This window comes from Stenotrophomonas cyclobalanopsidis, from assembly GCF_008710035.1.
In the GTDB taxonomy this organism is placed as follows: Bacteria; Pseudomonadota; Gammaproteobacteria; order Xanthomonadales; family Xanthomonadaceae; genus Stenotrophomonas; species Stenotrophomonas cyclobalanopsidis.
The window spans coordinates 63,002-171,405 of sequence record NZ_VYKI01000007.1; the positions used below are offsets into that span (position 1 = coordinate 63,002).

Here is a 108,404-nt window from a genome sequence, read left to right on the forward strand (position 1 = left end):
GGGCGGGGGGGGGGGGGGCCCCCCGGTTGGGCCGCCCCGCGTCCGTTGCGCCCCCCCCCCCCCCCCCCCCCCCCCGCCCGCCACCAGATTCGGACGCAGTCGCGCCCAGCCACGAGGGGCTGCGCCGTTCGCTGGTAACCCAACTGAACGATTTCATCTGCAACTGTCACCCGGATCGTGTCTAATACCGCTCCCCACCTGCGGTCCCCACCCGAATGTCCCTCCAATCCCATGGCCCGGCGCCGTGCGACGACGCTGACGGCCACCTCGTCACCGCCGGTCCGCTGACCCCGCCCCCGGACAGCGCCGGCACCCCCGCCGACGAAAAAGCGCTGCGCCACTCGGTCGCCGAGGACGTGCAGGGCATGGTCCTGGCCACGCTGGTGGCCTCGCTGGGCCTGGCCATCTTCGCCAAGGGAGGGCTGATGATCGGCGGCATGGCCGGTGCGGCCTTCCTGCTGCACTACGCCATGGGCTGGAACTTCGGCCTGGTATTCGTGCTGGTCAACCTGCCGTTCTACTGGGTGGCCGTGCGCCGCATGGGCTGGGAGTTCACCCTCAAGACCTTCGCGGCGGTCACCGCCTGCGGTGTGCTCACCGACATCCTGCCGCGCTGGGCTGATTTTGCGCATATCGCGCCGCTGTACTCGGCGCTGGTCGGCGGCGCGCTCGCCGGCCTGGGCATCCTGTTCTTCATCCGCCACCGCGCCAGCCTCGGCGGCATCGGCATCCTGGCGGTGTACCTGCAGCGCACCCGCGGTTGGAGCGCCGGCAAGGTGCAGATGTCCTTCGATGCCTGCCTGATGGTGGCCGCGTTCTTCGTGCTGTCGCCGTCGCAGGTGATGTACTCGGCCATCGGCGCGGTGGTGCTCAGCCTGGTGCTGATGTTCAACCACCGCCCCGGCCGTTACATGGGTGTTTAACCGCACATACCGCGTTCGCCGGGCATGGCCCGGCGCTACCGGACCCACCGCGGATGTGCGTCAGCGGCCCGTCACCTGCACCCACGGCGGGGCCAGCTGCAACAGCTGCGCGTGCACCGGGCAATCCTCGGCATGCGCGCCGGGCAGGTAGCCCAGGCTCATCAGGAACTCGCCGGTGATCTCGCCGCCGGTGAAGCGGAACGTCTTCTTGAACAGTTTCACCCAATCGGCCTTGCTGCGCGGGTGGTGCGCGTCCAGCCACGCAGCGAAGCTGCCATGGCTGGCCCGCAGTTGCTGGATCACCTGCGCGTTGTGGATGGCGGCCAGCACCTTCAGACGGTTGCGGATGATGCCGGCGTCGGACAGCAGACGCTCGATGTCCTGCTCGGCATAGGCCGCCACGCGGTCCACGTCGAAGCCATCGTAGGCCGCGCGGAAGCCCTCGCGCTTCTTCAGGATGGTTTCCCAGCTCAGCCCGGCCTGGTTGATTTCCAGCACCAGCCGCTCGAACAGCTCGCGCTCGTCGCGCTGCGGAAAGCCGTATTCATTGGCGTGGTAGAACTCATGCACCGGGTGGCCCGGGGCGATGCGGCAGTATCCGGACAAGGTGTTCTCCTGGCGGGCGGGCCCCCCATTATGCGCGGCGTGCAGGCGCCGGAGGCGCCCACCGGCTAGAATGGCGCCATGTCTGTAACGCCTACCTCCCTTGCCGATCACCTGCTCGTCGCGCTGCCGTCGCTGATCGACGCGACCTTTGCCCGCAGCGTCGCGCTGATCTGCCAGCACGACGAGAACGGGGCCATGGGCGTGCTGGTCAACCAGCCTTCCGAATACACGCTGGGCGAGGTGCTTTCGCAGATGGACATCACCACCGGTGATGGTGAGCTGCAGGCGCGCGTGGTCCTCAACGGCGGTCCGGTGCACCCCGAGCGCGGTTTCGTCATCCACGACGATGCGCGCGACTGGGATTCCAGCCTGCGCGTGAGCGAGGGGCTGTACCTGACCACCTCGCGCGACATCCTCGAGGCGATGGCCCGCGGTGAAGGCCCGGCCAATGCCGTGGTCACCCTGGGCTGTGCCGGCTGGGCGGCAGGGCAGCTGGAAAGCGAACTGGCCGAAAACAGCTGGCTGGCGGTGCCGGCCGATGCCGAGCTGGTGTTCCAGCTGCCGCTGGAGCAACGCTGGCAGGGCGCGGCCGCGCGCATCGGCGTGGACCTGTTCCGGCTGACCGATTACAGCGGCCATGTCTGAGCCGTCCGCGTCCGCCCCGGTTCCTGCCGCCCCGGCCATCCGCCGCGATGGCACCGTGCTGGGGTTCGACGTGGGGTCGCGACGCATTGGCGTGGCCATCGGCAGTTCCTTCGCTGCGCATGCGCGCGCGGTGGCCGTGGTGGATGTGCGCGGCAACGGCCCGGACTGGGCCGCGATCGAGCGCCTGCTCAAGGAATGGAAGCCCGATGGCCTGGTGGTGGGCGATCCGCTCACCCTGGATGGCCAGGACCAGCCCAACCGCAAGCGCGCGCAGGGCTTCGCCCGCCAGCTGCGGGAACGCTTCAAGCTGCCGGTGGCGATGATCGACGAGCGTTCCAGCTCGGTCGAGGCCGCCCGCCGCTTCGCCGTCGAGCGCGCCGAAGGGCGCAAGCGCCGCCGTGATGCGGCAGCCCTCGACGCCGTGGCCGCGGCGGTGATCATCGACCGCTGGCTGTCGTCCCCCGACGACGCCACTCCCATTCCCTGACTGCACGACTCCCGCCATGACTGCCCAGCAACTCGATGCTTCCGGACGCCTGCGCCACCTGCTGACCCTTGAGGGCCTGCCGCGCGAAACCCTGCTGCAGCTGCTCGACCGGGCAGGGCAGATCCGCGATGCGGCCGTCGGCCGCGTCGGCAACAAGCGCCAGGTGCTGGCCGGCTCGGCGGTGTGCACGCTGTTCTTCGAACCCTCCACCCGCACCCGCAGCTCGTTCCAGCTGGCCGCCCAGCGCCTCGGCGCGGACGTGCTGAACTTCGATGCCTCCACCTCTTCGACGCGCAAGGGCGAAACCGCCTGTGACACGCTGAAGAACCTGGAAGCGATGGGCGTGCGCGGTTTCGTGGTGCGCCACCCCGATGACGGCGCGGTTGCCGCGCTGGCCGCCGCGGCCGGCGAGGGCACCGCCCTGGTCAATGCCGGTGACGGCCGCAGCTCGCACCCGACCCAGGGCCTGCTGGACATGCTGACCCTGCGCCAGGCCAAGGGCCCGGACTTCTCCAAGCTGAAGGTCGTGATCGTCGGCGACGTGAAGCACTCGCGCGTGGCCCGCACCGACCTGCATGCACTGCGCACGCTGGGCGTGGGCGAGATCCGCGTGTGCGGCCCGCAGTCGCTGCTGCCCGACGACGAGACCCTGAAGGGCTGCGTGGTTGGCGATGATTTCGACGCGATGCTGGAAGGCGTCGACGCGCTGATGATGCTGCGCCTGCAGCGCGAGCGCATGGAAGAGGGCCTGGTGCCGTCGCTGGAGCAGTACCACGCGCAGTACGGCCTGAATGCCGAACGCCTGGCCCGTGCCGGCAAGGATGCGGCCGTGCTGCACCCGGGCCCGATCAACCGCGGCGTGGAAGTGACCGACGAGGTGGCCGATGGCCCGCAGTCGTGGGTGCTGCGCCAGGTCGCCAACGGCGTCGCCGTGCGCATGGCCGTGCTGGAAACCCTGCTGGGCTGATCTGCCTGGTGGTGCCCTGGTGGGTGCCGACCGTTGGTCGGCACTGAACTGCCTGAATATGTGCCTTGGTGGGTGCCGACCGTTGGTCGGCACTGCCCCTACCTGCCTTGAAGTGGTTACCCGATAGCAAAGGACAGTCGGTGGGCACAGGCTTGTGTCCATGAACCGCGCACGCCTGAGACTAGGCCGCCATTCCCATATCGGCCACGCCTACGTCCTGACCACGGTCACCCACGGGCGTCGACGCTACTTCGATGATCCCACTGCCGCGCAGGTGGTGATGGACGTTCTCCATGGGATAGACACGGAAGGCCTGACGCAGTCGCTTGCCTACGTGGTCATGCCCGACCACATCCATTGGCTCGTAGAGCTCCGCGCATTCTCGCTGGACTACATCATGCAGCGCTTCAAATCGAGCAGTGCATTGCAGGTCAACCGAATGCTCGGCCAGTCAGGAAGATTCTGGCAATCGAGCTATCACGATCACGCAATCCGGTCTGATGAGTCGCTGTTTCGTCATGCGATGTACGTGTTGGGCAATCCGATCAGGGCGGGATTGACCACGCAGCTTGGCGAGTATCCCCATGCGTGGTGTCGATGGGAATTGGCCGGAGATTCCCAGGTACTGAAGCACCCGGGAACGGAGAGGTAGTGCCGACCAACGGTCGGCACCTACCGAAGCAGGGCAGTGCCGACCAACGGTCGGCACCTACCGAAGCCGAGCAGTGCCGACCAACGGTCGGCACCCACCCACTGCAGACCAGGGTTTGGGTTTCAGCGCTTCTGCGCAAACAGCCATGCCCACATCGCCGGGTCGGCGTAAGTCGCGTCCCAGGCGTTGTGGTTGCCCTCGGGGTATTCGGTGTAGCGCACGTCGCCGGCGCCGGCTGCCTGGAAGGCCGCATGCAGGCGACGGTCATCGGCCGGGGGCACCACGTCGTCCAGCGCGCCGTGGAAGATCCAGATCGGCGTCTGCCGCAGGCGCTGGGCGATGGCCGCGTAGGGGTTGGCCTCGTGGGCGACCTGTTCGACGAACAGGGTGGGGCGCACCGCGCGCGGGGCCAGCACCGCGCCACATACCGGCACGATCGCGGCAAAGCGCTGCGGTGCGTCCAGCGCGATGTTCCAGCTGCCGTAGCCGCCCATCGACATGCCGGTCAGGTACTGCCGTGCCGGGTCGGCACCGAATTCGGCGATGGCCGCATCCAGCGCCGCCATCGCCACACGGTTGTTGTGGCCGCTCCATTCCTCTTCGCCGGGCACCTGCGGGAACACCGCCAGCGCCGGGAAGTCGGCGGCGTGCTCGCGCAGGTACGGGCCCAGCCCGGCATGGGTCTGCTTGACCCCATCGCGACCACGCTCACCCGAGCCGTGCAGGAACAGCACCACCGGTAGCGATGCGGATATGCGCGACGCCGCAGCGGGAATGAACACCTGGTAGTAGGCCGTCTGCCCGTCCACCTTCACCGCGCGGGATTCGAAGTGGCCACGCGCGCTGTCGGGCGTGCTGGCGCAGGCAGCCAGCATCAGCAGGAACAGCAGCGGCAGCCAGCGCAGCAACGGACGGACCATGACGTTTCCCCAAGGATTGGAATCGTTTTCATGGTAGTGCGTTGGCGCGCGCCGGGCATCGTGCAGCGCGTCACTGCGGGTGCGGGAAACTGGCGATGATGTCCAGCTGCTCCTGCGCCTCGGCATTGCCCTCGGCAGCGGCGGCCTGCACCTGCGCCATGTCCGGGTGCATCACCACCAGCAGCGGGTTCTCGCACACCGGGCAGTCGTACTCGGTGGCGTCCTCGTCCAGCTCCATCACCATCGCCCGCGCGTTGCCTTTCCACTCGCAGGCGGCACAGGTGTGCATCTGCTCGCGCCAGCCGGGCTGGAAGTAGTTTTCAATCGTGGTGGCCATGCAGGCGTCCGGAGTTGATGCAGTCGGGGTCTGAGCCCGCTTCGCGGGATCCGATCCCATGCAGGTTCAGTGCAGCAGGATGAGGGTGGCCAGGCCGAGGAAGCTGAAGAAGCCCATCACGTCGGTCACGGCGGTCACCACCACGGTGCCAGCCACGGCCGGGTCCACGTTCATGCGCTTGAGCAGCAGCGGCAGCAGCACGCCGGCCAGTGCAGCGGCCAGGAAGTTGATGATCAGCGCCAGGGTGATCACCAGCGACAGCAGCAGGCTGTGGAACCACAGAAACGCAATCAGGCCGACCAGCAGGCCGATCAGCGTGCCGTTGATCAGCGCCACGCGCGCTTCCTTCCACAGCAGGATGCGCGCATTGCTCTGGCCCACCTGGCCCAGCGCGATGCCACGCACCATCAGGGTCAGCACCTGCACCGCCGCGTTGCCGCCGACGCCGGCGACGATCGGCATCAGCACCGCCAGCGCCACCACCTTCTGCAGGGTCAGTTCGAACTGGCCGATCACGCTGGCGGCGAGGAAGGCCGTGCACAGGTTGATGCCCAGCCAGACCACGCGGCCGCGCACGGCACGCTTGATCGGCGAGAACAGATCCTCTTCCTCGTCCAGGCCGGCCGCGCCCAGTGCCTGGTGCTCGGCCTGCGAACGGATGATGTCCACCACGTCATCGATGGTGATGCGGCCGAGCAGGATGTTGTTGTCGTCCACCACCGGCGCGGACACCCAGTCATGGTCGGAGAACTGCCGGGCGACTTCCTGGTCGCTCTCGCCGACGTCGATGGCCGGCTGTTCGTCGTCGATCAGGCGGTTGATCGGCGTGCTGTCTTCATTGGTGACCAGTGCGGCCAGCGACACGCGTCCCAGGTACTGGTGGCGGCGGCTGACCACGAACAGGTGATCGGTATGGTCGGGCAGTTCGCCACGCAGGCGCAGGTAGCGCAGCACCACGTCGACATTGACGTCGGCGCGCACGGTCACCACGTCCGGGTTCATCAGTCGGCCGGCGCTGTCCTCGGGATACGACAGCACCTGTTCCAGGCGCTCGCGGTTCTCGCGGTCCATCGACTTGAGGACCTCGTCGATGACCGTATCGGGAAGATCCTCGACCAGGTCGGCCAGGTCATCGATGTCCAGGTCTTCGACCGCGGCGATGATCTCGTCCGGGTCCATGTCCGCGAGCAGGCTCTCGCGCACTTCCTCGCCGACGTGGACCAGCACCTCGCCATCGTCCTCGGGATCGACCAGCCCCCACACCACTTCGCGCTTGCCCGGGGGCAGCGATTCGAGCAGGTTGCCGATCTCGGCCGGCGCCAGCGTGTTGACGAGCCGGCGCACCGGCCCCAGCCGGCCGCTGTCCAGTGCATCGGACAGCATCCGCAGTTGGCGTGCAGTCTTGTCGTGGCGTACAGCTTCAGCCATCACAGCTCCCGCGGGAAGAGAAAAGCCGCGATCCCGGCAAGGATGCGGCAAGAGGGGTGTTCAGCGCGTCATTATCGCAAGCGGATGTTTCAACGCATAGCCGCTGGGCATGGCCCGGCGCTACCGCCGACGCGTTGTGGTGGTAGCGCAGGGCCGTGCCCGGCGAGCGCGTAGCGCGGCAGTCAGGGAGTCTCGGCCACCAGCGCCAGCCAGCGTTCGATGCCGCGGCGGTCGCGCGCGGCCAGCAGTTTCGGCGCGCGCGCGCGCAGGGTGGCCAGGTCGGCGTCGCGGATCGCGCGGCGCACTTCCAGCAGGGTGCCCGGGTGCAGGCTGAATTCGCTCAATCCCAGTGCCAGCAGCAGCGGGGTCATGCGCGCGTCACCGGCCATTTCGCCACACACGGCCACCGGGATGCGATGGCGTGCGCCGGTGTCGATGACCATCTGCAGCAGGCGCAGCACCGCCGGGTGCAGTGGCGAATACAGCTCGCCCAGCGCCTCGTTGTTGCGGTCGGCGGCCAGCAGGTACTGCACCAGGTCGTTGGTGCCGATCGACAGGAAGTCGACCAGGTCGATGAAGCTTTCCAGCGCCAGTGCAGCGGCGGGCACTTCGATCATCGCGCCCAGTGGCACGTGCTCGGACACCATGTGGCCTTCGCCGCGCAGCTGTTCGGTCAGCTTGAGCATGCGCCGACGTACCGCCAGCAGTTCCTCGCGGGTGCTGACCATGGGGATCAGCACCCGCAGCTTGCCGTAGGCCGACGCGCGCAGGATCGCGCGCAGCTGGGTGTCGGACACCTTCGGCCGCGCCAGCGACAGTCGCACGCCACGCAGGCCCAGTGCCGGGTTTTCCTCGTTGCTCAGGGTCAGCCCGGTGCGATCTGCCTTGTCCGCGCCCAGGTCGAGGGTGCGGATGGTGACCGGTCGCCCGCTCATGCCCAGGGCGGCATCGCGGTAGGTCTGGAACTGTTCTTCTTCGTCCGGCAGCTCGTTGCGCTGCAGGAACAGGAATTCGGTGCGGTACAGGCCCAGCCCCTGCGCGCCCAGCGCATGCGCCTGGGTCACGTCCTCCAGCGATTCGGCGTTGGCCAGCAGGGCGATGTCGACCTGGTCGCGGGTACGGCTGGGTTTGCTGCGCAGGCGGCCAAGCTCACGCTGCTCGCGCGCGTGCTCCTTCAGGCGCATGCGGTAATCACGCAGGTTGTCAGCCTGCGGATTGACGGTGATGCTGCCGTCGGCGCCATCGATGATGAGCACGTCGCCGTCGGCGATGCGGCTGAGCACCTGCGGCACGTTGACGATCAGCGGCAGATGCAGGCTGCGGGCCAGGATCGCGCTGTGCGACAGCGCGCTGCCGGCGGCGGTGACGATGCCGACCACGCCCTGCGCCTGCAGCTGGGCCAGCTCGGACGGGGCGATGTTGTCGCAGACCAGGATCTCGCCGGCCAGGCCCTTCACCACCGGCAGGCGGTCAGGCTGCAGGAAGGCATGGATGCGGCCGATCACATGGTCCAGGTCGTCCATGCGGCTCTTCAGATAGGCATCGTCCATGCCATCGAAGACCTTGGCCAGGCGGTCGCGCTGCAGGCGCAGCGCGTAGCCGGCACTGTAGGGACCACTGCGGATCAGTTCGTCCAGGCCATGCAGCAGTTCGGGGTCGTCCAGCAGCAGCGCGTGCAGGTCGAGGAACTCGCCGACATCGTGGCTCAGTGCACCGTGCAGGCGCTGGCGCAGGTCATGCATTTCCGCGCGTGCGGCATCCAGTGCGCGGTGCAGGCGGGCCAGCTCGGCCTCCACCTGCTGTGGCGCGACGCGTTGTTCGGCCACTTCCAGCGCGTGCGGCAGGCGCACCCGCGCCCGTCCCATCGCCGAACCGCGTGCGGCGCCGTGGCCGGCCAGCAGCTGTACCGGCCGTTGGCCGGTGACAGGTTGGCCGGCGCGTGCGCGTGGCACGCTCAGCTGTCCTCGTCGAAGCGGCGCTCGAACAGGTCGACCACGGCGTCCATCGCCGCGGCTTCATCCTCGCCGTTGATGCGGATGGTGACCGGGGTGCCCTGGGCGGCGGCCAGCAGCATCACGCCCATGATGCTCTTGGCGTTGATCTCACGGCCCTTGGCGGCCATGGTCACGTTGCAGCGGAATGGGGCCAGCGTCTGCACCAGCTTGGCGGTGGCCCGGGCATGCAGGCCCAGGCGGTTGCTCACGGTGAGTTCTCGTTCAAGCATCGTCGACTATCGCTCCATTACGGGTGCCCGCCGCGGCTGTGGCGGGCAGTTGATCCAGTCCCTGTTCCGGATAATTCATCACCCGCAGCAACATCGGCAGACTCAGCGCCGACACCCGGCGAACCGGGGTCCCCAACCGGGCCAGTTGCCCGGCAAGGTTGGCGGGGCTGGCGCCGTACAGGTCGGTCAGGATCAGCACGCCTTCGCCACCCTCGACCCGGCGCAGAGCAGCCGAGGCGAGCGGGAGAAGGGCATCCAGGTCTGCGTCGAACGGTACTTCGAAAGCTTCGGTTTTCAGCGGCAATTGCCGCAGGAGCCGGGTCGCCACGTGAAGCAGGGCGGTCCCGACCCCGGGATGTGTTACGAGGAGAATGCCACAGGTCATTACTGCACGTTAACAGGTCGAGGTGAATTGGCGATAGCAGCAGGAGAGGGGCACTGTGTCCCGTATTCAGCGTTGCCGGGGTCGAATCCCCTTTCCATGGGAAAAGGGCTCTGACCCATCCCCCTCTGCCCCATCCACGCATGGCGTGGATCTACCGTGTCGACCAAGGTCGACGCCTACCAACAGCACGGCAGACCCGCCGCTTTCAATCCTGTTCGCGGTGGTACGTGGCCACGTCATCCCAGCCCATCTCGCGGGCGTGCCGTGCCATGCGTTCGGCCAGGTACACCGAGCGATGCTTGCCGCCGGTGCAGCCGAAGGCCACGGTCACGTAGCTGCGCGTGCCATCGCCCAGCTTGGGCAGCCAGGTGTCGAGGAAATCCATCAGCTGGGCCAGGTAGCGCTGCACGTCCGGCTGCGCTTCCAGGTAGTCACGCACGCCGGGCTCGCGGCCGCTGAGTGCACGCAGGTCCGGGTCCCAGTGCGGGTTGGGCAGTACGCGTGCATCGAACACGAAGTCGGCCTCGGCCGGCACGCCGCGCTTGTAGGCGAACGATTCAAACAGCAGCGACAGGCGCGTGGCGTGGCCCATCGCGAACTCGGTGATGATGCGCCGGCGCAGCTGGTGCACGTTCAATGCACTGGTGTCGATCACCACGTCGGCCTCGCGGCGCAGCGGTGCGATCAGCTCGCGCTCGCGGGCGATCGCTTCGGGCAGCGACAGGCCGAGCTGGCTCAGCGGGTGCCGGCGACGGGTGTCGGCATAGCGCTTGAGCATCGTCTCGTCGCTGGCCTCGAAGTACAGCACCTTCGCTTCCACGCCGGCATCGTTGGCCAGCTTGCGCCAGTTGGCCAGCTTGCTCAGGTCGGCCTGGCCGCGGACGTCGATGCCCACCGCCAGCCGGCGCGGCGCGGCGCCATCATGGTTCTCCAGCACGCTGCGGACGAAATCCGGCAGCAGCTGGATCGGCAGGTTGTCCGAACAGTAGTAGTCCTGGTCCTCGAAGGTCTTCAGGGCGACGGATTTACCCGAGCCGGACAGGCCGCTGACGATGATCAGGGTCGGGGCGGTGGGGGTAGGGGTGCTCATGGACAGGCTCTTGGTAGTGGGGCTCAGGGCGTTCGCCGTTCCAGCAGGTTGCTGTGGCGGGCGATGAACATCGCCGCTGGGTCGATACCCTTGGTACGCAGAATGTGCAGGCGGGTGGCCGCCTCGGTCAGGACCGCCAGGTTGCGGCCGGGCATCACCGGCAGCGTGATCAGCGGCACGTCCAGGTCCAGCACGTGGCGGGTGCCCGAATCGCCGGTCAGGCGCTCGTAACCGTGCGGGGTGGGTTCGGTCATCGGCTTGGTCAGGTGGACGATCAGCCGAAGGTACTTGTTCTTCTTTACTGCCGTATCACCAAACATCTCGCGCACGTTCAGCACGCCCAGGCCGCGCACTTCCAGCAGGTCCTGCAGCAGTTCCGGGCAGGTGCCATCGAGTACGTCGGGAGCGATCTGGGTGAATTCGGGGGCATCGTCGGCGACCAGGCGGTGGCCGCGGCTGAGCAGTTCCAGCGCCAGCTCGCTCTTGCCCGACCCGGCCTCGCCGGTGATCAGCACGCCGATGGAGTAGATCTCCATGAACACGCCATGCAGGATGACCCGCGGCGCCAGCGTGCGTGCCAGGTGGTAGGAGAGGTGATTGAGCAGTTCATGGCCGCGCTTGGGCGACAGCCACAGCGGCGTGCCGGATTCATCGGCAGCCGCGCGCAGGTCTTCCGGGCACGCCTGGTTGCGGGTCAGCACCAGCGCCAGCGGGTGCGACTGCATGATCTTCTCGATGGTTTCCCAGCGCTGGCGCGGTTCCAGCGCGTCCAGCCAGGACAGCTCCTCGGTCCCGAGGATCTGCACCTTGTTGGGGTAGATCGCGTTGAGGTAGCCAGCGAGCGAGGGGCGGCGGGAAACCGTGTTGCCGGCTTCCAGCTCGCGTTTCTCGCCGGCCTTGCCAGCGGCCCAGCGCAGGCCCAGCCGCTCGCGCTGCTGGTCGAACAGTTCACGTGCGGTGATGCTGGTATTCATGCGGCGCTCGCCGATGGGGGAAGGTCCAGGGCCTCGCGCAGTTCCCCTGCATCGCCGGCCGCGCGCAGGGCATCGCGGATCGATGGCGTCGAGAACAGCTCGGCCAGTTCGGACAGCAGCATCAGGTGCTGATGGGTGTAGTGGGCGGGGACGGCCATGGCGAACACCAGGTCCACCGGTTCATCGCCGCCGAAATCGACCGGGGTCTGCAACCGCAGCAGGGCGCCGCGGGGGCGGTCCAGGGCAGGCGCCCGGCCGTGGGGGATGGCGATGCCGAAACCGATCGCCGTACTGCCCAGGGCTTCGCGCTGGCACAGGTTGAGGTAGATCTGTTCGGCGTTGGCCTGGCGGCAGGCCAGCAACCCGGCGGCGGCCTGCAGGACGCTGTCGCGGTCGGTGGCCGTGCAGAGCTGGGTCTGCACGGCCGCCAGGAGGTCAGTCAGTGGCATGTCTGCGGGGAGCGGTGGCGATCAGCCGCCATTGTCGCCCACCGGCAGCGGTGCGTGCTGCTGTTTTTTCTCCTTGTGCTTGATCACCAGACGGTCGAGCTTGTCCGCCAGTACGTCGATGGCGGCATACATGGTCTGGCCGCCGGCTTCGGCGTGCAGGGTCTGGCCGGGAATATTGAGGCTGGCGTCGACGTGGTGTTCGGTCTTCTGCAGCTTGAGGGTTACCCGCGCTTCGCAGTGCTGGTCGAAGTGCTTTCCGACCCGGGCCAGTTTTTCTTCAACATACGACTGCAGGGCCGGGGTGACTTCGACATCTTTGCCAAACGTTTCGATGCGCATCGGGTTTCTCCTGTGTTCGGATGTGCCAATGAACCTCTCCGCCGGTCGCGGCGGCGCGTCAAGCGATTCTGACCCTTTCGTGCGAGGCGGAGATGTTCATGGCCTCACGATACTTCGCCACGGTGCGCCGCGCTACTGGGATTCCCGACGTTTTGAGCAGGTCAGCCAGCTTGGCGTCAGAAAGCGGCTTGCGTGGGTTTTCGTCATCGATCAGGCGGCGGATCATCGCCTGGATGGCGGTACTGGACGCTTCGCCACCGCCTTCGGTGTCGATGCCGGAGGCGAAGAACGCGCGCAGCGGCAGGGTGCCGCGCGGGGTACGTACGTGCTTGCGGGCGATCGCCCGCGAGACGGTGGATTCATGCAGGCCCAGTTCGGCGGCGATCTCACGCAGGGTCAGCGGACGCAGTGCCTGTTCACCGAATTCGAGGAAGCCGGCCTGCTGCTGGATCAGGCTGCGCACCACCCGCAGCAGGGTCTCGCCGCGCGCCTGCAGGCCCTTGAGCAGCCAGCGGGCTTCCTGCAGCTGGGCGCGCAGGTAACCGGCGTCGGCGTCGCCGCAGCGGCGGATCATCTGTTCGTAGCCGCGGTGGATGATCACCTTGGGCCCGGCGTGGGCGGCCAGCGCGGCGCGCCACAGGCCGTTCTGCCGCCACACCACCACGTCCGGCACCACGTAGGTGTCCTGCGCCAGCGGTGCGACCTGGGTGCCCGGGCGCGGGTCCAGCGAGCGCAGCAGGGCGACTGCGGTCTCGACCTCGGCCAGCGGCTGCTTCAGTTCCTGGGCCAGGCCGGCCACGCCGCTGCGCGGCAGGCGTTCCAGTGGGCCGGCGGCAACCTGCCGGGCCAGCGCCAGGCCAGGAGTGTCGGCGGGCAGCACGTCCAGCTGCAGCTGCAGGCATTCGCCCAGGCAGCGCGCGGCCACGCCCACCGGGTCGAAGCGCTGCACCTGGTGCAGCACGGTGAGGATCTCGTCTTCAACGGCATGGATGGCCGGCAGCAGGGTTTCGGCGATGGACGCCAGCGGCTCGCGTAGGTAGCCGTCTTCTTCCAGCGCATCGATCAGTGCCGCACCGATGTTGCGGTCGCGCATCGACAGGTGCGACAGGTGCAGCTGCCACAGCAGGTGGTCGGCCAGGGTCTCGACCTCGGCCACGCGCTCGGCGGCGCTGCCGGTGTCTTCATCGTCGTCGAAACTGCCGCTGCTGCCGGGATTGTTCCAGTCCAGCTCGGCCGGGGCCCAGTCGTCTCCGCTGGGCGCGGCCGGTTCTGGCGGCACATCGCTGTCGGCGCCGCCGTCATCGGCGCTGCCGCCGCTGGCACCGGCACCGGCATCGCTGCTGTCGGCCCAGTCCAGCAGGGGGTTGCTTTCCACCGCCTGGGCGATTTCCAGCTCCAGCTCGGTGGTGGACATCTGCAGCAGCTTGATCGCCTGCTGCAGCTGTGGTGTCAGCACCAGCTGCTGTCCCAACGATGTCTGCAGCCGAGTCTTCATGCCTGTGCCGAAACGGAGGGGATGGGCCCGGCGTCCGCGGTCACAGCTTGAAGGAATCTCCAAGATAGACGCGACGGACGTCGGCGTTGTCCAGGATCGCCTCGGGCGAGCCCTGGGCGAGGACGGTGCCCTCAGCGAGAATATACGCGCGGTCGCAGATTCCCAAGGTTTCGCGCACGTTGTGGTCGGTGATGAGCACACCGATGCCACGCTGCTTGAGATGGGTGACGATGCGCTGGATCTCGCCGACCGAGATCGGATCGACACCGGCGAAGGGTTCGTCGAGCAGGATCAGGCGCGGCTTGGCGGCCAGGGCGCGGGCAATCTCGCAGCGGCGGCGCTCGCCACCTGACAGGCTGGCGCCGAGCTGGTCGGCCACGTGGCCCAGCTGCAGTTCGTCGAGCAGGCCGCTGAGTTCGCGCTCGCGGCCGGCCGAATCCAGGTCGTCGCGCAGCTCCAGCACCAAGCGCAGGTTGTCGGCCACGGTCAGCTTGCGGAACACCGACGGTTCCTGCGGCAGGTAGCCCACGCCCTGCTTGGCGCGCGTGTACATCGGGTCGCCGGTGATGTCCTGGCCGTCCAGCACGATGCTGCCAGCATCGGCCTCCACCAGGCCCACGATCATGTAGAAGCAGGTGGTCTTGCCGGCGCCGTTGGGGCCGAGCAGGCCGACCACTTCACCGGCATCGAGGGTCAGCCCGAAGTCCTTGACGACTTCGCGCTGCTTGTATTTCTTGCGCAGGCCCTTGGCGACAAGCATTACTTCTTGCTCCCGGCCGCCGGCTGCGCCGCAGGCGTCTTGTTCTTGGGCGGAATGACGGTACGCACGCGGCTGCCGTCGCCACCGGAATTCATCTCGCCGGTACGGGTGTTGTAGACCATGCGCTGGCCGGCATTGGTACCGCGCGCGCTGGTCACCTTGTAGTTGCCGGTGAGGGTGATGATCTCGGTCTTGATGTCGTAGTCGATCTTGTCGGCCACCGCGTCCATCCAGGTGCCGTCATCGAGCTGCTGCTTCATCTTGGCCTGCTTGCCGCTGAACACGGCACGCACGGCCTCGCCGTCCTTCATGTAGATCTCGGCCTCGGACGAACGCAGGTCCAGCGAGCCCTGGGTGATGACCACTCCCTGCGACAGCGTGGTCTTGCCGTCGCCGGTGAGGTTGCCGGCCTGTGCGCCGGCATCGATGTTCATGGGCTCGTTGCGGTCGGTGGACTTGGCCTGGGCGAAGGCAGGGACCAGGAGACCAAGGGCGAGCACGGCAGCAAAGGGAATCTTCATCGGGGTCCGTTCTACCGGTGAGGCTGCCCGGGCAGGCCGGGCGGCGGGTGGGGGGGCTGCGGCCCTGCGCCAGTCGCAATGTCGACGTCGCGGGCCAGCGGCGGAATCAGCGTCGGGGCGTGTAGCGGCCCTTGGACTGGCTGAGGAAATGATACGTGTTGTTCTTCGAATCCACCTCGAACCCGACGCCGGACTGTTCCATGCCCGGGCGGGTCATGGTGACCCGGGCATCGGTACGGGCGCGGCTTTCCTTCGGGAACACGTCCAGATGGTCGGTACGGAAAGTGGTGGGTACGACGCCGGGGGCGGCCGGGCTGTCGCCGGAAACGTCGCCGCGCAGCTTCATCTGGTCGCCCTTGGCGCTGAGCCAGCCCGTCTGCGCGCGCAGGGTCCAGTGCTGGCCGTCCTTGTCGGGCATCTCGAACAGCGGGGTGGTGATGTTGATGGTCTGGTCGCCGCGCTGGCGCTCCAGCAGCGGTGCGCGCAGGGTGGTTGATTCCTTGCCCTGTTCGTCCAGCGCCACGATCTGGAAGTCGTGCAGGATGTAATCCACGCCCACGTCCTGGCCGGCCTGCACCGGCCCCCTGTCGCGGTTGCGCAGTGCCGCCCAGCTGCTCAGCAGGGCCGCCAGCAGCAGGCCGATGCCGAGCACGGTGCGCCAGTTCAACGAGGGAGCATTCATGCGCCGAACCTCGCCAGCACCGCATCGATGTGCCCCTGCGCGGCCAGCAGCACGTCGCACAGCTCACGGGCAGCGCCACGGCCGCCGTCGCTGCGGGTGGTCCAGTGCACGCGCTCGGCGATCCATGGGTGGGCGTTGGCCGGGGCCACGGCCAGGCCCACCGCGCCCAGCGGCGCCAGGTCCGGCAGGTCGTCGCCCATGAACGCCACCTGGTCCAGGCCGATGCCGTGCTGGGCGCACAGCGCGTGCACGCTGCCCAGCTTGTCGCCCACCGCGATCTGGGTGTCGATGCCCAGATCGGCGCCGCGCCGCAGCGCCGACTGGCTGTTGCGCGCGGTGATCAGCACGGGGTGGATGCCGTGCTGCTGCAGCAGTTTCAGACCCAGACCATCCTGCACGAAGTATGCCTTGCTCTCGTTGCCGTCCTTGTCGTAGTACAGCCGACCGTCGGTGAGCGTACCGTCCACGTCGAAGCAGGCCAGGCGGATACGGGCCGCGGTGGCATGCAGGTGGGCGGGGAAGGCGGGCAGGGGGGACCAGGGCATCAGGGCATCAGGCTCGATTGGGGCGGGTGCGGGGTACAGTCTGAATGGGGTCTACCGACTCTCGGTTAAACCACCCGGGCCCGCAACAGGTCATGAATGTTCAGCGCGCCGACCGCGCGGCCCTGGCCATCGACCACGATCAGGCCATTGATCTTGTGGGTCTCCATCAGCCGCGCGGCTTCCACCGCCAGCTGGTCGGCGCCGATGGTGCGCGGGTTGCGGGTCATCACCTCGGCGATCTTCGCGGTGCGCACGTCCAGCTCGGTATCCAGCGCGCGGCGCAGATCGCCGTCGGTGAACAGGCCGATCAGCACACCCTGGGCATCGACCACGGCGGTCATGCCCAGCCGCTTGCGGCTCATCTCCACCAGGGCCTGGCTGAGGCTGGCGTCGGCATCGACCTTGGGCAGGTCCTCGCCGCTGTGCATCACGTCGGTAATGTGCAGCAGCAGGCGTCGGCCGAGGCTGCCGGCCGGGTGCGAGCGGGCGAAATCGTCGGCGGTGAAGCCGCGCGCGTCGAGCAGGGCCACGGCCAGCGCATCGCCCATCGTCAGCGAGGCGGTGGTGCTGGAGGTAGGTGCCAGCGCCAGCGGGCAGGCTTCGGCTGGCACGCTCACGTCCAGGTGCACGTCGGCGGCCTTGGCCAGGCTGGACTGCGGCCGTCCGGTCATGGAAATCAACACGTTGCCCTGGCGCTTGAGCACCGGCAGCAGCATCAGCAGCTCGTCAGATTCGCCCGAATAGGACAGCGCCAGCACCACGTCGTCCTCGGTGATCATGCCCAGGTCGCCGTGGCCGGCCTCGCCCGGGTGCACGTAGAAGGCCGGCGTACCGGTGGAGGCCAGGGTGGCGGCGATCTTGCGGGCGACATGGCCGGACTTGCCCATGCCGGTGGCGACCACCCGGCCGCGGCTGCCCAGGATGGCCTGGCAGGCCTGCTGGAATGCCTCGCCCAGCCCGCTGGCGACGGCCTGCAGCGCCTGCTGCTCGATCTCGAACACGCGGCGGCCGCTGGCCACCAGGGCGGCAGGATCGACGGAACGGGGGGGCAGGGAGGACTCGGCCATGCGGACGCCACGCAGCGGAAGTAGAATGAGGGTTCATTTTATTAGGAAAGCCCGTTGGACGCCGACACCATCCGCAACCTGATCGAAACCGGCCTGCCGGGCGCCCGCGCCGACGTGCGCGGTGACGATGGCGTGCACTTCGAAGCGACCGTGGTCTGTGAGGCCTTTGCCGGCAAGATGCCGCTGGCCCGCCACCGGATGGTCTATGCCACCCTGGGCGACCTGATGGGCGGCGCGATCCACGCGCTGGCGCTGAAAACCGTGACCCCGGCCGAAGCCGGCTGAACCGCAGAAGATTCCCAATACATGGCCAAGATCGTTGTGACCGGCGGCGCTGCGCTGCACGGTGAAGTGAGCATCTCCGGCGCCAAGAACGCCGTCCTCCCCATCCTCTGCGCGACCCTGCTGGCCGATGCGCCGGTGGAGATCACCAACGTGCCGCACCTGCACGATGTGGTCACCACGGTGAAGCTGCTGGGCGAACTGGGCGCCAAGGTCACCATCGACCAGGGTACCCTGTCGCGCGGCAGCGCGATCGTGGTCGACCCGCGTCCGGTCAACCAGCACGTGGCACCGTATGAGCTGGTCAAGACCATGCGCGCCTCGATCCTGGTGCTGGGCCCGCTGCTGGCCCGCTTCGGCGCGGCCGAAGTGTCGCTGCCCGGTGGCTGCGCCATCGGTTCGCGACCGGTCGACCAGCACATCAAGGGCCTGCAGGCGCTGGGTGCGGACATCGTGGTCGAGAACGGCTTCATCAAGGCCACCGCCGAGCGCCTGAAGGGCGGCCACTTCACCTTCGACATGGTCAGCGTCACCGGCACCGAGAACGTGCTGATGGCCGCCGTGCTGGCCGAGGGCACCACCATCCTCGATAACGCCGCGATGGAACCGGAAGTGACCGACCTGGCGCACTGCCTGATCGCACTGGGCGCGAAGATCGAAGGCCTGGGCACCGCCCGCCTGGTCATCGAAGGCGTCGAGCGCCTGTCCGGTGGCCGCCATGAAGTGCTGCCCGACCGCATCGAGACCGGCACCTTCCTGGTGGCCGCGGCGATGACCGGCGGCAAGGTGACCGTGAACCGCGCGCGCCCGAACACCATGGACGCCGTGCTGTCCAAGCTGGTCGAGGCCGGTGCGACCATCGAGACCACCGAAGACAGCATCACCCTGGACATGCAGGGCAAGCGGCCGAAGGCGGTCAACCTGACCACCGCGCCGTACCCGGCGTTCCCGACCGACATGCAGGCGCAGTTCATGGCGCTCAACTGCGTGGCCGACGGCGTGGGCGTGATCAATGAAACGATCTTCGAGAACCGTTTCATGCACGTCAACGAACTGCTGCGCCTGGGCGCGGACATCCAGGTGGAAGGCCACACGGCGATCGCCCGCGGCCAAGAGCGCCTGAGCGGTGCACCGGTGATGGCCACCGACCTGCGCGCGTCGGCGTCGCTGATCCTGGCCGGCCTGATGGCCGACGGTGACACCACCATCGACCGCATCTACCACCTCGACCGTGGCTACGAGAACATCGAAGAGAAGCTGTCTTCGCTCGGTGCCACCATCCGGCGCGTGCCGTGATCCTGCGCGGCCGCTTCAGCCCCCGCCGCAAGGCGCTGCTGGCCCTGGTGCTGATTGTGCTGGCGTGGCTGGGCTATGCCTGGTACGCCAACCTGGCCATCACCAAGGGCATCGAGCAGAAGGACATGGACTGGAATGGCGATGGCACGGTCACCCGTGACGAGATCATCCAGTCGTTCCATGCCGTTGCGGTGAACGACAGCCAGGAAGGCAACCGCCATTGCCGCACGTTCGTCTGGCGCAGCACTGGCCAGCAGATCCGGGTGGACTGCCGTACCGAGTTCACGCCGGCTGGAGCCAAGTAAAGCGGTAGCGCCGGGCCATGCCCGGCGAGCGCGCAGCGCGGAAGCAGAAGCCGCCGGGCATGGCCCGGCGCTACGGCGGCACCGCGCGTCAGTTCAACGCCTTGATGGTCAGGTCCAGCGCGTCGCGGCCCCCTTCGCGCTGCAGGATGCGGGTCGGCACCGGGAACTCGGGCACGATCCAGGCGATCTGTTCCTTGTCGCCATCCATGCGCGAGACCTTGGTGGCCTGGTAGCTCTTGCCGCCCACGGTCACCGTTTCCTTGCCCACGACTTTGTAGGTCATGTTCTTGATGCGGCCTTCGTCCACCATGCGGTAGGTCAGCGGCTTGCCGGCGGCCAGGTCGCGGGCGATCGCCAGGTTGATCAACAGCGCGTCCATGTCACCGGCCTTCAGCGCGACCGGGCCGGCGCGGTCCGGCTTGATGTCACCGGTCCAGGTGGCCTGGTTGCTGTTCCAGTTGTAGTTGGCCTGCACGTTGCGCTTCTTCACCAGCAGCGCCGAGCGGTCCTGGCTGCTGAGCGGGCGCAGCTGGCCACGCACTTCCTCGAACACGGTGCTCTGGCTGAGGTCGGCCAGCTGGTTCTTCACCTGCAGGTTGTAGCGCCACTTGCCGGTGCCTTCGTTGGCCAGGGTCATGGTGCCGTTGGCCTGCATGCCCATGTAGCTGGCCAGGTAATCGGCTTTGAACGGCTGCAGGGCCATGGCCGGCAGGCTGGCCACCGACAGTGCGGCAGCAGCGATCCAGGTCAGCGGGCGGGTCAGGGTCGTCATGCTCATACTCCTTGGTATTCGATCAGGCGCAGGTCGACACGGTCCTCGCCATTTTCGCGTTGCAGGATGCGCACCGGCGTGGGGACACCGTTGGCGATCCACAGAATGGTTTCGTTGTTGCCGCCGTTGGTGCGGTACACCTTCAGCGCGTTGTAGGACAGGTCGCCGACCTCCACGCTCTCGGTCTGCGCGGCCGCCTGGTAATCGTGCTGGCGCACCTTGCCCAGTTCAACGTAGCGGTAGTGCATGGCCACGCCGGGGCGGGCATCGCGCATCAGCGACAGGTTCAGCAGCAGCGCGCTCTGGTCGCCGGGCTGCAGCGGAATGGGTTTGGCGCGGTCCTTCTTCACATCACCGGTCCACTGCGCGGTGCCGGTTTCCCAGTTGTAGGTGCCCACCGCCTTCTTGCCCAGGAACAGGCCCTTGCGGACGGTGCTCTGGCTCAACGGCGCGTAGACGCCATTGCGCACGTCGAACACGGTGCTCTGCTCCAGGTTCAGGCCGAGCACGCTGGCAAAGCCGCGGCGGCCGACCACCTGCATGTCCACCCGCCACTGGTTGCCGCCGGTGTGGGTCACCTGCATGGTTGCGTCGCCGGCCTCCTTGCCCTTGTAGAAGGCTTGGTAGGTGGCACTGAACGGCTGCAGCGGCGGCGGTTCCCAGGCCATGGCCGGCAGCGCGGGCACGGCCGGTTCGGGCGGTGCCTCGACCGCGGGCGCGGCCGACGGCGGGGTCTGTGCCCAAGCGGCGAAGGCGAGCACGGCGAACGGCAGCAGCAGGAGTTTGCGCAACGGAGGCGTGTTTTTCATGGCGGGCAGGGACCGCAGGAGGAGGCAGGATGCCAGCCCCGCAGTCAGCGGGGCGTGTGCACGGGCGTTACCGGTTCAGGTTTCCGGCGGAATCTAGAGCCAATGGGCTAAACAGGGGGTGACCGTCGAGTGTCGGCTGACCCTCCCGTTCAGCCAGGCGGCCACCGCACAGCAGCTGCAGGGTGGCGATCAGCAGCGGATGTTCGACCGCCAGCACCCGGAGGGCGAGGCTGTCTGCGTCATCGCCGGCCAGCACCGGCACGCGCACCTGGGCCAGCACGGTGCCGGCATCCAGCTCGGGCACCACCAGGTGAACGCTGGCGCCGTGCTCGGCATCGCCGGCTTCCAGCGCGCGGGCGTGGGTGTGCAGGCCCTTGTGCAGCGGCAGCAGCGACGGATGGATGTTGACCAGGCGGCCGTTGAAGCGCTGCACGAAGTCGGCGCCGAGGATGCGCATGTAGCCGGCGCAGACGATCCAGTCCGGGGCCGCGGCCTGCACGGCATCGCCCAGCGCCTGCTCGTACGCGGCGCGGTCGCTGAAGGTCTTCGGCGCGTGTGCCCAGCGCTGGCCGGGCCCGACGCGCCGCAGTGCCGCTGCGTCGGGGCGGTCGGAAAAGACCCCCACCACCTCGGCCGGCAGGCGGCCGGCGTCGATCGCATCAAGGATGGCCTGCAGGTTGCTGCCACGGCCGGAGGCCAGTACGGCGATGCGTGCGGTCATGCGGCGGCCATCGGGTGTCTCAGCGGCGGGAAGTCGCGTTGGCTTCGAAGGCCGCCTTCACCTGCGGGCGCAGCAGCACGACCAGGGTGAATACGCCCAGCACGGTGCCGAACGGGGTGAACAGGCAGGCGATGGCGGCCACCACCATGCACAGCATGTGCCGGCGCCGCTGCTTCAGGCAGCGCCCGGCATAGGCGATGAAGCCCGCCAGGCCGAGCCCGAAGGACACCGCGCAGCCGCCCATGATGATGAACATCCAGCCCATGAACTGCTGCTCGTGCAGCGGCGTGGCCTGGCCGTTGGAGTTCATCGGCAGGGCGCCGCTGAGCATGGCGATGCCCATCACGATGTGCATGCAGAAGATCAGCCCGAACACGGCGGCCAGGCCGGCCACCACGTAATGGAAGATCGCCAGCAGGCGCAGGTGGTCGATGTCCTGTGCGGTCAGTGCGGGCGCAACCGGGGCCGGGGGCGGCACCGGTGCGGCGGACAACGGGGGCGTAGCGTCCATGCGGGCTCCTAGGGTGTCGATCAGGCGATGCGGACGCGTTCGGCGTCGCTGGCGGTGACCACCTGGCCGATCGGCCAGTGGTCCAGGCCCTGCGCCTGCACGGCTTCGGACACCGCGGCGACCTGCTCCGGGGCGACGATCAGCACGAAGCCGATGCCGCAGTTGAAGGTGCGCCACATCTCGCTGTCGACCACGGCGCCCTCCTTCTGCAGCCACTGGAACACCGGAGGCAGCGGCCAGGCCGAGGCCTGGATGTCCAGGCCGAGGCCTTCGGGCACCACGCGGATGATGTTCTCGGTCAGGCCGCCACCGGTGATGTGGGCCATGCCGTGGATGGCCGCACCGTGCGACTTCAGCAGCGACAGGATCGGCTTGACGTACAGGCGGGTCGGCGCCATCAGCGCGTCGACCAGCTTGACGCCGTCTTCCAGCTCCAGGTCGGCCGGCTGGCCGGCGCGGTCGTAGATGCGGCGCACCAGCGAGTAGCCGTTGGAGTGCGGGCCGGAGGAGGCGATGCCGATCAGCACGTCGCCGGCGGCCACGCTGGCGCCGTCCTTCAGTTCGCTCTTCTCGACCGCGGCGACGGTGAAGCCGGCCAGGTCGTACTCGCCCGGGGCATACATGTCGGGCATTTCAGCGGTTTCGCCGCCGATCAGCGCGCAGCCGGCCTCGGTGCAGCCGTTGGCGATGCCACCCACGACCGCCGCGGCGGTGTCGATATCCAGCTTGCCGGTGGCGAAGTAGTCCAGGAAGAACAGCGGCTCGGCGCCCTGCACCAGCACGTCGTTGACGCACATGGCGACCAGGTCGATGCCGATCGTATCGTGGCGGTTCAGCTGGTGGGCCAGCTTCAGCTTGGTGCCCACGCCGTCGGTGCCCGACACCAGCACCGGCTCGCGGTACTTGTTGGACAGGTCGAACAGGGCGCCGAAGCCGCCCAGGCCGCCCATCACTTCCGGGCGGAAGCTGCGCTTGACCAGGGGCTTGATCCGCTCGACCAGCTCGTTGCCGGCGTCGATGTCGACACCCGCGTCACGGTAGGTGAGGGGGGAGGGGGCGGAAGACGGGGTGTTGGTCACGGGCGTCGGCGCTGGCAGGGGTTGAACGGACGATTTTAACAGGCCGCATTGGCGCAAAGTCCGTATTCGGGCAACAATTCCCCCCGGATACGTCGAGCCAATGGATGTCCTGATGCGCCGCAGCCTTATTCCCGCCCTGCTCCTTGCGCTGTGCCTGCCGGTGGCCACGATGGCCCAGAGCGGCCTCCGCACTGAGGGAGATGTCGCCACCGCCAGCGGTGCCTACGAGGCCGAAGTGCCTGTGAACAGCCAAGCCGAAGCCGACCGCAACGGTGGCCTGGCCCGTGCCCTGAGCGTGGTGCTGGGCAAGTTGTCCGGCGACCGCAACGTGACCGCGCGCCCGGGTGTGGTGCAGGCCCTGCGCAACGCCAAGGATTACGTGGCCAGCTACGACTTCAGGCAGGACCAGAGCGTCGGCGCCAGTGGCGCGCCCAGCTACCGGACCCTGCTGGTCGCCCGCTTCCGCGAAGATGACGTCGATGCGCTGGTCTCGGCCCTGGGCCTGCCGCTGTGGCCGCAGCCGCGGCCGAAGCCGGTGGTCTGGCTGGCCGTGGACGACGGCAGCGGCCCGCGCCTGGTCAGCGTGCAGCAGGCCAATGCGGCCCGTCCGCTGCTGAATCGCGCCATCGAGCGTGGCTACAAGCTGGGCCTGCCCAGCGGTGGTGCCGCCGAACAGGCGCTGGCCGGGGCCATCTGGCGCCAGGACAGCGCTGCGGTGGCCCGTGCGTCGTCACGCTACTCGCCGCCGATGCAGCTGATCGGCAAGCTGTACCGCGCCAATGGCGGCTGGCAGGCGGACTGGGTGTTCGTCGACAACGGCCGCGAGCTGAACAAGTGGACCACCAAGGACGCCAACGCCATGCGCGCGATGGCGGCCGGTGCCGACGGTGCCGCCGATGCCCTGGTCAAGCGCTACGCCAAGGCCGGTGCCGCCACCGGGGCCGCCGGTACCTACCGCGTGGTGGTGACCGGCATCAACAGCACCGATGAGTACCTGCGCCTGGCCGCCGGCCTGCGCGAGGTGCCGGTGGTGCGCAACGTCACTCCGCTGCGGGCGACGGCCGACCACCTGGAGCTGAACCTGGAAATGACCACCGGCCTGGCCGGCTTCAACCGGATGCTGGGCGACAACGGCGTGCTGGTGCCGTCGGCGACCCTGCCGGCCCTGCCGGCGCCGATCGATGACAGCACCGGCGCACCGCAGCCGGCGCCGGTCAGCAACGAGTACCGCCTGCGATGATTCTCAGCCCGGAAGCGGAAATCGCGCAGTTCCTGCGACGGCTGAAGTACGTGGCCGTCGTCCTGCTGATCGGCTGGGTGGTGTGGCTGCTGGCCCCCATCCTGACCCCGTTCGTGCTGGCCCTGGCGCTGGCCTGGCTGGGTGACCCGCTGGTCGACCGCATCGAGGCCACCGGCCGTTCGCGCAACACCGGCGTGGTGCTGGTGTTCGTTGCCATGGTGCTGGTCATCACTGCGCTGCTGCTGGTACTGGTGCCGATGATCGAGCGCCAGATCACCACCCTGGTGGCGGCGGTGCCGCAGGCGCAGGCCTGGCTGATGCAGACCGCCATCCCGTGGTTCGAGCAGAAGACCGGCCTGGAAGTGATGCAGTGGATGGACCCGGACCGGCTGATCGAGTGGGTGCGCAGCCACTGGCAGCAGGCCGGCGGCTTCGCCACCACCTTCATGGGCTACGTCTCGCGCTCGGGCTTCACCGTGGTGACCTGGATGGTCAACCTGGCGCTGCTGCCGATCCTGGCGTTCTACTTCCTGCGTGACTGGGACAAGCTGGTCGAGCGCGTCGCCTCGGTCATCCCGCGCAACCACATCGGCACGATCACCAACCTGGCGCGCGAATCCAACGAGGTGCTGGGTGCGTTCATCCGTGGCCAGTTCCTGGTGATGGTGGCGCTGGGCGTGATCTACGCCGCCGGCCTGTCGCTGGTCGGCCTGAAGCTGGGGCTGTTGATCGGCCTGGTGGCCGGCCTGATCAGCTTCATCCCGTACCTGGGCGCGACCACCGGCATCGTGATGGCGGTGGTGGCGGCGCTGGTGCAGGCACAAGGCATCGACCTGAAGCTGCTGCTGCTGGTGGGCGTGGTGTTCACCGTGGGCCAGCTGCTGGAAAGCTACGTGCTGACCCCGCGCATCGTCGGCGACAAGATCGGCCTGCACCCGGTGGCGGTGATCTTCGCGGTGATGGCCGGTGGCCAGCTGTTCGGTTTCCTCGGCATGCTGCTGGCGCTGCCGGTGGCCGCGGTCAGCAACGTGCTGCTGCGCTATGCGCACCAGCGTTACCGCCAGAGCGAGCTGTACGTCGGCGAAAAGCCGGCCATCGTGCTTGATGGCGTGATCGACGCACCCCATATCATCCTCGACCCCTACGAGCACGGCCCGGACCCGAAGTGATTGGTGTGCCGCAACTTCCGCTGGCCCTGCATTACCCGCGGGACCAGCGCCTGGAGACCTTCATCGGCGCGCCGGATGGCGCGCTGGCGCAGCTGCGTGCGATCGCGGTGGGCGCCAGCCATGACTGGGTCTACCTGGAAGGTGCGGCAGGCACGGGCAAGACCCACCAGGCGCTGGCGATGTGTTCCAGCGCGCAGCAGGCCGGGCGCCTGCCGACCTACGTGCCACTGGCCGGCGCGGCCGGCCGCGTGGCGGCGGCGCTGGATGGGCTGGAGCAGCGCGAGCTGGTGGCGCTGGACGGCCTGGATGCGGTGGCCGGCCACCGCGAGGACGAGATCGCGCTGTTCGACTTCCACAACCGCGCACGCGCGGCGGGGGTAACGGTGCTGTACACGGCGCAGCATGCGCCGGGCGAGCTGGGCCTGGTGCTGCCGGACCTGCGTTCGCGGCTGGGCCAGTGCGTGCGGGTGCTGCTGCAGCCGCTGGACGAGGATGGCCGGGCGGCGGTGCTGCGCGAGCGCGCGCTGCGGCGCGGGCTGGCGATCGACGAGGCGGCCATCGAGTGGCTGCTGTCGCACACCGGACGCGAGCTGGGTGGGCTGATCACGCTGCTGGACTGGCTGGACCGGGAGTCGCTGGCGGCGAAGCGGCGGATCACGGTGCCGTTCCTGCGGCAGGTGCTGGAAGAAGGCCGGCCCCGGTACTGAGGGTGGGGTCTTCTTTGCAGGGCTGCTGCCCTGCACCCGCTGCAGGCCAGAGCAACGTCAACGTCCCCATCAAGTGCTGGCTTCCTGGGGGCGGCGGGGTGGCCGGTGGCCTCGGGATTCGACCCGGGATCCGATGTGCCCCGCTCTTGGTAGGTGTCGACCTTGGTCGACACGTGTCTTGATTGTGGTGGGTGTCGACCGTTGGTCGACAGCACGCGGGAATGAATTTCCTGTAGAGCCGAGCCTATGCTCGGCTTTCTTGCATCGGGGCGGACGGCCAAAAGCAGCCGAGCGTGGGCTCGGCTCTACAGGAACAAGTGAGCGAGCGCAGCGACGCGATCCGCTTCTGCTTTTCTTTTTCTTTTCCGTGCGCATCCTGCCACGAGGGGCTCAGCCGTTCGCTGCCAACTCCGCATCCAGCGCCTGCAGCCGATCCACCGTCCCGACATCGGTCCAGCGCCCGCGATGGTGCTGCCCCGTCATCAACCCCCGCGCCATGAAATGCTTCTGCAGCGGCACCACCGAGAACTTCGGCGGTACGCGTTCGCTGCCCGGCGCATCGCCGATCACCGCGCGCCAGTCCGCCACGATCGATGGCCGGTACACGCCAATGCCGGCATAGGTCAGGCACGGCCCGGTGCGGTCGTGGTGCAGCAGTCCGTGCGCATCCAGGCGGTAATCGCCCTCGGGGTGCTGCGCCGGGTTGTCCACCAGCACCAGGTGCGCCTGGCCCTGCGGTTCGGCGGGCAGGGTGGCGAAGTCGAAGTCCGTCCAGATATCGCCGTTGACCACGAGGAACGGCGCATCGCCCAGCAGCGGCAGTGCGTTGAGGATGCCGCCGCCGGTTTCCAGCGGGGTCACGCCTTCGTGCACGAAGTGCAGCTGCAGGCCCCATTGGCTGCCATCGCCCAGCGTGGCCGGGAACTGCTCGGCCAGCCAGGCGGTGTTGACCACCACCTCGCGCACGCCGAGTGCGGCCAGCCGCTCCAGGTGCCACACGATCAGCGGCTTGCCGGCCACCGCCAGCAGAGGCTTGGGCGTGTGCAGGGTCAGCGGGCGCATGCGCTCGCCGAGGCCGGCGGCGAAGATCAGCGCTTTCATCAGCGCACCAGGCGCATCGGCGCGGCCAGCTCGGCCAGCGCCGGCTTGATGCGTTCGTCCAGCAGCTGCTGCAGCGCGGCCAGTTCGGGGTAGCGTGGCAGTACTTCATCGAGGTAGCCGATGAAGCGCGGCACGTCGTCCAGATAGTGGCCCTTGTTGTCGCGATAGCGCAGGCGGCTGAAGATGCCCAGGCACTTCAGGTGGCGCTGGATGCCCATCCAGTCGGCATCGCGCAGGAAGGTCGCGCGGTCAGGTACCGGCAGGCCGGCGTCGAGCGCGCGCTGGTGGTACTGCGCCAACCAGGCGTCCACGCGCGCCAGCGGCCAGCTCAGGAACGCGTCCTTGAACAGGCTCACCGCGTCGTAGGCGATCGGGCCACGCACCAGGTCCTGGAAATCGAGGATGGCCGGGCCGTCGTCGACCGGCATCAGGTTGCGCGGCATGTAGTCGCGATGGGTCATCAGCTGGGCCTGGCCCAGCGCGTTGTCCGTCAACAGCCGCTGCGCCTGCTGCAGGCTTTCGGCCTCGGCGGCGTCGAGGGTGATGCCCAGGTGGCGCTGCAGGAACCATTCGTCGAACATGCCGGCGTCACGCTGCAGCAGGGCTTCGCCGAAGCGGCCGAAATCTCCGGGCACCGGGATTGCCTGCAGGCGCAGCAGCTGATCGATGGAACGGCTGAACCAGGCATCGGCATTGCGCTCGTCCAGCACCTTGGCCAGGGTCGGGCCGCCAAGGTCTTCCAGCAGCAGGAAGCCAGCTTGGAGATCCTGGGCCAGCAGGGCGGGCACGCGCAGGCCGTGGTCGTGCAGCAGGTCGCGCATGCGCAGCCACGGCTGCGGGTCTTCCTGGCCGGGCGGGGCATCCATCACGATGTGGCTGCCGCGCGTGCTGGTGGTGCGCCAGTAGCTGCGCAGGCCGGCATCGACCGAGGCGCGCTCGACCACTGCGTTGGCATCGTCCAGGCGGGTGCGGGCCCACTGCAGGCGCTGCGCGCTGCGCTGGGGATCGGAAGCAGGTTCGGTCATGCAGGCAGTTCCGGGCGCGACGGGCGCGCCAAGCTCAAGGGAAAAGAGGGAAGAGGGGTGTCAGCGGCGGGGGGTGAACAGCCGCATCAGCGCCAGCACGGCCACCGCGCCGACCACCGCGCCGAGGAAACCGGCCGGCTCGCCGGGGGAATACCAACCCATGTACTGGCCGAACCAGCCGGCCACCAGGGCGCCGACGATGCCGAGCACGATGGTCAGCAGGCAGCCCATGCGGTTGTTGCCGGGCATGAAGAAACGCCCGAGCAGGCCGACGAAGAAACCGACCAGCAGGATGTACAGCCAGCTGCTGCTGCCGAACAGACCATTCATGTGCATGCGTTCCGCTTGGGGTGGACGCAGCCTAGCAAGGCAAGGCTGCGTCCGTCACGGGTGTGCGATCAGCAGCAGCCGTGGTCGCCGTGGCGGGTACCGCTGTCGGCAGCCACCGGCGAACCGCTGGTCTCGCCGCGCAGGCTGGCGGCGTAGTGCTCGCTGATGACCTTGGACACGCAGGCGGTGACCTTCTTGCCCATCGGAATGTGCAGGAACTCGTTCGGACCGTGCGCGTTGGAGTGCGGGCCGAGCACGCCGGTGATCATGAACTGGGCGCCGGGGAACTTCTCACCCAGCATGCCCATGAACGGGATCGAGCCGCCTTCGCCCATGTACATCGCCGGCTTGCCGAAGAAGGCCTGGCTGGCGTCGTCGATGGCCTGGGTCAGCCACGGCGCCATGGCCGGGGCGTTCCAGCCGGTGGAGGCCTTTTCCAGGTCCAGGGTGATCTGGGCGCCGTTCGGCGGATCGCGCAGCAGTGCTTCCTTCAGCAGTTCGCCGCAGGTCTTGCCGTCGGCGGTCGGCGGCAGGCGCAGCGACAGCTTCACCGAGGTCTGCGGACGCAGCACGTTGCCGGCCGATTCAAGCGGCGGCATGCCGCCCACGCCGGTGACCGACAGCGCCGGGCGCCAGGTGCGGTTGAGCACCAGCTCGGTGAGGTCCTCGTTCATCGGGCGCAGGCCGTCGACCATCGGGAACTTCTCGAAGATCTCGGTATCCACCACTTCGGCGGCACGCTTGGCCTGGGCCTGGCGCTCGGCCGGGATCTCGACGTTCATGCCGTCGATCAGGATACGGCCGGTGTCCTGGTCCTCGATGCGCGACAGGATCTGGCGCAGCAGGCGGAAGCTGGACGGGATGACGCCGGAGGCATCGCCGGAATGCACACCTTCGTTGAGCACCTTGACCGTGAAGTTGCCGCCGGTCAGGCCGCGCAGCGAGGTGGTGCACCACAGCTGGTCGTAGTTGGCGCAGCCCGAATCCAGGCAGACCACCAGCGACGGCTTGCCGATGCGGTCGGCCAGGTGGTCGACATAGGCGGGCAGGTCGTAGCTGCCGGACTCTTCGCAGGCTTCGATCAGGACCACGCAGCGGGCGTGCGGCAGGCCCTGGGCCTGCAGGGCCAGCACCGCGGCCAGCGAGCCGAAGATGGCGTAACCGTCGTCGGCGCCGCCGCGGCCATACAGCTTGTCGCCGCGCAGGACCGGGGTCCACGGGCCGAGGTCGTCATCCCAGCCGGTCATTTCCGGTTGCTTGTCCAGGTGCCCGTAGAGCAGGATAGTGTCGTCGCCGGTTTCGGCGCCGGTGGCGGGAATTTCCAGGAAAATCAGCGGGGTGCGGCCTTCCAGGCGCACCACCTCGACCTTCAGACCTGGCAGCTGCTGGGCCTTGGCCCAGTTTTCCATCAGGCTGACCGCCTGCTCCATGTAGCCGTTCTGCACCCAGTTGGCGTCGAACATCGGCGACTTGTTGGGGATGCGGATGTAGTCGACCAACTGGGGGACGATCTCGCTGTCCCACTTGTCATTGACGAATTGGCCGAGCTTGGCGCTGTCCATCTGAAACTCCGGTTGCATGGGCATGTGTTGCCGCCATTCTACGCCTGTGCCGGGGGTAGGGTTTTTCCTACAGCACGTCGGGTATTTGGCTGGCTTTTAGAAATCGCCGAAACCGATAGGCTGTGTGCATGTGGTGACGGACACTGTTTCGACCGACGGGATTGCCGGTCGGGACGGCCAGAACCACAAGGAGATACACGTCGTGCCTTGGTCAGTCGTGTTCAGGGGGTTGGTGCTGGTGATGTGGGTGGTGGGGGCGCAAGCCGCCGAGCCGATCGACATCAACCGGGCCGATGCCCAGGCGCTTCAGCAGGGACTGGCGATGGTCGGGGCCGTAAAGGCCGCGGCAATCGTCGAGCACCGGCGCAGACATGGCCCCTTTCGCCGCGTCGAGGACCTGACGCAGGTGAAGGGAATAGGGACAGCCATCGTCGAACGGAATCGACAGCGGATCACTGTCGGCAACACGATGTTGCCAGCGGATCCGGTACCCGGATCGGTACCGGTGCGCTCCGTACCCAGGCGTTGACAGCAGGATCGTCGGGACCGGCAGGAGGCTGGTTCACCGGACACGGACAGGAAGGCCGTGCCCACCGACCGTCGCAGGGATGCGGCACCAATCACCAGGATGGTGGCATCACAGACCTGTGGAAGGGGCTGAGATATAAACAGGACGAATGCGGCCGCGTGCAGGATGCAACGCCGCCCCACAGCGCAGGATGCGAGGGGGTGGCAGCAGGCCGACAAGGATGTAACGAGTGCCCGGTACGACACATGGCTGTGTCGCCGGGCATTTCTCTTTCTGGCATGGGCAGAGTGTGGTGCGGCGCCTCACTGCTGATGGTGTAGGTTGAGGGTTCCCCACGGATTGGTACCTGCTGGATGCGCCTGCCCCGTCTGCCCCTGATGCTCGCACTTGCCCTGGCCCTGCCGCTGATGGCGCAGGCCGCGACGCCTGCCGCCAAGAGCGCCACCGCCACCGCCACCCCCGAAGTACGCGGCCCGACCGATCTCAAACCCGGTGAATACCTGTGGCACCCGGAAGTGTCGCCGGCCGGCCCGATCGTGCTGGTGGTCAGCCTGGATGAGCAGCGCGCCTACGTGTACCGCAACGGCATCGCCATCGGCCTGAGCACGATCAGCTCGGGCAAGGCCGGGCATGAAACGCCGACCGGCGTGTTCACGATCCTGCAGAAGGACAAGGACCACAAATCCAACCTCTACAACAGCGCGCCGATGCCCTACATGCAGCGGCTGACCTGGGACGGCATCGCCCTGCACGGCGGCAGCCTGCCCGGGCACCCGGCCTCGCACGGTTGCGTACGCCTGCCGCAGGCCTTCGCGCAGAAGCTGTTCAGCGAAACCCAGCGCGGCGACACGGTGGTGGTGGCTGATGCCAAGAGCGCGCCGATGACCCTGGCCTACCCGGCGGTGCTGGCACCGGTGAACGCGCGCGGCCAGGCGCTGCCGGAAACCGAAGGCGCGAGTCCGGCCAAGGCCTGGTGGGATGATGCGGCCGCACCGAGTGGCCAGGTCGGCATCCTGGTCAGCCTGCACGACCAGCGTCTGTATGTACTGCGCGATGGCGTGATGATTGGCGAATCGCCGCTGCGTGCCGATGCGCTGCCGGCGTTCCAGGGCACGACGCTGTTCGTGATGGGGCAGGGCTTCAGCGAAACGCCGAGCCCGCTGGACACCCAGCAGCGCCTGCACCAGTGGACCGCCTACCCGCTGCTGGGCCAGGACCGCGCGCAGGCCACGCCGGACCTGCTGGCCACGCCGTCGCTGCCGATGGCGCTGCCGACTGATTTCGCCCGCCAGCTGTACCAAGTGCTGGTGCCGGGCACGACTCTGCTGGTCACCTCGCTGCCGGCCGTGCGCCCAAGCGCGGCTGAATCGGGGATGCAGCCGGTCTTGGAATCCGAGCCGGCCACGCCCACCTCGAAGAAGTCCTGAGTGAATACCGTGTGCCCATGATTGCTTCACGCACGCGCTGGCAGGCCGCCTGCGGCCTGCTTGCGCTTCTTGCCGGAGGTGGTGCGATGGCGGCAGCACCGCCGGCCACCGCCAGCACCGACGACCTGACCGCGCTGCTGGCGCGCACGGCGCCCAACGCCGACCGCCACGTACTGAAGCTGGCGGCTACTGCGCTCCGCTGCGCGCTGCAGCGGCCGGAACTGGGCATCAAGGGCGAGCGGCTGGGCGTGATCGATTACTCGCGGCCGTCCACCGAGCAGCGCCTGTGGGTGTTCGACCTGGCACGGCAGCGGCTGCTGTTCGAGGAATGGGTGGCGCATGGCCGCAACAGTGGCGGCAACCGCACCGAGCACTTTTCCAATCGGGATGGCAGCTTCATGTCCAGCATCGGTGCGTTCACCGCGCAGGAAACCTACATGGGCGGCAACGGCTATTCGCTGCGCCTGGACGGGTTGGAGCCGGGCTTCAACGACAAGGCCCGCGCCCGAGCCATCGTCATCCACGGCGCGCCCTACGTGAACCCGACCATGGCCCGCGTGCAGGGACGGCTCGGCCGCAGCCTGGGCTGCCCGGCGGTGCGCCTGTCGGTGTCGCGGCCGCTGATCGATTCGCTGCGCGGCGGCACCCTGGTGTTCGCCTATTACCCTGATCCGCAATGGCTGCAGCATTCGCAGCTGCTGGCGCCGCAGTGCGGTGAGGCAGGCGTGGCTGCGCGGTGATGCGCGAACGCGCGCGCCATGATGCAATGCGGGCATGGACATAGATGCTCTGCTGCGCACCCCGAGCCAGGTGATTTCCAGCCTGGACTACCGCCGCGACCGCTGGCGCAATGGCCTGGGCTGGACCCGCGAGATCCTGCGCCTGCCGGCGCAGGGCGATGGCTGGGCGCTGCGCCTGTCGGTGGCCGAAATCGAACAGGACGCCGCGTTTTCGGCGTTCCCCGGCGTGGAGCGCGAGCTGGTGCTGCTGCAGGGCAATGGCGTGCGCCTGCGTTTCGCCGATGGCCGCGTGGCCGAGGTGCTGCCGCCGCACGGTCGCGTGCGCTTTGCCGGAGAGGAAGCGCTGGACGGCGAGCTGGTTGATGGCACCACCCACGATTTCAACCTGATGTGGAAGCGCGGGCTGTTGCAGGCCGAGCTGCTGCACCGGCCACTGGTAGGATCGATGTTCTTCTTCTGCGAGCCAGGCGTGGCCTGGGCGCTGTACCTGCTGGCCGGGCATGCGGAATTCGGCGCGGACAGTGGGCTCCCGCCGATGCAGGCCGGGGATACCGCATGGTTGGGTGCCGGTGAAAGGCAGCGGCATGCGTTGCAGGGCGGCGGCGAGTTGTTGGCGATACGGGTAGCGACCGGCGGGTAGCGCCGGGCCATGCCCGGCGTCGTGGTGCGTCGTGGATGCGGTTGCGGTCAGAGCCCTTTCCTGTGGACAGGGATCCGACCCCGATCGGTGGTCAATACACGTCGCGCCGGTAACGACCGGCCAGCAGCAGCGCTTCCTTGCCGTCGGCACCGAGCACCTGCTCGATCACCGCATCCACTGCCGGGGCCATGCCCTGCAGGCTGCCGCAGACCAGGATCGTGGCGCCTTCCTCCACCCACTGCCGCAGCGTCGCGGCTTCGGCCAGCAGCCGATCCTGCACGTAACGATGCGCGCCGCCATCGCGGCTGAACACCGCATCCAGCCGCGCCAGCGCACCTTCGGCCAGCATCGCCTGCAGTTCGTCGCCGAAATGGAAATCGTGTGCGGCCGAGCGTTCGCCGAACAGCAGCCAGGTGCGGCGCGCGCCGCCGCGCGCGCGCTCATGCAGGTGCGCGCGCAGGCCGGCGATGCCGGTGCCGTTGCCGATCAGCAGCAGCGGCACCTCGGCAGCAACGCCGTGGAAATTCTGGTTGCGGCGCAGGCGCAGCTGCACCGGTTCGTGCAGCACGGCGTGGTCGCACAGCCAGCCACTGCCGATGCCGGGCGTGCCATCGGCGCGCAGCTGGCGGCGCAGCAGCAGTTCCAGCGCGCCATGGGCCATCACCGAGGCAATCGAGTATTCGCGGTGCGGCAGCGGCTGCAGCGCAGCCAGCAGCCCGGGCAGGTCGCCGGGCGCCACCAGGCTGGGCAGATGCGAGCGCACCACGTGATCCAGCAGGGTGCGGCCATCGTCCAGCGGCAGCTCCGGATTGAAATCGCGTTCGCGCAGCCAGTCGCGCGTGCTGGCCGCGGCGTGCTGCGGGCCGACTTCGGCGATATCGCCGGCCTGCCACTGCGCATCGCTGCCGGGCGGTGGCTGCAGGCGCAGCCAGTACACCGGCCCGCCGCTGCTGCCGGGGTTGAGGTGTTCGCGCTGCAGCAGCGGCCACGGCTGGTAGTCGGCCGGGCTCCAGTCGGGCAGTTCGCTGGCGCCGCCGCCGATCTGCCCGAGCAGCTGCTGCCAGTGGCGCAGCGCGGCAGGATCGGCGTTGTCGACTTCGATCGCATCGAACATCGGGTGCGCACCGTGCTGGCGCAGCCAGTCATCGAGCTGGTGGCCGAACGCACAGAAGTGGCCGTAGCTGCGGTCACCCAGGGCGAGCACGCCGAACTGCAGGTGGCCCAGCGTGGGCGAGGTGCTCATCACCCGGCGCAGGAAGGGCAGGGCGTGGTCAGGGGCATCGCCTTCGCCGGTGGTGCTGGCGATGAACAGTGCACGCTGGCTCTGCGCCAGCAGTGCGGCATCGACTTCGTGCAGGCCGCGCACGCGCACCGGCAGGCTGGCGGCGCGCAGGGCTTCGGCGCTGCGTTCGGCCAGTTCGCGGGCGAAACCGGTCTGGCTGGACCACACCAGCAGCAGCGGTGCGACATCATTGCTGGGGGCGTCATCGCGCGGGCGGCCGCGCCACCACAATGCGGTGCAGGCCAGCGCGTACAACGCGGTCGCCAGCAGCGCGCCCTGCCAGTACCGCGCAGGCGGTGCGCCCTGCCACCAGGTCTCGCCCAGGTGCAGGCGCAGCAGTGCGTAGCCGGCCACGGCCAGCAGCACCATCACGATCAGGTTGCCGAGTACGGCGCGCGACGGTCGGCGGCTCATGCGGCCTGCTCGTCGAGCAGGCGCTGGAAGGCGCTGCTGAGGTATTCGCGCGGGCCATCGATGGCCCGTTCCAGGTAGCGTGCGGCCAGGCCTTCGCGCTCGGCCAGGGCCAGGCCCTGTTCGCGGCCGAGGACGGTCAGCGCGGTGGCCCAGGCATCGGCGTGCATCGCATCATCGGCAACCACGGTGACGGCCGCGGCGACCTGGCGCACCGGCATGCCGCTGCGCGGGTCCAGGCTGTGGCTGTAGGCCTGGCCGTCGGCCTGGTACTGGTGCCAGCGGTCGCCCGAGGTGGCCACGGCCTTGCCATCCAGTGCCAGCACGCGCGGCGGCGTGTCGGTGTGCGCGTCTTCTTCCGGCGCCGACTCCACCAGCACGCGCCACGGTTGCCCATCGGGCTTGCGGCCGTAGCCGGCCAGTTCGCCGCCCACGTCGATCAGCGCAGCGGTGATGCCCTGCGCGCGCAGCCAGGCGGCGACGTGATCGACACCGAAGCCTTTCGCAATCGCAGAGAGATCCAGTTCCAGGCCACCGGGTTGCAGCAGCGCTTCATCGCGCCACTGCAGCTGCTGCCAGCCGCAGCGGGCGCGGGTGGCCTGCAGGGTGGCGGCGTCGGGCACGCGGCGCGGGCCGGCCTGTGCACCGAAACCCCAGAGCGCGACCAGCGGGCCCAGGGTGGGATCGAAGGCGCCGTCGCTGGCAGCGGCAATGGCCTGCGCGGCAGCCAGCACATGGCGGGTTTCGGCCGGCAGCGGGCACCATTGGCCCGCGTCGGCGCGGTTGTAGCGGCCCAGGTCCGAACCGGCTTCCCAGGTGCTCATCTGCGCGACCACCTCATCCAGGCGCGCCTGGATGCCGGCGTGCAGCGGGTGCAGGTCGCGCTGGCGTGGCGCCACCAGCGACACACTCCAGGTGGTGCCCATGGTGGTGCCACCGAGGCGGGCGATGTCGAGCAGGGAATCGGTCATGGCGGGGCGTTGCAGGCGCGATGCCAGGACGGGCCCGGCACCGCGGTCCACGTCATTGCGGCAGCACTTCCAGGGTGGCGACGTAGCTCAGGCGGCGCTTGGCGGCCTGCTTCACCGAGGTGTTGTTGTCTTCGGTGCCGGTTTCCAGCCAGTACATGCCGGCTTCCGGCCAGGTCACCTTGATCTCGCCCTTCGCGTCGCTGGTCAGCTTCAGCTCGTCCTGCGCGTTGCGGTAGCGGGTGGCGCCACGCACGATCTCGAACTCCAGGCCGGCGGCCGGCTTGCCATCCACCAGCACGCGGAAGGTCGCTTCCTCGCCGGCGAACAGATCGTTCGGATGGCCCACGGCCACCAGTTCAATGCCGCGGTTGGTCGGCTTCAGCGCGGTGTCGTTCGGTGCGCCGTTGGTGACGAAGGTTTCCACGCGGCCCACCGACTGGCTCACTTCCAGCTTCTTCGCATCCTTGGGCAGTTCGCCGAAGGTCGCGGCGGTACCGCGCCAGCGCTTGCGCTCGCCGTTCTGCTCGTAGGTGGCGAACAGGCCGTCATTGACCGAGGCGATGCGGTAGGTGCCCTGCTGCTTCAGCTCGAGGTCGAACACGCTGCGGTACTTGCCGGTGGCCGGGTTCTGCGGCTGCACGCTGCTGCCGTCCGGCGCGGTGATGACCAGCGATTCCAGGCGCAGCGGCACGTGGTTGAAATAGAACAGGTCGTTGGAGACCGCACCGTCGACGGTGATCCACGGCGCGTTGCCGGCGATGACGGTCTGCGAGGGCAGCAGCCAGGCCTTGTGGGCCAGGGCGGAGAACGGAAGGGCAGCGGCCAGGGCGGCGGCTAGGACGAGCGTGCGCTTCATGCGAGAGACTCCAGTTGGAAAGGGATCCGACCCCGGGTGATGCAGTTACGGCTTGACGGCCAGGGTGACCTGGCCCAGTTCGGTGGCGCCCTGCGCCTTGCCGTTCTGCGCGGCGGTGGCCGGCCAGGTGAAGGGGATCTTCAGCAGTTCGCGGCCGCCGACTTCGCGCACCGCTTCCACCACCAGGGTGTAGCTGCCCGGGGCCAGCTGCTTCAGGGCCGGCTGCTGGTCGTTGAACGACAGTGCGTGCTTGCCTGCCGGGCGGGTCGGACCGGTCACGCCATCCACCGGTACCTGCAGGGTGCGGCCGCTCTTGCGCCACCACTGGCGCAGGTCGGGCAGCCATTTGGTGCCATGGCCTTCGCTGTTGCCGGTCTGCTGGTACCAGACCGAGAGGTTGGCGGCGACCTTCTGGTCGGCGCCTTCCAGCCACACGGCCACATACGGGCGGTGGTATTCGGCGACGTTGAGCTTGGGCACTTCGACGTTGATGTCGAGGGTGGCCGCATAGGCCGGCGAGGTGGCCAGCAGGCCGCTGAGGGCGATGGTGAGGGTGACGCGCATAAGGCGGCTCCGGAGGGAACGGATGGAAGTCAGTGGATCAGCAACAGGGCGATCAGCAGCGGGATCATCAGGCCCAGGCCGACCAGCGGCCAGGTCATGCGCCGCTGCCGCGCATGTAGGTGCAGCAGGAACAGGCCGGTGATGCAGAACACCAAGCAGGCCACCGCGAACAGGTCCAGGAACCAGCCCCACGCCGGGCCGGCATTGCGGCCCTTGTGCAGGTCGTTGAGGTAGGACACCACGCCGCGCGAGGTCGATTCGAATTCCACCGCGCCGCTTTCGCGGTCGATGCTCAGCCAGGCGTCGCCACCAGGGCGCGGCAGCGACAGGTAGATCTCTTCCGGCGACCATTCGGCGGGGCGCCCGCCGATGCCGATGTCCAGCTGCGCATCGAGCCACTGCCGGGCGGGCAGCGGAATCGGCGCGTTGCCGTCTTCGCGGTCACCCAGCGTGCCCAGCAGCTCGGCCGGCAGTTCCAGCTTCTGGTTCTGCACCTGCGGCTTGGCTTCGATCTTCGCCGCGTGGTTCAGGGTCAGGCCGGTGGCCGCGAACAGCAGCATGCCGATCAGGCACACCGCCGAGCTGATCCAATGCCACTGGTGCAGCGTACGCAGCCAGAAGCCACGGCTTTGTTGCTGCTGCACGGCGGAAGAGGCAGGACGGCTCACGGCGTTTTTCGGGGCGGGTGAAGACTACCCATTACAGCATTAATGAGAATGGCTCGCAATTAGATGTCGTTGTGTGTCCCGTGTGGAGGAGCCCGGGCAATGCCAGCCAGTGGCCGGCACTACCGGTGCAGTTGATCCACGCCAGGCGTGGATGCTGGTCAGAACTTCGCGTTCAACGAGATCCAGTAACTACGGCGCTGGTCCTTGGTCGCATAGTCATCGACGCAGTTGAACTCGCTCTGGCTGATCAGCAGGCACGACTGCGAGACGAAGTCCTTGTCCAGCAGGTTGTTGATGCGCACATTGAAGGTCAGCCACGGGGTGGCGTCCCAGCTGCCGCCCAGGTGGAAGATCGTGTAGTCCTGGTAGTAGCGGTTGTGGCTGGCGCCGCTGGCATCGAGGATGGTGTCACGGTAGCGGTCGTAGCGGCCTTCGCTGATCAGCGACAGGCTGATGGCATCGTTGAGCTGCCAGTTGAGGCTGGCGTTGGCCATGTGCTTGGCCGGGGTGGTGCCGGCGATCGGCAGGCCCTTCTGCGCGCCGCTGGTCTGCTCGCTCCTGGTCCAGGTGTAGTTTCCGCGCAGCTGCAGGTTCTCCAGCAGGTCGACGTGCGCGGCCATTTCCACGCCACGTGTTTCGGCCTTGTCGATGTTCACGCTCTGGGTGAAGGTGCTGTAGCCCAGTTCCGCCCAGCCCGGTCCGATGTCCACGCAGTAGCCGCTGCCGGCCGGGGCCACTTCGCAGTTCGGGAACGTGCCGCCGCTGGCGATCTTGTCATCGAACCTGTTGATGAAGCCGGTGACGTTCATGCCCCAGCGCTGGCCTTCGTAGTACGCGGCCAGCTCGTAGTTGGTGCTGGTTTCCGGCTTCAGGTTGGGCGAGCCCACCAGCGGCAGCACGCCCTGGCCGCCGAAGCCGCTGATGCCGGGGAACAGCTGGTCCGGCCGCGGGGTCTTGTAGCCGGTGCTGACGCCACCCTTGAAAGTCCAGGCGTCGCTGGCATTCCACACCAGGTAGCCGCGCGGGCTGACGTGGCTGCCGAACACGTTGTGGTCGTCGTAACGCAGGCCGAAGGTCGCGGTCAGGGTCTCGGTCAGCGACCAGTTGTCCTCGGCGAACAGCGCCCACATGCGGTGCTTCTGCTTGGTGTTGCTGCGGTAGCCGGCGCCGTCCATGCCGAACACGCCGTCGATCATGTCGGTGTCGTTGTACTGGCCACCGACGGTCAGCGTGTGCGCACCGAAGTCCAGGTCGAGCATCGTGTCCAGCACGTAGCCTTCCAGTTCCATGGTGCGCAGCGGGCGCGGCAGGAAGGCCTGCAGGCGCGCCATCTCTTCGGCGTTGAGCGCACCGAGTGCGTTGCTGCGGCCGGCCGCGCAGTTGCTGGCGGCGCCGGTGCGCTGGCAGACGTCGTTCCACAGGGTCTGCAGGTTGGCGCGCTCGTCCAGGGTCAGCGGCAGCGAGCGGCCGAGGTTGTTGCTCTTGCTGTGGGTCAGCGAGGTCTGCCAGGTGCCGAAGCTGTAGCGGCCCTGGTGGGTCAGTGAGAGCTGGTCGCGCTCGTAGCGCTGGTAGGCGGTATAGCCCACGCGCGGCTGCACCACGCGGCGGGTGATCGTGCCGCTGCCGTTCGGGTTGGGGATGACCGCGTTGCCGACGCGCCACAGGCTGGCCAGGCTGTCCAGGGTGCCGGTCTGGCCTTCACTGTTGTCGTACTTCTGCCGCGAGACGTCGTAGTCCAGCCACAGCTCGTGGTCGTCGTTGATGCGGAAATCCAGGCGCACGCCGGTGTTCCAGTTGGTGTTGGCCACCGACTTGCCACCGCCCCCGAAGCCGATGCTGCGCTCCCACAACGTGCCATCGGGCAGGGTCAGCGCATCCCATTCGGGGTTGGAGGCCTTGGCATCGTAGTAGCTGCCGCGCACGGCCATGCTGATGCGGTCCTTCAGCAGTGGGCCGCTGAGGTAGACATCGGTGGTGCGCGCGTCGCCGAACTGGTCGTCCTGCTGCACGGTGAAGCCCTGGCTGAGCGAGCCGTGCCAGCTGTCCTGGTTGCGGCGGGTGATGATGTTGATGACGCCGCCCATCGCATCCGAGCCGTACAGGGTGGACATCGGGCCGCGCACCACCTCGATGCGCTCGATGGCCTCCAGCGGTGGCAGGTACGAGAACTGGCCGCCGCCGAAGTTGTTCGGGTACAGCTGGCCGACATTGCTCTGGCGGCGGCCGTCGATCAGCACCAGGGTGTATTCGGACGGAAGGCCACGCATGGAAATGGTGGCGCGGCCGTTCTTGTCGCTGGGTTCCAGGCCGACGTCGATGCCTTCGACGTCGCGCAGCGCATCGACAAGGCTGGTGTACGGGCGCTTGCTCAGTTCCTCGCGGCTGACCACGCTGATGCTGGCCGGCGCATCGACCACCTTCTGTTCGAAGCCGGCGGCGGTGACCACCACCTTGTCCAGGGTCTGCGGGGCGGCGGCCTCGCCGTTTGCGAAGGCGGGGCTGGCGAAGGCGGCCAGCACGGCGCTGGTCAGCAGGTGGCGGGACAGGGACGAACGGACACGATGGCGCTGGGCCATGGTAGTAACCTCGAAGGATGCAGGGTGGTGCGATGCCAGCGCGGAACGCGTGGCATGCACGGGGAGCCCCGGTCAGGGGCAGCAGGGATGCAGCAGGGGATGAAGCAGGCAGCGGCGCGCAGGCGCGACCGCAGGCGCGGTCACGCGGGGCCGGAGATCAGGCCAGCGGCGGCGCCTGGCCGCGTTGCTGGCGGCGCCCGGGCGCATCGGCCCACGGCGTGTCCGGCGTGGCCAGCGGCCAGTGCGGACGGGCCCCGGCGTGGACCGGGGCGAGGGGAATCAGATCCAGTTCGCTGCGCAGCCACTGGCTGGCCAGCAGCAGCGGCGGTGGCAGTGCCTTGTCGGCCGCCTTGGTCGGCGTGCAGACGCAGCGGCGCAGCTTGGCCGGCGCGTCTTCTTCCACCGGCACGTCACCGCCGCGGCCTTCCATCGGCTGCTGCCAGGCCTGTGCGGCGGCGTCAGCCTGCGCGTGTGGCAGCAGCGGCAGGGTGCCCAGCAGCAACGCCAGCATCGCCACCCACGCCAACAGGCTGGCCAGTGCAGGCCGATGACCGCGCATGGCGGTACCGAACTGCACGAGGCGAAGCGGGCGAGGGCGGAACGGGCGACGCAAGGCAGGCAACCCCTGGGTGTGCGCCGGACCATCCGACGTCAACGGGGCGTGATTGTAATGAGAGCCGTTAGCAGTTGCAAATGAGAATGATTGCCAAAGTGTCGCAGGGCGGCGGCGCAGGCTTCAGACCTCGCTCCAGCGCCGCAGCAGGTTGTGGTACACGCCGGTCAGCTGCAGCACCGCGCCGGCATCGCCGCCGGTCTGCCGCAGGCGTTCGATGGAGGTGTCCATCTCCCACAGCAGGCGCCGCTGCACGTCGTCGCGGACCATGCTCTGCACCCAGAAGAACGAGGCCACGCGCGCGCCACGGGTGACCGGGTTGACCTGGTGCAGGCTGCTGGACGGGTACACGATCAGGTCGCCGGCCGGCAGCTTCACTTCGTGCTCGCCGTAGGTATCGCTGATCACCAGCTCGCCGCCGTCGTACTCCTCCGGCGCGGACAGGAACAGGGTGCAGGAGATGTCCGAGCGCAGCTGTTCGCCGTGGGCCAGGTTCATCACCGCGCCGTCGACGTGGAAGCCGTAGGTGCCGCCGCCGCTGTAGCGGTTGAAGCGGGGTGGCAGGATCTTCAGCGGAAGCGTGGCCGCAAAGAACAGCGGGCTGCGCCGCAGCGTGGCCAGCACGCCCTGGCCGAGCTCGGCCTTCAAGGGCGAGGCATCGGGCAGTTGTTGGTTGTGCTTCACCTGCGCGCCCTGGGCGCCGACGGTTTCGCGCCCGTCGGCCCATTGCGCCGCGTCCAGCTGCTGGCGGATCAGGCTGACCTCTTCAGGCACCAGCACGTTGGGGATGTGCAGCAGCATGCGGGTTCCTCGTTGATGCGCGGGAGAGTCCAGCTCCCCCGCGCCGTGGCCATCAGAAACGGACGTCCGCGCTGAGCAGGAAGGTACGCGGGGCACCCGGGGTGTAACGGTAGCCGCTCTTGTTGATGCTGGCCACGTACTGCTTGTCGAACAGGTTGTAGCCGTTCAAGCGCAGCGACACGCGCTCGTTGATCGCCCAGGACACCACCGCGTCGTAGACCACATACGACTTGGTGAACGCCGGAGTGCCGACGGCACCGTCGGTACCGCGGTGCATGCCGCCGGCGTAGCGCACGCCACCGCCGAGGGTCAGGCCGAACGGCAGGGTGTAGCTGGTCCAGCCGGTGAAGGTGTCGGCCGGCGTATAGGTGAGGTTGGTGGTGCCATCCGCAGCGACCTTGGCGCCTTCCTTGACCTCGGTATCCAGGTGGCTGTAGCCGGCGGTGATCGACCAGTTGTCGGTCAGGCGACCGACCGCGGAGAGCTCCACGCCCTTGACCCGCTTGCTTCCCGTCTGCGTCGGGTTGCCGGCGTCGTCGAGCACGGTGCTGTTGATCTCGTTGTCCACGTCGGTCTGGAACAGGGCCAGGTTCAACGCCAGCGCATCTCCCATGAAGGCCCACTTGCTGCCCACCTCGAAGGTCTTGGCCTTCTGCGGATCCAGCTTCGGGTTGTCGGCGCTGCTGGCCGAACTGCTCAGCTGGAAGTTGGCACCGCCGGGAGGCTGCTGCGAAATTGCGTAGTTGGCGTAGATGCTGACGGTGTCGCCGACCTTGTACAGGGCACCCAGCTTCCAGTTCAGCAGCGTATCGGAGGCTTCAAGGGTGGGATTGCGCAGCACGGTGCCGGTGGGGTTGCTGCCACAGACCGGGCCGCCACGGCCGCCACACACCGAGGCGCTGGCGTACTCGGTCTTGTAATGATCGGCACGCACGCCTGCAGTCAGCAGGAAGCTCTCGCCGAAGGACAGCGTGTCGAACACGTAGGCCGAGGACGTGGTGGTCTTGCCGTGCGCGTCAGCACCATTGTGTGCCCAGGCCAGGCCAACCACGTTCCAGTCAGGGTTGTACAGGTTCGCGGCAGGCCAGCGGCTGCCACCGGTGGCGGCCTGGCCGTAGCTGTCCAGTTCTTCGCGGGTGAATTCCAGACCTGCACTCAGGGCGTGGCCCACCGCGCCGGTGGTGAAGTCGGCGCGCAGGTTCAGCTGGTCGGTCAGGATGGTGTTGCGCTGGTCCTTGAAGGTCGGCAGGCTGCGCGCGATCGCGTAGGTCGAAAGATCCGCTGCGTTGGTATAGGTGATGTTGCCGGTCGGACGGCCGTTGGCGCCGCGCACGCCGGTGCCCATGAAGGCGGTCAGCAGGTAGTCCTGTTCGGTGCGGCCCCAGCGGGCGGTGTTGGTCAGGCGCACGCTGTCGTTGAAGTCATGCTCGAAGCGGAACGTGGCCATCTTCGCGGTCACGTCGTCGTGGTCGGCACGGGTGCCGTAGAAGTTTTCCGGGTCCACCGGATGGCCGGCCAGCGCTTCCAGCGTCGGCTGCGGCGTCCAACCCGGCATGCCGAGGGTCGGCACGCCGCCATCGGGCACGTTGTCCTGCTTCACATACAGCAGGTTGAGGTAATAGCGGGTTGCGGTGCCCAGGCCGAAGGCCAGCGACGGCGCGATGCCCCAGCGCTTGTTCTGCACGTGGTCGCGGCCGGGTTGGTCGCTGTCCTGCCACATGCCGTTGATACGCAGCGCGCTGGTTGCGCCCAGGGACTGGTTCCAGTCGGCGGTGGTGCGGCGCTGCTGGTCGCTGCCCAGCGAAATGCTGGCCAAGGTCGCATCCTGCAGGTTGGCCTGTTTGCTGACCAGGTTGATGGCACCGGTGGGTGCCGAGCGGCCGTTGTCGGTACCGGCCGGGCCCTTGGTCACTTCAACCTGTTCGACGTTGAAGACATCGCGCGAGATCGAGCCCAGATCGCGCACACCGTCCACGAACAGGCTGTTGGACGTGTCGAAGCCGCGCATGAACAGCGCATCGCCGGTGGTGGTGTTGCCGTTCTCACCCGCATAGAAGGTGCCGACGCCCGGGCTGTTGCGCACCGCTTCGGTGAGGGTGGTGGCGCCCTGCTGGTTGAACAGGTCGCTGGTGATGACCTGGATCGTCTGCGGCGTGTCCTGCAGGCGCTGGGTGAACTTCGGCGAGGCGACCTTGTCGGCCTTGTAGCCGCGCGTGGCGTGCACGTCGATCTTGTCCAGCGTGCGTGCGTTGTCGGTGGCGTCTGCCATGGCGAGGGCGGGCAGCGCGGCCAGGCCGAGGCCGGCGGCCAGGCTGGCGGTGGCCAGGGGCAGGGAACGAAGCGGGGAGGCGTGCTTGCGGCTCTTGATCGAGGTCATGGGATGGGCTTTGCAGGATGCGGGAAGCGCCCGTCGGCACGGTGGCCGACGGGACAGAAGGCGAGGGGAGGGTTGGCGCGGACGCGCGGGTGCGACAGATGGGCCGGCGGGCGGCTCAGCTCAGCAGTGCTGGTGGTGCATGCGAGGGGGGCTGACGGCGTGCCGCAAGGCGCACCGGCGCCACATTACGCACAGGCACGCCCAAGGTCTGCGGGCCCGACTCTGGAACGAGCAGGCACAGGCGAAGCAACAGGGGCGTGCCATCGCCGTGACCGCCTTCTGCCCCGGACTCGATGCGCGGGGCGACAGGCTCGCGTGGCGGTGATTCGCCTGGCGGCTCGATGGCGTGGGCATCCAGCGCCGCCGCAGATGGCTGCAGGGTGACGTCTGTAGGGACATCGCGCCCTTCATTGAGCGCCGACCACCCCAGCCACAGCGTCAGCAGCGCGGCCACGAGCAGTGGCCACCCCTGGCGGGCGAGCTGGCACAGCGTGGCGGTGGCTGCAGTCGAAGCCATGGTGCGGTTCGTTACAAACCGTTACGAAGTCGGGTCGAAGGATAACATCAACGATAATGATTCGCATCTGCGAATCTGGTGTAGCCAAACACACGCAACGCGCATATCGCGGCAGTAGATCCACCCCATGGGTGGATGAAGGCCTGCAGGAGACGGCGGGGGCATAGGCGCCCCCGCTCAGATCACTCGCGGTCGTCGCGGGTCCAGACGGCGTCGTGTTCGCGCTTTACCGGGAACTTGGGCACCGCGGTGTAGGCCGGGGCGCACATGGCGCGGCCATCACGCACATCGAAGCGTGCACCGTGCAGCACGCACTCGATGCTGCCTTCGGCGGTGTTGAACTCGCCCGAGGACAGCTCGAACTCTTCGTGCGTGCACTGGTCTTCCAGCGCATACAACACGCCATCGAGGTTGAACACCACGATCGGCGTGCCGGTCACTTCATCGAACACGCTCTTCATTTCGCCCGGCAGCAGCTCGGCGCCGGCGCAGACGAAGGTCCAGGTGTCGCTCATGCCGAAGCCCCGGCCAGCGGCTTTTCCAGTATTTCAAAGCGCAGGTCGCCGCGCTTGGGAATGCCGAAGCGCTCGTCGCCGTAGGGAAACGGCTTCTTGATGCCGGTACGCTGGTAGCCACGACGCTCGTAGAAGGCGATCAGTTCGTCGCGCACGTCGATCACCGTCATCTGCATGACCGGCACGTTCCATTCGCGCGCCGCATGGGTTTCGGCTGCATCCATCAGCCGCTTGCCGACGCCACCGCCCTGCTGGGCCGGGTCGACCGAGAACATGCCGAAGTAGCCCTTGCCGTCGACATCGGCGACGTGGGCGCAGGCCACCAGGTGGCCCTCGCTTTCAGCCAGCAGGATGGTCGAGCGCGGGCGGTCGAGGTCGCCCTGGATGCCCTCGGCATCGATGCGGGCGCCGTCCAGCAGGTCGGCCTCGGTGGTCCAGCCAGCGCGGCTGGCGTCGCCACGGTAGGCCGAGGTGACCAGGGTGATCAGGGCGGGGATGTCGGCCGGCGTGGCGGCACGGAAAGTCAGGGTGCTCATGGGCGCATTCTACGGCGGCAGGGGTGGGAGGGGTCAGATCCCGTTGGCGCCGCCAAGGGGATCTGACCCCTTGGCTTCCGGAGACGCCCATGCCTCGCCCGCGTCGTATCGATGCACCCGGTTATCCGCAGCACGTCGTCCAGCGTGGCAATAACCGCCAGGCTGTGTTCTTCACCAGCAATGATCCAGCGATGTATCTGGGTCTGCTTCGCGACTGTGCGCAGGAGCATCACTGTCGGGTTCATGCCTATGTGCTGATGGGCAACCACGTGCATCTGCTGCCGACACCGCATGCGGCCGGTGGTTTGTCACGGGTGATGCAGGCAGTAAACCGCAGCTACGTGCGTCGGGTGAATGAGCGTTAGAGCCGAACCGGCACCCTCTGGGAAGGGCGCTTCCATTCCACGCTGGTGGATTCCGATCGCTATCTGCTGGCCTGCCAGCGCTACATGGAGCTTAACCCGGTGCGGGCAGGACTGGTGGCGCATGCCGAGGACTATCGCTGGTCAAGTTATCGCGCGAATGCGCAGGGCAGGGCGAATGCACTGCTCGTGCCGCATTCGGCATTCGAGCTGATTGCCACCGATGGGGAAGAAAAACTCAGGCGCTATGGGGAGTTCATCGAGCAGGGTATTCCTGCGCAGGATCTCGCCTCTATACGGAAGGCGGTGCAGTCGCAGCGTCGGTTTGCTGCGCCGCTGTTGGGGTCAGAGCCCTTTCGCGGTGCGAGAGGGATCTGACCCCGGTCTGCGGGCTCAGCCCAGCAGCTTGCGTACCTTGGTCAGCGCAGCCATGAAGCGCTCGATCTCGGCATGCGTGTTGTAGAACGCCAGCGAGGCACGGCAGGTGGCGGCAACCCCGTAATACTGCAGCAGCGGGTGCGCGCAGTGCTGGCCTGAACGTACGGCCACGCCTTCCAGGTCCAGCAGGGTGGCCAGGTCGTGCGCGTGCGCGCCGTCGATCAGGAAGGACACCACGGCGGCCTTTTCCGGTGCTTCGCCGAGGATGCGCAGGCCATCGACCTTGCGCAGTTCTTCGGTGAAGTGCGCCAGCAGCTCGGCCTCGCGCGCTTCCACGTGCTCCAGGCCCAGGCCCTGCAGGTAATCCACGGCCACGCCCAGGCCGATGAAGCCGGCAATGTTCGGGGTGCCGGCTTCGAACTTGTGCGGGGCGTCGTTGAATACGGTGCCGTCGAAGCTGACTTCCTTGATCATCTCGCCACCGCCGAGGAACGGCGGCATCGCGTCGAGATGCTCGCGGCGGGCCCACAGCACGCCGGTGCCCGTCGGGCCGCACATCTTGTGGCCGGTGATGGCGTAGAAGTCGCAGCCGATCGCGGCCACGTCGACCTTGCGGTGCGGCACGGCCTGCGAACCATCGACGACGGTGACGATGCCGCGCTTGCGCGCTTCACGGCAGATCTCGCGCACCGGGTTGACCGTGCCCAGCACGTTGGAGACGTGGGCTACGGCCAGCAGCTTGACCTCGGGGGTCATCGCCTTGCGCAGCGCGTCCAGGTCCAGCGCGCCATCGGGGGTGATCTCGGCCACGCGGATGGTCGCGCCGGTGCGCTGGGCAACCAGCTGCCACGGCACGATGTTGGCGTGGTGCTCCATGCGCGAGACCAGGATGACATCACCGGCCTTCAGTCGCGGCAGCGCCCACGAGTACGCCACCAGGTTGATGGCGAAGGTGGTGCCGCTGCACAGCACCAGCTCGTTGCTGCGCACGTTGAGGAAGCGGGCCAGCTTGTTGCGCGCGCCCTCGTAGGCGTCGGTAGCCTCGGTGCCCAGCGCATGCACGGCTCGGCTGACGTTGGCGTTGTAGCGGCGGTAGTACTCGTCCACCGCGCCGATCACCTGCACCGGCTTCTGGCCGGTGTTGGCGTTGTCGAAATACACCAGCGGCTTGCCGTGCACTTCGCGCATCAGCAGCGGGAAGTCGAGGCGGACGCGGTCCCAGTCCGGCGTGCCGGCAGCGGGTTCGATCGGGCGCGGCGTGGACAGGTTCATGCCACACCTGCCTCGGCCAGGGCCTTGTCCAGGCGGCGTGCCAGCTGCTCGCGCAGGGCCTCGGGCAGCACCTTCAGCGGCTCGTGACAGAACGCGGCGCTCAGCAGTGCCTGTGCCTGCGGCTGCGGCAGGCCGCGCGAACGCAGGTAGAACAGCGCGTTGGCATCGAGCTGGCCGACGGTGGCACCGTGGGCGGCCTTCACTTCGTCGGCGTCGATCACCAGCACCGGCTGGGTGTCGATCTCGGCGTCGGCCGACAGCAGCAGGTTCTTGTTGGACAGGTTCGCGTCGGTGCCGTCGGCGCCTTCGCGGATCTGGATGCCACCATGAAATACCACGCGGCTGCGGTTGGCGGCCACGCCACGCCACAGCAGCTCGCTGCTGGTATCGCGGGCGATGTGGTCGATGCCCAGGCGGGTATCGACGTGGCGGCGGCCATTGCCGAGCAGCACGCCGTTGGCGGTCAGCTGGGCGTTGTCACCTTCCAGGCGCACGTTCAGTTCGTGGCGGCTGAGTGCGGCGCCCAGTTCCAGGTCGACGCGGTGGTACTGGGCATCACGCGCCAGCACCGCATCGGTACGCAGGAAGCTGGTCTGGCGCGCGCTGCCGGCCTGCACGCGGGCATGCTTGAGCACGGCATCGCGGGCGACATGGGCATGCAGCACGGTGTTGTCCAGGTGCGCCGGGTCGCCCACGCTGAAGCGGTGCTCGACCACGCCCAGGCTGGCGCCGACACGCAGTTCGATCAGGTGGCGGTGGTGCCAGGCCAGGTCGGTGTCGCCGGCCACGCTGGCGAACACCAGCTGCAGCGGCACCTCGACCTGCACGCCTTCGTCCACGCGCAGCACCACGCCTTCATCGGCCAGCGCGGCATTCAGGCGGGCGAACACCTCGTCGCTGCGCTCGTAGCGGCGGCCGAGGAAACGCGCGGCATCCTCGCCGGCGGCCAGTGCCGAGGACAGTGGTTCCAGCTGCACGCCGGCCGGCAGGCCGTGGGTGTCGCTCAGCGCGTCGCTGAGGCGGCCGTTGACGAATACCAGGCGCGGCGCCGGGATGTCTTCCAGCACGGCTGCGTCCAGCACCGGCGGCGACAGCGGCGCGGCGGCGAAGGCGCGCCGCTCCAGCTGGCGCAGCGAGGTGTACTTCCAGGCTTCGCTGCGGCCGGCCGGCAGGCCATCGCGCAGCACCGTATCGAGCACTTCGCGGCGCGCATCGCTGCCGCAGAAGGCCTGGGCCATCGAGTCGAGCAGGGCGCTCATCAGACCGCCGCCTCGCGCACCACGCGATCCTTGAGGAAATCGTAGCCGTGCGCTTCCAGTTCCAGGGCCAGTTCCGGGCCGCCGGTCTTGACGATGCGGCCATCGGCCAGCACGTGCACCACGTCCGGCTTGATGTAGTCCAGCAGGCGCTGGTAATGGGTGATGACCAGGAACGAACGGTCGGCCGCGCGCAGCGCGTTGACGCCGTCGGCAACGCTCTTCAGTGCGTCGATGTCCAGGCCCGAATCGGTTTCGTCGAGGATAGCCAGCTTCGGCTCGAGCACGGCCAGCTGGAAGATCTCGTTGCGCTTCTTCTCACCACCGGAGAAACCTTCGTTGACGCCACGGTGCAGCAGCTCGTCCTTCAGGTGCAGCACGGCCAGCTTCTGGCGGACCAGCTTCAGGAACTGCATGGAATCGAGTTCTTCCTCGCCACGCGCCTTGCGCTGGGCGTTCAACGCCGCGCGCAGGAAATAGGTGTTGTTCACGCCCGGGATTTCCACCGGGTACTGGAAGGCCAGGAACAGGCCGGCGGCGGCGCGCGCTTCCGGGTCCTGGTCGAGCAGGTCGCTGCCTTCGAACTGCACGCTGCCTTCGGTCACTTCATAGCCGTCACGGCCGGCCAGGACATTGCCCAGGGTGGACTTGCCGGCGCCGTTGGGGCCCATGATGGCGTGCACCTGGCCGGGCTTCACTTCCAGCGACAGGCCCTTGAGGATTTCCTTGTCGCCGATGCGGGCGTGGAGGTTTTCGATCTTCAGCATGGTGGGGATTTCCGTGGGGCGGGCTGCGGCCCGCCGATAAAGAGAATGCGTTTGCGAGGGGCAGGGGCTGGCGGTCAGCCCACCGAACCTTCCAGCGAGACTTCCAGCAGCTTCTTGGCTTCCACTGCGAATTCCATCGGCAGTTCGCGGAACACCTGCTTGCAGAAGCCATCGACGATCATCGACACCGCGTCTTCCTGGCTGATGCCACGGGCGCGGCAGTAGAACAGCTGGTCGTCGGAGATCTTCGAGGTGGTGGCCTCGTGCTCGACGGTGGCGCCCGGGTTCTTCACCTCGATGTAGGGGAAGGTGTGGGCACCGCACTGCTTGCCGATCAGCAGCGAATCGCACTGGGTGTAGTTGCGCGCGCCATCGGCATTGCGGTCGACCTTGACCAGGCCGCGGTAGGTGTTCTGGCCGCGGCCGGCGCTGATGCCCTTGCTGACGATCTTGCTCTTGGTGCGCTTGCCGACGTGGATCATCTTGGTGCCGGTGTCGGCCTGCTGGCGGTGATGGGTCAGCGCCACCGAGTGGAACTCGCCCACCGAATCGTCGCCCAGCAGCACGCAGGAGGGGTACTTCCAGGTGATGGCCGAACCGGTCTCGACCTGGGTCCAGGTGACCTTGCTGCGCGCACCACGGCATTCGGCACGCTTGGTGACGAAGTTGTAGATGCCGCCGACGCCGTTCTCGTCGCCCGGGTACCAGTTCTGCACGGTGGAGTACTTGATCTCCGCATCTTCCAGCGCGACCAGCTCGACCACCGCGGCGTGCAGCTGGTTCTCATCGCGCATCGGCGCGGTGCAGCCTTCCAGGTAGGACACGTACGCCTTGTCCTCGCACACGATGAGGGTGCGCTCGAACTGGCCGGTGTGGCCGGCGTTGATGCGGAAGTAGGTGCTCAGTTCCATCGGGCAACGCACGCCCTTGGGAATGAACACGAAGCTGCCATCGGAGAACACGGCCGAGTTGAGCGCGGCGAAGTAGTTGTCCCCCACCGGCACCACGGTGCCCAGGTACTGGCGCACCAGCTCCGGGTGTTCCTTGATGGCCTCGGACATCGAGCAGAAGATGATGCCCTTCTCGGCCAGTTCCTTGCGGAAGGTGGTACCGACGGATACCGAGTCGAACACCGCGTCCACCGCCACGCCGGCCAGCTTGGCGCGCTCGTGCAGCGGCACGCCCAGCTTGTCGTAGGTGTCCAGCAGTTCCTTCGGCACGTCATCCAGCGAAGCGTACTTCGGGCCCTTGGGCGCGGAGTAGTAGCTGAGCGCCTGCAGGTCGATCGGGGCGATCTGCAGCTTGGCCCAGTTCGGCATCGGCATGGTCAGGAAGTGGCGGTAGGCGTCCAGGCGCCATTGCGTCATCCATTCCGGCTCCTCCTTCTTGGCCGACAGGGCACGGATGGTGTCCTCGTCCAGGCCCGGCGGCAGGGAGTCCGATTCGATCTCCGTGATGAAGCCGGCCGAGTACTTGCGGCCGAGCTGCTCATGGATCTCGCGGTTGGGGGTGTCGTCGTGGGCGACGGTTTCGATGGTTTCGGTGGCCATGGGGGGGCTGCCTACGGATCAGGAGACGACGTCGACAGCGATGGTGCGGCGCTGTTCGTCATCGACAAGGGGAAGGGGGGGCAGGATCTGGGCGAGGGTGACATCGCGCAGGGCCTCGGAAACCACGTCGTTGATCAGCCGCCAGCTGCTGCGTGCGCCGCATTTGGGCGCCATGTTGCACTGGTGGTGGTCGTGGCTGCATTCGGTCAGCGCCAGCGGCCCTTCCATCGCCTCGACCACCTCGAACAGCGAGATCTCGATGGACGGGCGGGTCAGCCGGTAGCCGCCGCGGACACCGCGCAGGCCTTCGACCAGGCCGGCCTGGGCCAGCGGCTTGAGCACTTTGCTGACGGTGGGCGGTTCCAGGCCGGTGAATTCGGCCAGCTCGGTCGCACTCAGCACTTCACCCGGGCGGGCGGCGAGTACGGTCAGCACGACCGTCGCGTAATCGGTGAGTTTGGTGACGCGCAGCATGGGGGATGCGAGTGGTTCTTAAAGCGGACTGAAATTGTACGCTTTTCTTCGCCAGCATCCAACCCGGCCATTCAGCCGGCGCTTGGGGCGGTCGTCGGCCCGGCGGGAACAACACACCGGGGCGACCGGGGCGCAATGCTGCGGCATGCGGGTTGTTTTCGCAATCACCCGGAATGAGTGAGAATCGGGTTCCTTTCGCTGCAGACCCACCCTTGCCGATGCCCAAGAAGATCCAAGCCCGCAAGTCCGCCATCCATGGCAACGGCGTGTTCGCCGTGGCCCCGATCAAGCAGGGCGAGCGCGTGATCCAGTACAAGGGCCTGTTGCGCAGCCACGGCGACGTCGATGCCGACGACAGCGGCGACGTGGAAAGTGGCCATACCTTCCTGTTCACCCTCAACGATGACTGGGTGATCGACGCCAACTACAAGGGCAACGACGCACGCTGGATCAACCACAGCTGCGACCCGAACTGCGAGGCGGTGATCGAGGAAGACGAGGACGGCGACAGCCGTGGTGACAAGGTCTTCATCGAAGCGCTGCGCGACATCACCGCCGGCGAGGAGCTGACCTACAACTACGGCATTACCTTGGCCGAGCGCCACACGGCAAAGCTGAAGAAGATCTGGGAGTGCCGCTGCGGTTCGCCCAAGTGCACCGGCACGATGCTGCAGCCCAAGCGCTGACGGGTAATTGGTAGCGCCGGGCCGTGCCCGGCGAGCGCGAAGCGTGGGCGGAACCAGACGCCGGGCACGGCCCGGCGCTACCAGTGGTCTCTCCACCTGCCGTGCACGATCGGGTCACCGCCGTGCAATGGCGGTTCGCCGATTCTGTGTGCCCCCTCACTGGAGCACACGACATGACACAGCGTATCGCCGGCAAGCAGGTCGCCATCCTCGCGACCCACGGCTTTGAACAGTCCGAACTGATCGAACCCAAGCGCCTGCTGGAAGCGCAGGGCGCGATCGTCACCGTGGTCTCTCCTGCGCAGGAGGCCAGCATCAAGGGCTGGAAGGACAAGGACTGGGGCGGCGTGGTGACGGTGGACCTGCCGCTGGCCGAGGCCGACGCCGGGCGTTTCGATGCGCTGGTGTTGCCCGGCGGGGTGATCAACCCCGACACCCTGCGTACCGACGAGGCGGCGCTGGGCTTCATCCGCAGCGTGGCCGATGCCGGCAAGCCGGTGGCCGCGATCTGTCATGGCCCTTGGCTGCTGATCAACAGCGGGCTGGCCAAGGGGCGCGAGGTGACCTCGTGGCCGTCGCTGCAGCAGGACCTGACCAATGCCGGCGCGCGTTGGCGCGATGCCGAGGTGGTAGTGGACGGCAAGCTGATCACCAGCCGCAAGCCGGATGACATTCCGGCCTTCAGCGAGGCCGTGGTCAACGCACTGGCTGCGTGATGGTGTGCCGCCGGGCCATGCCCGGCGAGCGCGAAGCGCGGGATCATCAAAAGCCGCCGGGCGCGGCCCGGCGCTACCTCCACCCGGGTCGATGTTGCGGTAGCGCCGGGCCATGCCCGGCGAGCGCGAAGCGCGGGATCATCAGAAGCCGCCGGGCACGGCCCGGCGCTACCTTATTTGCCCAGAAGGCCGGCAGGCATCAGGTTGCCCAGGTTCTGGTTGAAGGTGACCACCAGCTTGCCGTTCTTCACCTGCGCCGACTGCACCTGCAGCGCGCCCAGCACGCCGGCCATGGCCGGGTCCAGCTTGTAGATCGGTTCGCGACGGGCGTAATCGCTCAGCGCAGCGTTGAGCAGGCCGCGCGTACGCGAGTCGAGGCGACCGCCCTGGCTGGCCGGGGTGAAGTCGTCCACGGTCGGGTCCTGCAGGTGGAAGCCCTGGGTCTGCGCGTCGTAGCGCAGGCCGCTGCTGAGCTTCACCTTGCCCAGGTTGGTCGGGGTGCCGCCGGCGGTGGCCAGTGCCAGGTCCATGCCGAGGTCGAGGCGTTCGCCAGCGGGCAGGCTCAGCTGGGGGTGGCTCATGGTCAGTGCGATCAGGCCGCCCAACGCATTCTGGGTGCGCGGGAAGCTGCCATCCAGATACTGCTGCACGTCGCTGGCGCCAACCGCCAGTTCGCGCCCGGAAATAGAGGGGGCCGCCTGCGCACCGATCGCGGCGGCGATCAGCACGGTGGACGCGGCAAGGCGGGTCATCAGGGAACGCAGGCGCATGGCGGTGACCGGGGCGATGAATGAGGGCTACAGAGTAGCTTTGCACGCTGAATCCTACGTGCATGCCGCTGCAACGGTTCAGTCCAGCGTCGGTTGCAGCTGCGCCGACTGGATCTGCCAGCCCTGTCCATCTGCGCGGGGCTGCACGCGGTACCAGCCGTGGTAGCGGAACGCGCCCTCGCCAGTGGAGGCGCGGATGCGCACTGGCACTTCCAGCAGGCGCGGCGGCTGCTGCTGATCGCGCGGCACGGCGGGGTCGCTGTCCAGGCGCAGGTTGCGCACGTCCGGCAGCAGGCGCAGTGCGGCATCGTCGGCACGCCGTGCATCCGGCGGGGCGATGGCCCAGGCGGCATCGATGCCGGCCTTGTTGCGGTTGAGCAGGTCCAGCACATAGCGGTTGAGCAGCCGGGACGGCGTTTCACCATCCGCGGCGACCGCGCCATACAGCGGGTCGATGGCCTGCGACGCAAGGCCGTGTTCATCGTGCGAGGCAGCGGGACGGCCTGCGTCGATCGCTGGTGCGTCGGCGGGCGGCGGCACGGCGGCTGCGTCATCGGACGGTGTCTGCCTGGAACAGCCCAGCAGGGTCACCGTCATCATCAACAACATGGCACTGCGCATGTCTGCCTCCTCCCCGAGGCGACCTGGAGGAGGGCAGTGTATCGGCAGCGTCCGGATCAGCGCGACGTAGGCAGCTGTTCCAGTGCGGCCAGGGCCGGCAGCACCTGCGCCGCCACGGCTGCCAGTGCATGGCCGTCGGTATCGGCGTGGCGCTGCACGATATCGCGCAGCAGCTGGGTGGCGACCACCAGGGTGGCGCGCTCGTCACCGCTGAGGCCGGCCGTGCGCGGGGCGCTTTCCAGCAGACGCATCAGGTCGCGGCTGGCGCGATGTTCCAGTTCGATGGTGCAGCGCCCGGTGCACTGATGCCCGTCCTTTTCGATCGGGGTCACCGAGATCCGGTAGCGGGTGGAGGGGCTGGCCATGAGGGTGTGCTCGCCTGGGTCTGGAGGGATGTGCCCACCATAGGCAAGGCCGCGACCGGCGGCGACGGCCGGGACTGCACGCAGTGTTCCACCCGGTCCGTTTCCGACGCGTAAAAACCGGGCCACAGCCAATGCTGGTGCGGCTGTCGGCGGGGACGGTGCTTGCGCGGAAACGCTGTGTTGCGATTTGCGCGGGGTCGTGGCGCCGGCGCAGACAAAAACGGGACGGCCTGCGCCGTCCCGTCGGAAGATGCCGTTGGGCGCGCGCTTAGAGCGCGGCGTCCTTCAGCTTCTTCAGCGGGCGCACCTTCAGCTTGGTGGTGGCCGGCTTGGCAGCGAACCACTGCTCTTCCTTGGTGAACGGGTTGATGCCCTTGCGCTTCGGCTTGGCCGGCACGCTGACGGTCGAGATCTTCAGCAGGCCCGGCAGGGTGAAGGAGCCAGCGCCCTTCTTGTGCACCGAGGAAGCAACGGCGGTTTCAAGCGAGGCCAGCACCGCGCGCACGTCCTTGGCGACAACGCCGGACGCTTCCGCGATGTGTGCAACCAGGCCGGACTTGGTCAGCACTTCCTTGATCGGCTTCGGAGCGGCCGGCTTGGCGGCAGCCTTCGTCGCGACTTTCTTCACTGCCTTTTTCGGGGCAGCCTTCTTAGCGGTCTTTGCCATGGTTTCCTGTTCCGTGAACGGTTGGTTGTGTGGTCGGCGCCGAACCCCGTCGGCAAGCGCAATGTAGGGCAACTCTCGAGCGCCGCCAATAGCCCGGAGCGCGGAAAGTGCATGTTTTTTCATATCCAGGCCGATTGAGTACATGTCCGGAAGCGGGCAAACAGGCGGTGCGCTGCAGTGCGCAATAGGGGGCGCCGTTGCTGCGGAATGCGCGAAACCGCTGAAAACAAGGGAAAAATTCAATTCGCGCTGGTGAGGAAGTGTCCACCGGGCTGGCCAGGAACCGCGACGTGCCCTGCGGCGGGGCGACGCAGGGCTAACGCGTGCCGTGCGAGGGTAGCCGTTCATCACCGCCACGCAGGAGCAGCACATGGGAATCTCGCGACACGCCACCGCGCACTGGGAAGGGGACCTCAAGTCGGGCAAGGGCCAGTTGAGCACGCCGCAGAGCGGGCTGCTGGACAAGACCCGCTACGGCTTCAACAGCCGCTTCGGCGATGAGAAAGGCACCAACCCGGAGGAGCTGATCGCCGCCGCGCACGCCGGCTGCTTCACGATGGCGCTGTCGGCCAAGCTGGGCGATGCCGGGTTTACACCGACCTCGCTGGATACCGAAGCCAAGGTCGACCTGTCGATGGAAGGTGGCCCGCAGCTGTCGCAGATCCGGCTGAAGGTGAAAGCCGTGGTGCCGGGCATCGACGCCGCGCAGTTCCGCGCGATCGCCGATGACGCCAAGCAGAACTGCCCGGTGTCCAAGGCACTGAGCGCCGTGCCGATCAGCCTGGAAGCCGAGCTGGGCTGAGGCCGGTAGCGCCGGGCCATGCCCGGCGAGTGAAGCGGAACGGAGCCGGGCACCGCCCGGCGCCCCATCGCAATCACCAATCAATGGTCCCGCTGATCACCGTCTGCACCTGTCCGCCGGACCACACCTCGCCGTCCTCATCCACGCGCAGGGTCAGCCGCGCATCGTGGCCGACCTCGCGGCCCTGGCTGACTTCATACGGTTCGCGGCCGCGCGGCAGCACGCCACGCAGGTCCAGCCACGCGGCCAGCACGGCATTCGCCGCACCCGAGGCGGCATCCTCGAAGCGACGCCCGTTGCCGACGAAGGCGCGCACGGCCAGGTCGAAGCCTTCGCTGCCATCGCTGAACGCATACGCGAACACGCCCATGCTGTCGGTGGATTCGGCCAGCGCGGCGACCGCGTCCCATTCCGGCTGCAGCGCACGCAGCGTGGCCTCGTCGGCCACCTGGACCACCCACCAGCTGCGGCCGCCCTGCATGCGCGCTGGCGGCAAATCACCCAGCGGCCAGCCCTGCAACGCGGCCTGCAGGCGCGGATCATTGGCGTGCGCAATTTCAGCCAGCTGCGCGCGCGGGGTGCGGATGGCGATGCGCTGTGCGGCGCCCTCGCCCATCACCTGCAGCGGCAGCAGGCCGGCAATGCCGTCCTGCACCAGCACGCCCTCCACCGGCGCGGCCAGGCCAGCCTGCAGCACGGCGTGGGCGGTGCCGACGCTGGGGTGGCCGGCGAAGGGGACCTCCTTCTGCGGGCTGAACATGCGCAGCCGGTAGCTGCTGCCAGCGGTCTGCGGCGCGAACACGAAGGTGGTTTCCGGCAGCCGGGTCCAGCGCGCGATGGCCTGCATGGCGGTGTCGTCCAGGCCCTCGGCATCGAGCACCACGGCCAGCGGATTGCCGGCGCCGGCGCGCGGCGAGAACACATCCAGCTGCAGGAAACGGCGTGCGGACATCAGGGGAAACTCCAGGAAATGGAGAGATGGTAGCGCGGGGCCATGCCCCGCGAGCGCGCAGCGCGGTGCGGTGATGCCGCCGGGCATGGCCCGGCGCTACCAGCTTATGTGGCCGTCAATCACCGGTTGCACCCGGCCGCCGATCCACACCGTGCCTTCGGCATCGACACGCACATGGACATGGCCGTTGCGGCCGACTTCGCGGCCCTGGCTGGCCACGTAAGCACCCGCGCCGTTGGGCAGGGCGCCGCGCTGGCGCAGCCAGGCGCCGATCAGCGCGTTGGCGCTGCCGGTCACCGGATCTTCGGGTACGTTCACCGCATCGCCCGGGCAGAACGCGCGCACCACGCGGCTGTGCCCTGCGGCGGGTTCATCGGCGAACACCGCCACGCCGGTCGCGCCGGTGGCATTGGTCCAGTCGCGCAGGGCGGCCATGTCCGGGGCCAGGCCGCGCACGGCGGCGGCATCGCGCAGGGGCAGCAGCCACCAGCGCGGGCCGTTGTCCCACAGCTCGGGGGCATGGCCGTCGGCGGCCAGGGCCAGCAGCGGTTCCGGTGCCTGGCCGGGCGCGGTGGGCAGGTGCCGGGCCGGTGGACTGGCCAGTTCGATGGTCGGCCCGTCGGCCGGGCCACTCACCCGCACCGGCAGCAGGCCGGCGGCGCATTGCTGGACCAGGGCGCCGCCGTCTCCCGGCGTGGCCAGGCCACAGGTGACCGCTGCCCAGGCCGCGCCGACGCTGGGGTGGCCGGCGAACGGCAGCTCGCTGCCCGGGGTGAAGATGCGGATGTGGTAATCGGCACCGGCGGCGCGGGGCTGCAGGAAGAACACTGTCTCGGACAGGTTCAGCCACGCCGCCAGCGCCTGCATGCGCCCGGCGGACAGCCCGTCGGCGCCCAGCACCACGCCCAGCGGGTTGCCGCTGCCGGGCTGGTGGGCGAAGACATCAAGCTGCAGGTAGCGGAAGGCGGCCATCGGTGGGTCCATTGGGCTTAGAATCGAAGGTTCCGCCCCCTCGGGCGGCTTCCCCACATTACACATAGCCTATCCATGTCAGCTTCCCCCCTTGTCGATCGTTGGATCGTACTGAAGTTCGGCGGCACCTCGGTGTCGCGTCGCCACCGCTGGGACACGATCGGGAAGCTGGCGAAAAAACGCGCGGAAGAGACCGGCTCGCGCGTGCTGGTGGTGGTCTCGGCGCTGTCCGGGGTCACCAATGAACTGACCGCGATCGCCGATGGCGCGCCGGACAGCCGCGACCGCGTGGCCGCCCTGGTCGAACGCCATGAGGGCTTCCTGGTCGAGCTCGGCCTGGGCCGCGAGGTGCTGGGCGAACGCCTGGCCGCCCTGCAGGGCCTGCTGGATGACCCGCGCGCCGCCACCCGCCCGCTGGAATGGCAGGCCGAAGTGCTGGGCCAGGGCGAGCTGCTCTCCTCGACCCTGGGCGCGGCTTACCTGCACGCCTCGGGCCTGGACATGGGCTGGATGGACGCCCGCCAATGGCTGGACGCGATGCCGCCGCAGCCGAACCAGAGTGAGTGGTCGCAGCGCCTGTCGGTGAACTGCCAATGGCGCGCCGACGCGGACTGGATGCAGCGCTTCCGCGCGCAGCCGACCCGCCTGCTGATCACCCAGGGCTTCATTTCCCGCCACGCCGACGGCGGCACCGCCATCCTCGGCCGCGGTGGTTCGGATACTTCGGCGGCGTACTTCGGTGCGCTGCTCGGTGCCAGCCGCGTGGAAATCTGGACCGACGTGCCGGGCATGTTCAGCGCCAACCCCAAGGACGTGCCGGACGCGCGCCTGCTGACCCGCCTGGACTATTACGAAGCGCAGGAAATCGCCACCACCGGCGCCAAGGTGCTGCACCCGCGCTCGATCAAGCCGTGCCGCGACGCCGGCGTGCCGATGGCCATCCTCGATACCGAGCGCCCGGAACTGCCGGGCACCAGCATCGACGGCAGTGCTGCACCGGTGCCGGGCGTGAAGGCGATCAGCCGCCGCAACGGCATCGTGCTGGTGTCGATGGAAGGCATCGGCATGTGGCAGCAGGTCGGATTCCTGGCCGATGTGTTCGGCCTGTTCAAGAAGCACGGCTTGTCGGTGGACCTGATCGGTTCGGCCGAAACCAACGTCACCGTGTCGCTGGATCCGTCCGAGAACCTGGTCAACACCGATGTGCTGGCCGCGCTGTCGGCTGACCTGTCGCAGATCTGCAAGGTGAAGGTGATCGTGCCGTGCGCGGCCATCACCCTGGTCGGCCGTGGCATGCGTTCGCTGCTGCACAAGCTGTCGGACGTGTGGGCCACCTTCGGCCGCGAGCGCGTGCACATGATCTCGCAGTCGTCCAACGACCTGAACCTGACCTTCGTCATCGACGAGGCCGATGCCGATGGCCTGCTGCCGATCCTGCATGCCGAGCTGATCGACAGCGGTGCGATGCCGGTGGAAGAGACCGAAGTGTTCGGCCCGCGCTGGCGCGAGATCGCAGGCACCGTGCGCCCGCGTGGCACGCCGTGGTGGCGTGGCCAGCGTGCGCACCTGCTGCAGCTGGCCGACGCCGGCACGCCGCGCTACGTCTACCACCTGCCGACCGTGCGTGCCCGCGCCCGCGCGCTGGCCGCGATCAAGCCGATCGACCAGCGTTACTACGCGATCAAGGCCAACAGCCACCCGGCCATCCTGCAGCTGCTGGAAGCCGAAGGGTTCGGCCTGGAATGCGTTTCGCACGGCGAGCTGAAGCATGTGTTCCAGCACCTGCCGGAACTGTCGCCCAAGCGCGTGCTGTTCACCCCCAGCTTCTGCCCGCGCGAAGAGTACGAAGCCGGCTTCGCGCTCGGCGTCACCGTCACCGTGGACAACCTGGAAGCGCTGCAGCGCTGGCCGGATCTGTTCCGCAACCGCGAAATCTGGCTGCGCGTGGACCTGGGCCGTGGCGAAGGCCACCACGCCAAGGTCCGCACCGGCGGCAAGGATTCCAAGTTCGGCCTGCCGATGGCGCGCGTGGACGAGTTCGTGCGCACCGCCACCGATCTGGGCACCCGCGTGGTCGGCCTGCATGCTCACCTGGGCAGCGGCGTGGAAACCGCGCAGCACTGGCGCCTGATGTGCGATGAGCTGGCCGGTTTCGCCCGTCGCATCGGCAGCGTGCAGACCATCGACATCGGTGGTGGCCTGCCGATTCCGTACAGCGAGGAAGACGAGCCGTTCGACCTGGACGCCTGGGCCGAGGGCCTGACCGAGGTCAAGGCGCTGCACCCGGCGTTCCGCCTGGCGATCGAGCCGGGCCGCTACCTGGTGGCCGAATCGGGCGTGCTGCTGACCCATGCCACCCAGGTGGTGGAAAAGGACGGCGTGCGCCGCGTCGGCTTGGATGCCGGCATGAACACGCTGATGCGCCCGGCCCTGTACGACGCCTGGCACGACATCGAGAACCTCAGCCGCCAAGGCGGTTATGCCGAAGCGGCGTTCGATGTGGTCGGCCCGATCTGCGAATCCAGCGATGTGTTCGGCAAGCGCCGGAAGCTGCCGGTGTCCACTGCGCCGGACGATGTGATGCTGATCGCCGACGCCGGTGCCTACGGCTATGTGATGGCCAACACCTACAACCAGCGGGCGATGCCGCGCGAAGACGTGATCGAGTGATCGCCGCCCTTCGCGCCCTGCACCCGCCCACCGACACGTCCTGCGCTTCGCGCGGGGCGTGCCTGACCGCGCTTGAACTGGATCCGCCATGACTGCTTTCGATAAACACCAGGTTTCCCGCTTCCGCTTCGTCCGCTGCGAGTTCGCTGCGGATACCGGCGTGGCCAAGCTGGTCTACGCCTTCGACGATGGCCCGGAGATGGTGGAAACCATCACCGTGCCGGGCGCTCCGTTCGTGCTGGACGAGGCGCGCGCGGCCGCGGTGCAGCGCACCCTGCAGCTGCTGCACCTGATTGCCGGGGTCAGCTACTACAAGGCGGGCGTGCCGGAGACGGTCAGCATCGACAGCTATGCCATCGATGCCGATACCGCAGCGCTGGTGGAAACGGTCTACCTCAACGGCCTGGGCGAATTCGCCTACCGCAACGGCCTGAACCTGCGCGGGCGTTTTCGCCTGCCGGTACAGGGCGAAGCGGTGCAGGCGCCGGTGCTGGGCCTGCAGCCGCATGCGCTGGTGGCCATCGGCGGCGGCAAGGATTCGCTGGTCAGCATCGAAGCGCTGCGCCGTGCCGGCGTGGAGGAGACGGTGACCTGGATCGGCGGTTCGCAGCTGATCCGTGCCTGTGCCGAGCGCACCGGCCTGCCGACCCTGAACCTGGGCCGCGCGCTGGCGCCGGAACTGTTCGAACTGAACCGTCAGGGCGCGTGGAACGGGCACATTCCGGTCACGGCGGTGAACTCGGCGATCATGGTGCTGGCCGCGCTGCTGCAGGGCGTGGACCAGGTGGTGTTCTCCAACGAGCGCTCGGCCAGCTATGGCAGCCAGATTCCGGGCACCGGCGAAGTGAACCACCAGTGGTCCAAGGGCTGGGCGTTCGAGCAGGCCTTCGGCAACCACGTGCAGAAGCAGGTGGCCGCCGATCTGCAGTACTACTCGCTGCTGCGCCCGATGTCCGAACTGGCGGTGGGCCGCCAGTTCGCCAAGAGCGACTTCTACGACGCGCATTTCTCCAGCTGCAACCGCAACTTCCACATCCTCGGCGAGCGCCCGGTGAACCGCTGGTGCGGCGTCTGCCCGAAGTGCCACTTCGTGTTCCTGGCGCTGGCCCCGTTCATGCCCAAGACCCGCCTGGTGCGAATCTTCGGTCGCAATCTGCTGGACGACGCCGGCCAGGCCGGTGGCTTCGACGCGCTGCTGGAGTTCCAGGACCACAAGCCGTTTGAATGCGTGGGCGAAGGCCGCGAATCGCGCGCGGCGATGGCGACCCTGGCGCAGCGCCCGGAATGGAAGGAAGACGTGCTGGTGAAGCGCTTCTGCAACGAGATCCAGCCGCAGCTGGATGCCGCTGAGCTGGAACTGGCACCGCTGCTGCAGCTGCAGGGCGAGCACCGCATTCCGGCCGCGCTGTGGGAACGTGTGCGTGAAGATTTCACAGCTTGAAGGAAAGCGCGTTGCGCTGTGGGGCTGGGGGCGTGAGGGCCGCGCGGCGTTTGCCGTGCTGCGCGCGCGCCTGCCTGCGCTGGCCCTGAGCCTGTTCTGCCCGGCCGCCGAGGCCGAGGCCGCGCGTGCGGAAACGCAGGGGCTGCTGGACGTGCGCGGCGAGCCCACTGCCGAGGCGCTGGCCGCGTTCGAGGTGGTGATCAAGTCGCCCGGCATCAGCCCTTACCAGCCGATCGCGCTGGCGGCAGCGGGGCAGGGCACGGCCTTCATCGGCGGCACCGCGCTGTGGTTTGCCGAACATGCGGGCGACGATGGCATCGTGCACGACACCGTGTGCGTGACCGGCACCAAGGGCAAGAGCACCACCACCGCACTGGTGGCGCACCTGCTGCGCGCGGCCGGCCACCGCACCGGCCTGGTCGGCAATATCGGGCTGCCGCTGCTGGAGGTGCTGGACCCGCAGCCGGCGCCCGCGTTCTGGGCGGTGGAACTGTCCAGCTACCAGACCGGTGAAGTGGCGCGCAGCGGCGCCCGCCCGCAGGTGGCGGTGGTGCTCAACCTGTTCCCGGAACACCTGGACTGGCACGGCAGCGAACAGCGCTACATCGAAGACAAGCTGCGGCTGGTGACCGAGGCCGCGCCGCGGATTGCCGTGCTCAATGCCGCCGATCCGCATCTGGCCGCGCTCTCGTTGCCGGACAGTGACGTGGTCTGGTTCAACCAGCCGCAGGGCTGGCACATGCGCGGTGACATCGTGCATCGCGGCGAACAGGCCGTGTTCGATACCCGCAACACGCCGCTGCCGGGCCGCCACAACCGCGGCAACCTGTGCGCGGTGCTGGCCGCGCTGGAAGCGCTGGGCCTGGATGCGATAGCGCTGGCACCGGCGGTGCAGGACTTCCGACCGCTGCCCAACCGCCTGCAGCGCATCGGCGCGGCCGATGGCCTGACCTACGTCAACGATTCGATCAGCACCACGCCGCACGCCAGCCTGGCCGCGCTGGAATGTTTCGCCGGCCAGCGCATCGCGCTGCTGGTGGGCGGGCACGACCGTGGCCTGGACTGGACCGATTTCATGCAGCACATGGCGCACGATGTGCCGCCGGTGGAGATCGTGACGATGGGCAGCAACGGCCCGCGCATCCACGCGATACTGCAGCCGCTGGCCGATGCCGGCCGCTTCGGCCTGCACGCGGCCGGCGACCTGCCCGAGGCGATGGCGCTGGCACGCACGGCGCTGGGTGCGCAGGGCGGGGTGGTGCTGTTGTCGCCGGGCGCGCCGAGCTTTGGTGCCTACCGCGATTACGTGGCCCGCGGCCGCCATTTCGCCGAGCTGGCCGGGTTCGAGCCGGACAGCATCAGCGCGATTCCGGGCCTGGGCATCGGGTAAAGGGTCAGCCTCGATCTACGGTAGTGCCGGCCGCTGGCCGGCAACCCGGGGCACGGCATCCACGCATGGCGTGGCTCTACTGTAGGGCGAGGTACCATCGGCGCATTCCCGGACGGATTCGAGAAGCCCGATGTGCACCTTCATCACCGTATTCCTGCCCACCACGCTGGCCCACGAAACAGCCGCCGCGATCTTCACCCGCAGCGGCCGTCGGCTGTTCGCGCAGGATTCGCCCAGCCTGCAGGCCGCGGTCGGGCCCGGCTGGCAGCCGTGGCTGAGCGCCGCGCACTGCGATTGCGGCACCGCGCTGGCGTCGGTGCGGGCCGAGCCGGAATGGAAGGGCGATGCCGAGCGCTGGCGGAAGAAGGGCTGGAGCGAAGCGAAGATCGCCCGCGCGCTGGCCGAGCAGCTGGCGCGGCATGCGCAGGATCAGCAGCTGCGTCGCGATGAAGCCCTGGGCGATGCCGGCCAGTGGTTGCAGCGCATCGATGCCCTGCTGCAGTCCAGGGCCGCGCGCATTGGCCTGCTGGTACGCGACTACGATGGCGCGGTGGATGCCCGGCAGCCGCCGCCGCCGGAACGTCATTGGTCACGGAATCAGCTGGCCGCAGCGGATCTGCTGGCGCTCGCGCCGGGCACGTTGCATTGGATCGAGCGCGGGTGAGAACGTTATCCACGCATGGCGTGGATCCACTATTCAGTCGGCGTCCTGATCGATGAACGCGTAATCCCGATCCATCAGCTGCTGCAGATACGCATCGAAGTTCGGCGCGATGACTGCATAGCTGTCCGGATCGTGCAGGTAGCGCACCACCTGGCCGACGGTGCCGCCCGGTGCCGGGTCGAAATCCAGGTAGAGCATCGAGGTGCCGCCATTGTTCATGCAGTGCGAGAAGCACAGGCGGCGGTCCATCGGCAGATCGGCATCGATGCCGTCGCCAAGGATCTCCGGCTCCTCGTCCAGCCATTCCTCGTAGATGGACCGGATGCTGTCGTCCCACTGCTGCTGGTCTTCGAAGATCTGCGCGACCGAGCGCAGGTAGTACGGAGAGCCGCCGTCCTCGACATCCGAGCCCAGCATGTAGACCACGACTTCGCCGCCGGGGTACTCGCGGAAGTGCGTGCCATCTACCCGCGACAGCAACGCCAGCAGGCTGTCAGGTACCAGCGGCCACTGCGTGCGCAGGCGCTGCAGGTCTTCGGCGCTGGCGCCTTGGACATGTGCCCACTGCGCAGCGTCCTCGGCAGGCAGGCGCGGAACAAGGCCGGAAAGAAAGCGATCAACAAGGTTCATGTAAAAAGGGGACGGAGGGGAGCAGGTCGTATCCAACCACACCTGCGTCACGTCGCCAATGCAGAATGCGACCCGTGAGGGTGTTCTGCAACGTGATTCCCTCCGTCCCCTTTTCATTGGAGCAGGCGCATGAACCGATGGCGTTGTGGTGTGGCGATGGTGCTCGGCCTGGCGGCGATGCCGGCGTGGGCGGCGATGAAGACCCAGCCGGTGGAGTGGAAGCACGAGGGCACGACCTTCAGTGGCGTGCTGGTCTACGACGACGGCGACAACGACAAGCGCCCGGGCCTGGTGATGGTGCCCAACTGGAAGGGCGTCAACGAGTCCGCCATCGAGAAGGCCACGCAGCTGGCCGGCGATGACTACGTGGTGCTGGTGGCCGACGTGTACGGCAAGGGCGTGCGGCCAAAGACCGATGCCGAGGCCGGCCCGGTGGCGACCAAGCTGCGCAACGACCGGCCGCTGCTGCGTGCACGCGCGCTGGAAGCGGTGAACGTGCTCAAGGCGCAGGCCGGCAAGGCGCCGCTGGATGCCAGCCGGATCGGTGCGGTGGGCTTCTGCTTCGGCGGCACCACGGTGCTGGAACTGGCCCGCGCCGGTGCGCCGCTGGCCGGCGTGGTCAGCCTGCACGGCGGGCTCGGTTCGCCGCTGCCGGCACAGGCCGGTGGCAGCCATCCCTCGGTGCTTGTGCTCAACGGCGCCGACGACAAGAGCGTGACCGCCGAGGACATCGGCAGCTTCCAGAAGGAAATGGACGCGGCCAAGGTCGACTGGGAATTCACCAACTACAGCGGCGCGGTGCACTGCTTCGCCGAGCGTGATGCCAACAGCCCGCCGGGCTGCCAGTACAACGAACGGGCAGCCAAGCGCGCGTGGAAGGCGTTGGATGAGTTCTTCGAGGAGCGGTTCCGGTAACCGGTAGGTGCCGACCGTTGGTCGGCACACCTTCACCGGTCAATGCGAGCGCTGCACCGCGTAACGGGCCAGACCGCGCAGTGCGGCCACGGCATCGTTGTCGCCCAGGCCGTCGAGCGCGCGCTCGGCGGCTTCGGCGTATTCCTCGGCACGGCGGCGGCTGTAGTCCAGGCCGCCGGTGGCGCGGATGGCGGCCAGCACTTCCGGCATGGCCGAAGCGTCGCCGTCCTGCACGATGCTGCGCAGGCGCTCGCGGGTCGCGTCGTCCGAATGGGCCATCGCGTGGATCAGCGGCAGGGTCGCCTTGCCTTCGGCCAGGTCGTCACCCAGGTTCTTGCCCAGTTCCTCGGCGTTGGCCGAGTAGTCCAGGACGTCGTCGGCGATCTGGAAGGCGTAGCCCAGGTGCATGCCGTAGTCGTACAGGGCCTGCTGTGTGGTTTCGTCCACGCCGCTGGCCAGCGCGCCCAGGCGGGTGCCGGCAGCGAACAGCACCGCGGTCTTGCGCTCGATCACGCGCAGGTAGGCCGCTTCGTCGGTGTCCGGGTTGTGCACGTGCAGCAGCTGCAGCACTTCGCCCTCGGCGATGCGGTTGGTGGTGTCGGCCAGGATCTGCATGACCGGCATGCGGTCCAGTTCCACCATCAGCTGGAAGCTGCGCGAATACAGGAAGTCACCCACCAGCACGCTCGGCGCGTTGCCCCACAGGGCATTGGCGGTGCTGCGGCCGCGCCGCAGGCTCGATTCGTCCACCACGTCGTCGTGCAGCAGGGTGGAGGTGTGGATGAACTCGATGATCGCTGCCAGCTGGTGGTGCTCGGGGCCGGCCGTGCCGACAGCATGCCCGGCCAGCATCACCAGCATCGGCCGCAGGCGCTTGCCGCCGGCGGAAATGATGTGGTCGGCGATCTGGTTGATCAGTACGACGTCCGAGGACAGCCGGTGCCGGATCAGGGCATCGACGGCGGCCATGTCGGCCGCAGCAAGCGACTGGATCTGGGGCAGGCCCAGGGCGGGACGGGTGTCTTCGGTGATGGTCATGCGATCAGGCTTTCAGGCTCACCGCCAATTATAGGGGCTGGCCGTGAAATCGGGCGGAAACCGGCCCATCCGGCCTTTTCGCAGGGCGTTGGCCGGCCCGGCGGCGTGAATACGTATGCAGGCAGCGCCATGCCCGGGAAGCCGCCGCTAAGCTTGCCGGAGTTGGTTTTCGGCCCGCTTCCGGTGGGTCCCGCATGCCCGGAGGGGGGCTGTCGATGTCGCACAATCCATGGTGGCGCGGAGCCGTCATCTACCAGATTTACCCGCGCAGCTACCTCGACGCCAGCGGCGACGGGGTGGGCGACCTGCCGGGCATCATCCAGCGCCTGGACCACATCGCGGCGCTGGGCGCCGATGCGATCTGGATCTCGCCGTTCTTCAAGTCGCCGATGGCCGATTTCGGCTATGACATCGCCGATTACCGCGATGTCGACCCGCTGTTCGGCAGCCTGGAGGACTTCGACCGCCTGCTGGCCAAGGCGCATGGCCTGGGCCTGAAGGTGATGATCGACCAGGTGCTCAGCCACACCTCGCTCGAGCATGCCTGGTTCCGCGAGAGCCGCCAGGATCGCACCAATCCCAAGGCCGACTGGTACGTGTGGGCCGACCCGCGCGAGGACGGCACGCCGCCCAACAACTGGCTGTCGCTGTTCGGTGGCGGCGCCTGGCAGTGGGAGCCGCGCCGCGAGCAGTACTACCTGCACAACTTCCTGGTCGACCAGCCGGACCTGAACTTCCACCACCCGGACGTGCAGCAGGCGACCCTGGACAACGTGCGGTTCTGGCTGGACCGCGGCGTGGACGGCTTCCGCCTGGACGCCATCAACTTCTGCTTCCACGACGCGCAGCTGCGCGACAACCCGCCCAAGCCGGCGGACAAGCGCGTGGGCCGCGGCTTCAGCCCGGACAACCCATACGCCTACCAGTACCACTACTACAACAACACGCAGCCGGAAAACCTACCGTTCCTGCAGCAACTGCGCGCGCTGCTGGACGAGTACCCGGGCGCGGTGAGCCTGGGCGAGATTTCCTCGGAGGACTCGCTGGCCACCACCGCCGAGTACACCCAGGACGGCCGCCTGCACATGGGCTACAGCTTCGAGCTGCTGGTGGACGACTACAGCGCGGCCTACATCCGTGAAACGGTCGCGCGCCTGGAAGCGGTGATGACCGAAGGCTGGCCGTGCTGGGCGGTGTCCAACCATGACGTGGAGCGGGCCGTGAGCCGCTGGGGCGGCCGTCCGTCCGACCCGCGCCTAGCCCGCATGCTGGTGGCGATGCTGTGCTCGCTGCGCGGTTCGGTCTGCCTGTACCAGGGGGAAGAGCTGGGCCTGGCCGAGGCGGAAGTCGCCTTCGAGGACCTGCAGGACCCCTACGGCATCACCTTCTGGCCGAACTTCAAGGGCCGTGATGGCTGCCGCACGCCGATGCCGTGGACCGACGCCCCGCTGGCCGGCTTCACCACCGGCAAGCCCTGGCTGCCGATCCCGGCCGAGCACCGGGCGGCGGCGGTGGCGGTGCAGGAAGCCGACCCGGGTTCGGTCCTGGCGGCCTTCCGCGGCTTCCTCGCCTGGCGGCGGACTCAGCCGGCCCTGCAGCACGGCGACATCCGTTTCCTGGACAGTGCCGAGCCAGTGCTGCTGTTCGAGCGTATGCTTGCAGATGAAACCCTCCTGCTGGCCTTCAACCTGTCGGCCGAGTCGGTGAGCCATCCGCTGCCGCCGGGCAACTGGCAGCAGGTGGCGGTGCCGGGCCCGGATGCGGGCACGGTGCAGGGCAATGAACTCCAGCTGCCGCCGCGTGCGGTGTATTGCGCACGACGCAGCTGACCGATTTCTCCGGTGGCGGTACTTGCGGGGACGGGGCCGAAGCGCCCCGTCCCTTTTTTGTGGGTGGCTGTTCGCAGGTGCTTTGCAAGTTCTGGAATGGCGTTGACCGGGGCAGGGAGGCGATATTGATTGAGGCGATCAGCTGTGCGCTGATGTTCTCTTGACCTCCTGCTAAGCGAATCCTCGCCGTGCGTGGATGCACTTGGTAGATCCACGCCATGCGTGGATGTGGTGGCTGTAGCGGTGTCGACGCGCAAAAGAAAACCCGCTGCCTGCGCAGCGGGTTTCCGGTCCTGCTCCCCGTGTTGCGTCGCCGGGCATGGCCCGGCGCTACCGATTCAGGACCGCCGGGCATGGCCCGGCGCTACCGATTCAGCACCGCCGGGCATGGCCCGGCGCTACCGGTGGGTTGCCGGCCAGCGGCCGGCACTACCGATCGTGGTCAGAACTTGTAGTTCACGCCCAGCACGTAGGTGCGGCCCCACTCGATGTATTCCAGCGGGCGGTCCGTGGTGCCGGCATAGGTGCGGTACGGCTCGTTGGTCAGGTTGCTTCCCTGCAGCAGCAGGGTCAGGCCACGCAGGGCACTGCTGTCGCTGAAGGTGTAGCTGATCTGCGCATCGGTCACGTTCTCGCCCACCACGTAACGCAGCGTGCGGTTGCCGTTGAAGTTGCCGATCTCACCGATGAAGTCCGAACGACGGCGCTGGCTCACGCGCGCTTCGAAGCCGTTGCGCTCGAAGTAGGCGGTGAAGTTGTACACGCGCTCGGACAGGCCGGGCAGGCTGATCGGATCCGAACCCACGCTGGAGGCGCTTTCCGGGTCGAGGATCTTGATGTCGCTCTTGTTGAAGGTGGCACTGGCCTGCACGCCGAAGCCACGCAGGCTGTCGGTCAGCATGTCCAGCGGGAACGATGCCGTCAGTTCCAGGCCCTTCAGCGTGCCGCCCTTGCCGTTTTCCGGGGTGGAGAACGTGCCGGTGGTCAGCACCGGTGCGGTCATGCCCGGCGGCGGCACGTAGCTGCCCAGCAGGTCGGTGAAGTCGTAGTCGTCCACCGACTGGGTGTAGACGTAGCTCTTCAGGTCCTTGTAGAAGATCGCGGCGGCCACGTAGGCCTTTTCACCGAAGTACTTCTCGTAGGACAGGTCCAGCGCGGTGGCACGCCACGGATCCAGCAGCGGGTTGCCGCCGCTGCCGCCGGGCTTGCCGGTGGCGGTATCCACGCCGAACTCCAGGCCGGCACGCATCTGGTCCACGCGCGGGCGCGCGACCTGCTTGGCCGCGGCGAAGCGCAGCGTCTGCTGGTGCGGGAACATGAAGGCCAGGTTCAAGCTCGGCAGCCAGTCGTTGTAGGTCTTGCCGTTGGAGTACGGCTGGATGTTGCTGCCGGCCGGCTGCGAGCTGTCCCAGTAGCGCGAATCCGAACTCTGGTCGGTGTGCTGCATCTGCACGCCGATGTTGCCGCGCACACCCACCTCACCGATGTCGGTGTTGATGTTCAGGCGCGCCCAGGCGGTGGTGATCTTTTCCTGCACCACCCACGACTTCGGGATCAGGTAGTCGAGGTTGTCGACCGGGTTGAAGGTCATGTAGCGGCCCACGGCCGCCGGCACGTTCCAGGCCGGGATGTAGCCGATGCCGGCAAAGCCCAGGTTGACCGGCGCGTACTGCAGGTCCGAGGCGATGTTGGCATCGCCCTGCGCACCCAGCAGGATGTTGCCTTCGGACTGGGTCTTGGTCTTGCGGCGGTCGGCGTAGTTCACGCCGATGTCCACGTCCGGTGCCCACGAGGCGATGGCCTCCGGCAGGGCGATGGTCGCGGCCAGCTTGGCGCCCTTCAGGCGGTCTTCCACCTGCGGCACCTTGCCGTAGCCGGAGCCGTAGATGGTGTTGGTCAGGAACAGCGCATTGGGATCGGAGTAATCCAGGCCCGGGCTGATCTGCGAGAAGCCGTTCGGGCGGATCTGCAGGCCGATGGTGTCCAGCTGCGGCATCGGGGTCAGCTGCAGGTTGTTTTCCAGGTTCAGCTCATCGCGCGTGGCCTTGGAGTAGTTCACATCGGCGACGAGCTTGACGCTGCCGAAGGTGAACTCGTTGTTCCAGCCGAACGCATCGATCTTGTCCTTGCGCTTGTTGTACATGCCGCGCACCAGCGGGTACACGCCGCTGGCGGTGCCACCGGTGAAGGTGCCATCGGCATTGACCTGCGGGTTGCTGATCAGCAGGCCCGGGGTATAGCCACCATTGAAGTTGCTCAGGTTGAGCTCGAACTGGTTGGCGGTGTCGATCTGCTCGGCTTCGGTGTGGAACGCATCGAAGGTGCTGGTCCAGGCGTTGTTCGGCCGGAACTGGATGGTGGCCATCACGCCGTCGCGCTTGTTGTTGCCGGTACGGCGCAGCGCCTTGATGCCATCGGAGAAGTACGTGCCTGCGGCCACGCCCGGGCGGTTGCCGTTGGTGGTCTGCTCGGTGGTCCACGGCTCGTACAGGCCGACCTGGTTTTCCTGGATCGGGTTGTCGCTGTGCGCGTAGCCGATCGAGATGCCCAGGGTCTTGTCGAAGAACTGGTCGATGTAGCTGGCGCTGAAACGGTTGCCGAATTCATCGACATTGGCGGCTTCGCCGAGCGAACTCTTCTGCAGGCGGCCGCTGACGGCGATCACGCGGTCGGGGAAGCTGAGCGGGCGCACGGTCTGCATGTCGATGGTGCCCGACAGGCCCTGGCCGACCAGGGCGGCGTCCGGGGTCTTGTAGACGGTCACGCCGTTCACCAGTTCCGAGGGGTACTGGTCGAACTCGACGCTGCGGTTGTCGCCGGTGCTGACCACTTCACGCCCGTTGAGCAGGGTGGTGGCGAAGTCGGGCGACAGGCCGCGCACGCTGATGACCTGGGCACGGCCGGCCACGCGCTGTGCGGCCAGGCCGGGCAGGCGGCCCAGCGATTCGGCGATGCTGACGTCGGGCAGCTTGCCGATGTCTTCGGCCGAGATCGCTTCGACCACCGAGGTGGCGTCCTGCTTGATCGCAATGGCGTTTTCGATGCCGCGGCGGATGCCGGTGACCTGCACGGTGTCCAGGTTGGTGGCGGACGTACCGGTGGTGGCTTCGGTGGACTGCGTGGATTGCGCCGATGCCAGCGACGGCACCAGTGCAACGGCCAGCGCCAGACTCAGCGCGGTGCGCGTGTGGTTCAACATTTTCCCCTCCCAGGCAATGTTGTAGAGCATCTTGTGGTCGTCCCGGCGGTGCCGTGGACGTGCGACGCGGTGGCCGCTGTCGTCGCCGCTATGGTAGGCAGCGGCTTCTCCGCGGGAATCACCCTGCATACGTATTCAATGGCTTTCACAGCGTTGTAATCGATTCCAGTGCCCGTATCCCGGCGCTGTGCGCCGCCGCCCGAGCGTGGGCTCGGGCGCTACCGTGGAGGGCCGAGCCCATGCTCGGCTGCGGTTCCATCGGCCCGCGATTCAGAGCGGGGTGAACCGGATCGCCTGGCCACCGCCCGGTGCCAGCACCAGGGTCAGTGCATCGGCGCTGGTCACCTCGCGCGTCTCGCGCTTGAACGCGAACGGATTGCTGCGGAAATCCGCGCCTTCGCCATCGCGGTAGATCTCCGCGCGGTAGCGCACGCCCGGTTCCAGGAAGCCCAGCGATACCGGCAGCACGCGTCCGTGTTCATCGGTGATGCTGCCCAGGAACCAGTCACGGCTGTTGCGGTCGCGGCGCACGATCGTCACGTAGTCGCCCACTTCGCCATCCAGCACGCGGCTCTGTTCCCAGTCCACCGCCACGTCCTCGATGAAGCGGAACGCCTCGCGGTGCTGCAGGTAGTGCTCGGGCAGGTCGGCGGCCATCTGGATCGGGCTGTACAGCACCACGTACAGCGCCAGCTGGCGGGCCAGCGTGCTGGGAATGGCCTGGCCGTGGCGGCCCTTCAGGCTGAGGATGCCGGGCGTGTAGTCGAACGGGCCGGCCAGCATGCGGGTGAACACCAGGTTGACCTCGTGCTCGGGCGGGTTCGGCGGCTGGCCCCAGGCGTTGTACTCCATGCCGCGCGCGCCTTCGCGCGAGATCCAGTTGGGGTAGGTGCGGCGCAGGCCGGTGTCCTTGATCGGCTCGTGCGGATTCACCGACAGGTGCCGGCGCGCGGCTTCCTGCACCACCTTCAGGTGGTGGCGGGCCATGAACTGGCCGTCATGCCACTCGCGCCAGAGCGGGCCTCCGGCCGGATTGCGGCGGTCGACCTGGCCGTCATCGCAGACGTAGCCGGTCTTGAACTGGTCCACGCCCAGCCGCGCATACAGGTCCAGCGCGGCGCCCAGCTGGTCTTCGTAGTGCTCGATGGCGCAGCCGGTTTCGTGGTGGCCGATCAGGTGCACGCCCTTCTTCAGGCCGTGCGCGGACAGCGCCTCGATATCGAAGTCCGGCGTGGCACGGGTGAAATCGAAGTCGTAACCGTTGCCGACCCACATGCCGTCCCAGCCGGGATTCCAGCCTTCCACCAGCACGCCGCGGAAGCCATGCGCGGCGGCGAAGTCGATGACCTTCTTCGTCTTCGCGGTGGTGGCGGCGTGCTTCGGGCCGGTCGCCCAGCTCTCGTTGTCCAGGTGCATCGACCACCAGACGCCCAGGTACTTGGCCGGTTTCACCCAGCTCACATCGCCCAGTGCATTGGGTTCGTTGAGGTTGAGGATCAGGTCCGATTCGACCAGGCCACCGGCGCGGTCGGCGATCTGCAGCGTGCGCCACGGCGTGGCGAACGGCAGGGCACGGCGCACCTTCCAGCCTTCGGCCGAGGGCGAAAGCTGCGCGCGCAGGCGCTGGCCCTCGGTGCGGCGCAGCCACATGCCGGCGTAGTCCACCAGCGCGGCCTCGTGGATGGCCACGTGCAGGCCGTCGTGGCTGCGCAGGGTCATCGGCGTGTGCACCAGCGGCACTTCGCGCAGCGGCGTGCGCTGGTAGAGGTATTCGTAGTGGATCGGCTCGCCGGCCGGAATCCACCAGGCGGTCGAGTCGGGCGCAATGGCGAACTCGGTCAGCTCGTCATCGACGATCGCCTCGCGCAGGTTGGGCTGCTCGGGGAACACATAGCGGAAGCCGAGGCCGTCGTCGTAGACGCGGAACACCACGTCCAGGCGGCGCTTGCTGCCGGTGGTCTCGGCCAGCTGCACGGTCAGCTCGTTGAAGTGGTTGCGGGTGACCCGGCGCTCGCCCCAGGGCTGTTCCCAAGTGTCATCGACGCTGCGCTGCTGCTGGCCGAGCAGGGCGAAATCGCGGTCCAGGCGGCCATCGCGCAGTTCAAAGCCCAGCTTCGAATCGGCCACCACGGGCTCGCCGAAGCGCTCGACGCGGTAGCGCGCGGTGCCACCGTCCAGCACCAGGCTGACCTTGAGCACCTTGCCCGGCGATTCCACGCTGGCCACCTGTGGCGCGGCCTGGGCCAGGGCAGCCAGGCCCAGCAGGGCCAGGCCGAACACGTGCGCGAACATCGCGCGGATTGCAGCAGATGAAGCCGGCATTTCCCCTCCCAAGGCGCCGTTGGCAGACCCGGACCATAAGCCAGCGTGGGCGCCGCTCTTCACGCAACTGCGATGAATACGTATGCAACTGGCCTCAGGTTGCGGCGCCGCGTCTACCATGGGGCCAAGGCACCTTGAGGGAGGCGCCGCGCCCGCGCACCGTCCAAGGTGGCGCGGACCCATAACGGTGCAGAGAGGGAGGGAGGTCGACGGGCGCAAGCCGGTCTGCCGCTTCGATGCTGAAGATCATTTGCCTGACGGCTGCCCTCGGGGCAGCGCTGGGAACGACCGCGCACGCGGCCGACCTGGAATTCAACGGCCGCCATGCGCGTGCTGAAGCCGCTGCCAAGGGCAGCTTTGTCCTGCATGCGCGCAATCCGGAGGGGCGCGGCGACGTGCAGATCGCCGCCGCGCCCATGCGCAGCCAGACCGGCAGCGTGATGTTCGATGCGCTGTTCGCGCTGGCGCAGCAGGAAATGGACCAGGACCGCGTGGACGCGATCCGCGATCCGTCCTTCGACGAAGGCCGACCGGTGCCCTGCGACTGCTTCCAGACCGGTGCGCGCTGGCCTTATGTGTGGACCCGCGATCTGAGCTTCGCCGCCGATCTGGCACTGGCCAAGCTGGACCCGCAGCGCACCCGGCAGTCGCTGCAGTTCAAGCTGTCGGCCGCGCGTGATGGCCACACTCCCGGTCTGTTCGTTGCCCAGGACACCGGTTCCGGTGGCAGCTGGCCGATCAGCAGCGACCGCGTGGTGTGGTTCCTCGCCGCGCGCCACCTGCTGGATGATCCGGCGTTCGCCGACCAGGTGTGGCAGGCACTGCAGGGCACCCTGGCGCAGGACCGGGCGATGGTGTTCGACGCGCAGATGGGCCTGTACCGCGGCGAGACTTCTTTCCTGGACTGGCGCGAGCAGACCTACCCGGACTGGACGCGCGAGAACGTGCGCTTCATCGGTGATTCCTACGCGCTGTCCACCAACGTGCTGCACTATCAGGCGCTGCGCCTGGGCCAGCAGATGGCCGCGCAGCTTGGCGACGAGCGCAGCGAACAGTACAAGGCCTGGGCCGACGCGCTGGCGTTGCAGATCGATGCACGCTTCTGGCGCGAGGACATGGGCCAGTACATGAGCTACATCGGCGAAGCCGCGCACCCGGTGCCGTACGCCAAGGTCGATCTGCTGGGCCTGTCGCTGGGCATCCTCGCCGACGTGCTGCCCGCCGGGCGCGCGCAGCGTGCGCTGGCCGCCTACCCGATGGGGCCGGCCGGCAGCCCGGTGGTGTGGCCGCAGGAAGCGCAGCAGCCGATCTACCACAACCGCGCCATCTGGCCGTTCGTCAGCGCCTACTCGCTGCGTGCCGCGCGCAAGCTCGATGATGCCCCGCGCATCGCCGCCGAAATCCGTTCGCTGATGCAGGGCGCGGCACTGGCCGGTTCCAACATGGAGAACTACGAGCTGGTCACCCAGGCCGTGCACGTGGACGAGGGCGCGCTCAGTGGCCCGGTGGTCAACTCCGAGCGCCAGCTGTGGTCGGTGGCCGGTTACCTGGCCATGGTCAGCGAAGGCGTGTTCGGCCTGCAGGACGATGGCAGTGTGCAGCCCAAGTTGCCGGCCAGCCTGGTGCCGGACCTGTTCGGAAAGCAGCGCCGCATCAGCCTGGAGGCGAACGGCAAGCGCTATGTGCTGGAGCGGCCGAAACAGCTGGGCGACGGCCTGCTGGTGGCCGGCAAGGTGAAGACGCGGGGTGCGACCACCACCGTACAGCTGGTGCCGGCCGCTGCCGCGCCGCGTGCTGCCGTGGCCAGCGCCGACGCCAATGCGCGTGCACCGGCCACGCCGGCCGCACCGCAGGCCAGGCGCAGTGGCAAGGGCTGGACCGTGGCCGTGGCCGCCGACCAGGTGCTGTGGCAGGACGGCCAGGCACTGCAGCCGGCCAAGGGCGTGGGCGACGATGGGCTGCAGCATTGCCTGAGCCTGACCCGCCGCGACGGCGCACTGGAATCGCTGCACAGCCCGATGCTGTGCGTGGGCCCGCAGCAGGTGCTGCGCGGTGACCGGCAGTGGCGCTTCAGCAATGCCAAGGCCGGCCATGTGCGCCTGCGCCTGCAGTACAACAACCCGAACGGGCCGATCAACACCGGCGTGACCGCAGCGGTGAAGCAGTTGAACCTGCAGTGCGCGGGCCAGCCGGCGCAGCGGCAGACCGTCACCCTGCCGCACAGCGTTGCCGCGCAGGAATCGACCGCGGCCAGCTTCGGCGTGCCGAAGGGCCGCTGCACGGTCACCCTGGAAGAAGGCTTCAACATGAGCGCGCTGGAGCACTTCGCGCACTACACCGGCGGCAAGGGCGGGCGCGAGGGCGTGCTCAACCAGGCCCAGGTGCAGGCGCTGAAGGTGGCGCCGGTCGCTGCGGTCGAGGGTGCACGATGAGTCGTCCCGCCAAGCCGCAGCTGTCGTTCTGGCAGATCTGGAACATGTGTTTCGGCTTCCTCGGCATCCAGTTCGGGTTTGCACTGCAGAACGCCAACGCCAGCCGCATCTTCGAAACGCTGGGGGCATCGCAGGACGCGGTGCCGGGGCTGTGGATCGCCGCACCGCTGACCGGCCTGCTGGTGCAGCCGGTAGTGGGCTATCTGTCCGACCGTACCTGGACGCGCTGGGGGCGACGCCGCCCGTTCTTCATGATTGGCGCGGTGCTGACCACGCTGGCCCTGCTGGTGATGCCGAACTCGCCCACGCTGTGGATCGCGGCCGGCACGCTGTGGGTGCTGGATGCCTCCATCAACGTGTCGATGGAACCGTTCCGCGCGTTCGTCGGCGACCAGCTGGCGCCGCGCCAGCGGCCGACCGGCTATGCGATGCAGAGCTTCTTCATCGGCGTCGGCGCCATCGTCGCCAGCTTCCTGCCCTTCATCCTCACTCACTTCGGCGTCAGCAACACGGCCGTGCCGGGTGAAGTGCCCGACTCGGTGCGCTACTCGTTCTACTTCGGCGCGGTGGTGCTGCTGGCGGCAATCAGCTGGACGGTGTTCAGCACGCGCGAGTATTCGCCCACCGAGCTTGCGTCCTTCGACGATGCCGAGCCGCCCGCGCACCACGCCGGTGCCGCCGTCAGCGGGCCCGCACCGTGGGGCCAGGTGGCGCTGTGGCTGGGCCTGGGCGTGCTGCTGGCAGCGCTGATCGCCTGGCGCCAGGGCGACAAGATGCTGTACGTGCTGGCCGGCCTGTGCGCGGGTTACGGCCTGCTGCTGGCCGTAACCCACCTGTTGCCCGGCCCGCACATGCTGGCGGCCATCGTCGGCGACCTGCGGGCAATGCCGGTGACGATGCGGCGCCTGGCCTGGGTGCAGTTCTTCTCGTGGTTCGCACTGTTTGCGATGTGGATCTTCACCACCGCCGCCGTGGCCGGCACCCACTTCGGTTCCACCGATCCGCAGTCGGCGGCCTACAACGAAGGCGCCAACTGGGTGGGTGTGCTGTTTGGTGCCTACAACGGCTTCGCTGCACTGGCCGCGCTGCTGATCCCGCCGATGGTGCGCGCGCTCGGCCTGCGCTGGAGCCACCTGGTCAACCTGTGGCTGGGCGGGGCAGGGCTGATCTCGATGATGTTCATCGATGATCCGCGCTGGCTGCTGCTGTCGATGGTCGGCGTGGGCTTTGCCTGGGCCTCGATCCTGTCCCTGCCGTATGCCCTGCTGTCGGACAGCGTTCCGGCGGCAAAGATGGGCGTGTACATGGGCATCTTCAATTTCTTCATCGTGATCCCGCAGCTGGTCGCGGCCAGTGCGCTCGGCTTTGCCCTGCGCGCGTGGCTGGGTGAGCAGCCGATCCACGTGCTGGTGCTGGGCGGCTGCAGCCTGCTCGTGGCCGGTGTGTGCGTACTGCGGGTTCCGTCCCGTCCGGAGGTGGTGTGATGCGTGCTGTGCTGGCTGTTGCTGTTTCCCTTGCCCTGTTCGCCGGCCCGGCTGTGGCTGCGCCGCGCCCGGACTATGTGGGCACCACCGAGCCGTTCGCCAGCGATGCGGTGTACTTCGTGGTCACCGACCGTTTCGTCAACGGCGATCCGTCCAACGACCACCGCGACCAGGGCGGTAAGCACCGCACGTTCGACATCCCGGTGCCGTGCCCGGACAAGGTCGACGGCAACATCGGCTACCTCGGCGGTGATTTCCGCGGTGTGCTGGACAATGCGCAGTACATCCGCAATCTCGGTTTCGGTGCGGTGTGGATCACGCCCATCGTCGACAACCCGGACGAGGCCTTCACCGGCAGCAAGCCGATCAGCTGCACCAGTACGCTGACCGACCGCGGCAAGACCGGTTACCACGGCTACTGGGGCATCAATTTCTACACGCTCGACGAACACCTGCCCAGCAGGGACCTGGATTTCGCCGGCCTCAACAAGGGCCTGCACGATGCCGGCCTGAAAGTGGTGCTGGACATCGTCGGCAACCACGGTTCGCCTGCCTGGACCATGCCCAAGCGGCAGCCGCAGTTCGGCCAGATCTTCGACAAGGACGGCAAGCTGATTGCCGACCACCAGAACCTGCCGCCGCAGAAGCTGGACCCGAAGCACAACCCGCTGCACGCGTTCTACAACACCATCGGTCCGGTCGACGGCAAGGACGGTTCCATCTTCGACGGCAACCTGGCCGAGCTGTCCGACTTCAACCAGGACAACCCGGCGGTGATGGATTACCTGGTGGGCGCTTACCTGCAGTGGACCGCACAGGGCGTGGATGCGCTGCGCATCGACACCATCGGCTGGCTGCCGCACCGGTGGTGGCATGAGTTCGTCAAGCGCATCCGTGCCGCGCATCCGGGCATGTTCATGTTTGGCGAAGCGTTCGACTACAACGCGGCCAGCATCGCCGAACACACCTGGCCGGCCAACGCCAATGTCAGCGTGCTGGACTTCCCGCTGCGTGGCGCGCTGGAGCAGACCTTCGGCACCACCGGCAAGGGGTTTGAAACGCTGGCCGAGCCGTTGCACCTGACCGGTGGCCCGTACGCCAACCCGTACGAGCTGATGAGCTTCTACGACAACCACGACATGCCGCGCCTGCAGGCCAGCGACACCGGCTTCATCGACGCGCACAACTGGCTGTTCACCGCGCGCGGCATCCCCGTGGTCTATTACGGATCGGAGACCGGCTTCATGCGCGGCCGCGCCGAACACGCCGGCAACCGCGCGTACTTCGGTCAGCAGCGCGTGGATGACGCGCCGCAGAGCCCGATCTTCGCGCCGCTGCAGCGCATCGCCAAGCTGCGCGAGGCGACCCCGGCCCTGCAGCGCGGCCTGCAGGTGAACGAGCGCCTGCAGGGCGACGAAGCGGTGTTCTTCCGCGTGCTGCAGCACGGCGGCGTGGGGCAGACCGCGCTGGTGCTGCTGAACAAGGGCGATGGCGCGCGCAGCATCGAAGTGGATCGCTATCTGCAGCCCGGCACGTGGCGCGACGCGCTGGGCGGCGGCGAGCTGAAGGTGAAGCGCTCGCTGAAGGTGGAAGTGCCGGCGCACGGCGTGAAGGTCTTCGTACTGGATGCACCGGTGCAGAAGCCGGCGCTTCAGGCCGAGCTGGACAAGGCCGTGGCCGACCAGCAGGCACGCGACCAGCGCTTGAAGCGGTAGTGCCGGCCGCTGGCCGGCAGCTGCAGATGGATGGCATATTCAACTGCCGGCCAGCGGCCGGCACTACGACAAGGATGGGTTGAATGATGCGACGTCTGCTGGTTTCGCTGGGCGGTGGTGTGGTCACCGGGGCCCTGATCGCTGCCGTGACTTTCCCGTGGCTGGCGCGGACCGCCGCCATTGCCATGCCGCGCACGTTCAACGTGTATCTCTGGGACGCGCTGGTGGTGTTCGGCCTCGGCGCCAGCCTGGTGGCGTTCCCGCTGATGCTGCTGGCCCTGCGCCTGATCCGCGCGCGTGGCGCTGAAGTGGCCGCGATGCTGGTGGCAGCCATGCTCGCTGTAGTGGCTGCCCTGAAAGTGGTGGACGCGCTGGACGGCGGCGGCAGCGTGCTGCTGGCGTGGGCGGTGGGCATGCTGCTGGCCGCGCTGGTGCACGGCTTCTGGCGGCCGTCCCCCGTGCCGCAGAGCCAGGCCATGCCTGGCTGAATTCCGGTAGCGCCGGGCCATGCCCGGCGGAAGCCCCGCCCAAGCTGTAGAGCCGAGCCTGCGCTCGGCTGCGCTTGGGAGGGCAGCCGAGCGTGGGCTCGGCTCTACAATAGGTGCCCCTACCTGCCCGCCGTACCGCCATGACCGACCTTGCCCCGCAGACCCCGATCGAAACCCTGCTGAAGGCCGCCATGGACGGAGCCGTACCGATCCGCGCCTTCATGGAAGCCTTCGTGGCTTCCGAGGTGGTGCTGCTGTCCGGCAGCCTGGTCACCCCCGATGGCAGCGGCTTCGACCCGCTGCTGTTCGACAAGCAAGGCACCCTGCACGTGGCCGTTTTCACCGATCCGGCGCGGGTCGGCATCCATTCCCAGCAGGCCCCGCACCAGATCCGCTGGCTGATGCTGGACGTGCTGTACCGCGTGCCGGGTGGCTACGGCGTGGTGGTCAACCCCGGCACCACGCTGGGCTTCGAGATATCCGCCAGCGGCGTGGGCGAGATCCTGAAGGATTTCGCGCAGGGGTGATATGCCGGTTTTTGTCACCTGTAGAGTCGAGCCATGCTCGACTGCTTTCTGCTGGATCAGCCGAGCATGGCTCGACGCTACAGAATCGCAGTCCAGCGCTACAGCGTGCTTCCCTTCGGGCGCCGTCCGTGATTCCCTTGGGCGACATCGGAATGCAGGTTCTGTCATGGAATTCAGGGAACTACCCGGCGGCGCGCCGGAAAATCTGCAGCTGGCCCAGTGGTACCACACGCAATGGGGCAAGGAAGCCGGCCTGTCGCTGGAACAGGAACTGCAGCGCATCAACCAGCCGCAGGATGCCGAGGGTTTCCCGCACCTGATTGCTGCAATTCATGAAGATCAGATAGTCGGTGCGGTACAACTCAAGCGTCGGGAAATGCAGGCGTTCCCGCAGTATGAGCATTGGCTGGGCAGTGTATTCGTGGTTGACAGCCATCGCGGGCGTGGGCTTGCGAGCAACCTTGTCGATGAGGCGGTGGCGCTGGCGCGGCGGAAGGGCGTGCGCGAGCTCTACCTGCAGACCGAGGCGCTGGATGGTGGCCTGTACGCGCGGCTGGGCTGGCGGCCGATCTGTGAAGCCGACAGCCACGGCTATCGCGTGCTGGTGATGGTACGGAGGCTGCACGAATAAACACACCTGCATCCCGTATTCCCGTAACGCGCTGATCTTCCTGATCGCAGCGATCATCGCCGCATTGCTGGCCCTGCCGCTGCTGCGTGCCATCCGCATGGTGCGGTGGCCGGTGTTCGCTCTTGCCTGGCTGATCAACCTGGGGGCCGCCTGGCACCTCGGCCAATAGGCGCGGCAACAGGGGCGTCCGGCCTGGACCTTTGGCGGGCCTGCGCTGCTGGGCACGGTCGCTTCGATCGCCGTGTATGTGTTGCTGGGGCTCAAGCGCAGGGCATTGCCACGGGGGTGATGCGAGGAAAGCTCTGCCAGGCATGGCCTGGCACTACTCATTGATACCGACACGTGCGCATTCGGCCTGGGTCAGGTCAAGCCCGGCTGCCGTCGCTGTTCTGTAGAGTCGAGCCCACGCTCGGCGGCTGTTGCTTTGAGCAGCAAATGCAGTCGAGCGTGGGCTCGACTCTACAAAAGAGCCAAAGGCAGCCGAGCATGGGCTCAGCCCTACATCCGCTGCGACGACTCGCGCACCACCAGCTTCACCGGAATGCTCTGGCTCTCCACCGGCTGCCGCCCGATCAGCGCCAGCAGCTTCTCCACCAGCAGCTGGCCGGCCTGTTTGGTGTCCTGCTGCACCGTGGTCAGCGCCGGCGACACCGAGGCCGCCAGCGGAATATCGTCAAAACCAGTGACAGCCACATCCTGGGGCACCCGCAGGCCGGCCTCGCGCAATGCGCGCATCGCACCGATGGCGATCAGGTCGCTGGCCGCGCAGATCGCATCGATGCGTTCGCCGCGCGCCAGCAGCGCCATGCACGCTTCCTGCCCGGAGGCCTCGGTGGTGATCGCATCGTGCTGCAGTGCCGGGTCGGCGGCCAGGCCGTGCGTGCGCAGCGCTTCGACATGGCCGCGGTAGCGTTCCTCGAACTCCGGGTAATGGCTGGACGCGTGGCCGAGGAAGGCGATGCGGCGGCAGCCCTGCTGCAGCAGGTGGGCGGTGATGTCATGCCCGCCCTGGAAGTTGTCGCTGCCGATCGACACGCCCGGCTGGCCGGGCAGGGCCGCGCCCCAGCGCACGAAGTGCGTGCCCTGTTCGACCAGCCGCTGCAGGCGGTCGCGCGACTGGTGGTAGTCGCCGTAGCCGAGCAGGATGATGCCGTCGGCCTTGTTGCTGTCCTCGTAGTCGGCCTGCCAGTCGGTGGACAGCTGCTGGAAAGACACCAGCAGGTCCTGCCCGTGCAGCGCGCAGGCGCGGGTGATCGAGCCCAGCATCGAGTGGAAGAACGGGTTGATCAGCGAATCGTCGTTGGTCGGGTCTTCGAAGAACAGCAGGGCCAGGGTGCCGGCATTGCGCAGGCGCAGGCTGGAGGCGTTCTTGTCGACCTTGTAGTTCAGCTCGCGGGCGATACGCAGGATGCGCTCGCGGGTTTCGGCATTGACCATCGGGCTGCCGCGCAGGGCACGCGACACCGTGGGCTGGGAAACCCCGGCCAGGTGGGCGATGTCCAGGGACGTGGCTTTGCCTTTGATGGTCATGGGCGGTGCAGGCGGGGGGATTCACGGATGATGCCACGGGTGGCTGCTGCTGGCCCTGCCGATGTCCCGCCGGGGAGACGGATCGGACAGCGTTTGGCTGTGACGCGACCGGACCCGCACGGTGCGGACCGGTCCAGGTCATCCCGGCTGCCGGCTGGATTGAAAGGCCTCCAGAGCCTGACGGGGCAAGGGCTCGGGGTGCATTCCGGCCGCCGCCGGGGGCTTCCCTGACCGGGCGCACGGCGGCGGCGATGATAAGATGGGACATTCTTGAATTCCCCCCAAATGCATCGGGGGCGGCCCCGGGCCACTGCCTCCTGCCAGGAGGACGTGCTATCACTGGTGGTCTGCCCCTGTACAACGGACGAACACACCTATGGCGCGTGGCATCAACAAAGTCATCCTGGTCGGCAACCTCGGCAACGACCCGGACGTGAAGTACACCCAGGGCGGCATGGCGATCACCCGCATCAGCCTGGCCACCACCAGCGTCCGCAAGGACAAGGACGGCAACCAGCAGGAGCGCACCGAGTGGCACCGCGTGGTGTTCTTCGGCAAGCTCGGCGAAATCGCCGGCGAATACCTGCGCAAGGGCAGCTCGGTCTACGTCGAAGGCAGCCTGCGCTACGACAAGTACACCGGCCAGGATGGCGTGGAGAAGTACTCCACCGACATCATCGCCGACGAAATGCAGATGCTGGGCGGCCGCGGTGAAGGAGGCGGTGGCGGCGGTGGTGGCAACTTCGGCGGCGACCGTCCGCAGCGCCAGCAGGCCCCGCGCCAGGAATACGGCGGCGGTGGCGGCCAGCGTGGCGGCCAGGGTGGTGGTTACGGCAACCAGGGCGGTGGCCAGGGCGGCTACGGCAACCAGGGCGGCGGCAACCAGGGTGGCAACCAGCGCCCGCAGCCGCAGCAGGCACCGCCGATGGACGACTTCGCTGACGACGATATTCCGTTCTAGGAAATACCTAAGTAATAAAGGTTGAAATAGACCGAGGAGGAGCCCTATCCATGGGGCTCCTCCTTTTTTTTTACCTTCTCGACCCGGTAAGAAAAATGGGTATAGTCATGCATACGTGAAATCAGGCGAGCAAGGGACGATGCCCAAGCTGTCGGTCCATGTAATGCAAAGCGGTGAGCGCGTTCCAATGCTCCAAGACGAGCTGGGGCTGCCGCTGTTCTATCCCACGTTGTTCGCGACCTCCCAGCTACGAAATGCTGCGGTCGCAGTGAACACCATACGCAACAAGCTTGCCGATCTCATCGTGTTGCTCCGTTGGCAGGCTGCGAGTCGTCGGGATCTGGTTTCGGAGTTCCGGGCCGGGCGCTTTCTGACCATCGCGGATGTAGTTTCGCTGCGGGACTTCGCCAAGCTTGATATGCGGAACTGGAAGCTCGATGAACCGGGCATGGAAAGGCCAAGCGGTCGAGTCCTGGAATTTCTGGAGGCAAGGCTTGCTCCGAGCCGAGCGCAAGCCGCAATTGGCCCACAGCAGCATTTCAATCGTCTAACTACGTTTGCCGACTACCTGGAGTTCACGGCTAACGTTATTACGCAGTGCGAGGGATCCCCTCAATTCGGGCAAGAAATTGCACGGAAGGCCCCTTCCTGCATTGGACCGCGCATCGCGCCCGCGCGCAGTCGACAGACCAAAGTAGGAACTTGCCGATAGACGACATATGGCACCCATCACGCGGTTGGAGAGACGGTCCAAACTTCGAATTTTCAACTCCTCAATGACATGGGGAGGGGCGCGTCTGCAATTTCCCGGATGGGTTTCATCGCCGGGCTTGTCGCTTACCAGCACTCCTCGGCACTCCAAGGAGAAAAGTCTTGCCTGGCGGCTTCCAGTACGAGATCTGGATCCAAAGCGAGTACCGCTGATGGCGTTCCCCCAGACAGACGAGCATGTGGCGCGATCAGCCATTCGATTTCCTGCCAACCGGATGTGATTTTTCCATCTGAGATGCCATATGGACCTCGTAGAAGCGTCAGCAGCTCTGAGAGGCCTCTCAAGGCGTCCCGGTTGGGGCGAGCTGCCACTTGGGGAAGAGATAGAGCTTCCGTTCTGCGATCCAGACCCCAAGCACGCTTCCAGATTGCAGGCACTGCATCAGCGTCCAGTTCCGGCGGGTGTCCGGGCTTAGCAGAGCTTCGAACGTTGCTGCATCGAGCCAGCCCGCCGCAGCATCTGCCCTGGCTTGAGCAGATGCGGTCGTTTCCACTGGTAAGTCCTTGCACATAAGGTGCCTGCTAGCTGAGCTGCTCCCCCTAAGGATGCCACGGTGTGTCACTCAGGTAACCTGTGGGGGAAATGTCTCCTTCCCTTAGCTAACCCGTGGGGGAAACGTCTCAACTATCAAGCCGGCAGGTTACTTGGCCAGCCGTGTACGCTTGCGCCTCTAGTAGCGCGGTGCTGAACTGCCGATCGTCGCTACTGAAGGAGCCAGGAGCGCGCAGATGAATCGGAATCTCCGCGGCCCTTGGCGCGGCATCCTCCACCTTGGGCGGAAATGAAAATCGAAGTGCATGTTGACCGAGGGAATCAAGCATGCTCGCAAGGTCTCAAGCGTAGTCCTTGGTCGAATTGGCAGCCATGCTGTCTCAGGTCTCCAGTAGTCGGTTGGTGTTGGTACGATCTTCCGCAGTAAACGAGGAGCCGTGATAGCGCTCCATCCAGTTCATCATGGCGGTAATCATGCTATGCGCAATCACGCGAGCTTCGAGCGTGTCGACCGATAGGATTACATTGAAGATCATGCCGGCTTGGAGTGCTAGCTTTGCGTGCTCTTCCAGTAGGGCGCGCAGCTGCTTGAGTTCCATGTAAGGACCGGCGGTCGCGTCCTTGCCGTTTGGACACAGTAGCTGTAGTCCTTCAATCGTAGGGTGTGTAGCCAGCTTAGAAAACTTGGAGTAAATAGCGCCGCGCTTACTTGGGCCCTTGCCCATAGCGTCGTCCAATGCTTTTCGTACCTTCCATGGCTTGAAGGTATCCTTGCGGGCGCGCTCGTCGCCAATGCGCCACACCTCTACCAGCTCAGGCCTTAGTCGGAAGTACTCCACCAGGCTGACGGTTTCAATGACATCACGCTGCACCATAGCGGCCGCTTGGAAGTAGCCCGAGGCAATGAGCTTCCAAGCCGCGCCCATGTCACTGAAAACGCGAGCGCCCAATTGGAGGACGGCACGCTCGTCGTCGGTGGTATTGGGGCCGTGATGCATCGTGTAGTGCAGCAAGTCCATGGCCCTCTCAGTGACCGCCACGTGGTCTTTCAGATCGGCATGCTCGGCGATCCAGCGCAGCGCAATCTGGCGGAGCTGCTCTTCTTGAGCATGAAGCCCTAGGAGGTTGACGGGTAAGCTCATGCTGGGCGTTTCCTTTGTCAATGCCAATGGGGCGGGTGCGGCAACATCTTTCTATGGTCGGAGCCGCTGGAGTTCCAGCAGCTCCAGCAGCAGGGCAGCAACTTCCTCCGCGGCAATAACCCATTCCTCGTCGTCGCCCTGATGGGGCTCTTGCAACGGGTCCTCCTTGCCGCCGTGGAAAAGGTTGTTGCGCACCCGCCGCATAGCGACTACCAGGGCTTCGGCGTCGTTGTGCGGCAGGTTGCTGTCCTCGTAGTTAGCGGTCAACGAGCCATCGGCGGCCACCCGCACGAATTGAATCTGGGGCCGGTTTCGAGTACCACCTAGTAGCTTGGCCCGTGCTGGTTTGGATACTTGGTCGAGGAAGTCCGCTGGATGTAGCGCGGCCACCGCGCGATCAAAGTTCGGCCAATCCACCTTCGCCTTCGCCCGCTGGTTTCTCCGTGGATTGCGATCAGCAGCTAGGAAGCCCGGGATGCGCTTAAGGCTGAATTCCAGCATCCCGAAGGCGCGGAGCAAGGCGAAGGCACTGGCGTCAGAGGCAGGCATGACCGCATTGTAGCCGAGGGCTGGACCGCCAAACCTAGCCGGGAAAGGCTTTCCATTCAATTGGATACGGGGAGGGCTCGGCATCCGCGCCCTAATTGGCCATAATCGGCCGAGAGCTTAGTGGGCCGTAGTACGTAAGAGACCGGAAAAGGCGCGTACGCGCAAGGGGGGGGTTAGGGATGGTTTGGCTTGCCCGCGAGCCCGCTGCTGCCGCGATTCTTCGTGTTTGTACTGATGGAGTAATTCGTCATGTCTGATCTTCTCGATGTCAAGGCGCTTCAGTTCTTCTTTGGTCCTCATTTTAACGTTGAAGTCGCAATGCATGCTTTTTCGAATTATGAAAAGGTTGCTTCCCTCGAGCGCGAATTGCTCGAGTCTGTAGAGCAGGGGGTAGCACATACAGGTATTCAGTTGGTGGGATATCAGGATGTTGATTCGGGACTGTCAACGGCGATGCTGATGCAGCATCCAGGTGAGATGAGTGGCGCAAGCTTCTTCGCGGAGAGTAGGCATCGATTGTTCGGTGGTAGCACATTGATTTGTGTGCCTTTGGCATTCTGCTCGTCTCTCTTCTCTCCGCAGGGAGACCATCTGGTTTACCGACACACGTACAAGCGAGCGTCCTTCACTTCGGAGGAGATTGATAGGCTGATGACCAGCGGCACGGACGAGCAGAGGTTGAAAGCTTTTGTATTCACAAAATGCAGGCTTGGCTACGAGACGATCCCTGGTATGACCTACGTGGGGATGACGCGCCGATCTTGGCAGAAGAGGTACTTGGAGCACGTTGAGGATGCACTGAATAGTTCTTCTTCCAGATATCTACATGAGGCTATTCGAAACATGCAGGGCCAGAAGGTTATCTGTGTGCATGATGTGTCTGGGTATGGAATGACCCAAGATGCTGCAAAGGCTTACGAGTCGAAGCTGATACAGGCGTCTTCTCTGTGGCCGCGCGGCCTCAACATGAAGGTGTGACTGGTGCCACCCTTTCTTTAGGCTGCCGAACGCCTAGTCGGCAACGATATCCTGCTCCCCGATGGCGTTGGTTCTGTCTGGCTTCGCGTAGGGCGGTTCCAATCATGATGACCAGAGGGCTGCCAGTTGACGCCAGAGTGTTCGGTGATTGATATGGATGGGGGCTGACACAGCTAGCATCAAGAAGGTCATTGTGCATGCAGAAGCCAAAGTGCGCCGTAGATTCATATGACATGAAAGAGTACTCCACCGCTGCTAAGCGTTGCCCACCGTAATGACTCAATTCGTCTTCTCACGTCGTGATTTGCAGATAAGAATCAAACGCCTGCAGGGCGTTCTTTCTAACGAACAGCTTTGCGGAATAGTCAAGAAGCTCAATACACCCAACGAGCAGCGCTTCCCCACGATGTGGGAGCTTGTTGTCCTGGATGCGTTTGCGCAGGTAGCCTCGGTTCGTCATGAGGCTCCTCTTCCCTCGGGGAAGTGCCCTGATCTTCTCGTTAATTACCAATCGGCGGCGGGAGAAGGGCTTGTGGTAGTCGGCGACATCCTTGCCGTTTCGGACAGGGGCTTGGACGAAAGGAACCCGGTCGACGTGCTTTTTGAGCAAACTCCCGTCTTGGCGAGAAAGCATGGTGTTGATCCTGTGAAGCTCGCTTACAGGATCAATGGCGGGCGAACGGGTAAGCGAGGCCAGGTCAAAGTCCAGCTGGCCCTTCCGATCAGAGGCCAAATGATTTCGCTGTTGCATCGTGAGGTCGTCCCTTGGCTCAAAGCGATCAACTTGAAGCCGCACGAGCACGACGTATTCAAGCCATCCGACAAGAATTTCGATTTTTCAATCACTTACGATCCCGCTCAAACGACCACCATGGGAAGCTACACCAGTTACGATGTGGCGCCTTCAAAGGAGGTCAATCCGCTCTACAAAGCGCTCAAAGCGAAGACTGGCCAGCTAGAAGGCGTTCAAGAGGGAGCATTCAAACTCTTGGTGGCATGCGATGGTGATTGCGGTCTGTTTCGCAGTAATGTTTCGATGACATCGATCGGCGGTACCTTTACCGACCGACAGGTCGTCGACCATTTCTTGACCAAGCATTCAAGCATTGACGGCGTGCTTCTCATTGGCGTTGAGGAAAAGCGCGACTTCGTCTCCGCCCAGACGGATAGAAAGCTACGCTTTGACCTCAGGGTACGTGGCTCTATCGATCCCGCACACCTCACATCTCCCCACGCGGAGCTCGATGAACTGATTAAGCGTGCCTTGATTCATTTTCCCAAGCCGCAGCTGGCACCTTACAACGCGTCTCGTCGCTGCCTAGATCAAGAGACCAGTGAAAGACCCCAAGTCCGATATCGATTTACAACCGGAGGAGTAGGTGGTATGAGCGTTAGCATTTCTTCTCGGGACCTGATGCAGCTGCTATCTGGAAACTTGTCACAGGAGGACTTCTGCAAGGCGTATCGGTTCGATGCCCAACAGGTCAATCCCTTTGCGCTGGCCCTCTCTCAGGGTCGCTTGATCCAAGGTGCCTCATTGAGCAGGTTGGATGGCGATGACGATCTGGTGACCTTCGAATTTGGCGAGATTGATCCGGCCATCGCGCCGTTCTTCATGCCTATGGATTAGCCCCCCCTGTGCAATGTGCGCCGTGCACCACGGGTTGTGACTGGTTAGCGATCTGGTGAGTGGCAGCTATAGACAGCGGACGTGTCACTGGGGTGATCCACTGATTTGGTCCAATTGGTTGAAAAAGATCAGTTGACTGTTCCTTCAGGTCATTGATTTAATTGGGTTTGCGGCCAAATGCAATTTTGATTTAAGTACCTCAGGTGTACACAACCGTTCTGACGCGCGCCTGGCATCAGCCAGCAGAAAACCCCGGCAAGGCCCTGCGCCTGCCGGGGTTTTTTATGAGCATTGTGCTGGGATCACCCAGCCGCGCTCATCCACTCCACCGCGTCATCGCCCCCGGGACTACGCATCGGCGCGTTCTCGTCGGTCGCCGCGCGCCACACTGCTTCTGCCACGGCCTCCGGCGTGGTCACCGGGCCGCTGCTGTCGCGGAAGCCGGCCAGCACGCCCTGCAGCAGCGGCCCATAGGCCGGGTGCTCCATGCCGCCCAGATGCGGGAACGCGTTCTCGCCGAACCGCGTGGTCGGCGAGCGCCCGGGCAGTACCAGGCGCACGCGCACGCCCAGCGGTGCGACTTCGATGGCCAATGATTCGGTGAAAGCATTCACCGCCGCCTTGCTGGCGCTGTAGACGCCCACCAGCGGCAGCGCCTTCACTGTCACCGTGGAGGTCACGTTGACGATCACGCCGTCGCCGCGCTCGCGCATCTGCGGCAGCACGGCCTGGGTCATCGCCAGCGTGCCCAGCGTGTTGGTGTCGAACAGGGCGCGGGCGGTTTCCATCGGGGTCAGTTCCACCGGCACCGGTGCGCCGAACCCCGCATTGTTGACCAGCACGTCGATCGGGCCGGCCTCGGCGATGGCCCGCGCGATGCTGGCCGGGTCGGTGATGTCCAGGGCGAGCACGCGCAGGTGCGCGGACACGGGCAGCAGATCGGCGCGCGGTGTGCGCATGGTGGCGATGACCTTCCAGCCACGGTCGAGGAACAGGCGGGCGGTTTCCAGCCCGAAGCCGGAGGAACAGCCAGTGATCAGTACGGTTTGCATCGTGTACGCCTTCAGCAGGAACGAGTGACCATGGTCGGCCCCGCTGGATGGACGCGCTACAATGAAACGTCCATATTTCCTCGTCGAGCGTCCAGTGTCATCCGATCCGCTGTCCGACGTCGTGGCCCTGCTGCAGCCCACGGCACGCTTCTCCAAGCGCGTCGAGGCCGCTGGCGAGTGGTGTGTGCGGCGCGAAGGCGAAGGCGAGCCGTTCTACATGGCGGTGCTGCACGGGCAATGCCGGCTGTCGGTGGAGGGGGGCGCGCCGATCACCCTGCAGGCCGGCGATTTCGTGCTGGTGCCAGCCCTGCACGAGCTGGTCAATACCAGCATGCAGGCGCCGGCGGACATCACGCCGAGCCTGCCGGTGCGTATCGCCGAAGGCCACTTCCGGGTAGGCAGCCTCGATGGACCCGTGGCGCTGTGCGCGCAGATCGGACACTGCGGATTCGCTTCGCCCGATGCGGCCCTGCTGGTGTCGTTGCTGCCGCGGCTGCTGCATGTACGCGGTGAGCCGCGCCTGGCCACGTTGGTGCAGATGGTGGGTGAGGAAGCGCGTGCGCAGCGACCGGCGCGTGATGTCGTGTTGGAACGCCTGCTGGAAGTGCTGCTGATCGAGGCGCTGCGCAGCGGCATGGACAGCGTGGGGGGCAGTGGGCTGGTCCGCGGGCTGGGCGATGAGCGGCTCGCTGGCGCATTGCGTGCCCTGCATGCGCGCCCACAGCACGCGTGGACGGTGGAGGCGCTGGCAGGGCAGGCGACGATGTCGCGCTCGGGTTTCGCCGCGCGTTTCATGCAGGTGGTGGGTGTGGCTCCCATGGAATACCTGCTGCACTGGCGCATGGCACTGGCCAAGCGCCTGCTCAACGATCGCTCGCTGAGCCTGGAACAGGTCGCCGAGCGGGTCGGCTATGCCAGCGCGGTCACCTTCGGTGCGGCGTTCGCGCGGTTGGTGGGCATGCCACCGGCGCGTTTCGCGCGCATGCGTGGTTGATCACCTGCGCCTCATTGCCGTTGTGCCCCGCAGCATCAATTTTCGTGCACCGCGTCTTGCAAAAAAAATAATTCCTCCCTTATGGTGCAATCGATTGCATCGCGGTGAATCATCAATGTTTGCACCGGTTGGGAGGCCGGGAAGTGGATGTCGATCCATTCCATCGAACCGGCACCGGCACCGGTGCCGGGGCTCACGCGGCGCGAGGCGCTGCGCATGGCGCTCACCGGCAGCCTGGGCCTGGCGGCCGCAGGCATCCTGCCCGCCTTTGCCGCTGCCGCGCCCCTGAAGGGCCGGCTGAAGCATTCCGTCGCCCGCTGGACCTTCCCGCAGTTGTCGGTGGCCCAGCTCTGCCAGACCGTGAAGGGCCTCGGCTTTGCCGCCATCGACCTGGTCGGCCCGGAGGACTGGCCGACGCTGAAGGCCCATGGCGTAGACAGCTCGATGTGCAACGGCGCGGAACTGAGCCTGACCAAGGGCTTCGCCGGCAGCGAGTTCCACGATGAACTGGTGGCGCGTTACACGCGGCACATCGACCTGGTGGCCGACGCCGGCTATCGCAATCTCATCTGCTTCTCCGGCAACCGCAACGGCATGGACCCGCAGCAGGGCATGGCCAATGCCGAAGCCGGGCTCAAGCGCATCCTCGGCCATGCCGAGAAGCGCGGCGTGGTGCTGGTGATGGAGCTGCTGAACTCCCGCGTCGATCACGCCGACTATCTGTGCGACCACTCGGCCTGGGGCGTGGAACTGTGCAAGCGGCTCGGCTCGGACAACTTCGGCCTGCTCTACGACATCTACCACATGCAGATCATGGAGGGCGACATCATCGCCACCATCGGTCGGCACCATGCGTACTTCAAGCATTACCACACCGCAGGCGTGCCTGGCCGGCACGAGATCGGGGACCAGCAGGAACTGAACTATCCGGCCATCTGTCGCGCGATCCGCGACACCGGTTTTGATGGGTATCTGGCGCAGGAATTCATGCCTGCAGCGCCCGATCCCGTTGGCTCATTGCGCGAGGCGATCCGTCTCTGCGACGTCTGAAACGATATCCACCCAGGTGATAGACCCATGGCAGATAATCATTACGACGCCATCGTTGTTGGCTCGGGAATCAGTGGCGGTTGGGCGGCGAAGGAACTGACCGAAAAAGGTCTCAAGGTCCTGATGCTGGAACGCGGGCGCAACATCGAACACGTGAAGGACTACGTCAATGCGATGAAGGAACCGTGGGATTTCCCCCATCGCAACCGGCCGACCCAGGCGATGAAGGCGGCGTTCCCGGTGCTGATGCGCGACTACGCGCTGGCCGAGAATCTCGAGGGCATGTGGGCCGACGAACAGGACTCGCCCTATATCGAGACCAAACGCTTCGACTGGTTCCGCGGCTACCACGTCGGTGGGCGTTCGCTGATGTGGGGCCGGCAGAGCTACCGCTTCTCCGATCTGGATTTCGAAGCCAACCTCAAGGACGGCATCGCCACCGACTGGCCGATCCGCTATGCCGACATCGCGCCGTGGTACGACCACGTGGAGAAATTCGCCGGCATCGCCGGCACGCGCGAAGGGCTGGACGTGCTGCCTGATGGCGAGTTCCTGCCGCCGATCCCGCTGAACATCGTCGAGAAGGACGTCGCCGCGCGGATCCAGAAAGCCTTTGGTGGCACGCGCCACATGATCCACTCGCGCACCGCCAACATCACCAAGCCGATGCCGGAGCAGGGCCGGGTCAACTGCCAGTACCGCAACAAGTGCATCCTCGGCTGCCCCTTCGGCGCCTACTTCTCGACCCAGGCGGCAACCCTGCCGGCGGCGATGAAGACTGGCAACCTGACGCTGCGGCCGTTCTCGATCGTCAAGGAAGTGCTCTACGACAAGGACCGCAAGCGTGCGCGCGGCGTGGAGGTCATCGACGCCGAGACCGGCCAGACCTACGAGTACACGGCCAAGGTCATCTTCCTCAATGCGTCGTCGTTCAATTCGACCTGGCTGCTGATGAACTCGGCCACCGATGTCTGGGAAGGCGGGCTGGGCTCGTCGTCCGGCGAGCTCGGGCACAACGTGATGGACCATCACTTCGGCGCAGGCGCGTCCGGCCGGGTGGAAGGCTACGACGACAAGTACTACTTCGGCCGTCGTCCCTGCGGTTTCTATATCCCGCGCTTCCGCAACGTGGCGGCGGACAAGCGCGGCTATCTGCGCGGGTTCGGCTACCAGGGCGGTGCCAGCCGCAACGGCTGGTCACGCGAGATTGCCGAGCTGAACATCGGTGCCGACCTGAAGGAGGCGCTGAGCCTGCCCGGTGACTGGCGCATCGGCATGACCGGTTTCGGCGAAATGCTGCCCCACCACGACAACACCATCCGCCTGGACCACGAGCGCAAGGACAAGTGGGGGCTGCCGGTGCTGGCCATGGACGTCGCCATGCGCGAGAACGAGAAGGCGATGCGCAAGGACATGGCGGCCGATGCGGCGGAGATGCTGGAAGCCGCCGGCGTCAAGGACGTGGAGATGCACGACAACGACTATGCGCCGGGCAAGGGCATCCACGAAATGGGCACCGCGCGGATGGGACGTGATCGGAAGAGCTCGATCCTCAATGCCAACAACCAGGTCTGGGACGCGCCCAACGTCTATGTCACCGACGGTGCGTGCATGACCTCCAGTGCCTGCGTGAATCCGTCGCTGACCTACATGGCGCTGACCGCACGCGCCGCCGACCATGCCGTGCGCGAACTGAAAGCGGGGAACCTGTGATGGATCGTCGTGAACTGCTGAAGATGATCTTCGCCGCCACCGGCGCGGCGATGATCGGCCTGCCGGCGCTGGCCAGTGCCAAGCCGCCGGCTGCGCCGCCAGGCGCTGGCTTCTCCGAGGCCGAGATCGCCACGCTTGATGAAATCGCCGAGACCATCCTGCCGCGCACCCGCACCCCCGGCGCGAAGGACGCGGCCACGGGCGCCTTCATGGCGCGGTTCGTGACCGACTGCTACACCGCCCGGCAGCAGGCGACGTTCCGTGCCGGCCTGGCCGACATCGACAAACGCGCCGGCGGAAGCTTCGTGGCCCTTGCGCCCGATGCGCGCAGCGAACTGCTGCGCAGGCTGGATGCCGAGGCCCGCAAGCGCGCGGTCGAGGTGAGCGAGACCGGCACTGGGACCGTGGAAGCGGCAAAGGCGATGCCGCATCCGTTCACCATGATCAAGCAGTTGGCCATCTTCGGCTTCTTCACCTCGAAACAGGGCGCGACCGAAGTGCTGAAGTACGTCGCCGTGCCCGGACGCTACGATGGCGACATGGCCTATGTGCCTGGCACGCCGGCCTGGGCCACCAGCTGATGGAGTGCGACAGGATGATCAGACCTTTCTTGGTGGCCGCGGGCGTGCTGGCGGCGGGGCCGGTGTTTGCGCAGGCCGGTCCCGAGCGTGATCCGGCAAAGACCGAGGTATGGGCGCCGGTGGCGGACGTCGCCACGCCGGCCGGCACTGCGCCGTCGGACGCCATCGTGCTGTTCGATGGCAAGGACGCGTCCGCCTGGGAGGCGGAGCAGGGCGGGCGCGTGCCGTGGACGGTGGCCGACGGCGCGATGACCGTGGTGCCGGGCAGCAAGGGCATCCGCACCCGGCAGCGTTTCTGCGACATGCAGCTGCACGTGGAGTGGCGCACGCCGACCGATACCAAGGGCTTCGACGGCCAGAACCGCGGCAACAGCGGCATCTTCCTGCAGGAGCTGTATGAGCTGCAGGTGCTCGACAGCCACGGCAACCCGACCTACGCCAACGGCCAGGCCGGCTCGATCTACAAGCAGGCCATGCCGCTGGTGAATGCCTCGCGTGCGCCCGGCCAGTGGCAGGCCTACGACATCATCTGGAAGGCGCCGCGGTTCTCCGCCGGTGGCGGGCTGACCTCGCCGGCGCGCATCACCGTGCTGCACAACGGCGTGCTGGTGCAGGACGACACCGTGCTGGCGGGCCGGACCGAGTACATCGGCGCGCCGTCGTACTCACCGCATGGCTGCGCGCCGCTGTACCTGCAGGAGCATGCCTCCAAGGTCAGCTACCGCAACATCTGGGTGCGCGAGCTGTAACGCTCGCGCCTACTTCGCCAGGTAGCTGGCGAGGTCATCGATCTCCTGCGCCGACAGCTGGGAGAAGGGCGGCATCAGCCCGCCGCCCTTGCTGATCTTTTCCTTGATCTGTGCCGGCGGCAGGCGCTTGCCGATGTCGGTGAGCGCGGGGAATGCGCCGGGCACGCCGGCACGATCGGCGCCGTGGCAGGCCACGCAGTTCGTCGCGTACAGCTTGGCCCCGGCAGCAGGATCTTCCTTGGACCACGCCGGCAGCGCATGGGTCGCCGCGCACAGGGTCAGGGCCAGGGTCAGGACAGTTTTCAAACGAAGCTCCTTGGCGGGCTAGCGCGAAGCGCGGGCGGGCAGGCTGACGGTCAGGTGTTCACGCAGGTAGTCGGCGCCGGTCTGGATCACCTTGGCCGGGTCACGCGGCTGGTCGTGCTCGACGATGTACCACGTCACGCCCGCACGGGCGGCAGCCGGCAGGATCGCGTTCCAGTCGAGCACGCCCTGGCCGACGGCGGCGAATCCGCCTTCGTCTTCGGCCTGGCCCTTGGGCGCGTTGTCCTTGGCATGCACCGCGAACAGGCGGCCGCGGAACTTGCCCAGCATCACCACGGGGTCGTGGCCGGAGCGGGCCACCCAGGCCAGGTCCAGCTCGGTCTGCAGGTTCGGGCCGGCGGCTTCGAACAGCAGCTCCAAGCCGGTGCGCCCATCGACGTCGACCAGCTCGAAGTCATGGTTGTGGTAGGCCAGGCGCATGCCCTTGGCACGCACTCGTTCGGAGATGCCGCCCAGTTCCTTGCCCAGCGCGGCCCAGCCGGCGGCATCTTTCGGCCGATCCTTGCTGTCCAGGTAGGGCACCACCAGCGTGGTGTTGCCGATGGCACGGTTGAAGGCCACGACCTTGTCGAGATCGTTGCGCAGGTCGGCCAGTGCCGTGTGCGAGGAAATCGCCTTGATGCCGTACTTGTCGAGCAGCTGCTTGAGTTCGGCCGCGCTGACGTCCTGCGTGCCGACGGTTTCCACCGCGTGCACGCCTGCGTCGTGGACGATCTTCAGCTGCTGGTCGAGCGTGCCGGCGTTGCGCAGCGTGTACATCTGCACCGCGATGGGCTTCTGTGCGCCGTCGGTTTCCGCAGCGAAGGCGGGCAGAGCGGCGAACAGCAGCAGTGCGGCGGTGGCGATCCTGCGTGTTGGAGCCTTCATCCGTACATCCTCCAAGGATTCATTCGAGGGTGGTCCAGGCGCGCGACCTGGCTGATGCGATGACGCGGTCGACGATCCGCGCCGAGCGCAGGCCGTCTTCGAAGGTGGGCAGGCCCTGCGGCGTCTCACCGTCGATGGCGCGATAGGTGTCGGCGACGAAGGCCTCGAAGCACTGCGCGTAGCCCTGCGCATGGCCTGGCGGCAATGTCGACAGACGACGCTGTTCGGCACTGCCGGCGCCGGGTCCGCGCACGAAGGTTTCTTCGCGCTGGTCGGGTCGGCCGATCCACAGCCGCTCGGGGTCTTCCTGGTTGAACGCTACGCTGGCCTTGGCGCCATCGATCTCGAACCAGAGCCGGTTGTGCCGCCCCGCCGAGACCTGGCTGACGGTCAGTGACGCCAATGTGCCGGCACTGGTGCGGAACATCGCCATGGCCACGTCTTCGCTGGACACCGCCTGCGTGGCACCGCCCGCGGCGGGTGTGCTGAAACTCTGCGCGCCCTCGGCGCTGCGCTCGGCGATCACCGTGGCGAAGGCCGCGCTGACCTCGGTGAAGCGCTCGCCGCTGACCCATTCCACCAGGTCGCACCAGTGCGAGCCGATGTCCGCGAACACGCGCGAGGTGCCGCCCAGTACCGGGTCGACGCGCCAGTTGTTGCTGGCCGGGTCGAGCAGCCAATCCTGCAGGTAGCTGCCGTGGATGAGATGCAGGGGCCCGAGGTCTCCGGCCGCGATGCGTGCGCGGGCCTCGCGGACCACCGGGTGGTAGCGGTAGACGAAGGGCACCGTGGCGACCAGACCGCTGGATGCGGCCAGCGATGCCAGCGCCTGAGCATCGTCGAGGGTCGTGGCCAGCGGCTTCTCGCAGATCACGTGCTTGCCCGCTTCCAGCGCGGCCTGCGCCATCGGCCGGTGCAGGTGGTTGGGCGTGCACACATGGACCACCTGGACCTGCGGATCGGCCACGACCTCGTCGATATCGCGGTAAGCGCGCGGCACATTCCACGCCTGCGCCACCGCCTGCGCGCGCTGCGGAGAAGACGCGGCCACGCCGCGCACCTCGGCCCCGGCGAGCAGGGCGGCGCGGCGGTGCACCGCGGCGATCATCCCGGTACCGACAATGGCAATTTCCAGCTTTCGCATCGGCGTTGGTCTCAGCGGGTCGTGGCTGCGGTGGCGGCGGCGGGGCGGTCGCGGAACAGCAGCAGGAAGGCGATCAGCACGACCAGCGCAACGCCGGCCGGGAACAGCCAGATCTGCTGCCAGTCCGGCCCTGCGGCCGTGGTGTAGTGCTCCACCACTGCGCCGGACAGGAAGGTGCCGATCAGCATGCCCACGCCGTAGGTGGCCAGGGTGATGAAGCCCTGCGCGCTGCTGCGTGCATCAGGTCCCGCATGTGCATCGGTGTAGATCTGCCCGGTGACGAAGAAGAAGTCGTAGCAGATGCCATGCAGCACGATGCCGATCACCAGCAGCGAGAAGCCGCCGCCGGCATCACCGAAGGCGAACAGCGCATAGCGCACCACCCACGCGGCCATGCCGACCGCCAGCATGGTCTTCACCCCCAGCCGCACGAACAGGAACGGCATCGCCAGCATCAGCAGCACTTCGGACACCTGGCCCAGCGACTGCAGCCCGGCCGCGCCGCGCACGCCCAGGTCGTTGAGGTAGGGGTTGGTGAAGTTGTAGTAGAAGGACAGCGGGATGCAGATGGCGATGGAGGCCAGGAAGAACACCAGGTAGGCGCGCGACTTCAGCAGGCGCAGCGAATCCAGGCCGAGGATCTGCCCGAGCCCGGCGTCGCGCTGCTTCGCCAATGGCGGCGTGTGCGGCAGGGTGAAGGCATACAGGCCCAGCAGCAGCGAGGCCGCCGCCGCCATCCGGAAGGTGAGTTCAAGCCGGTGTGCCTGTTCCCAGCCCAGCCAGCCGATCAGCACGCCGGCGATGATCCAGCCGATGCTGCCGGCCACCCGCACCAGCGGGAACTGTTTTTCAGGCGACTGCATGTGCCGCATCGCCACGCTGTTGGCCAGCGCCAGTGTCGGCATGAACAGCAGCATGTAGCCCATCACGCAGGCCGAGAACATGCTGAAGCTGGTCGCGGTGGAGGCCAGCCACATCAGCACCGCGCCGGCCAGGTGCAGCACCGCCAGGATGCGCTGCGCGGCGAAGTAGCGGTCCGCGATCAGGCCGACCAGGAAGGGGGCGACGATCGCGCCGATGGACTGGCTGAGGAAGGCCGTGGCCACCTGGCTGGCGCTGGCCTGCAGCGGGCCCTGCACCAGGTAGGTGCCGAGGGTGACGAACCACGCCCCCCAGATGAAGAACTGCAGAAACATCATCGCGCCCAAGCGCGACATGGCGTGCGTCATGGCTTGCCCTCCCGGGGCGGTGTCAGCTCAGAGTCCCAGCATGCGGTGCAGTGATGTGGCGTCGGTGCCACTGTCAGCGAAATCGTCGAAGGCGCGCTCGGTCACCCGGATGATGTGGTCGCGGATGAAGGCGGCGCCCTCCCGTGCGCCGTCTTCGGGGTGCTTCAGGCAGCACTCCCATTCCAGGACCGCCCAGCCGGGAAAGTCGTACTGCGCGAACTTCGAGAAGATGCCCTTGAAGTCGACCTGTCCATCGCCGAGCGAACGGAACCGGCCCGGCCGATCGATCCAGTCCTGGTAGCCGCCATAGACACCGCTGCGGGCACTGGCGTGGTACTCCGCGTCCTTGACGTGGAAGATGCCGATGCGCGCGTGGTAGCGGTCGATGAATCCGAGGTAGTCCATCTGCTGCAGCAGCAGGTGGCTGGGGTCGTAGAGGATCTTCGCGCGCGGATGATGGCCGACCACCTCGAGGAAGCGCTCGAAGGTCGCGCCGTCGTGCAGGTCTTCGCCCGGGTGGATCTCGAAGCACAGGTCGACGCCGCAGTCGTCGAACGCATCGAGGATCGGGCGCCAGCGGCGGCCCAGTTCGGCGAAGGCTTCTTCGACCAGGCCTGGCGGGCGCTGCGGCCAGGGGTACATGTAGGGCCAGGCCAGTGCGCCGGAGAAGGTGGCGTGTGCAGCCAGCCCCAGGCGCTGGCTGGCCTTGGCGGCCAGCTTCAGCTGATCCACGGCCCAGGCTTGGCGGGCGGCAGGATCGCCGCGCTTGTCTGCCGGGGCGAAACCGTCAAACAGGCTGTCATAGGCCGGGTGCACCGCGACCAGTTGTCCCTGCAGGTGGGTCGACAGTTCGGTGATCTGCACGCCGTGCCCGGCCAGCATCCCGGCCACGTCGTCGCAGTAGGTCTGGCTGCGCGCCGCCTCGGCCAGGTCGAACAGGTGAGGCGCAGTGGCGGGCACTTGTACGCCAGAATAGCCCAGCCCCGCGGCCCATACGGCCAGCGTGTCCAGCCGATCAAAAGGAGCCTTGTCGCCGATGAACTGCGCCAGGAAAAGCGCCGGACCCTTAAGCGTCCTCACGTTGATTCGCCCTCGATGCAATCGATTGCATTACCCTAGCATGGGCTTTCCGCAGGTCCGTTGTGCAGTGCACAGCGGCAACAGGAGCTAGGACCATGGCAACCATCTACGACATCGCAAAGCACGTAGGCGTCTCCGCAGGGACGGTGTCGCGGGCGTTGTCGCGGCCGGAAAAAGTGCTGCCGGCCACCCGCGCGCGCATCGAACAGGCGGCCGCCACGCTGGGCTATGTGCCCAATACGGTGGCCCGTACGCTGAAGACCCAGCGCAGCGGCAAGATCCTGGTGACCGTGCCGGACATCGCCAACCCGTTCTTCGCGCAGATCCTGCAGGGCGCTGAAGAGGCGGCGCAGGCGGTCGGCTACGCCGTGCTGCTGGGCGATACCCAGCACCAGCCCGACCGCGAGGAACGCTACGCGCAGATGCTCAGGCGCAACGAGGCCGACGGCCTGATCGTACTGGGGCACCGGCTGCCGCCGACCGCGCGCGAGATCGTGCAGGCGCTGGGCGCCACCGCGCCGGTGGTCAACGGCTGCGAGTTCGATCCCGCGCTGGGCATTCCCAGCGTGCACATCGACAACGCCGCCGCCGCGCGTGCGGTGATGGAGCATCTGTATGCACTCGGCCATGAACGCATCGCCGTGGTCGGCGGGCCGCCCGACAACCCGCTGCACCAGCAGCGCCTGGAAGGCGTGCGCAGTGCCGGCAAGGCGCGTGGCCGGCTGCGCAGCCTGAGCGTCGTACCCGGTGATTTCTCGCTGGAATCTGGCCATGCGGCGGCGAAGGCGCTGCTCGCGCTTCCGCTCGCGCCGACCGCGGTGTTCTGCTTCAGCGACCAGATGGCGCTGGGTGCGCTGGCCGCCTGCCGCGACCTCGGCATCCGCGTGCCGGACCAGCTGTCCATCGTCGGCTTCGATGATCTGGCCTCGTCCAGCTTCCTGACGCCGCCGCTGACCACCATCCGCCAGCCGATGCGGGAAATCGGTGCGCGGGCGGTCAATCTGCTGCTGGCCATCATCGAACGTGTCGATGTACCGCTGCAGCAGACGCTGGAGTTCAGTCTGATGGTTCGGGGCTCGACGGCCGCGCCTGCCGCCGGCTGAGCAGCAGGCGCCGGGCAGGGCGCGGTTACTTCAGGTGGGCCTTGGCGCAGGCCAGCACGTGGTTGTAGTCGCTGGACATGCACTGGTAGAAATCGCGCTTGGCGTCCGTCGCGCCTTCGCAGTTTGCATCGGTGATCTGCGGCAGCAGGCCGCGCATCGGCGTGGCCATGGCCTCGAACTTCGCGGCATCCATGTAGCCGCCGGCCACGTTCTTCGCGCCGACTTCCAGCATGGTTTCCAGCCCGTAGCGCGCGTTTTCGACGGCCTTGGGGCACGACAGCTCGACATCGGTGCGCTGCACTTCCAGCAGCGAGGCGGCGATGGCCTCGGCATCGGCCTTGACCTGCGGTGGCAGCGGCGTCGTGTCGGCAGCGCCGCCCGCGGCCAGCGTCGGCAGCGGGCACAGCATCAACAGCAGGGCGGCGGGCAGCAGGCGGGGCATCGGGCATCCATGCGGGCAGGCGGGGCGCCAGTGTGCGCTGGCGTGGGCGCGGCCGCCAGAGGGCTGAACGGAACGCCGCGCACTGCCCCGGAACCGCCATGGCAATCCACTACCATGGGCCACCCCAGTGGATGTCCTGCCATGACCGACGTGATCCTTGCCCCGCCCAGGCCACCTGCCGCGCGTATCGCCGCCTGGCTGTTGATGCTGCTGGGCATGTGGCTGGCCCTGAAGCTGGGCCTGGTGGTCACCCTGCTGTCGGGCCTGCTGGTGTTCCAGCTGACCCACGTGCTGGCCAACACCGTGGAAGGCAAGCTGCCGCCGGGACGGGCGCGTGCCTTCGCGGTCATTCTGCTGTCGGCGGTGATCATCGGCGTGCTGGTGCTGGCCGGTATCGGCGTGGCCTCGTTCTTCCGCAACGAGACCGGTGGCCCCGACGTGCTGCTGGCGCGGCTGATGGACATCCTCAATACCTCGCGGCACCAGGTACCCGCACTGCTGCAGCCGTACATTCCCGAAGACCTGACGCGGCTGCGCGAGGCGGTGAACGAATGGGCCGCCGAGCACCAGCGGCAGCTGGGTGTGGCCGGCACGTCGGTGGTGCAGGTGGGCGTGCGCGTGCTGATCGGCATGGTGCTGGGCGCGATGATCGCCCTGTACGACGAGTTGCCGCTGCCGAAGATGGGCCCGCTGGCGCAGGAGCTGATCGGGCGCACCACGCGCCTGGCCGTGGCCTTCCGCCAGGTGGTGTTCGCCCAGGTGAAGATCTCGCTGCTCAATACGGTGTTCACCGCGGTGTTCCTGCTGGGCGTGCTGCCGCTGTTCGGCGTGCACCTGCCGCTGTCGAAGACGCTGGTGCTGATCACCTTCCTCGCCGGCCTGCTGCCGGTGGTGGGCAACATCATCTCCAACACCATCATCACCATCGTGGCGCTGTCGGTGTCGTTCTACGTGGCGGTGGCGGCCCTGCTGTATCTGGTCGTCATCCACAAGCTGGAGTACTTCCTCAACGCACGCATCGTCGGCGGCGAGATCCAGGCGCGGGCCTGGGAACTGCTGCTGGCCATGCTGGTGATGGAAGCGGCCTTCGGCCTGGCCGGGCTGGTGGCCGCGCCGGTCTTCTACGCCTACCTGAAGCGCGAACTGGTCGACCAGGGCTGGATCTGAGCCCGGCCCGGTCGCCCTGCATTGGCGCCGGGCCATACCTGGTGTCCAAGAGCCGGTAGCGCCGGGCCATGCCCGGCGGAAGGACGTGAAGGCGGCGCCACCACCACTGCACGCGCCAGTCACCGCACGCGGGGGACGCTGGGCTCCCCCTCCCATCCGGACTACGCGCATGACCACACTGACCCTCCCCGAACTGGCGAAGAAGATGGCCGGCATCGATTTTGCGATGCTGCAGACCCACGCGGCCGGCGAGATCGAAGGCCGGCCGATGAGCAACAACGGCGACGTGGACTACGACGGCGACAGCTGGTTCTTCGCGCTGGAAAGCGCCGACATGGTGAAGCAGATCGAGGCCGATCCGAAGGTTGCGCTGGGCTTCACCGGCAGCAAGTCGCTGCTGGGCAAGCCGCCGCTGTTCGTCCACGTCCGGGGCCGGGCCGAGATCATCCGCGAACGCGCGGTGCTGGCTGAGCATTGGGTCGACGAGCTGGAACGCTGGTTCGAGCAGGGCGTGGATACGCCGGGACTGGTGCTGATCCACGTGCACGCACAGCGCATCCAGTACTGGGATGGCGAGGACCACGGTGAATTGAACGTCTGAATGCCTGCGGTAGCGCCGGGCCATGCCCGGTGGTTCAGTCCACTTCGAACACACCCTCATCCACCCAGCCGGCAAGCTCCGGCGCCAGTGCACGTTCCACTGCAAGCCGCAGCAATGCTGAGCAAAACGTAATGGCGGGGCTGTTGCGCAGCAGCCCCTGCCTTTGCCATCCTCCCCGCTGATTTCGATCCGTTGGAGCTGTGATGCGTGCTGCGCCCTGGTTGATGGCTGGACTGCTGCTGCCCGTGCTGGCGGTGGCGCAGCCGTCGCGCGCGCCGAAGCCGGCCGTCGCGCAGGATTCCTTCAGCGAACTGTTCGACACCGCGTGCATGCAGCACATCGGCGCTCCGGCACGGCTGCAGGCCCTGATGGAGGCCAATGGCCTGACCCCGCTGCAACCAGCCGAGGCGGCCACCCTGCTGCAGGGACAGCCGGGCGTGGCGTGGCTGGTGCCCTTGGCCAGTGGCCGTTATGCGGTGAGCTGGGCCGACGACGGCACCTGCAGCGTGTATGCGGAGAAGGCCGAACCTGCGGTAGTGCAGAAGGGCTTCGCGCGGTTGATGCAGCCGGCGCCGAAACCGCTGCAGGTGCGTTCGCTGCCCGGCCGCGGGCCGCTGCCGGCCGACCAGGTGGCCATCCAGTACGGCTGGGCCACGCCGGGCGAAACGAAGCTGCGCGTCCGTTTCCGCCTGGTCACCCGGCAGGCCGCCGAAGCTGGCGTGCAGGCGATGGCGTCGGCCAGCCCGGGTGAAGCCATGCTCGAACAGGCCTCCACGCCGCCGGGCGACACGGCGCCTCCGCGCTAGCGCAAGGCCTTGGGCCTACGATTCGTCCAACGCATCCGGATGTGGTATATCGTTTATCGATAAATCCATCCCGGGCGGCGAGGCTGCCCCACGTCGGAGGCTGCTTGACCGCTCGTCCCGCCCGCGCCGAACCCGCGCGAGGCTTGTTCACCCTGGCCCAGACCGCCGTGCAGGCCGTGCGGGCGATGTGCTGGCTGGGAATCCTGGCCGCGCTGCTGGCCGTTCCCCTGGTGGCCTGCGACCGGCGCTGGCTGCTGGACAGGGTGCACGACGCGCACGCCGCGGCCGTCCACGGCAGCGATCTGTTCCTGCATTTCTGCATCGGCCTGGGTAGCATCGTCGCCCTGCTGGCGCTGTGCCTGGTGTTCCTGCGGCACCTGGCGCGCCTGCTGCGCTCGGCCGCCGGCGCGCGCCCGTTCACCCATGCCAACGCGCAGCGCCTGCGGCGCATGGCCTGGCTGATGCTGGCGATGGAAGTGCTGTCGATCATCATCGGCGTATACGCGTCCTGGATGGGCCCGGACTTCGCCTGGATGGAAGTCGGCGGCGGCATGTCCATCACCGGCCTGATCGCGGTGTTGATGCTGTTCGTGCTTGCGCGCGTGTTCGCCGCCGGTGCAGCCATGCGTGATGACCTCGATGGTGTCATCTGATGGCGATCGTCATCACGCTCGACCGCATGCTGCAGGAACGGGGCATGACCCTGTCCGAGCTGGCCGGGCGCATCGACATCACCCTGGCCAACCTGTCCATCCTCAAGACCGGCAAGGCACGCGCCATCCGCTTCTCGACGCTGGATGCGATCTGCCGCGAGCTGCAGTGCACGCCGGGCGACCTGCTCGGGCACGACCCGCTGCAGACGCAGGACGACGACTGAAACACCCCTCTCTCCCTTACCTCATGAAGACACGGAACCGAAATGGAATGGTTGGCTGACCCCTCGATCTGGATGGGCCTTGCGACCCTGATCGTGCTTGAGATCGTGCTCGGCATCGACAACCTGGTGTTCATCGCGATCCTGGCCGACAAGCTGCCGCCGCACCAGCGTGACCGCGCGCGGGTGATCGGCCTGAGCCTGGCCCTGCTGATGCGCCTGGTGCTGCTGGCCGCGCTGGCGTGGATCATGAAACTGACCGAGCCGCTGCTGACGCTGTTTGATCACAGCTTTTCCGGCCGCGACCTGATCCTGCTCGGCGGCGGCCTGTTCCTGCTGTTCAAGGGCACCATGGAACTGCACGAGCGGCTGGAAGGCCGCCAGCCCGAGGACAACGGCAAGAAGGTCTATGCCAGCTTCGCGATGGTGGTGGCGCAGATCGTGGTGCTCGACGCGGTGTTCTCGCTGGATTCGGTGATCACCGCTGTCGGCATGGTCGACAATCTGGGCGTGATGTACGCCGCGGTGACCATCGCCATGGTGCTGATGCTGCTGGCCAGCAAGCCGCTGACCCGCTTCGTCAACAAGCATCCGACCGTGGTCGTGCTTTGCCTGGGCTTCCTGCTGATGATCGGCTTCAGTCTGGTGGCCGAAGGCCTGGGCTACAAGATTCCGAAGGGTTATCTGTACGCGGCCATCGCGTTCTCGATCCTGGTGGAAGCCTTCAACCAGTGGGTGCGCTTCAACCGTGAGCGCAACGAGCGCCGCCAGCCGTTCCGCCAGCGCACCGCCGATGCAGTGCTGCGCATGCTGGGTGCACGTCCGGCCAATGGCCACGATGACGACGGCGAATTGGAGCATGGTGACGCGGAGGAGCGCCTGCAGCCGGCCGAGCACGAGATGATCCGCAGCGTGCTGGGCCTGGCCGACCGGCCGGTGTCGAGCGTGATGACGGTGCGCGCCGACGTGCAGTGGATCGATCTGGCGCGTGGCCAGGACGATGTGGTGGCGCGCCTGGTGGCCTCGCCGCATACGCGGCTGCTGGTGGGCGAGGGCGACCTGGACAGGCTGCGCGGCGTGGTGCAGAGCCGCGACCTGCTGGCCGACCTGCTGCAGGGCCGGCCGCTGCAGCTGGAGGGCAACCTGCGCGCGCCGCAGTACGTGCTGTCCAGCGCCAGTGCGCTGCAGGCGCTGGAACTGATCCGCCAGCACCCGGTGCCGCTGGCGGTGGCCGTGGACGAGTACGGCAGCGTGGAAGGCCTGGTGACCGCCAACGACCTGCTGGCGGCGATCGCCGGTGACCTGGCCGATACCCAGGACGAGCGCTACGGCGTGGTGGCGCAGGGCGAGGGCCAGTGGGAAGCCGACGGCGCGCTGACCCTGGACGATCTGCAGCGCTTGGCGGGTGTGTCGCTGCCGCGCAGCAGCGATTACATGACCATTTCCGGCCTGGTGCTGGAGCAGCTGGGGCGCCTGCCGGATGAAGGCGATGAAGTGGACGTGGCCGACGTGCGCATCACCGTGCTGGCGATGGAGAAGCGCCGCATCGCCCGCCTGCGGCTGCAGCGGCTGCGCGGCACCTGACGTAGAGTCGAGCTTGCTCGGCTGCCTTTACTTTTTGTAGAGCCGAGCCCACGCTCGGCTGCTTTTGCCTTCTGTAGAGCCGAGCCCATGCTCGGCTGTTTTTCCCGCAGCCGAGCATAGGCTCGGCTCTACAGTTGGTGTAGCCGAGCATAGGCTCGGCTCTACAGTTGGTGTAGCCGAGCATGGGCTCGGCTCTACCCATTGCAACCTGCGCCCGTCACCATGGCGGGCCCCACGTTCTGGAATGCCGCAGTGCTGAGTACGATTGGTTTGTTGATGGGCCTGTACGTGGCGTGGCGCCTGTTCTGGCCGCTGCGCCTGCCGGTCTGGGCCAAGGCCCTGTTGTCGCTGCTGCTGGTGGGCCTGGCCGTGCAGCTGCGCATCGTCGCCACTTTCTGGGGCACGATGGCCTCGCCGGAAATCCCGAAGATGGCCATCGCCGTGCTGGCCACCGGCTCCACCGCTGTGCTGCTGCTGGCGCTGGCGATGCTGTTGTTCGATGCCGGCCTGCTGGCGGCGCGCGTGCTGCGCCTGCCGCGTGCAGTCTCGGCCCTGCGTACGCCGTTGCTGCGTCCGC

General features: G+C 67.2%; 112 protein-coding genes and 1 pseudogene (1 of these 113 cut by a window edge). 50 read left to right on the top strand and 63 right to left on the bottom strand.

The genetic code is table 11. The features are described 5' to 3' along the window. Nucleotides 1-215: 215 nt before the first annotated feature. Complete coding sequence (locus FJU31_RS07635; RefSeq protein WP_150454215.1) at nt 216-923, top strand: YitT family protein; 708 nt, start codon at nt 216-218, stop codon at nt 921-923. Nucleotides 924-983: 60 nt separating this feature from the next. Here FJU31_RS07635 and FJU31_RS07640 read toward each other — a convergent pair whose 3' ends face one another. Continuing rightward, a complete protein-coding gene (locus tag FJU31_RS07640) occupies nt 984-1,529 on the bottom strand; it encodes a DNA-3-methyladenine glycosylase I (RefSeq protein WP_150454216.1) in 546 nt (181 codons plus the stop codon). A 78-nt stretch (nt 1,530-1,607) separates the two neighbouring features. Here FJU31_RS07640 and FJU31_RS07645 point away from each other — a divergent pair, with 78 nt between their 5' ends. From FJU31_RS07645 to FJU31_RS07660, 4 genes are all read left to right on the top strand, one after another. Beyond that, entirely contained in the window at nt 1,608-2,174 is a 567-nt protein-coding gene (locus tag FJU31_RS07645) for a YqgE/AlgH family protein (protein WP_150454217.1), read from the top strand. Next, a complete protein-coding gene (gene ruvX, locus FJU31_RS07650; RefSeq protein WP_150454218.1) occupies nt 2,167-2,661 on the top strand; it encodes a Holliday junction resolvase RuvX in 495 nt (164 codons plus the stop codon). The genes FJU31_RS07645 and ruvX overlap by 8 nt, the downstream gene beginning before the upstream one ends. A 16-nt stretch (nt 2,662-2,677) precedes the next feature. After that, a complete protein-coding gene (locus FJU31_RS07655) occupies nt 2,678-3,628 on the top strand; it encodes an aspartate carbamoyltransferase catalytic subunit (RefSeq protein ID WP_079220888.1) in 951 nt (316 codons plus the stop codon). Nucleotides 3,629-3,788: 160 nt separating this feature from the next. Then, entirely contained in the window at nt 3,789-4,280 is a 492-nt protein-coding gene (locus FJU31_RS07660) for an REP-associated tyrosine transposase (RefSeq protein WP_150454219.1), read from the top strand. A 122-nt stretch (nt 4,281-4,402) separates the two neighbouring features. Here FJU31_RS07660 and FJU31_RS07665 read toward each other — a convergent pair whose 3' ends face one another. The 16 genes from FJU31_RS07665 to FJU31_RS07740 all read right to left on the bottom strand — a co-directional run bounded on the left by FJU31_RS07665 (nt 4,403) and on the right by FJU31_RS07740 (nt 17,496). Then, nucleotides 4,403-5,200 carry a carboxylesterase family protein gene (locus tag FJU31_RS07665; RefSeq protein WP_150454220.1) on the bottom strand — a complete coding sequence of 266 codons (798 nt, stop codon included), beginning with the start codon at nt 5,198-5,200 and terminating at the stop codon, nt 4,403-4,405. A 70-nt stretch (nt 5,201-5,270) separates the two neighbouring features. Continuing rightward, a complete protein-coding gene (locus FJU31_RS07670; RefSeq protein ID WP_150454221.1) occupies nt 5,271-5,537 on the bottom strand; it encodes a hypothetical protein in 267 nt (88 codons plus the stop codon). 66 nt (nt 5,538-5,603) lie between these two features. Next, nucleotides 5,604-6,965, bottom strand: coding sequence for a magnesium transporter (mgtE, locus tag FJU31_RS07675; protein WP_150454222.1), 1,362 nt, complete (start codon nt 6,963-6,965; stop codon nt 5,604-5,606). A gap of 182 nt (nt 6,966-7,147) precedes the next feature. Beyond that, on the bottom strand, nt 7,148-8,917 hold the full coding sequence (gene ptsP, locus FJU31_RS07680; protein WP_150454223.1) for a phosphoenolpyruvate--protein phosphotransferase: 1,770 nt from the start codon (nt 8,915-8,917) through the stop codon (nt 7,148-7,150). A gap of 2 nt (nt 8,918-8,919) precedes the next feature. Continuing rightward, nucleotides 8,920-9,189, bottom strand: coding sequence for an HPr family phosphocarrier protein (locus FJU31_RS07685; protein WP_079220894.1), 270 nt, complete (start codon nt 9,187-9,189; stop codon nt 8,920-8,922). After that, the gene (locus FJU31_RS07690) at nt 9,182-9,574 is read right to left on the bottom strand and encodes a PTS sugar transporter subunit IIA (protein ID WP_150454224.1); all 393 of its coding nucleotides are present in this window, start codon (nt 9,572-9,574) and stop codon (nt 9,182-9,184) included. The genes FJU31_RS07685 and FJU31_RS07690 overlap by 8 nt, the downstream gene beginning before the upstream one ends. Nucleotides 9,575-9,779: 205 nt before the next feature. Then, entirely contained in the window at nt 9,780-10,664 is an 885-nt protein-coding gene (gene rapZ, locus FJU31_RS07695; protein ID WP_188115465.1) for an RNase adapter RapZ, read from the bottom strand. A 23-nt stretch (nt 10,665-10,687) separates the two neighbouring features. After that, entirely contained in the window at nt 10,688-11,638 is a 951-nt protein-coding gene (hprK, locus tag FJU31_RS07700) for an HPr(Ser) kinase/phosphatase (RefSeq protein ID WP_079220896.1), read from the bottom strand. Next, nucleotides 11,635-12,087, bottom strand: coding sequence for a PTS sugar transporter subunit IIA (locus FJU31_RS07705; protein WP_150454225.1), 453 nt, complete (start codon nt 12,085-12,087; stop codon nt 11,635-11,637). The genes hprK and FJU31_RS07705 overlap by 4 nt, the downstream gene beginning before the upstream one ends. Before the next feature lie 21 nt (nt 12,088-12,108). Beyond that, on the bottom strand, nt 12,109-12,426 hold the full coding sequence (gene hpf / locus FJU31_RS07710; RefSeq protein WP_079220898.1) for a ribosome hibernation-promoting factor, HPF/YfiA family: 318 nt from the start codon (nt 12,424-12,426) through the stop codon (nt 12,109-12,111). Between the two features lie 58 nt (nt 12,427-12,484). Continuing rightward, a complete protein-coding gene (locus FJU31_RS07715; RefSeq protein WP_150454226.1) occupies nt 12,485-13,921 on the bottom strand; it encodes an RNA polymerase factor sigma-54 in 1,437 nt (478 codons plus the stop codon). Nucleotides 13,922-13,961: 40 nt separating this feature from the next. After that, nucleotides 13,962-14,681, bottom strand: a complete 720-nt coding sequence (gene lptB, locus FJU31_RS07720; RefSeq protein ID WP_108768037.1) for an LPS export ABC transporter ATP-binding protein — start codon at nt 14,679-14,681, stop codon at nt 13,962-13,964. Further along, nucleotides 14,681-15,202, bottom strand: a complete 522-nt coding sequence (gene lptA / locus FJU31_RS07725) for a lipopolysaccharide transport periplasmic protein LptA (protein ID WP_150454227.1) — start codon at nt 15,200-15,202, stop codon at nt 14,681-14,683. Before lptA ends, lptB begins: the two co-directional genes overlap by 1 nt. A gap of 106 nt (nt 15,203-15,308) precedes the next feature. Further along, the gene (gene lptC / locus FJU31_RS07730) at nt 15,309-15,884 is read right to left on the bottom strand and encodes an LPS export ABC transporter periplasmic protein LptC (protein WP_150454228.1); all 576 of its coding nucleotides are present in this window, start codon (nt 15,882-15,884) and stop codon (nt 15,309-15,311) included. Beyond that, nucleotides 15,881-16,429: a KdsC family phosphatase gene (locus tag FJU31_RS07735; RefSeq protein WP_150454229.1), complete on the bottom strand. Its 549-nt coding sequence runs from the start codon at nt 16,427-16,429 to the stop codon at nt 15,881-15,883. Before FJU31_RS07735 ends, lptC begins: the two co-directional genes overlap by 4 nt. Nucleotides 16,430-16,494: 65 nt before the next feature. Next, nucleotides 16,495-17,496, bottom strand: coding sequence for a KpsF/GutQ family sugar-phosphate isomerase (locus FJU31_RS07740; RefSeq protein ID WP_150454230.1), 1,002 nt, complete (start codon nt 17,494-17,496; stop codon nt 16,495-16,497). Nucleotides 17,497-17,550: 54 nt separating this feature from the next. On the opposite strand from FJU31_RS07740, the gene FJU31_RS07745 reads away from it, so the two are divergent. Genes FJU31_RS07745 through FJU31_RS07755 form a run of 3 tightly spaced genes read left to right on the top strand, consistent with a single transcriptional unit; the run spans nt 17,551 to nt 19,379 of the window. Continuing rightward, on the top strand, nt 17,551-17,781 hold the full coding sequence (locus tag FJU31_RS07745; RefSeq protein WP_021202589.1) for a BolA family protein: 231 nt from the start codon (nt 17,551-17,553) through the stop codon (nt 17,779-17,781). Between the two features lie 21 nt (nt 17,782-17,802). Further along, nucleotides 17,803-19,074 carry a UDP-N-acetylglucosamine 1-carboxyvinyltransferase gene (gene murA, locus FJU31_RS07750; protein ID WP_150454231.1) on the top strand — a complete coding sequence of 424 codons (1,272 nt, stop codon included), beginning with the start codon at nt 17,803-17,805 and terminating at the stop codon, nt 19,072-19,074. Beyond that, nucleotides 19,071-19,379: an EF-hand domain-containing protein gene (locus FJU31_RS07755; protein ID WP_150454232.1), complete on the top strand. Its 309-nt coding sequence runs from the start codon at nt 19,071-19,073 to the stop codon at nt 19,377-19,379. Before murA ends, FJU31_RS07755 begins: the two co-directional genes overlap by 4 nt. A gap of 88 nt (nt 19,380-19,467) precedes the next feature. Here the strand turns inward: FJU31_RS07755 and FJU31_RS07760 are convergent, their stop codons facing one another. From FJU31_RS07760 to purM, 5 genes are all read right to left on the bottom strand, one after another. Next, the gene (locus tag FJU31_RS07760; protein WP_150454233.1) at nt 19,468-20,151 is read right to left on the bottom strand and encodes a DUF3108 domain-containing protein; all 684 of its coding nucleotides are present in this window, start codon (nt 20,149-20,151) and stop codon (nt 19,468-19,470) included. Nucleotides 20,152-20,153: 2 nt separating this feature from the next. After that, a complete protein-coding gene (locus FJU31_RS07765; RefSeq protein WP_150454234.1) occupies nt 20,154-20,960 on the bottom strand; it encodes a DUF3108 domain-containing protein in 807 nt (268 codons plus the stop codon). Between the two features lie 67 nt (nt 20,961-21,027). Next, the gene (gene purN, locus FJU31_RS07770) at nt 21,028-21,681 is read right to left on the bottom strand and encodes a phosphoribosylglycinamide formyltransferase (protein ID WP_150454235.1); all 654 of its coding nucleotides are present in this window, start codon (nt 21,679-21,681) and stop codon (nt 21,028-21,030) included. A 19-nt stretch (nt 21,682-21,700) separates the two neighbouring features. Beyond that, entirely contained in the window at nt 21,701-22,192 is a 492-nt protein-coding gene (locus FJU31_RS07775; RefSeq protein WP_150454236.1) for a hypothetical protein, read from the bottom strand. 20 nt (nt 22,193-22,212) lie between these two features. Continuing rightward, on the bottom strand, nt 22,213-23,271 hold the full coding sequence (gene purM, locus FJU31_RS07780) for a phosphoribosylformylglycinamidine cyclo-ligase (protein WP_150454237.1): 1,059 nt from the start codon (nt 23,269-23,271) through the stop codon (nt 22,213-22,215). 112 nt (nt 23,272-23,383) lie between these two features. Here purM and FJU31_RS07785 point away from each other — a divergent pair, with 112 nt between their 5' ends. Genes FJU31_RS07785 through hda form a run of 3 tightly spaced genes read left to right on the top strand, consistent with a single transcriptional unit; the run spans nt 23,384 to nt 26,387 of the window. Next, entirely contained in the window at nt 23,384-24,511 is a 1,128-nt protein-coding gene (locus FJU31_RS07785; protein WP_246161248.1) for a DUF2066 domain-containing protein, read from the top strand. After that, nucleotides 24,508-25,680: an AI-2E family transporter gene (locus tag FJU31_RS07790; protein WP_150454239.1), complete on the top strand. Its 1,173-nt coding sequence runs from the start codon at nt 24,508-24,510 to the stop codon at nt 25,678-25,680. The genes FJU31_RS07785 and FJU31_RS07790 overlap by 4 nt, the downstream gene beginning before the upstream one ends. After that, entirely contained in the window at nt 25,680-26,387 is a 708-nt protein-coding gene (gene hda, locus FJU31_RS07795; protein ID WP_150454310.1) for a DnaA regulatory inactivator Hda, read from the top strand. The genes FJU31_RS07790 and hda overlap by 1 nt, the downstream gene beginning before the upstream one ends. A gap of 390 nt (nt 26,388-26,777) precedes the next feature. Here hda and murU read toward each other — a convergent pair whose 3' ends face one another. From murU to FJU31_RS07815, 4 genes are all read right to left on the bottom strand, one after another. Beyond that, on the bottom strand, nt 26,778-27,488 hold the full coding sequence (gene murU, locus FJU31_RS07800; RefSeq protein ID WP_150454240.1) for an N-acetylmuramate alpha-1-phosphate uridylyltransferase MurU: 711 nt from the start codon (nt 27,486-27,488) through the stop codon (nt 26,778-26,780). Next, nucleotides 27,488-28,513: an aminoglycoside phosphotransferase family protein gene (locus tag FJU31_RS07805; RefSeq protein ID WP_150454241.1), complete on the bottom strand. Its 1,026-nt coding sequence runs from the start codon at nt 28,511-28,513 to the stop codon at nt 27,488-27,490. The genes murU and FJU31_RS07805 overlap by 1 nt, the downstream gene beginning before the upstream one ends. A 60-nt stretch (nt 28,514-28,573) precedes the next feature. Continuing rightward, the gene (locus FJU31_RS07810) at nt 28,574-28,843 is read right to left on the bottom strand and encodes a GlsB/YeaQ/YmgE family stress response membrane protein (protein ID WP_079220926.1); all 270 of its coding nucleotides are present in this window, start codon (nt 28,841-28,843) and stop codon (nt 28,574-28,576) included. 68 nt (nt 28,844-28,911) lie between these two features. Continuing rightward, a complete protein-coding gene (locus tag FJU31_RS07815) occupies nt 28,912-30,405 on the bottom strand; it encodes a M20 family metallopeptidase (RefSeq protein WP_150454242.1) in 1,494 nt (497 codons plus the stop codon). Between the two features lie 124 nt (nt 30,406-30,529). Here FJU31_RS07815 and FJU31_RS07820 point away from each other — a divergent pair, with 124 nt between their 5' ends. The 4 genes from FJU31_RS07820 (at nt 30,530) to FJU31_RS07835 (ending at nt 33,741) form a co-directional block, all read left to right on the top strand. Beyond that, nucleotides 30,530-30,934, top strand: a complete 405-nt coding sequence (locus FJU31_RS07820; RefSeq protein ID WP_246161249.1) for a ComEA family DNA-binding protein — start codon at nt 30,530-30,532, stop codon at nt 30,932-30,934. A 353-nt stretch (nt 30,935-31,287) separates the two neighbouring features. After that, nucleotides 31,288-32,361: a L,D-transpeptidase gene (locus FJU31_RS07825; protein ID WP_150454243.1), complete on the top strand. Its 1,074-nt coding sequence runs from the start codon at nt 31,288-31,290 to the stop codon at nt 32,359-32,361. 17 nt (nt 32,362-32,378) lie between these two features. Beyond that, nucleotides 32,379-33,101, top strand: coding sequence for a murein L,D-transpeptidase catalytic domain family protein (locus FJU31_RS07830; protein ID WP_150454244.1), 723 nt, complete (start codon nt 32,379-32,381; stop codon nt 33,099-33,101). Between the two features lie 34 nt (nt 33,102-33,135). Beyond that, the gene (locus FJU31_RS07835) at nt 33,136-33,741 is read left to right on the top strand and encodes a HutD/Ves family protein (protein WP_150454245.1); all 606 of its coding nucleotides are present in this window, start codon (nt 33,136-33,138) and stop codon (nt 33,739-33,741) included. Between the two features lie 91 nt (nt 33,742-33,832). Here FJU31_RS07835 and FJU31_RS07840 read toward each other — a convergent pair whose 3' ends face one another. The 12 genes from FJU31_RS07840 to FJU31_RS07895 all read right to left on the bottom strand — a co-directional run bounded on the left by FJU31_RS07840 (nt 33,833) and on the right by FJU31_RS07895 (nt 46,428). Beyond that, nucleotides 33,833-35,437, bottom strand: a complete 1,605-nt coding sequence (locus FJU31_RS07840; RefSeq protein ID WP_150454246.1) for a sulfite reductase subunit alpha — start codon at nt 35,435-35,437, stop codon at nt 33,833-33,835. Next, entirely contained in the window at nt 35,434-36,405 is a 972-nt protein-coding gene (locus FJU31_RS07845) for an FAD:protein FMN transferase (protein WP_150454247.1), read from the bottom strand. The genes FJU31_RS07840 and FJU31_RS07845 overlap by 4 nt, the downstream gene beginning before the upstream one ends. A 52-nt stretch (nt 36,406-36,457) precedes the next feature. Next, nucleotides 36,458-37,261, bottom strand: a complete 804-nt coding sequence (locus FJU31_RS07850) for a DUF4198 domain-containing protein (RefSeq protein ID WP_150454248.1) — start codon at nt 37,259-37,261, stop codon at nt 36,458-36,460. 45 nt (nt 37,262-37,306) lie between these two features. After that, nucleotides 37,307-37,825, bottom strand: a complete 519-nt coding sequence (locus FJU31_RS07855; protein ID WP_150454249.1) for a DUF2271 domain-containing protein — start codon at nt 37,823-37,825, stop codon at nt 37,307-37,309. A 29-nt stretch (nt 37,826-37,854) separates the two neighbouring features. Continuing rightward, complete coding sequence (locus FJU31_RS07860) at nt 37,855-38,493, bottom strand: PepSY-associated TM helix domain-containing protein (protein WP_108768063.1); 639 nt, start codon at nt 38,491-38,493, stop codon at nt 37,855-37,857. A gap of 158 nt (nt 38,494-38,651) precedes the next feature. Next, nucleotides 38,652-41,069 (bottom strand): TonB-dependent receptor domain-containing protein, encoded by a 2,418-nt coding sequence (locus FJU31_RS07865; RefSeq protein ID WP_150454250.1) that lies wholly within the window; start codon nt 41,067-41,069, stop codon nt 38,652-38,654. 157 nt (nt 41,070-41,226) lie between these two features. Further along, a complete protein-coding gene (locus tag FJU31_RS07870; RefSeq protein WP_150454251.1) occupies nt 41,227-41,628 on the bottom strand; it encodes a hypothetical protein in 402 nt (133 codons plus the stop codon). Between the two features lie 177 nt (nt 41,629-41,805). Further along, nucleotides 41,806-42,483 (bottom strand): Fe2+-dependent dioxygenase, encoded by a 678-nt coding sequence (locus FJU31_RS07875; protein ID WP_150454252.1) that lies wholly within the window; start codon nt 42,481-42,483, stop codon nt 41,806-41,808. Nucleotides 42,484-42,535: 52 nt separating this feature from the next. Beyond that, the gene (locus FJU31_RS07880; protein ID WP_150454253.1) at nt 42,536-44,860 is read right to left on the bottom strand and encodes a catecholate siderophore receptor Fiu; all 2,325 of its coding nucleotides are present in this window, start codon (nt 44,858-44,860) and stop codon (nt 42,536-42,538) included. Between the two features lie 115 nt (nt 44,861-44,975). Continuing rightward, a complete protein-coding gene (locus FJU31_RS07885; RefSeq protein WP_150454254.1) occupies nt 44,976-45,377 on the bottom strand; it encodes a hypothetical protein in 402 nt (133 codons plus the stop codon). A gap of 182 nt (nt 45,378-45,559) precedes the next feature. Further along, nucleotides 45,560-45,892, bottom strand: a complete 333-nt coding sequence (locus FJU31_RS07890; protein ID WP_150454255.1) for a non-heme iron oxygenase ferredoxin subunit — start codon at nt 45,890-45,892, stop codon at nt 45,560-45,562. Continuing rightward, the gene (locus FJU31_RS07895) at nt 45,889-46,428 is read right to left on the bottom strand and encodes a GNAT family N-acetyltransferase (RefSeq protein ID WP_150454256.1); all 540 of its coding nucleotides are present in this window, start codon (nt 46,426-46,428) and stop codon (nt 45,889-45,891) included. The genes FJU31_RS07890 and FJU31_RS07895 overlap by 4 nt, the downstream gene beginning before the upstream one ends. Before the next feature lie 89 nt (nt 46,429-46,517). Between FJU31_RS07895 and FJU31_RS19425 the strand changes: the two genes are divergently transcribed. Both FJU31_RS19425 and FJU31_RS19430 read left to right on the top strand, forming a co-directional pair. Continuing rightward, nucleotides 46,518-46,793 (top strand): transposase, encoded by a 276-nt coding sequence (locus FJU31_RS19425; RefSeq protein WP_246161250.1) that lies wholly within the window; start codon nt 46,518-46,520, stop codon nt 46,791-46,793. Between the two features lie 45 nt (nt 46,794-46,838). Next, on the top strand, nt 46,839-47,168 hold the full coding sequence (locus FJU31_RS19430; RefSeq protein ID WP_246161251.1) for a hypothetical protein: 330 nt from the start codon (nt 46,839-46,841) through the stop codon (nt 47,166-47,168). Nucleotides 47,169-47,183: 15 nt separating this feature from the next. Here FJU31_RS19430 and FJU31_RS07905 read toward each other — a convergent pair whose 3' ends face one another. The 5 genes from FJU31_RS07905 to FJU31_RS07925 form a co-directional block, all read right to left on the bottom strand. After that, nucleotides 47,184-48,440, bottom strand: a complete 1,257-nt coding sequence (locus tag FJU31_RS07905; RefSeq protein ID WP_150454257.1) for a cysteine desulfurase — start codon at nt 48,438-48,440, stop codon at nt 47,184-47,186. After that, on the bottom strand, nt 48,437-49,699 hold the full coding sequence (gene sufD / locus FJU31_RS07910) for a Fe-S cluster assembly protein SufD (protein WP_150454258.1): 1,263 nt from the start codon (nt 49,697-49,699) through the stop codon (nt 48,437-48,439). Before sufD ends, FJU31_RS07905 begins: the two co-directional genes overlap by 4 nt. After that, nucleotides 49,699-50,463, bottom strand: coding sequence for a Fe-S cluster assembly ATPase SufC (sufC, locus tag FJU31_RS07915; protein WP_150454259.1), 765 nt, complete (start codon nt 50,461-50,463; stop codon nt 49,699-49,701). The genes sufD and sufC overlap by 1 nt, the downstream gene beginning before the upstream one ends. 74 nt (nt 50,464-50,537) lie before the next feature. Then, the gene (gene sufB, locus FJU31_RS07920) at nt 50,538-52,013 is read right to left on the bottom strand and encodes a Fe-S cluster assembly protein SufB (RefSeq protein ID WP_079220956.1); all 1,476 of its coding nucleotides are present in this window, start codon (nt 52,011-52,013) and stop codon (nt 50,538-50,540) included. An 18-nt stretch (nt 52,014-52,031) separates the two neighbouring features. Then, nucleotides 52,032-52,487, bottom strand: a complete 456-nt coding sequence (locus tag FJU31_RS07925) for an SUF system Fe-S cluster assembly regulator (RefSeq protein ID WP_108768075.1) — start codon at nt 52,485-52,487, stop codon at nt 52,032-52,034. A 218-nt stretch (nt 52,488-52,705) separates the two neighbouring features. On the opposite strand from FJU31_RS07925, the gene FJU31_RS07930 reads away from it, so the two are divergent. Further along, nucleotides 52,706-53,173, top strand: a complete 468-nt coding sequence (locus FJU31_RS07930) for an SET domain-containing protein (RefSeq protein WP_150454260.1) — start codon at nt 52,706-52,708, stop codon at nt 53,171-53,173. A 173-nt stretch (nt 53,174-53,346) separates the two neighbouring features. Next, entirely contained in the window at nt 53,347-53,889 is a 543-nt protein-coding gene (locus tag FJU31_RS07935) for a type 1 glutamine amidotransferase domain-containing protein (protein WP_150454261.1), read from the top strand. Between the two features lie 173 nt (nt 53,890-54,062). On the opposite strand, the gene FJU31_RS07940 is transcribed toward FJU31_RS07935, so the two are convergent. The 4 genes from FJU31_RS07940 to FJU31_RS07955 all read right to left on the bottom strand — a co-directional run bounded on the left by FJU31_RS07940 (nt 54,063) and on the right by FJU31_RS07955 (nt 56,312). Further along, on the bottom strand, nt 54,063-54,659 hold the full coding sequence (locus FJU31_RS07940; RefSeq protein ID WP_150454262.1) for a YceB family lipoprotein: 597 nt from the start codon (nt 54,657-54,659) through the stop codon (nt 54,063-54,065). 78 nt (nt 54,660-54,737) lie between these two features. Continuing rightward, on the bottom strand, nt 54,738-55,280 hold the full coding sequence (locus FJU31_RS07945; RefSeq protein WP_150454263.1) for a hypothetical protein: 543 nt from the start codon (nt 55,278-55,280) through the stop codon (nt 54,738-54,740). A gap of 56 nt (nt 55,281-55,336) precedes the next feature. Beyond that, complete coding sequence (locus FJU31_RS07950) at nt 55,337-55,645, bottom strand: DUF3861 family protein (protein WP_150454264.1); 309 nt, start codon at nt 55,643-55,645, stop codon at nt 55,337-55,339. 268 nt (nt 55,646-55,913) lie between these two features. Beyond that, complete coding sequence (locus FJU31_RS07955; protein ID WP_108768080.1) at nt 55,914-56,312, bottom strand: HU family DNA-binding protein; 399 nt, start codon at nt 56,310-56,312, stop codon at nt 55,914-55,916. 370 nt (nt 56,313-56,682) lie between these two features. On the opposite strand from FJU31_RS07955, the gene FJU31_RS07960 reads away from it, so the two are divergent. Continuing rightward, nucleotides 56,683-57,114: an OsmC family protein gene (locus tag FJU31_RS07960; RefSeq protein WP_079220964.1), complete on the top strand. Its 432-nt coding sequence runs from the start codon at nt 56,683-56,685 to the stop codon at nt 57,112-57,114. 73 nt (nt 57,115-57,187) lie between these two features. Here FJU31_RS07960 and FJU31_RS07965 read toward each other — a convergent pair whose 3' ends face one another. Both FJU31_RS07965 and FJU31_RS07970 read right to left on the bottom strand, forming a co-directional pair. Then, on the bottom strand, nt 57,188-58,066 hold the full coding sequence (locus tag FJU31_RS07965; protein ID WP_150454265.1) for a PhzF family phenazine biosynthesis protein: 879 nt from the start codon (nt 58,064-58,066) through the stop codon (nt 57,188-57,190). Nucleotides 58,067-58,162: 96 nt separating this feature from the next. Then, a complete protein-coding gene (locus tag FJU31_RS07970; protein WP_150454266.1) occupies nt 58,163-59,038 on the bottom strand; it encodes a PhzF family phenazine biosynthesis protein in 876 nt (291 codons plus the stop codon). Between the two features lie 75 nt (nt 59,039-59,113). Here FJU31_RS07970 and FJU31_RS07975 point away from each other — a divergent pair, with 75 nt between their 5' ends. The 4 genes from FJU31_RS07975 to FJU31_RS07990 all read left to right on the top strand — a co-directional run bounded on the left by FJU31_RS07975 (nt 59,114) and on the right by FJU31_RS07990 (nt 65,203). Next, nucleotides 59,114-61,708: a bifunctional aspartate kinase/diaminopimelate decarboxylase gene (locus tag FJU31_RS07975; protein WP_150454267.1), complete on the top strand. Its 2,595-nt coding sequence runs from the start codon at nt 59,114-59,116 to the stop codon at nt 61,706-61,708. A gap of 88 nt (nt 61,709-61,796) precedes the next feature. Next, the gene (gene murL / locus FJU31_RS07980) at nt 61,797-63,149 is read left to right on the top strand and encodes a UDP-N-acetyl-alpha-D-muramoyl-L-alanyl-L-glutamate epimerase (RefSeq protein ID WP_150454268.1); all 1,353 of its coding nucleotides are present in this window, start codon (nt 61,797-61,799) and stop codon (nt 63,147-63,149) included. Continuing rightward, nucleotides 63,130-64,539 (top strand): UDP-N-acetylmuramoyl-L-alanine--D-glutamate ligase, encoded by a 1,410-nt coding sequence (murD, locus tag FJU31_RS07985; RefSeq protein WP_150454269.1) that lies wholly within the window; start codon nt 63,130-63,132, stop codon nt 64,537-64,539. Before murL ends, murD begins: the two co-directional genes overlap by 20 nt. A 130-nt stretch (nt 64,540-64,669) precedes the next feature. Next, entirely contained in the window at nt 64,670-65,203 is a 534-nt protein-coding gene (locus FJU31_RS07990) for a hypothetical protein (RefSeq protein ID WP_150454270.1), read from the top strand. A 33-nt stretch (nt 65,204-65,236) separates the two neighbouring features. Here the strand turns inward: FJU31_RS07990 and FJU31_RS07995 are convergent, their stop codons facing one another. Then, a complete protein-coding gene (locus tag FJU31_RS07995) occupies nt 65,237-65,833 on the bottom strand; it encodes an SMI1/KNR4 family protein (RefSeq protein WP_150454271.1) in 597 nt (198 codons plus the stop codon). 129 nt (nt 65,834-65,962) lie between these two features. Between FJU31_RS07995 and FJU31_RS08000 the strand changes: the two genes are divergently transcribed. Continuing rightward, nucleotides 65,963-66,748, top strand: a complete 786-nt coding sequence (locus tag FJU31_RS08000) for a dienelactone hydrolase family protein (RefSeq protein WP_150454272.1) — start codon at nt 65,963-65,965, stop codon at nt 66,746-66,748. 39 nt (nt 66,749-66,787) lie between these two features. On the opposite strand, the gene FJU31_RS08005 is transcribed toward FJU31_RS08000, so the two are convergent. Beyond that, a complete protein-coding gene (locus tag FJU31_RS08005; RefSeq protein WP_150454273.1) occupies nt 66,788-67,786 on the bottom strand; it encodes a polyprenyl synthetase family protein in 999 nt (332 codons plus the stop codon). A 215-nt stretch (nt 67,787-68,001) separates the two neighbouring features. Between FJU31_RS08005 and FJU31_RS08010 the strand changes: the two genes are divergently transcribed. After that, nucleotides 68,002-69,615: an alpha-glucosidase family protein gene (locus tag FJU31_RS08010; protein WP_150454274.1), complete on the top strand. Its 1,614-nt coding sequence runs from the start codon at nt 68,002-68,004 to the stop codon at nt 69,613-69,615. Nucleotides 69,616-70,057: 442 nt separating this feature from the next. Here the strand turns inward: FJU31_RS08010 and FJU31_RS08015 are convergent, their stop codons facing one another. Then, the gene (locus tag FJU31_RS08015) at nt 70,058-72,814 is read right to left on the bottom strand and encodes a TonB-dependent receptor (RefSeq protein ID WP_188115466.1); all 2,757 of its coding nucleotides are present in this window, start codon (nt 72,812-72,814) and stop codon (nt 70,058-70,060) included. Between the two features lie 270 nt (nt 72,815-73,084). Further along, the gene (locus tag FJU31_RS08020; RefSeq protein WP_150454276.1) at nt 73,085-75,136 is read right to left on the bottom strand and encodes a glycoside hydrolase family 97 protein; all 2,052 of its coding nucleotides are present in this window, start codon (nt 75,134-75,136) and stop codon (nt 73,085-73,087) included. A gap of 236 nt (nt 75,137-75,372) precedes the next feature. Here FJU31_RS08020 and FJU31_RS08025 point away from each other — a divergent pair, with 236 nt between their 5' ends. The 7 genes and pseudogenes from FJU31_RS08025 (at nt 75,373) to FJU31_RS19435 (ending at nt 82,702) form a co-directional block, all read left to right on the top strand. Continuing rightward, complete coding sequence (locus FJU31_RS08025; RefSeq protein ID WP_150454277.1) at nt 75,373-77,568, top strand: glucosidase family protein; 2,196 nt, start codon at nt 75,373-75,375, stop codon at nt 77,566-77,568. After that, nucleotides 77,565-79,052, top strand: a complete 1,488-nt coding sequence (locus FJU31_RS08030; RefSeq protein WP_150454278.1) for an MFS transporter — start codon at nt 77,565-77,567, stop codon at nt 79,050-79,052. The genes FJU31_RS08025 and FJU31_RS08030 overlap by 4 nt, the downstream gene beginning before the upstream one ends. Continuing rightward, the gene (locus FJU31_RS08035) at nt 79,052-80,767 is read left to right on the top strand and encodes an alpha-amylase family glycosyl hydrolase (RefSeq protein ID WP_150454279.1); all 1,716 of its coding nucleotides are present in this window, start codon (nt 79,052-79,054) and stop codon (nt 80,765-80,767) included. Before FJU31_RS08030 ends, FJU31_RS08035 begins: the two co-directional genes overlap by 1 nt. Nucleotides 80,768-80,850: 83 nt before the next feature. Further along, nucleotides 80,851-81,255 (top strand): hypothetical protein, encoded by a 405-nt coding sequence (locus FJU31_RS08040; protein WP_150454280.1) that lies wholly within the window; start codon nt 80,851-80,853, stop codon nt 81,253-81,255. 140 nt (nt 81,256-81,395) lie between these two features. Next, a complete protein-coding gene (locus FJU31_RS08045; RefSeq protein ID WP_150454281.1) occupies nt 81,396-81,782 on the top strand; it encodes an SseB family protein in 387 nt (128 codons plus the stop codon). Nucleotides 81,783-81,948: 166 nt separating this feature from the next. Next, the gene (locus FJU31_RS08050; protein ID WP_150454282.1) at nt 81,949-82,413 is read left to right on the top strand and encodes a GNAT family N-acetyltransferase; all 465 of its coding nucleotides are present in this window, start codon (nt 81,949-81,951) and stop codon (nt 82,411-82,413) included. A 10-nt stretch (nt 82,414-82,423) separates the two neighbouring features. Further along, nucleotides 82,424-82,702, top strand: a pseudogene (locus FJU31_RS19435) (hypothetical protein). Between the two features lie 209 nt (nt 82,703-82,911). On the opposite strand, the gene FJU31_RS08060 reads toward FJU31_RS19435, so the two are convergent. Further along, on the bottom strand, nt 82,912-83,943 hold the full coding sequence (locus FJU31_RS08060; RefSeq protein WP_150454283.1) for a LacI family DNA-binding transcriptional regulator: 1,032 nt from the start codon (nt 83,941-83,943) through the stop codon (nt 82,912-82,914). 376 nt (nt 83,944-84,319) lie between these two features. Here FJU31_RS08060 and FJU31_RS08065 point away from each other — a divergent pair, with 376 nt between their 5' ends. Together FJU31_RS08065 and FJU31_RS08070 are read left to right on the top strand one after the other, a co-directional pair. Beyond that, the gene (locus FJU31_RS08065) at nt 84,320-84,904 is read left to right on the top strand and encodes a single-stranded DNA-binding protein (RefSeq protein WP_150454284.1); all 585 of its coding nucleotides are present in this window, start codon (nt 84,320-84,322) and stop codon (nt 84,902-84,904) included. A gap of 139 nt (nt 84,905-85,043) precedes the next feature. Beyond that, nucleotides 85,044-85,616, top strand: a complete 573-nt coding sequence (locus FJU31_RS08070) for a hypothetical protein (RefSeq protein WP_150454285.1) — start codon at nt 85,044-85,046, stop codon at nt 85,614-85,616. 932 nt (nt 85,617-86,548) lie between these two features. Here the strand turns inward: FJU31_RS08070 and FJU31_RS08075 are convergent. Continuing rightward, entirely contained in the window at nt 86,549-87,310 is a 762-nt protein-coding gene (locus FJU31_RS08075; protein ID WP_150454286.1) for a hypothetical protein, read from the bottom strand. Between the two features lie 51 nt (nt 87,311-87,361). Continuing rightward, a complete protein-coding gene (locus tag FJU31_RS08080; RefSeq protein WP_246161252.1) occupies nt 87,362-87,859 on the bottom strand; it encodes a hypothetical protein in 498 nt (165 codons plus the stop codon). A gap of 249 nt (nt 87,860-88,108) precedes the next feature. Here FJU31_RS08080 and FJU31_RS08085 point away from each other — a divergent pair, with 249 nt between their 5' ends. Together FJU31_RS08085 and FJU31_RS08090 are read left to right on the top strand one after the other, a co-directional pair. Further along, a complete protein-coding gene (locus tag FJU31_RS08085) occupies nt 88,109-88,837 on the top strand; it encodes a hypothetical protein (RefSeq protein ID WP_150454287.1) in 729 nt (242 codons plus the stop codon). Nucleotides 88,838-89,111: 274 nt separating this feature from the next. Continuing rightward, nucleotides 89,112-90,467 (top strand): hypothetical protein, encoded by a 1,356-nt coding sequence (locus FJU31_RS08090; protein ID WP_150454288.1) that lies wholly within the window; start codon nt 89,112-89,114, stop codon nt 90,465-90,467. Nucleotides 90,468-90,769: 302 nt separating this feature from the next. Here the strand turns inward: FJU31_RS08090 and FJU31_RS08095 are convergent, their stop codons facing one another. Next, nucleotides 90,770-91,519: an SDR family oxidoreductase gene (locus FJU31_RS08095; protein ID WP_150454289.1), complete on the bottom strand. Its 750-nt coding sequence runs from the start codon at nt 91,517-91,519 to the stop codon at nt 90,770-90,772. 61 nt (nt 91,520-91,580) lie between these two features. Between FJU31_RS08095 and FJU31_RS08100 the strand changes: the two genes are divergently transcribed. The 5 genes from FJU31_RS08100 (at nt 91,581) to FJU31_RS08120 (ending at nt 96,606) form a co-directional block, all read left to right on the top strand. After that, nucleotides 91,581-92,513, top strand: coding sequence for an AraC family transcriptional regulator (locus tag FJU31_RS08100; RefSeq protein ID WP_223176405.1), 933 nt, complete (start codon nt 91,581-91,583; stop codon nt 92,511-92,513). A 147-nt stretch (nt 92,514-92,660) separates the two neighbouring features. Then, nucleotides 92,661-93,563 (top strand): hydroxypyruvate isomerase family protein, encoded by a 903-nt coding sequence (locus FJU31_RS08105; protein ID WP_188115467.1) that lies wholly within the window; start codon nt 92,661-92,663, stop codon nt 93,561-93,563. Between the two features lie 27 nt (nt 93,564-93,590). Continuing rightward, entirely contained in the window at nt 93,591-95,276 is a 1,686-nt protein-coding gene (locus FJU31_RS08110; protein WP_150454290.1) for a GMC oxidoreductase, read from the top strand. Then, complete coding sequence (locus tag FJU31_RS08115; protein ID WP_150454291.1) at nt 95,276-95,857, top strand: gluconate 2-dehydrogenase subunit 3 family protein; 582 nt, start codon at nt 95,276-95,278, stop codon at nt 95,855-95,857. Before FJU31_RS08110 ends, FJU31_RS08115 begins: the two co-directional genes overlap by 1 nt. A 14-nt stretch (nt 95,858-95,871) precedes the next feature. Then, a complete protein-coding gene (locus FJU31_RS08120; RefSeq protein WP_425473658.1) occupies nt 95,872-96,606 on the top strand; it encodes a 3-keto-disaccharide hydrolase in 735 nt (244 codons plus the stop codon). Between the two features lie 9 nt (nt 96,607-96,615). Here FJU31_RS08120 and FJU31_RS08125 read toward each other — a convergent pair whose 3' ends face one another. Genes FJU31_RS08125 through FJU31_RS08145 form a run of 5 tightly spaced genes read right to left on the bottom strand, consistent with a single transcriptional unit; the run spans nt 96,616 to nt 101,250 of the window. Next, the gene (locus tag FJU31_RS08125; protein ID WP_188115468.1) at nt 96,616-96,912 is read right to left on the bottom strand and encodes a c-type cytochrome; all 297 of its coding nucleotides are present in this window, start codon (nt 96,910-96,912) and stop codon (nt 96,616-96,618) included. An 18-nt stretch (nt 96,913-96,930) separates the two neighbouring features. Beyond that, on the bottom strand, nt 96,931-97,797 hold the full coding sequence (locus FJU31_RS08130) for a sugar phosphate isomerase/epimerase family protein (protein ID WP_150454293.1): 867 nt from the start codon (nt 97,795-97,797) through the stop codon (nt 96,931-96,933). 19 nt (nt 97,798-97,816) lie between these two features. Further along, on the bottom strand, nt 97,817-98,941 hold the full coding sequence (locus FJU31_RS08135; protein WP_150454294.1) for a Gfo/Idh/MocA family protein: 1,125 nt from the start codon (nt 98,939-98,941) through the stop codon (nt 97,817-97,819). Nucleotides 98,942-98,952: 11 nt separating this feature from the next. Further along, nucleotides 98,953-100,170 carry a nucleoside permease gene (locus tag FJU31_RS08140; protein WP_150454295.1) on the bottom strand — a complete coding sequence of 406 codons (1,218 nt, stop codon included), beginning with the start codon at nt 100,168-100,170 and terminating at the stop codon, nt 98,953-98,955. A 27-nt stretch (nt 100,171-100,197) separates the two neighbouring features. Then, nucleotides 100,198-101,250 (bottom strand): sugar phosphate isomerase/epimerase family protein, encoded by a 1,053-nt coding sequence (locus tag FJU31_RS08145; RefSeq protein WP_150454296.1) that lies wholly within the window; start codon nt 101,248-101,250, stop codon nt 100,198-100,200. Between the two features lie 95 nt (nt 101,251-101,345). On the opposite strand from FJU31_RS08145, the gene FJU31_RS08150 reads away from it, so the two are divergent. After that, entirely contained in the window at nt 101,346-102,353 is a 1,008-nt protein-coding gene (locus tag FJU31_RS08150) for a LacI family DNA-binding transcriptional regulator (RefSeq protein WP_150454297.1), read from the top strand. A 25-nt stretch (nt 102,354-102,378) separates the two neighbouring features. Here the strand turns inward: FJU31_RS08150 and FJU31_RS08155 are convergent, their stop codons facing one another. Continuing rightward, nucleotides 102,379-102,795, bottom strand: a complete 417-nt coding sequence (locus tag FJU31_RS08155; RefSeq protein ID WP_150454298.1) for a hypothetical protein — start codon at nt 102,793-102,795, stop codon at nt 102,379-102,381. Between the two features lie 141 nt (nt 102,796-102,936). Between FJU31_RS08155 and FJU31_RS08160 the strand changes: the two genes are divergently transcribed. The 7 genes from FJU31_RS08160 to FJU31_RS08190 all read left to right on the top strand — a co-directional run. Further along, on the top strand, nt 102,937-103,962 hold the full coding sequence (locus FJU31_RS08160; protein ID WP_150454299.1) for an AI-2E family transporter: 1,026 nt from the start codon (nt 102,937-102,939) through the stop codon (nt 103,960-103,962). A 169-nt stretch (nt 103,963-104,131) separates the two neighbouring features. Continuing rightward, the gene (locus FJU31_RS08165; RefSeq protein WP_150454300.1) at nt 104,132-104,563 is read left to right on the top strand and encodes a pyridoxamine 5'-phosphate oxidase family protein; all 432 of its coding nucleotides are present in this window, start codon (nt 104,132-104,134) and stop codon (nt 104,561-104,563) included. 203 nt (nt 104,564-104,766) lie between these two features. Then, the gene (locus tag FJU31_RS08170; protein ID WP_150454301.1) at nt 104,767-105,369 is read left to right on the top strand and encodes an NMCC_0638 family (lipo)protein; all 603 of its coding nucleotides are present in this window, start codon (nt 104,767-104,769) and stop codon (nt 105,367-105,369) included. A gap of 185 nt (nt 105,370-105,554) precedes the next feature. Continuing rightward, a complete protein-coding gene (locus tag FJU31_RS08175) occupies nt 105,555-106,022 on the top strand; it encodes a DUF2975 domain-containing protein (RefSeq protein WP_150454316.1) in 468 nt (155 codons plus the stop codon). Further along, nucleotides 106,022-106,246 (top strand): helix-turn-helix domain-containing protein, encoded by a 225-nt coding sequence (locus FJU31_RS08180; RefSeq protein WP_150454302.1) that lies wholly within the window; start codon nt 106,022-106,024, stop codon nt 106,244-106,246. The genes FJU31_RS08175 and FJU31_RS08180 overlap by 1 nt, the downstream gene beginning before the upstream one ends. A gap of 42 nt (nt 106,247-106,288) precedes the next feature. After that, nucleotides 106,289-107,827: a TerC family protein gene (locus tag FJU31_RS08185; RefSeq protein ID WP_150454303.1), complete on the top strand. Its 1,539-nt coding sequence runs from the start codon at nt 106,289-106,291 to the stop codon at nt 107,825-107,827. A gap of 222 nt (nt 107,828-108,049) precedes the next feature. Beyond that, nucleotides 108,050-108,404, top strand: partial view of a metallophosphoesterase gene (locus tag FJU31_RS08190; RefSeq protein ID WP_150454304.1) — the 5' end (the start) only. 803 nt of this gene lie beyond the right edge of the window; the window shows 355 of its 1,158 coding nt (coding positions 1-355); its start codon is at nt 108,050-108,052; the stop codon falls past the right edge of the window.

Excerpts from the sequence above, each read along its gene's own strand:
- sufD (WP_150454258.1), bottom strand. The coding sequence starts at position 49,699 with ATGAGCGCCCTGCTCGACTCGATGGCCCAGGCCTTCTGCGGCAGCGAT.
- FJU31_RS07685 (WP_079220894.1), bottom strand. The coding sequence starts at position 9,189 with ATGCTTGAACGAGAACTCACCGTGAGCAACCGCCTGGGCCTGCATGCC.
- FJU31_RS08020 (WP_150454276.1), bottom strand. The coding sequence starts at position 75,136 with ATGCCGGCTTCATCTGCTGCAATCCGCGCGATGTTCGCGCACGTGTTC.
- FJU31_RS07970 (WP_150454266.1), bottom strand. The coding sequence starts at position 59,038 with ATGGCCGCCTTCCGCTACCTGCAGCTTGATGTCTTCGCCCACCAGCCC.
- FJU31_RS08175 (WP_150454316.1), top strand. The coding sequence starts at position 105,555 with ATGTGCTGGCTGGGAATCCTGGCCGCGCTGCTGGCCGTTCCCCTGGTG.
- FJU31_RS08120 (WP_425473658.1), top strand. The coding sequence starts at position 95,872 with ATGATCAGACCTTTCTTGGTGGCCGCGGGCGTGCTGGCGGCGGGGCCG.
- FJU31_RS07670 (WP_150454221.1), bottom strand. The coding sequence starts at position 5,537 with ATGGCCACCACGATTGAAAACTACTTCCAGCCCGGCTGGCGCGAGCAG.
- FJU31_RS08085 (WP_150454287.1), top strand. The coding sequence starts at position 88,109 with ATGTCTGATCTTCTCGATGTCAAGGCGCTTCAGTTCTTCTTTGGTCCT.
- FJU31_RS07815 (WP_150454242.1), bottom strand. The coding sequence starts at position 30,405 with ATGGACAGCGCCAAGCTCGGCCAATTCGTCAATGACAAGTGGGACAGC.
- lptC (WP_150454228.1), bottom strand. The coding sequence starts at position 15,884 with ATGAATGCTCCCTCGTTGAACTGGCGCACCGTGCTCGGCATCGGCCTG.
- mgtE (WP_150454222.1), bottom strand. The coding sequence starts at position 6,965 with ATGGCTGAAGCTGTACGCCACGACAAGACTGCACGCCAACTGCGGATG.
- FJU31_RS08095 (WP_150454289.1), bottom strand. The coding sequence starts at position 91,519 with ATGCAAACCGTACTGATCACTGGCTGTTCCTCCGGCTTCGGGCTGGAA.
- FJU31_RS07840 (WP_150454246.1), bottom strand. The coding sequence starts at position 35,437 with ATGAGCCGCCGACCGTCGCGCGCCGTACTCGGCAACCTGATCGTGATG.
- FJU31_RS08000 (WP_150454272.1), top strand. The coding sequence starts at position 65,963 with ATGAACCGATGGCGTTGTGGTGTGGCGATGGTGCTCGGCCTGGCGGCG.
- purN (WP_150454235.1), bottom strand. The coding sequence starts at position 21,681 with ATGACCGCACGCATCGCCGTACTGGCCTCCGGCCGTGGCAGCAACCTG.
- rapZ (WP_188115465.1), bottom strand. The coding sequence starts at position 10,664 with ATGAGCACCCCTACCCCCACCGCCCCGACCCTGATCATCGTCAGCGGC.
- FJU31_RS08110 (WP_150454290.1), top strand. The coding sequence starts at position 93,591 with ATGGCAGATAATCATTACGACGCCATCGTTGTTGGCTCGGGAATCAGT.
- FJU31_RS07645 (WP_150454217.1), top strand. The coding sequence starts at position 1,608 with ATGTCTGTAACGCCTACCTCCCTTGCCGATCACCTGCTCGTCGCGCTG.
- lptB (WP_108768037.1), bottom strand. The coding sequence starts at position 14,681 with ATGCTTGTCGCCAAGGGCCTGCGCAAGAAATACAAGCAGCGCGAAGTC.
- FJU31_RS07830 (WP_150454244.1), top strand. The coding sequence starts at position 32,379 with ATGATTGCTTCACGCACGCGCTGGCAGGCCGCCTGCGGCCTGCTTGCG.
- FJU31_RS07880 (WP_150454253.1), bottom strand. The coding sequence starts at position 44,860 with ATGACCTCGATCAAGAGCCGCAAGCACGCCTCCCCGCTTCGTTCCCTG.
- FJU31_RS07805 (WP_150454241.1), bottom strand. The coding sequence starts at position 28,513 with ATGACCGAACCTGCTTCCGATCCCCAGCGCAGCGCGCAGCGCCTGCAG.
- FJU31_RS08040 (WP_150454280.1), top strand. The coding sequence starts at position 80,851 with ATGATGCGACGTCTGCTGGTTTCGCTGGGCGGTGGTGTGGTCACCGGG.
- FJU31_RS08075 (WP_150454286.1), bottom strand. The coding sequence starts at position 87,310 with ATGAGCTTACCCGTCAACCTCCTAGGGCTTCATGCTCAAGAAGAGCAG.
- FJU31_RS08050 (WP_150454282.1), top strand. The coding sequence starts at position 81,949 with ATGGAATTCAGGGAACTACCCGGCGGCGCGCCGGAAAATCTGCAGCTG.
- FJU31_RS08155 (WP_150454298.1), bottom strand. The coding sequence starts at position 102,795 with ATGCCCCGCCTGCTGCCCGCCGCCCTGCTGTTGATGCTGTGCCCGCTG.
- FJU31_RS07875 (WP_150454252.1), bottom strand. The coding sequence starts at position 42,483 with ATGCTGCTGCACATCCCCAACGTGCTGGTGCCTGAAGAGGTCAGCCTG.
- FJU31_RS07845 (WP_150454247.1), bottom strand. The coding sequence starts at position 36,405 with ATGACCGATTCCCTGCTCGACATCGCCCGCCTCGGTGGCACCACCATG.
- FJU31_RS08105 (WP_188115467.1), top strand. The coding sequence starts at position 92,661 with ATGTCGATCCATTCCATCGAACCGGCACCGGCACCGGTGCCGGGGCTC.
- FJU31_RS08165 (WP_150454300.1), top strand. The coding sequence starts at position 104,132 with ATGACCACACTGACCCTCCCCGAACTGGCGAAGAAGATGGCCGGCATC.
- FJU31_RS08030 (WP_150454278.1), top strand. The coding sequence starts at position 77,565 with ATGAGTCGTCCCGCCAAGCCGCAGCTGTCGTTCTGGCAGATCTGGAAC.
- murL (WP_150454268.1), top strand. The coding sequence starts at position 61,797 with ATGACTGCTTTCGATAAACACCAGGTTTCCCGCTTCCGCTTCGTCCGC.
- FJU31_RS08115 (WP_150454291.1), top strand. The coding sequence starts at position 95,276 with ATGGATCGTCGTGAACTGCTGAAGATGATCTTCGCCGCCACCGGCGCG.
- FJU31_RS07925 (WP_108768075.1), bottom strand. The coding sequence starts at position 52,487 with ATGCTGCGCGTCACCAAACTCACCGATTACGCGACGGTCGTGCTGACC.
- FJU31_RS08070 (WP_150454285.1), top strand. The coding sequence starts at position 85,044 with ATGCCCAAGCTGTCGGTCCATGTAATGCAAAGCGGTGAGCGCGTTCCA.
- FJU31_RS07635 (WP_150454215.1), top strand. The coding sequence starts at position 216 with ATGTCCCTCCAATCCCATGGCCCGGCGCCGTGCGACGACGCTGACGGC.
- FJU31_RS07995 (WP_150454271.1), bottom strand. The coding sequence starts at position 65,833 with ATGAACCTTGTTGATCGCTTTCTTTCCGGCCTTGTTCCGCGCCTGCCT.
- FJU31_RS08180 (WP_150454302.1), top strand. The coding sequence starts at position 106,022 with ATGGCGATCGTCATCACGCTCGACCGCATGCTGCAGGAACGGGGCATG.
- FJU31_RS07990 (WP_150454270.1), top strand. The coding sequence starts at position 64,670 with ATGTGCACCTTCATCACCGTATTCCTGCCCACCACGCTGGCCCACGAA.
- FJU31_RS08135 (WP_150454294.1), bottom strand. The coding sequence starts at position 98,941 with ATGCGAAAGCTGGAAATTGCCATTGTCGGTACCGGGATGATCGCCGCG.
- FJU31_RS07690 (WP_150454224.1), bottom strand. The coding sequence starts at position 9,574 with ATGACCTGTGGCATTCTCCTCGTAACACATCCCGGGGTCGGGACCGCC.
- FJU31_RS07835 (WP_150454245.1), top strand. The coding sequence starts at position 33,136 with ATGGACATAGATGCTCTGCTGCGCACCCCGAGCCAGGTGATTTCCAGC.
- FJU31_RS07775 (WP_150454236.1), bottom strand. The coding sequence starts at position 22,192 with ATGGACGCTACGCCCCCGTTGTCCGCCGCACCGGTGCCGCCCCCGGCC.
- FJU31_RS07890 (WP_150454255.1), bottom strand. The coding sequence starts at position 45,892 with ATGAGCGACACCTGGACCTTCGTCTGCGCCGGCGCCGAGCTGCTGCCG.
- FJU31_RS07905 (WP_150454257.1), bottom strand. The coding sequence starts at position 48,440 with ATGAACCTGTCCACGCCGCGCCCGATCGAACCCGCTGCCGGCACGCCG.
- FJU31_RS07965 (WP_150454265.1), bottom strand. The coding sequence starts at position 58,066 with ATGTCCGCACGCCGTTTCCTGCAGCTGGATGTGTTCTCGCCGCGCGCC.
- FJU31_RS07935 (WP_150454261.1), top strand. The coding sequence starts at position 53,347 with ATGACACAGCGTATCGCCGGCAAGCAGGTCGCCATCCTCGCGACCCAC.
- FJU31_RS08080 (WP_246161252.1), bottom strand. The coding sequence starts at position 87,859 with ATGCCTGCCTCTGACGCCAGTGCCTTCGCCTTGCTCCGCGCCTTCGGG.
- FJU31_RS08035 (WP_150454279.1), top strand. The coding sequence starts at position 79,052 with ATGCGTGCTGTGCTGGCTGTTGCTGTTTCCCTTGCCCTGTTCGCCGGC.
- FJU31_RS07865 (WP_150454250.1), bottom strand. The coding sequence starts at position 41,069 with ATGGCCCAGCGCCATCGTGTCCGTTCGTCCCTGTCCCGCCACCTGCTG.
- FJU31_RS07665 (WP_150454220.1), bottom strand. The coding sequence starts at position 5,200 with ATGGTCCGTCCGTTGCTGCGCTGGCTGCCGCTGCTGTTCCTGCTGATG.
- FJU31_RS19425 (WP_246161250.1), top strand. The coding sequence starts at position 46,518 with ATGCCTCGCCCGCGTCGTATCGATGCACCCGGTTATCCGCAGCACGTC.
- FJU31_RS08005 (WP_150454273.1), bottom strand. The coding sequence starts at position 67,786 with ATGACCATCACCGAAGACACCCGTCCCGCCCTGGGCCTGCCCCAGATC.
- sufC (WP_150454259.1), bottom strand. The coding sequence starts at position 50,463 with ATGCTGAAGATCGAAAACCTCCACGCCCGCATCGGCGACAAGGAAATC.
- FJU31_RS07945 (WP_150454263.1), bottom strand. The coding sequence starts at position 55,280 with ATGCGCAGTGCCATGTTGTTGATGATGACGGTGACCCTGCTGGGCTGT.
- FJU31_RS08100 (WP_223176405.1), top strand. The coding sequence starts at position 91,581 with ATGAAACGTCCATATTTCCTCGTCGAGCGTCCAGTGTCATCCGATCCG.
- FJU31_RS07955 (WP_108768080.1), bottom strand. The coding sequence starts at position 56,312 with ATGGCAAAGACCGCTAAGAAGGCTGCCCCGAAAAAGGCAGTGAAGAAA.
- hpf (WP_079220898.1), bottom strand. The coding sequence starts at position 12,426 with ATGCGCATCGAAACGTTTGGCAAAGATGTCGAAGTCACCCCGGCCCTG.
- FJU31_RS07855 (WP_150454249.1), bottom strand. The coding sequence starts at position 37,825 with ATGCGCGTCACCCTCACCATCGCCCTCAGCGGCCTGCTGGCCACCTCG.
- FJU31_RS07870 (WP_150454251.1), bottom strand. The coding sequence starts at position 41,628 with ATGCGCGGTCATCGGCCTGCACTGGCCAGCCTGTTGGCGTGGGTGGCG.
- FJU31_RS07655 (WP_079220888.1), top strand. The coding sequence starts at position 2,678 with ATGACTGCCCAGCAACTCGATGCTTCCGGACGCCTGCGCCACCTGCTG.
- FJU31_RS07735 (WP_150454229.1), bottom strand. The coding sequence starts at position 16,429 with ATGCCCTGGTCCCCCCTGCCCGCCTTCCCCGCCCACCTGCATGCCACC.
- FJU31_RS07960 (WP_079220964.1), top strand. The coding sequence starts at position 56,683 with ATGGGAATCTCGCGACACGCCACCGCGCACTGGGAAGGGGACCTCAAG.
- FJU31_RS08090 (WP_150454288.1), top strand. The coding sequence starts at position 89,112 with ATGACTCAATTCGTCTTCTCACGTCGTGATTTGCAGATAAGAATCAAA.
- FJU31_RS08025 (WP_150454277.1), top strand. The coding sequence starts at position 75,373 with ATGCTGAAGATCATTTGCCTGACGGCTGCCCTCGGGGCAGCGCTGGGA.
- murA (WP_150454231.1), top strand. The coding sequence starts at position 17,803 with ATGGCCAAGATCGTTGTGACCGGCGGCGCTGCGCTGCACGGTGAAGTG.
- FJU31_RS08150 (WP_150454297.1), top strand. The coding sequence starts at position 101,346 with ATGGCAACCATCTACGACATCGCAAAGCACGTAGGCGTCTCCGCAGGG.
- FJU31_RS07825 (WP_150454243.1), top strand. The coding sequence starts at position 31,288 with ATGCGCCTGCCCCGTCTGCCCCTGATGCTCGCACTTGCCCTGGCCCTG.
- FJU31_RS07790 (WP_150454239.1), top strand. The coding sequence starts at position 24,508 with ATGATTCTCAGCCCGGAAGCGGAAATCGCGCAGTTCCTGCGACGGCTG.
- FJU31_RS08010 (WP_150454274.1), top strand. The coding sequence starts at position 68,002 with ATGTCGCACAATCCATGGTGGCGCGGAGCCGTCATCTACCAGATTTAC.
- FJU31_RS08130 (WP_150454293.1), bottom strand. The coding sequence starts at position 97,797 with ATGAAGGCTCCAACACGCAGGATCGCCACCGCCGCACTGCTGCTGTTC.
- FJU31_RS07705 (WP_150454225.1), bottom strand. The coding sequence starts at position 12,087 with ATGCCACTGACTGACCTCCTGGCGGCCGTGCAGACCCAGCTCTGCACG.
- ruvX (WP_150454218.1), top strand. The coding sequence starts at position 2,167 with ATGTCTGAGCCGTCCGCGTCCGCCCCGGTTCCTGCCGCCCCGGCCATC.
- FJU31_RS08170 (WP_150454301.1), top strand. The coding sequence starts at position 104,767 with ATGCGTGCTGCGCCCTGGTTGATGGCTGGACTGCTGCTGCCCGTGCTG.
- FJU31_RS07785 (WP_246161248.1), top strand. The coding sequence starts at position 23,384 with ATGCGCCGCAGCCTTATTCCCGCCCTGCTCCTTGCGCTGTGCCTGCCG.
- lptA (WP_150454227.1), bottom strand. The coding sequence starts at position 15,202 with ATGAAGATTCCCTTTGCTGCCGTGCTCGCCCTTGGTCTCCTGGTCCCT.
- FJU31_RS07850 (WP_150454248.1), bottom strand. The coding sequence starts at position 37,261 with ATGAAGCGCACGCTCGTCCTAGCCGCCGCCCTGGCCGCTGCCCTTCCG.
- sufB (WP_079220956.1), bottom strand. The coding sequence starts at position 52,013 with ATGGCCACCGAAACCATCGAAACCGTCGCCCACGACGACACCCCCAAC.
- FJU31_RS07940 (WP_150454262.1), bottom strand. The coding sequence starts at position 54,659 with ATGCGCCTGCGTTCCCTGATGACCCGCCTTGCCGCGTCCACCGTGCTG.
- FJU31_RS08185 (WP_150454303.1), top strand. The coding sequence starts at position 106,289 with ATGGAATGGTTGGCTGACCCCTCGATCTGGATGGGCCTTGCGACCCTG.
- FJU31_RS08140 (WP_150454295.1), bottom strand. The coding sequence starts at position 100,170 with ATGACGCACGCCATGTCGCGCTTGGGCGCGATGATGTTTCTGCAGTTC.
- FJU31_RS08060 (WP_150454283.1), bottom strand. The coding sequence starts at position 83,943 with ATGACCATCAAAGGCAAAGCCACGTCCCTGGACATCGCCCACCTGGCC.
- FJU31_RS07810 (WP_079220926.1), bottom strand. The coding sequence starts at position 28,843 with ATGAATGGTCTGTTCGGCAGCAGCAGCTGGCTGTACATCCTGCTGGTC.
- FJU31_RS07885 (WP_150454254.1), bottom strand. The coding sequence starts at position 45,377 with ATGGCTTCGACTGCAGCCACCGCCACGCTGTGCCAGCTCGCCCGCCAG.
- FJU31_RS07765 (WP_150454234.1), bottom strand. The coding sequence starts at position 20,960 with ATGAAAAACACGCCTCCGTTGCGCAAACTCCTGCTGCTGCCGTTCGCC.
- FJU31_RS07930 (WP_150454260.1), top strand. The coding sequence starts at position 52,706 with ATGCCCAAGAAGATCCAAGCCCGCAAGTCCGCCATCCATGGCAACGGC.
- FJU31_RS07760 (WP_150454233.1), bottom strand. The coding sequence starts at position 20,151 with ATGACGACCCTGACCCGCCCGCTGACCTGGATCGCTGCTGCCGCACTG.
- FJU31_RS07895 (WP_150454256.1), bottom strand. The coding sequence starts at position 46,428 with ATGAGCACCCTGACTTTCCGTGCCGCCACGCCGGCCGACATCCCCGCC.
- FJU31_RS07715 (WP_150454226.1), bottom strand. The coding sequence starts at position 13,921 with ATGAAGACTCGGCTGCAGACATCGTTGGGACAGCAGCTGGTGCTGACA.
- FJU31_RS07740 (WP_150454230.1), bottom strand. The coding sequence starts at position 17,496 with ATGGCCGAGTCCTCCCTGCCCCCCCGTTCCGTCGATCCTGCCGCCCTG.
- FJU31_RS08065 (WP_150454284.1), top strand. The coding sequence starts at position 84,320 with ATGGCGCGTGGCATCAACAAAGTCATCCTGGTCGGCAACCTCGGCAAC.
- FJU31_RS08160 (WP_150454299.1), top strand. The coding sequence starts at position 102,937 with ATGACCGACGTGATCCTTGCCCCGCCCAGGCCACCTGCCGCGCGTATC.
- FJU31_RS08015 (WP_188115466.1), bottom strand. The coding sequence starts at position 72,814 with ATGTTGAACCACACGCGCACCGCGCTGAGTCTGGCGCTGGCCGTTGCA.
- FJU31_RS07950 (WP_150454264.1), bottom strand. The coding sequence starts at position 55,645 with ATGGCCAGCCCCTCCACCCGCTACCGGATCTCGGTGACCCCGATCGAA.
- FJU31_RS07975 (WP_150454267.1), top strand. The coding sequence starts at position 59,114 with ATGTCAGCTTCCCCCCTTGTCGATCGTTGGATCGTACTGAAGTTCGGC.
- FJU31_RS08045 (WP_150454281.1), top strand. The coding sequence starts at position 81,396 with ATGACCGACCTTGCCCCGCAGACCCCGATCGAAACCCTGCTGAAGGCC.
- murU (WP_150454240.1), bottom strand. The coding sequence starts at position 27,488 with ATGAAAGCGCTGATCTTCGCCGCCGGCCTCGGCGAGCGCATGCGCCCG.
- hprK (WP_079220896.1), bottom strand. The coding sequence starts at position 11,638 with ATGAATACCAGCATCACCGCACGTGAACTGTTCGACCAGCAGCGCGAG.
- FJU31_RS07660 (WP_150454219.1), top strand. The coding sequence starts at position 3,789 with ATGAACCGCGCACGCCTGAGACTAGGCCGCCATTCCCATATCGGCCAC.